This window comes from Candidatus Nitrosopumilus sp. SW (genome assembly GCF_006740685.1).
In the GTDB taxonomy this organism is placed as follows: domain Archaea; phylum Thermoproteota; class Nitrososphaeria; order Nitrososphaerales; family Nitrosopumilaceae; genus Nitrosopumilus.
Genome location: NZ_CP035425.1, coordinates 1,294,398 through 1,406,344 on the forward strand (window position 1 = coordinate 1,294,398; position 111,947 = coordinate 1,406,344).

Genomic DNA, 111,947 nt, shown 5'->3' on the forward strand with positions numbered 1-111,947 from the left:
ATTTCCAAATGAATATGCATAGCAGTAAAACGGTGTGTGATAGAAATGTGGAATGCAACTCCATTCTATTGCAAAGTCATCTGTAACATCTACTGATTTTCCAAATTGTTGTTTCAAATTTTGTAGATATGTTTTTGAAATTTCATCTATAGTTGTTCCTTCACCGATTTGTTTGTGGGCATCAACTTCAAAAATCGTGAAAAATGATTGTCTTAGAATTGTTGCATACAAGTCGTCAATTTTTTCAGATAACATTATTTTCTTTTCATCATCTGAAATTTTATCTGAAATATTGTCATAAAGCAATAATTCTGAAAATGTTGATGCTGTTTCAGCTAATGGTAATGGTGCATCTTGAACTAGAATTGATCTTTCTTGTGCTGCCTGACTGTGAACAGCATGACCTAGTTCATGTGCTAATGTGAATACATCTCTTGATTTTCCTGTAAAATTGACCAAGACATATGGGGTAATTTTGGGTGTTAGTGTGCTGCAAAATGCCCCATCTCTTTTGCCTTGTCTTACTGATGAATCAATATGATTTTCGTTGAATACTTTTCTTGCAAAATCTTCTAGTGTACTACTAAATCTTCCAAGTGATTCAAAAACTAGTTTTACTGATTTGTTGTATGAATAATTTTTTTCTTTAATATTTGCAGCAGCTGGTGCATAGATGTCATATCTTCTAAGCTTTTTCATTTTAAGCATCTTTGCTTTTTGCACAAAGAATTTTTGAAATACTGGAGCATTTTTTTTACAAACAGCAAGTAATGATTCTATAGTTTTATCATCTACATCATTTCCAATATTTCTCATTGAAATCGGTGTCTTGTAGCCTCGAATATCTATGCCTTCATCCTTCCAGTTGAGTACAATATTCTGATAAATTTCTCCAACTACACCTTTGTTTTCATTGTATTTCCCGAGAATTGTTTTGTAAGCTGTTTCACGAATTTTTGGATTTGTATCTCTAACATAATTTGTCAATTCCTCTCTTGTCATCTTTTTTGTTTTGCCTCCAATTTTCATTTGATATTCAAATGCATTGGTTATCTTGTCGTACAATTTTACAAGTGCAGAAATTCCTGTAACATCTAATGTATTGATGATTCTTTCTTCAGGTTCGCTGAGTGAATACTTTGCAATCAATCTTTTATGTGCTAAATATTCTGAAAGTTCTCCTGCATCTTTGATCAATCTTTTTGCATTTTTTTCGTCAATCTGAGTTTTCCACCATAAATCAAAAAATAATATCTTGTTTGAAATATCTGAACCTAATTTTGACATTCTAGTCATTAATGATGTTGCCTCATCTGATTGAGTATCTGAAGAATATGAAAGAGATGCATATCCGCCAATCTTGCTCATCTTTTCAGAAATTTCTTCTATCTGAGATAACATCTCCATGAATTTCTTTGATGACATTTTTGGGTCTAGTTTTGATTTGATTTTCTCAAATTTCTTTGCCTGATTTTCTAATTCTTGAATTTGTTTTTGAAATGCTGGACTTTTTGGATTCTTTGCTAATTCTGAAAGATCCCACGTTCCTAATTGATATTGAGACATCTACTAGTCATAATTTTCTAACTATTAAAAAATGAATGTGCTAAGGTTTAGTTTCTCTGAATTTTGCAATTTTTCTAATTACCGAATATATGATCAAACCTATCCCAAAAATTATCCAGCCGTAGCTATACGTTATGGTCTCTTCAATGTAACTTGGTGGACCTTCTCCTGCAAGTAAAATTCCCCAACTTATACCTCCTGCTATGAGAAATCCTATACCTACCCAAAAAGTCCAGTGGATTTTTTCTTTATTCAACTACCTATGATTTTCTAGTATATTGAAAATTAATAGTATTCTTTATGGTGATAACACCACTTCCAAATATCTCCTGGAATTGCTTTCATAACTGGATGTCCTGTTTCTTCAAAATGTTTTGTTGCATGTTTTCCAATGGATGAATCACAACATCCTACGTGCCCACATGTTAGACACATTCGTATTGCCACAATTGGAAGATGTTCTTTTTCGCATTCTTCACAGCTTTTTGTGTTTGGTGTTATTCCTTTTTTCTCTTCTAAAAAATGATTACATTTTTTTGACATGTTAAAATTTCTTCAAAGTGTTCTTGTATCTTTTGATTGATTCAACAATTATACCCTTTGCTTCTTTTGCTGATTGCCATCCTAGAATCTCTACTTTTTTTCCCTCCAAGTCCTTATACACTTGGAAAAAGTGAGCAATTTCAGAACGATAATGATCCTCAATATCTGAAATATCTGCAGTGTGTAAATATCTAGGATCATTTGTTGACACACAAATAATTTTGTCATCCAAGTCTCCTGCATCTTTCATTTGAAGCAATCCTATTGGTCTTGCTTCAATTAAAATACCTGGATAAGTTGGATTTGTAACTAACACTAGTGCATCTAATGGATCTCCATCTTCAGAAAGTGTTTGAGGAACTAGACCATAATCTCCTGGATAATGAAATGGTGAAAATAAAACTCTGTCAAGTTTTATCATGTTGTGCTTTTTATCATATTCATATTTGTTCATAGAACCTTTGGGAATTTCTACCACTACGTTGATAATTTCAGGAATGTCTGCTCCTGATTCTATGTCATGCCAGAAATTTTTACTCATTTTCTAGCTAACATTTTCTTGAATAGTATATGAATTCTGTGAAAAATAAAGGGTGTTTAGACTAGTTGATTTTGGTTAGGAACTACTCTGTATATCATTACAGTATATTCGCCTTCAAAGGCTTTTTCCATATTTCCATTGTCATCAACACTAGTTACTCTAAACTTGTATTCGTAAGAACCATCTCCTTTGACATCTACTTGGGCTACATGCACCAAGTCATCTGCCTCATCAAAGAACTGGATGATTACTGGATGTCTCTCAACATATTCTGAGGGACTGCCTGTGACAAATCCCCATGGTAATGTATTATCTTCTGGAACAATCATTGTTGTGACTGTTTTTTGTAAACTGATCTCTTCATTGATTGGAGTGATTGTTGTAGTTTCAGAACTTTCTGCAATTATCTCTGATGGGAACATCAGAACTGCAAATGATGCAATAACTGCTAGAAAGATACTTGATTTTGTTCTCATTTGACTAGCTTTTTTGAAAGTTACTTAAAAAATTTATTACAAATTCATACTATGGTAATTCATCTTCTAAATCAGAACATGATGCATGAACCCATTGCTCTTTGGAGTTTTTTAGAATCTCTTTTCCTGCTTTAATTGCCTCTCCACATTCTACACATTTTCCTGGAAATCTGGCTTTCATGTTTCTTTTGATATGTTGTCTAATTTTAAGTAGGTGGACCGGATGGGTAGTGATACTGTAATGGTTCTTTTTTTGGTTCCGTGATTATTACAATACTTATAATTTTAAACTTTTTTTGATGACCATAAATCTCATAATTGATATTTTTATGGAGTTTTTATTAATTACTTTTATGCAACAATATTACGAATACTAGTGACTCCCTTACAATTTCTATTCTTTTCATAGCGTTTGCTCTGGTGGTTTTTGCTTCAAGTACTGAAAGTGTTGATGCTTCTCATAATTCTTGTAGTGGCGATCTGTGCAAGAAATATTGGGTTGAAAACACTCTGTCTATTACATCTGATCTAAAACAAGGGCATGTTCTTGGATTTTGGGGAAAGGTAAATGATAAAAGTATTCATGAAGTTGACATAATTTTCAAAGACCCTTGTGGAAAAACAGTAACCAAAGTAACTGAAACTGTTCAAAGCAATCCTCCTGATAGGTTCATTGATTCTCGAGGTACTAAAGCAGATAGTAATTGGTATTTTTCTGGAAAATACACTGCAACATCTTCTCATAATGGAAAGACTCTAGCTTCGACTAGTGGTAGTTACAGTGGCAAAGGACCATTCGTTTCATCTCCTTCTGATCCAAAATGTTCTGAACCAATTCCAAAATCAGTTGGCGGTGCAACTTTGTCAAAAATGTTAACTCCTATGAATGGAGGGTTAGTGAAATTCTCAAAATCGGGAACCTTTAATGGACTTTCTTATCAAGCAATTGGACAGTTTGTTTACAAATTCGATTCAGGAAATAAAATTACTAATGGAAAGGGCGAAGCAATTGTAAAAATGACAAGGACTGGCTATGCTGATGAACCTTTTAAAAATTGTGCACTTACAGGAACAAAACGAATTAATTTTAACGTTGGTGGAACACTGCTTGGAAACAATCTACACTTCACATTGAAAAACGTTTTTCCAACTAAAATTACATTAAGTTATCCTTGTTCTAATATCGTTGACGATATTTCACAATCTACTTCACATCCTCTCAATTTACTTAGTTTGTCTATACCTCATTCTTTAGGAAAACATTATTCCTCGGGATGGGAAGTTGATGTTTCACAAAAAGCAAATTCAGGTTCTAGTTATACATCGGGCGGTTCTAGTACCTCAAAAAGCTGTCCTTCAGGTTCAGAATTACAATGGAGTGATGGAAAACTCCAATGCGTGTATGTTGTAAAAGCGCCCAAACAGACTTCAAATTTTTATGATTTCAAAGTTGATGTTCCTGCTTTTATGACTGTTGAACAAAATGTTCGTGGTGTAGTATGGGTTAAAATTTCGAGCTTAATAGGGGATCCTCCTCCCCTCACATTTCAATCAACACAATACTACGTGTCTGGATTGGCCTCAAAAGTCGTGACACCTGAAAAACTTCTTGATCCTCCAAAAGCTCCGCAATCAATGAAAGCAATAGGTTGGATTGATACAAAATGTACTACTCCTCCTGGAGACTATCTTGTAACATTTACAGGATCCGTAAAATCGGGTTCATTTCGTGCTAGTCAGGATTCGGTATCTGTAAAAGTTATCGCATCTGAAAAATGCTCAACTTCTACTACGTCTTCTAATGATAAGTGGATTTCTTCAAAAGAATCTTCATCGGTAAACAAACCTGTTACAGAAACTCCTCCAATTGATGAATCCACAAAAGACTCGATTACAATTTCGGGAAAAATTAATAATTTTAATGGAGAAGACAAGGGTCCTGTAACTTTGATGATCCTAGCTCCAAATGGAAATCTAGTAACTTTGATGAACTCAAATGTGAATTCCGATGGGACATTCACAGAAACTCTGGAGAGTAATATTTTCAATTATGAAGGAAGACACAAGATTACTGCAACTTATAATTTCCAATCTAAAACAGTAGAAACAAGTTTTGATTACAAAAAAGGTATGGGCAGTAAGACTGTGAACGTAATTTTTGGTACATCTGTGCCTGAGATTATAGAACCTGAAATTCCATTTTCTGCAAAGTTTGAAAAATCAGTTTATTATTCTGGTGACAAAATCATCATTTCAGGAAATATAGGAAACAACGACATTGATGAATTGTGGTATTATCTATACGATTCTAATGGAAATGTTTGGACTTCATCCTTTGGAAATGTATCTCAAAAATTTAAAATAAAAAGCGATGGGTCATTTTCTATTCCTATTTCAAAAAATGGGAGTTGGGAACATGGGATTTATGAAATAGAATTAATTTCAGGCACTAACATTGTAGGTACATATTCATTTGCACATGCAGGAAACATTACAGCAGAAGAGTGGGATGAAATCACCAGAAATGCAGCAGAATTTTTTGATAATTTGGGCAAACAAGAATCTCTAACAGCAGAAGAGTGGGATGAAATCGTAAATGATGCTGAAGAAATTCTTGACAATATAGGAAAGGAAAAATTATTTTCTGAACAAGAAGCAAAAAAATTAACTGATAAAATACTTACAGAAGAACTAGAAAAAAGTACGAGGGTTCCTGATTGGGTCAAAAACAACGCAAAGTGGTGGACTCAAGGACAGATTGGTGAGACTGACTTTAAGAGCGGACTGTCATATTTGATAAAAGAGAAGATAATTTCAGTTCCAACACAAGCATCAACTAGTTCAAATCAAGAAATTCCACAATGGGTAAAGACTCAGACTCAATGGTGGGCTAGTGGACAGATTTCTGAAGACGAGTATCTTAATGCAATAGAATTCTTGGTAAAAAATGGAATTGTTAGTGTTGCAAACCATGAATCAACTGTTTCAGAAAATACTACTGATCTTCAACCGCTTGACGAACATGATGATTCTCCTCTAATTCACAAAAATAATCAAAATCATGTTGGGATCTCGATAATGTATCCTGAACATTGGCAAACTCAAGATTCAATGTTTGAAGATGATACTGAAGTCTTAGACATTTTTAAAGGTCGGTCTGATGGGGATCCTTTCATTCAGATTTTTTCTTATGATCACAATAGTGTTGGTTGGAATGGAGAAATCATCCTTGAACGTGATTGGTTAAATGAATCATATGTTGTAGAATCTGATTCCTTTTTTATCTCTGAAGGACCTATCGAATTAGATAATATTGATTCAAAAGCATATAGATTTAAAATTGAATATGCAGATCCTGAAACTTTGATGCCCATGAATGCATACTCTATAATTATTTCAAATCATGACAAAATCCTCTATGTTTGGGTTACAGCTCAAATAGATCAATTTGATTACTATGAGGAAACATTTGATAGAATTTTGAATTCCATGCAAATTGTAAAGTGATTCTATGGATTGTCCTAAATGTAATGGCTCAAACATAGGAGACTGCATCTATGGTCCTCCGTGGATAATCACTTCTAAGATGCAAGAAATGATACAATCTGGTAAAATTAGGATGGGGGGATGTATTTTCCATAACAATGCCCCCACAAATTATTGCATGGATTGTAATTTTGAATGGATAGAAAAAAATGATGTTTCCAATCCTGATTTCTCAAATGAATCTTGGCATACCTATTTGATTAAACTTGCAGAAAACAAAAACTATGGGTGTGGGAAGATTTTCAACATTAACGACACTCTTGTGGCAACTCTGAAACCTGGAACAGAGCCTAACGCAGAACATATAATTTTAGAAACATCTGACAAACCACTTTTGCATATCAAACAAAAAGGAAGATCTCTGGGAAAAAAACTTGAATTCACTATAGAAGATGAAAATGAAAAATTTTTGGCACATGTGTCTGGAGAGAAGACTAGTCCTACCTTTACTGTCAAATTTCAATTAGATTTTAACAAACAGTTGCTTTTTGCAAAAGAAAGTGTGAACAGTAATGAAATTCATATTTTTGAGAAAAAAGGGTTTTTACAAAAAAAAACAATAGCCAAAATTTCAACAGATCAAGGATCTTTCTTGAATGGGGCACTAACTGATGAAAAAAAGATTGTTACATTAGAACTTGTAGATGAAAATGCAGAAATCTTGATTCTGCTAGGTTTTGCAATATGTATAGAGAGGATTATTCAGGGAATGTATCACCATTGGTCATAGATCACACCAAAAATATTTTCATATACAAGCAAACGAAAGAATTTTTGTGAAATTGATATTTTTTGTTATGCTTTTGACTTTTGTTATTTTGGGATTTTTTCCATCTGAATCCTTTGCAACAATTCTTCCTGAAATTATTGATTCAGATATGACCATTGAAGAACTTTTCATAATTAATCATGATTTGATTATTGAAAAAGATGTCACTGTAAACATTTTAGGATTTTTAGATGTTAAAGGACTTGAATCCAATACCACTCCTCCTGATGGTTGGGCAGGTCCGATAGATGGCAATTTAATTAATCATGGAATTATTGAAAACAAAGGCACCATCACAGTAAATACTGAATTTGTAAATTATGGAACTCTGAACAATCTTGGAACAATTAGTATTGCATGTGATGCGGTTTTCAGAAATGAGGGAACAATTTATGGAAATGATATTCTTGTTTGTGATGAGCAATTTGTTGACGCAACCATATGTTCACAATATGACGATGTCCGATTAGAGTATTCCATAAATGATGGAAAAGTTCTAGAAATGTGCAAAGATAGTTTATCTCCTGATGTGATAGTTTCTGTTTACTCTGAAATAGATAATCGACTTACTATTGAAATCCCAAAAAAATTGGTATATGCTGTCGACCAAGACTGTAACTCCCAAGAAGTAATTGTGCTAATTGATGATGAAGAACATTTTGTGATGGTTGAAAATACTCCTTCTAGTAGAATTTTCACTTTGGATCTATTTCCTGGAGAACATGTCATTGAATTCCTTGGAACCTTTACACTTGGAGATGATGTTCACCAGTACTGTGGCGAAATCTACGGGTATGATTCTCAATTTTTGAGTCCAAAAAAACAGATAGAGAATGGAAGATTCTCTACGAGTGTTCGATGCAATGATGGATTGGAACTAATTTTGAAATACGATGATTCACCTGCATGTGTAACCCTTGAAACCAAACAAAAATTGATTCAGCGAGGATGGGTTGAAAACTCTGGAACCTCTATGTTTTGTAACCATATTGGTTTATGAGTTAAAACTAAAAGAATCAGAAAAAAGAAATTTTGTTGCTAGCCTAAGATTCCGCTAGCAACAAAGTAGGCACCTGCACCCATTCCTATTACTGTACCAATTGCCATACAGATAAGATCGAATTTTATGACCTTTTTGAATGGGGCATGAACCATTTTATCCCAGTTTGAGATTTGTTGTGTTTTCATGATAGTAATTAGTTGTAGAGACAGATAGGGTGTGGTAAATTCTAATGCACACCAGTCAGCTAATTAGCTTACTAATGTATATTGTAATTAAGCTCCTTATTCCTGTATGCGAGAACTCTCTACCCTAGACCAGTATGGGATTGTGGGCTTTTTTCCACAACTTCTCGCTGTAACTGAGGTGCTTTACATTGCGATTTGATTCCTGTAGAAAATGTGGAATTGAACTAGATGTTAAAGAATACTGTAAAGATTGTCAGCAGCCATTTGAATTACAATGCAATAACTGCAAGCAGATCATAACTAATCCCATCCATTATCAGTGCCCTTCAAAATCTCCAATAACTGTGTGATTTAACTTTGTTTTTTATACTATAACCTGAGAGAAAAAACTATGAGTGATCTCTATGATGAAACAGCAGAGAATTTTTTAGAGCTGGCAAGCTCTCAAAGACTGGAAATTCTTTTTCAACTTTTACTTAAGCGTTCAACTCCTACGTTTCTTGCAAAAGAAATTAACTCCACCAAGCAAGAGGTTCATAGAAATTTCATAAGACTGGAAGAGACTGGACTGATTGAAAAAGGAACTGATGGTAAGTTTGGCTTGACCACATTTGGAAAAACAATGTGTACCCAAGTCCCATCACTTGTATTTCTTTCAAGAAATAGAAAATATTTTGAGGATCATACATTTGAAAACATTCCAACAAAATTCATCATGAGGACAGGACAACTAGCTTCAGCTCATCACATAAAGGGTGTCTCAAAAACTTTAGAACAATGGAAGTCGATCTACAAAAATGCCAATGAGTACATCTACGAGATGCTTTCTGAAGTTCCCTTGGATCTTATTGAACCCTTGATAAAGAGAGTAAAAAAAGGAATAAGATTTCAGTATATTTTTGCTGAAAATATTGTTATTCCAAAGGGAAGAAAATCACTTCTTAAGAAATTGGGGTTTGACAAACTCATTGAAAAAGGACTTGTAGAACGTAAGATGGAATCTAATGTTCAAACAGTTCTTGTATTAAATGAAAAAGAGGCATGTGTAATGTTTCCTACTATTGATGGTGAATCTGACATAACAGAAATGCTTTACAGCGATGATCCAATGTTTCATGAATGGTGTCTTGATTACTTTCGATATTGCTGGTATGGCTCTGATGTTTTTAAGGAAAGCAAATTGAAGGAATAATAAAATGAAAACTCAACATAGCCTGATCAAAAAATAAAATCATGTTTTACAAGATCTTAGATTTTTCTATTTTAGTAATTGCAACAATATTTTTTGTAGGCGTACTGGCATTTGATTATTCTATGTTTGGTTTGACTAAACCAATAATTCTGATTTCTTATGAATGGAAGTTCTTCTTTGATATTTTGATTTGGCCCCTTGTTGTCTTGTTGATAATAGATCTTACTTTAAAATACAAAAAAACAAAGAATCCAAAAAAATTCATCAAAAAATACTGGGTTGATATTACGATGCTAGTTCTAATTCCTGTTTTTTCAGTTTTCAAATTCTTGAAAATTGGATTAACTGTTGTAAAGCAATTAAAAACTGCAAAAATGGGTGCTAAAATAGCTCATAAAACAAAAAAGATGTCTAAAAAATAATTTTCATACATTGTCTATATTTGGTAGACAGTATTTGATGTTTAAGCCAAACCATCTACGTTCTGTAACTCTGACAGTCCTTAAAATCTAAAAGATGGACCGGATGGGATTTGAACCCACGACCTTTGCGGGGAATTATTCCCTTACGCAGTGTGAGTGCGTCATCCAAACCAAACTAGACGACCGGTCCAACAAAATTACAAAACTACAAGCTTTTTTGTCTTTAGATTTTGGATATTTTGTAATAACCTCTGCCTTTAGTACTATTTTCTGAAAATCTTATCATGTCTTTACAGGAATTTGATGCATTAATTGACCGAATGAAGTTAGCCTTTGAGTATGCTGAAAATCTTGGGCAATACACTGATGCAGCAAAAATTCTCTTTCAAATGAATGAGCAATTACCTGATGATCTACAGATCTCTTTAGAAGAGTTAGACAATCCTGATTTGGCTAAATCTTTTGTAATGAGATACAATTCTGATATAAAATCTGCAATTGTAGATTATCGACAACGATTGATGAATTTCTAATTCTATTTCTTTACACCGAGATTTCTGTTCTTTAATCTCAAGTATGGATTTCTACATTTTCTGCATCTGGTAGCGTCAATGTCATTTCTACATCCACAATTAAAACAAATTCTCATGACAAGTCTGGCTTGTTGTGCAATTCGTTTCTTTTCTGGGTCTGTGATTGGCATTTGATTCTCTCCTAAATCTCTCTCTTTTAATCTAATCGGATTTTTCCATTTTTCCTGCTAATAAAACAGGTACTTCAGCAGGTCTTTTTGCTACTGGGATGTTTGCCTTGTTAAACATTGAAACTTTGGATTCTGCTGAACCATATGTTCCCATTACAATTGCTCCTGCATGCCCCATTCTCTTTTCTTTAGGTGCTGCTCTTCCTGCAATATATGCAACAGTTGGTTTGTTAAATCCTGAATCGATAATTCTCTGAGCTAGCATCTCTTCAGAGTCTCCTCCAATCTCTCCTACTACTACCATTCCTTCCAAATCTGGAATGTCTTTTACCATGTCAAATGCATCAATGAGTCTTGTTCCGTTTACTGGGTCTCCTCCAATGCCAATTGTAATTGATTGTCCAAATCCTGCATTAGTTAATGCATCTGAAATTTCATAAAGTAATGTCCCACTCTTTGATAATACTGCAATCTTTCCTGCTTTGAAAGGCATTGGTGGCATGATTCCAATTTTGATTATCTCTGGAATCATGATTCCTGGTGTATTTGGTCCAATGATTACTGCATCTTTTTGTTTTGCAATCTCTAGTGCTTCCATTGTATCTCTGACTGGAACATGTTCTGGAATTGCAACTAATAGTTTGATTCCTGCTTCTAGTGCATCTTTTGCAGCGCTAAGGAAGAACTTTGCTGGAACAAAGACAATTGAAATTTTTGCATTTGTTGCATCAACTGCTTCTTTCATTGTATTGTAAATTGGAACTTTGTCTTCGAATTTTTGACCTCCTTTCCCTGGTGTAACTCCTGCAACAACATTTGTTCCATATGCTATCATGTTTCTTGCATGAAGTGAACCATATGCTCCTGTGATTCCTTGAACGATTACTCCTTTCTTCTCATAATCAGGATCTCCTGGATTGCCTTTTAGTAGTGCAAAAATATCTGTCAATTCTTTACTCCCATTACTGCTGCATTAATTGCCTCTTCAACAGTACCAAAAATTTTGGTTCTAGAACCTTGCAACATCTCTGTTGCTTTTTCTGATTCTGTTCCCTTTAGTCTAGAAAATACTGGCAAGTCAATTACGTTGTCCTCATATGCTTTTAGAAATGCTTCAGCTACAACTGTCGTTTTTACAATTCCTCCATAGAGGTTTACTAGAATTCCTTTTACTCTATCTAATTTGCTGATCAAAGTCAATGCTTCATAAACTGATTCAGTTGTTGCACCGCCACCAACATCTAAGAAACATGCTGGTTTTCCTCCGTTGTCTGATAACATATCTAATGTGGACATTACTAATCCTGCACCATTTCCAACAACTGCAATGTCTCCATCTAATTCTACTAATGAAAATCCACTCTTCTCAGCTTGTTCTTCAATTGCTGTTTTTTCTTGATACTTTTCTAACTCTGGATGTCTAAAGTTACTGTTATCATCTGTAACAAATTTTCCATCTAGTGCCATTATTGAGTCGTCTTGCATAATTGCAAGTGGATTAATTTCTACAAGTTCTGCTTCTTTTTCAATTGTAAGTTTTGATAATTTTTTCAAAGTATCTACAACGCCTTCTGCAGGTTTTCCTTCTAGTCCCATTTCTTTTGCAACTTCTTTTGCAAGTTCATCTGAAACTTCACCTAATCCTATCTCTTTGATAATCTGATTTTTTACTGATTCAATTTCAACGCCACCTTCAGCTGATGCAATAATTGTGTAACATCTTTTTGAACGATTCAAAAATATTGAAAGATACAATTCCTTTTTGATATCTGCCATCTTTTCGAGGAGAATTGCCCTTGCCTTTTCTCCCTTTATTGTCAAATCCATTACTTGGGGATATTTTATCTCAAATTCATCGTCATTTTGGCATTTTTGGATTCCTCCTGCCTTTCCTCTTCCTCCTACTGGAACCTGAATTTTAATCACAAATGGATATCCTAACTCTTTTGCATGCTTTCTGCCTTCTTCAATATTTGTAGATGAAATGCTGTCTAGAAGGTTAATTCCATATTCTCGAAATAGCTCTTTTGCTTGAAATTCTAGTAGTTGCATGCAAAAATCTTGAATTTTACGGTCTTTATTAATTATGACGTTATCTCAATTGCTCATCAAGAAAATCAATCATTTCTAAAAAGCGATCTTTACTTTTTCTCAACAATTCTTGGGGGTATTCTTCAATGGTAAATACAAATTGTTGATGAAAACTTGGGACTAGGATTCCTCCTGATGTCACCATTTGCTCTATAACATACCCTTTTGTCAATGTACATACAATTTCTTCATAAGACTCTTCTTCTTCTTCAAGGGTTTGTCTGTAAAGGACAATTGGACGATTAGTCTTCTCCACAATTTTTGAACCCTTTTCAAGCAAGTCTGCTAAGTGCTGAATTTGCCATGCATCAAGACTAATCTGCTTTACCATGTTAAGAATACGTGATTTTTCTATTTAACCGTGATAAAACAATGTATTTTCACTATTTGTTGCCATTCAAAGCTAGTTTGAAATGAAAAAGAAAGAAAAAGTATTAGAGACTATCAAGTGATCTAGAATGTTTACTTGTGTGTGGTCTTTCACCAGAATATCTTCTTCTCATATGTCCTGATGGTCTACCGTCAAGTAATTCTAAGAACCATGATTCGTGCTCAATCTCTTCAGCGAGAATACTTTGTGCGATATCATATGTCATAGGATCTTTTCCATGAGTCATTTTACAGACTTTGTTCCAATTAATAATTGCCCCTTGTTCTGCTTTAAGACATTTTTCTAAAATTTCATTTAGAGTTGTGCTCTTGTCTGATTGTAAGAAATCAGCACCTGCTGATTTACAAAAGTCAACAATGTCTTTTGGGAACTCTCCTCCTAATTGGAAGATTCTGTCGATACATGACTCAAAATGGCTTAAATCTTCAAGTCTGGCATCTTCAATTACTCCTTTGATTCCCTCTCCTTCCATTCCTGTACAGAATGAACGAAGGTTTGTGAAATAATAATATGCCACAAATTCGACTGCTGCGTTTTTCTTGAGTTCTTCAATTAACTCATCTACGTCAACACCGTTCTGCTTGAGAAATTCTACACCTACAACATGATGTGGTTTTGAATCTGACATTGTACCAATACTTTATGATTGTCATAAAAATCTATTCTTAGAAATATCATTTTGTAATGAAAATAATTCTCAGAAGAGATGGGAGAAAATACTGGTTGGGGACCTAGATGCCAATCTCTTCTGGAATATGATTGATTTTTTGATTTTTTATTAATAAAAAGTGAGTTTGCACTGCAATCAGATTTTTTTAGAGTTATTCTACTGAAATTCTAATTTTTTGTCCATCTATATCATCATCTTTGTATTCTTTACATGATTCAGTAAAGTTCACTTGTTTTACTCTCACCAAGAAAGCCAAATCATCTGCTTTTTCTTTAATCATTTCAAGTGACTCTTCATCTAAATCAAGGATTGATGCTACACCTAAAACATCTGTTGGATTGTATCCTCTCTCTTTTCTTAAAGTTTGTAATCTTCTTGCAACATCTTTGATCAATCCTTTTGCCATCATCTCTTTGTTTCGTGATGTTGAGATAAACACTACATAACTATCTCTTTTTGATACTGCAAAATTTTCATCTGCATCAAAATCTATTACAAAGTCTTCGTTATCTAATGAAATAACTTCACCATCAATATCAAAATCAAATTTTGAATCTTTTTGTAATGCTGAAATTATTTCTTCAGGATTTGTTTCAGAAAATTTTGCAACTAGTTTTCCCATGTGTTGTTTTGCTTTTGGTCCTATTCTCTTTCTTTCTAATTCAATAATTGGTTTTACAGGCAATCCTAATTGCTTTAATTCTAAAATTTGTTCTAATCCTGATTCTTTCTCTGTTTCAATTATGTTAAATTTCTCTACATTTAGTTGAGATTGGAGTAATTCTGACAATGATTCTAACTTTGCTTTTAGACCTTCCTTTACACAAATCTTTGCTTCATTTAATGGCCATCTTCTTTTTAGCTTACCTTTCATTCTTGCAGCTGATGAAATAGATACCACATCTTTCATTATGTCAAATGACTCTTCAATCTCTTCATTTACTAGTGACTCTTGTGATTTTGGCCATTTGTCAAGTAGTATGCTTTGTTTTCCATCAAAAACTGTTTGATACAGATGCTCACTAGTAAATGGACAAAATGGATGAATCAAAATATCTAGTGTTTTTAGAACTTCGGCTAACACTGCATAAATTGCTAGTCGCCTTTCTTTTTTCTCCTCATCCTCGTCCCATAATTCCCCTCTTGTAATTGGGATGTAAATTTGACTTAGATTGTTAATGATAAAGTCATCAATTGCTTTTGCACCCTCATGAAACTTGCATGAATTATTTCGGTCTGTGATTTTTAGAATCAATTTTTGAAGTTTTGATAAAAGCCAAATATCTGGTGATGTTAACAAATTCTTTTGTTTTGCCCATTCTACTGTGTTTGATTTATCAAAATTATCATATTGACTATTTTGTTTAAAATACAAATGCAAATTGAATAGCGTGTTGATTACTTGATATGGTCTTGACATCAACTCTTCTGTACTGAAACTTAGTGGCTCAATTGGGCTTGCTTTCCACATAAAGTAAAATCTAATCAAATCTGCAGGATATTTTTCTAGTAACTCTATTCCTTCCAAAACATTACCTTTACTCTTACTCATCTTGCCTCCTTTTTCATCCAGCACATGTCCTTGGAACAAAAATGACTTGTATGGTGGAATCGGTCCGTTGTTTAAGATTACATTTTCAATAAGTAACGTATATGCCCATCCTCTAGTTTGATCAATTCCCTCAGTAAAAAATGGTGCAGGAATTTCATTTGAATATTCTTCATCAGTTAATGATGAATATGGTGCAGAACCACTATTGTGCCAGGTATCTAAGACATACTCTTCTCTCTTTGTTTTTGTACTTCCGCACTTTTTGCATTTTATTGTAATATTGTCAATCCATGGTCTGTGTAGTTCAAAGTCTGGGCCATCAGGAAGATTGTTTGCAGATTCAACAATTTCTTTTCTTGTGAAAAACCAGTTTCTTTCATTACATTCTTCACATGTCCATACTGGCAATGGACATCCCCAAATCCTCTCCCTTGAAATACACCAAGGGTGTCTTTCTTTGATGATTCCTAGGAATCTGTTTTTTGGTTGTTCAAAATAATATTCTACACTTTCAGCTGCATCAATTGCTTTGTTATCTAATCTATCTAATTTGTAAAACCAACCTTTTCTTGCAAGCCATACGATTGGATGGTGTGATCTCCAACAAAGAGGATACTTGTGTTTGATTTTTCCAATTTTTACTAGAGCATTGCATTCTTTTAGATCTTCTACAATTGTTCTGTCTGCATCTCTGACAAACATTCCTTGATATTTTCCTGCCTGTGCTGTGAATTTTACTTCGTCATCGATGGGACTGAAAACTTTGACTTTTCTCTTATTGGCAATTTTGATATCTTCCTCACCATTTGCTGGAGATAGGTGTACAAGACCACTACCTGTACTTGCATCTACGAATGATTCTGATACTGCAACATGAAAATTATCTGCTTTAGAACATTCGTTTAATTCTGGAATTAAATTCAATAATGGATGAATGTATTTTTTCCCTTCAAATTCTGAACCCTTGACTGTTTTTTCAATTTCATACTCTTCAATTTTCACCTCTGTCATGAATTCTTCTAGTCTTGTTTTTCCAACAACCCAAGTTTCATTTTCTACTTTAACATAAACATAATCTTCTTCAGGTTGTAACCCTACCATTGCATCAGTTACTAGTGTAAATGGCATTGTAGTCCATACAATCAAAAATGCATCTTCATCTACCAGTTTTACTTTATAATATAATGATGGGTCTTTTACTTCCTCATATCCCTGATTAACTTCTGCATGACTAAGAGATGTTTGGCAGCTAGGACAATATGCAATAACTGTAAAGTCTTCTTCTAAAATCCCATTTTCATATGCTTTTTTTAGTACTTGCCATTCTCTTTCAATAAATTCATCTCGAAAAGTCCAATATGCTTTTTCATGATTAAATGACATTCCAAGTAATTCGTCTACTTTGACCCATGTTTTGTTGTATTTCTCAACAACTTTTTTGCATTCAGAAACAATTCGTTCTACCCCAAATTGTTTTATGGCTTCTGTCTTTCCTCCTGTTACTCCTAATTCTTTTTCTACCTGTAATTCCACAGGGAGTCCTTGAGTATCCCATCCTCCATTAAACTCAATTTTTTTCCCTTGAAGTGTATTGTATCTATACCACAAATCTTTGATGACTCTACCTCTAAGATGTCCTGCATGAGGAATACCGTTCATTGTTGGAGGTCCTTCAATGAATCTTATTTTTTCAGGTTTGTCTGATGCGAAAATCTGTTTTTCTAAATCAATTGATTTCACATATTCTTTAATTTCTGACTCAATTGCTTTTGCATCAAATTTCGTGGAAAGTTCCATCTGGCTTTTGGTAGATCTGTGGCATTATAAAGCTAAATTGGTTTTATGAGACTTGGATTATATAATTGAGTAAAAAATAATTTGTGTTGGTAAATGTACTGGTAATTGGTTCTGGAGGACGAGAACATGCTTTGTCCTGGAAATTATCTCAAAGCCCCAAAGTTGATACTGTGTTTACTGCTCCTGGAAACGGAGGAACAAAAAACAATATTCCAATTGATGTTGATGATTTAGATGGACTTGCTGATTTTGCTGAAAAAAATAATTGTTTTACTGTAGTGGGGCCTGAAGCCCCTTTAGCTGCAGGAATTGTTGATAAATTTATTCAAAAAAACCTCAAAATTTTTGGTCCTGCAAAAGATGCTGCACAACTTGAATCAAGTAAAATTTGGGCAAAAAACTTTATGAAAAGAAATAACATTCCTACTGCTAGATTTGAAATATTTGATGATGCTCAAAAAGCTCAAGATTATGTAAAGTCACTTGATTATAATGTCGTAGTCAAAGCAGATGGCTTGGCTGCTGGAAAGGGTGTAATTGTTTGTAATAGTCCTGATGAAGCAATTTCTGCAATACAAACAATTTTGATAAAAAAAACATTTGGTGATGCTGGAAATCGGATAATCGTTGAGGAAAGAATTGATGGAATAGAGGCTTCATACATTGCCCTCTCTGATGGCAATATCGCCATTCCGATGGCTTCTAGTCAAGATCACAAGCGAATTTTCGATGATGATAAAGGTCCCAACACCGGCGGAATGGGTGCTTATTCTCCTACTCCTATAATTGACGAAACCCTGGCAAAAAAAATACAAGAAAAAATCATTGATAAAACAATACAATCTATGAAAAATGAAGGAATTACATTCAAAGGATTTCTTTATGCTGGAATAATGCTAAAAGACAATGAACCATATGTTTTAGAATACAATGTTAGAATGGGTGACCCTGAATGTCAACCAATTACAATGAGGATGAATTTTGATTTGTATGATTATTTTGTTGCAAGTGCTAACGGTGACTTGTCATCAATGCCTCAAATTTCTTGGAAGAATCAGTATTCTGTATGTGTTGTTTTAGCTTCGGAAGGATATCCTGAATCTTATCCCAAAAACGAAGAGATCACCGGTTTTGATTCTATTCCAGATAATGCATATGTTTTTCATGCTGGAACAAAACAAACTAATGGAAAAATTCTTTCAAACGGGGGCCGTGTTTTAGGAGTTACTGCATTAGGTGATACTTTGGAATCTGCAATTACTAATGCATATGCTGCATCTGAAAAGATTTCTTGGCCACACAAATTTTGCCGAAAAGATATTGGCAAAAAAGGCTTAGATTACCTCTGAGTTTCTATAATTCTGTCTTCTGTAACAATCCAGTCTATCAATACATCATGATCTGATTTTGGAATATTTTTTACAACTTGTTTTTCCAGAGTCAAAGATATTGTGATTGTTTTATGATTTACCAAAAACTTGTCATAGAATCCATGACCATATCCCAATCTGATTCCTTTTGGGGTGATGCCTACTGTTGGCACTAAAATTACGTCTAAATTATTTTCTGTCTTGCATTCTATTTTTGGTTCCATAATGTCAAAACTACCATTTTCTAGGCTTGAAAAATCCCTTATTTTCTTAAAATCCATCTGTTCTCCTGAGACTCTTGGTAGGAAAACCTGTTTTCCATTACTTAGTAACTCTTGAATAATATCTTGAGTAAGAACTTCACTTCCAATTGGATAATACGCACCAATTTTTTGAGCATCTTTGAACAGTCCAATTTTTTTCAATTTTTTACTAATTTTTTCACTAGCAATTTTCATCATATCAAATGACGTTCTATCTCTTTTTTCTAAAAGAAGATTTCTTAGTGATTTTTTTTCAGGGTTATCTTCCAATTTGGCTACTCAATGATGCTGCAGTTATTGTATTTTTTAAAAGCATTGCAACTGTCATTGGTCCAACTCCTCCTGGAACAGGTGTTGCAAAAGATGCTTTTTGAATAATGTCTTCATAATCTGCATCTCCTACTAATTTTTCTTGGAATCGTGATATTGCAACATCGATTACTATTGCCCCTTCCTTAATCATATCTGAAGTTAATGTGAATTTGTTTCTGTCTCCAACTGCTGTAATTACAATATCTGCTGATTTACATAACTCTGTCAAGTTTTTGGTTCTAGAATGACATGTGATGACCGTAGCGTTTTTGTCTAATAACAAATGATAAAGTGGTTTACCTACAAGATTGCTTCTGTTAATTAATACAACATTTTTTCCTTCCAATTCAATTCCATGATAATCAAACATCTCCATTACCCCTGACGGTGTGCATGCCACAAGTGCTGCTTTTTTCATTGCTAACAAACCTGCATTGTGAGGAGTTAGTCCATCCACATCTTTTAGGGGTGAAATCCGTGATGTTGTAATAAATTCGTCTAGTTGTTTAGGTAGTGGCAGTTGAACAAGGATGCCGTGAACTGAATTGTCATTATTCAAATTTTCAATAATCTCGTTAAGTTGAACTTGAGTTGTATTTGCATCAAGTTTGTGGTCTTTTGTAGCAATTCCTACCTCTTCACATGCTTTGTGCTTGTTTCTAACATAGGTTGCAGATGCTGGATTGTCGCCTATGAGAACTGTTGCCAGGCACGGATTGATTCCCTGAGTCTTTAATTCTTCGACTGCCTTTTTCACTCTGTCTTTAACTGACTGTGCAATTATCTTACCATCAATCTTAGTTCCTGTCATAGTATGTTTTTGATTTGTAGATATTTAATTCTTGGAATTCTACTGTGGAAATCTTCGAAAAGAAATTTAATGTCATTTTTTCTAGTCATACTATGTTTGTAATGATCGCAGACGTTCAACTCAAAGATGGGGCTGAAGAAGATTTTAAAAATTGGTTTTCAGAATCAAACAAAGTTTTAGCAAACTTTCCTGGATTCAAATCTAGAAAATTTCTAAAATCTACTGATGGTAGTTATAGAATTGTTGTAGAGCATGAAAGTAAGGAGACTTTTATCAAAATGCATAATAGTCCAGAACATGAAAAACTCCATCCTCAGGGACATTCTTTCATGAGTGAACCTCCTCAAAGAAAAACATACACAGTAGCTGCTGAGTAAATTGAAACTAGAATTTGATTTAACTACGTATCTAGAAAAAATTGAAAACAGTAGTGATTATTTTCATACTTTTATTAATCGAGACAGTTTAGCTGCTGGAGTCCTAGTTCTTCAACCTGGTGAAGAAGACACTCAAACTCCTCATGAAAGTGATGAAGTTTATTACGTCATATCTGGTGATGGATTTCTACGAATTAGAGATAAAGATTACAAAGTCTCAAAAGATAAATTATTTTTTGTTGCAAAAGATGTTGAGCACTTTTTTCATGGAAACACAAAAGAGCTAAAAGTCCTGTATTTTTTTGGTGGTCCTGATTCTTAACTAATTATTGTTCTGCGACCTGACACTTTGATCTTTTTTCTTGCAAACAGATTAACTGCTTCAGGATAAATTCTGTGCTCTTCTTTTAGAATTCGTTTTGATAATGAATTTTCAGTATCGTTTTCTTTTACTTTAACTACTGATTGGATTATCACCGGACCTGTGTCCATCCCTGCATCAACAAAATGTACTGTGCAGCCTGAGAACTTTGCACCATATTCTAATGCCTGTTTTTGTGCATCAAGGCCTGGAAATGATGGCAATAATGCTGGGTGAATATTGATAATTTTGTTTTTGTATTTTTTTACAAATTCTGGACTGATTATTCTCATAAACCCTGCTAAACATACCAATCCATTGTTTGGCGTAACTCCGTATCTAGTTAGGGTTTTAATTATTTTTTTATCATACTCTGCTCTACTTCCTTTGAATCCTTTACTTTCTATAACTTCAACATCTACTCCGAGTTTTTGTGCAATTTTCAGACCCTTTGCATTTGGTTTGTTTGAAATAACTATAGCTGGATTGATAGGTATTCTTTTTTTCTTAATTGCCTTTAGTATGGATTCCATGTTGCTCCCGCGACCTGAGATTAAAATTCCAAGATTTAGCAACTAGTCAACAGTAGATCAAACCTGCAATTTATATCAAATCTTATTTTGATGAATTCCGTTGCCTAGAAAAGTCAGGATGACAAAAAATGGTATCCTGTGTGAGGTAAATGACAAACGCGTATGTTTAGATCCAAAAAACGCTGATGCTGCAGGGATAAATTTTGTATCTCATGCTCATGCTGATCATCTTCCATCAAAAAATGGTGGCACGATTTTAGCTTCAATTGAAACCAGTGAAATTGCTAATCTACGTGGATTCAAAATGGAGAATCATGTTGAATCTATTGATGATTTTTCTCTAATTGATAGTGGACATATTCTTGGAGCAAAAGGACTTCTTTTTGATGATATCTTCTATACTGGCGATATCTGTACTCGAAATAGGGGGTTCCTTCAGGGTGCAAAAATCCCAAAATGCAAGACATTGATTACTGAATGCACCTTTGGTTTGCCTGAATTTGTTTTTCCAAAAATGGATGAAATTCAAAAACAAGTAAATGAGTTAATTTCAGAATTGTATGGCAAAGGAATACCTGTAATTTTGATGGGGTATCAGTTAGGAAAGGCTCAAACTATAACTCAGTTATTTGGACATTGGGGCCCACTTTATTTTCATGATTCTGTAAAAGAAATGAATTCTCTTCATCAGAAGTTTGGTGTTGAATTAAAAGATGGCATTGGACATTCTGAGGCCCAAAAAAATGGGTTATTGGATAGAAAGCCTTGGATTATGGTTGCACCTATGATGTCAAGTAAAAGTAAATTCATTCAAGAAATGAAATCAAAATATGGTGCAGTAACAATTGGATTTAGTGGATGGGCACAGTCAACAAAGTTTTCATTTGGAAGGAGAACTGACTACTCTATTCCGATGAGTGATCATTGTGATTTTAATGAACTAGTAGATATGGTAGTTCAATCTGGTGCAGAACAAGTTTACACCATACATGGATTTGTTGAAGAGTTTGCAGAACATTTGAAGAAAAAAATTGGAATTAATGCTCAACCATTACTTGAAAATTCTTTAGATGACTTTACTTGACAAATCCATGACAATCACAATCTGCAACTAGACACGTCTCTGAATTTCTAATATGATCATGTGAAAAATGTTTACACTGGTCATTTTTACAAATTCTTCTCTGTGCTTCTTTTTGTACAACTAACTGTGCAATTTCATTTGCTTTTTCCTTTGTGTATCCTTTTTTATCAATATAGAAATGAACTATTCTGTTATACAGAACATCTGGATTGAATTGTTTTTCTAGCAAAGTAATTCTGCATAAAATACGTCATTGTGATATTAAAAGATCAGTAATCTAAAACCCCAAATTTACCTCAAAATCACGCCTATATCCATGAGATTTGTATGTGTAAAATCCGTCACAATACTACTTTTTTGCTTTTGAAAGAATCTACCTGAATCACTATTTTTAAGAAATTCTTTCATTGTGTTTAGGTCCACTTTGGTGTTTTCAGTAATTGCTCCTGCAAAAACAGAGTTCCCATCAATTCCATCTGTTCCCATTGATGCAATAACTATTTTTTTAAATTTTTGAGTATTTTTCAAAAGTCTTAATACTAATTCTTGGTTTCTTCCTCCCATACCTTTGCCTAAAACCTTCACTGTTGTTTCTCCTCCTATGAGCAAACATGTTTTTTGGTCTTCTGAAATATTTTTCAAAATCTCTATCACTGCTTCTTTAATGTCTCCAAATACTTGTAATGTTTTGATTTTGTAACCTTTCTTTTTAGCTTCTATCTCCATTGCTTTTAGGCAATCATTATTGTTTGCTATTACCTGATTTTCAATTTTATGTTTTTTTGGAGTTTCTAATTTTTCGTCTTCTAATCCTTTCTCTAAAACTTGCAGAACCTCAATTGGTGTTTTTCTTTTTAGTTTGTATTTTTCTAAAATCTCTAATGCGTCTGAAAATGTTGTATTGTCCATATATGTTGTCCCTGAGGCAATAGATGATAAATCGTCTCCTTCAACATCTGACATTATCAAACTTACCCCTTGGCATTTCATGTTCTCAACTAATCTTCCTCCTTTGATTTTTGAAAGATGTTTTCTAACACAATTGAATTCTTGAATTGACGCTCCTGATTTTAGTAATAATTTTGTTACAAAGATTTTGTCATCTAATGTAATTCCATTTGGCATGGCCAAAAGTGATGAACCCCCTCCAGAAACTAGGAAAATTATTAGTTCATCACTTTTTTTGTTTTGAACAAATTTCATGACTTCTTTTGCTGCTTTTACACTAGTTTGATCAGGCTCAGGATGTCTGGAATTAAAAATCTGGAATTTTTTGCCCTTGATAATTGATTTTGAGCCTTTGGGAATTACTATGATTCCACTCTTTATTGGAATTATTGCATTAAGTGCTCTTGTCATAGAATCTCCTGCCTTTCCAAATGCAACTGAGTAAATGTTAGAATATTTTGTAATATCAATAATTTTATCATTGATTTTGATATTTTCAGGTGTGACATATTTTGAAATTATATTTTCAGGATTTGCTGCCTTGAGTCCTGATTCTAAAATCTCCAGACAATCTTTCTTCTTATCAGTTGTTGCTAACTCTTCAAAATTTTGAATGATCATACTCTTCTTCAATAATGCAAGATATAATAATAATCAATGATGTTGGTGATCTATGCAAACAGTACGCATTCCAAAAGTTATCAACTTTGGAGAAAATGCACTTGGTGAAACAGAATATCCTAAAAATGCATTAATTGTCACAACAGTTCCTCCAGAACTTTCTGACAAATGGATTGCAAGAATGGGAATTCAGGATTATATGCTGTATGACCAAGTAAAACCTGAACCATCAATTGATGATGTCAATGCTGTTATTTCACAATTCAAAGACAAAGATCCATCTGTTCTAATTGGACTTGGTGGTGGAAGTTCTATGGATGTAGTAAAATATGCTGCACCAGAGATGAAAAAAGAAAAGATCTTGATTCCAACAACCTTTGGAACTGGAGCTGAAATGACAACTTATTGTGTCCTCAAATTTGATGGAAAAAAGAAATTGTTACGTGAAGACAGATTCTTAGCTGACATGGCAGTAGTCGATTCATATTTCATGGATGGTACTCCTGAACAAGTCATCAAAAATTCTGTCTGTGATGCATGTGCTCAAGCTACTGAGGGCTATGATAGCAAACTTGGTAATGACTTGACTAGAACTCTGTGTAAACAAGCATTTGAGATTCTTTATGATGCAATTATGAATGACAAACCAGAAAACTATCCTTACGGTTCAATGTTGTCTGGTATGGGATTTGGTAATTGTTCAACAACTCTTGGACATGCTTTGTCCTATGTGTTCTCAAATGAAGGTGTACCTCATGGTTACTCTCTTTCATCCTGTACCACAGTTGCTCACAAACATAACAAATCAATCTTCTATGACAGATTCAAAGAGGCAATGGATAAACTAGGATTTGATAAATTAGAACTCAAAGCTGATGTTTCTGAAGCTGCTGATGTCGTAATGACTGATAAAGGACATTTGGATCCAAACCCAATTCCAATATCAAAGGACGATGTCATAAAATGTCTTGAAGATATCAAAGCAGGCAATTTGTAAAAAATTCACAAATTTTTTACCTTTTTTCTATTTTCTTGATAAACTGCGAAATTGGCAGCTTGATTAAACTTTTTATTCTAATGATTCGACGTAAATGTACTTGACTGATAAGAAACTCAAATTTGGTATTCAAAACGGCCTAAATGTCGCAAGAGCCGGATATACTGAAGATCAAATCTTAACAGCATGTATGCTTGCAGACAAAACAGGCTATGATTCAATTTTCTATATGGATCACACCAATGTCCCACAATGGAAAAATGCTATTGTGTTGGACCCTTGGGTTATGCTTTCTGCAATTGCTGCAGTTACAAATAATGTTGAACTTGGAACATGTGTAACTGATGCAATTAGAAGACACCCTTCAAACATTGCACTTGCTGCAATTACTCTTGATAGAGTCTCAAAGGGAAGAGCAATTTTGGGAATTGGTGCTGGTGAAGCGCAAAATCTAAAAGAGTTCTGTATTCCATTTGAAAAACCAGTATCAAAATGGGAAGAACAAATTGAAACTATTCATACATTATACAAATCAACTCCAGATAATACCGTCGATTACGATGGAAAATACTACAAACTTGAAGGTGCATGTTTACAAGCCCCTCCAATTAGAAAACCACGTCCTCCAACATACATGGCTTCTGGTGGTACCCGTACACTTGCATTAACAGGAAAACTTGGTGATGGTTGGTTACCCATTGGTTATACTCCAGAACTGTTTGAGGATCATGCAAAACAAATTCAAAAATCTATGGATGAAAACAATCGAACTCAAGAAGAAAAAGACAATTTCCAATATGCACTTGATATTGATGTCTACTTTTCTGAAGATGCAGAAGAATCATGGGCAAGAATGAAAGAAGCAGTAAAAGTAAGTTTGTTTAAACCAGAAATTCTTCGTGTACATGGACTAAAAGAAATTGAAGGCTTTGACTTTAGAAAATACTTTACAGAATATTCAATGTCTAACCAAGATTGGATTGTAAAGATGAGAGAGGCTGCAACAAAGATTCCTGAACCTGTAGCCCGTTCTTCAACTGCAGTCGGAACTCCTGATGACATCATTCCAACATTTGAGAGATTTATGGACGCAGGTGTTAATCACTTTGTAATTAGATTCTGGGGTAAGAATTACTTTGGCTCTATTGATAAATTTGCAAGCCATGTAATGCCTGCACTAAGAGAAAAAGCCAAACAATAAGGCGTTCATTTCTATAACCTATAGAAAATCATTTACTTTACCATCTTTTACAGTATATCATGGACGATGAACTTCCTGAATCTGTAAAGAAATGTCTTGATATTTTAGAAGAAAACGTCGAGATTCTGGCAAATCTGGAACTTGAACTAGAAGATGAAAAAGAAAATGCTTTGGTTCCTAATATGGAATTACATCAACTATATGACATGACTGAAGATGTAGCCGAATCTGCCAAACTGAAAAAAGCTGAATCAAATTTTGCAAGAAGACAAGCAGAAGATTCTTTATGATTTGTGAGGTCTCTTGTTTTTTGCTTTTGTAAATGACTTTGCCCTACGTTTGTTTCTCTGTTTTTCTAATCTTTTTCTAGTTCGTTCAGTTGCCTTTGTTGCACCTGCAATAATCTTTGTCTTGCTTCCATCTCTGAGCATTATCTCTTTTCCTTTGAATCTAAATTCAACATCCCTACATTTGATGTAGTACTTTCTCATGCAGAAAAATATTCTGTTGTTTGTACCGTGCATTTCTTTGATCTCTCTTGATTTTTTTAATTCGTTGAGAATATTTCGTAGTAGCCCTTTATCGATATCTGTAATTCTATGTAATTCTCTAAACCAGATGAACTTTGACTCTGCTCCCCACTCTTCAAGAATATCTAAAACCTGATTTGTAGCCTCATCACGTTCTTCATCAAACTCTATCATGAATTCTGTTGAAAATTCTCTTAAATTAAGTGATTTTATTTAATAAAAAAATTGAATGAATAAAGTCAAGTTTTAGGACGTTTCTGTTTTTTTGATATTTTTTGTGATTTGTTGATATGAATCAATATCAAACTGAATGTGATGAATTGTCTTGTAAAATTTTAGAAATCAAGGAATTAGCTAAAGAACTTGAAGAAGAAGATTAGATTATTTCTTTAATCGTCTCTCTTTGATTCTTGATTTTGTGACTTTTGTTGATTGCTTTTGATTATTTTCCATTTGTTTTGCAATGTTGTCAATTTGCTTGATGATTTTCTCTTGTTCTTGGGGTGATTCTGTCTTTAGAAGTTTCTTTTTTAATTTTTTTAAATTATTTGTGTATTTATTAAAATCGTTTTTCAATTCATCAAGGTATGGATCTCGCATACTTTTTGGCATACATTGTTACATTTAGTTTATTAGATCAACTCACGAATCACAACTGATTTGAAACTAGTAGGACGTCTTGAAATCAAATCCTATGAAAAGATAAAGGAATTTCTTTCTGAAGAACATGTTGGAAGAATTGCAAGCATTGATGCTGATGGATATCCTCAAATCATCCCTATGAATTTTGCATTTGCAAATGATTCGATTTACATGCATTCGTATACTAGAGGTGAAAAATTAGATAATATCTCAAGAAATAACAAAGTTGGATTTGAAGTTGATAGGGAATTGGAATTTCTTCCATCGTATTTTTCTCATCCAACTGATGCGTCTCAAGCCGATACTTTGTACATTAGTGTGGTTATCAAAGGAAAAGCAGTTTTTGTTGAAGATGATGAGGAAAAAGCACTTGGACTCAATGAACTAATGAAAAAGTATCAACCCGAAGGTAATTACATTCCAATACAAAGTAATGATCTAGTTTTAGATGAGGTTGCAGTAATCAAAGTAATTCCTGATTCCATCAAAGGAAAGTACAAAATTGGACAACATATGCGATCTGATTCTAGACAAATTTTAGCACAAAAAATACTAGAACGAAACTCTCCTACCTCTAAACAAACCCTGAAAATTATGGGCTTTGAGGAAACTCCTGATGGCCTAAAAATGGTTGATGAACCCGTTTGGTAGTTTTTGATATCACCATTGCTTTAAATTCAGTTTTTAGGGATTGTACCTGTTGGAGCAAATAACTCAATTTGAATTAGCATCTGAATATGTCCCTACAGGTGATCAACCTCAAGCAATTGATCAACTAGTTCGTGGTGTAAAAGACAAAACTGTTCAGACATTACTGGGTGTTACTGGTAGTGGTAAGACATTCTCTGTTGCAAATGTTATTGCTAGGACTGGAAAAAACACCCTGGTCATATCTCATAACAAGACCTTGGCAGCACAACTGTATTCTGAATTAAAACAATTCTTTCCAAAAAACAATGTTGGATATTTTGTTTCATACTATGATTATTATCAGCCTGAAAGCTACCTGCCACAAACTGATACTTACATTGAAAAAGACACTCAGATAAATGAGAAAATCGAAAAACTGAGATTAGAAGCAACAGCAATGCTGCTCTCAGGTGAGCCTACAATTATCGTATCTACTGTTTCTTGCATTTACTCTCTAGGTAATCCTAAAGACTGGGAAGACCTGGCTATCACTGTAAATTCTGGTGATGAAATTAAGCGCAATGAACTCATTAGACAGTTAGTTGATGCTCGATATGAAAGAAATGATACTGAAGTGGCTCCTGGAAACTTTAGAGTCAAAGGTGACACCATTGACATTACTCCTGCATACTCTGAAGATCTTGTGAGAATTTCCATGTTCGGTGATGAGGTGGAAAAAATATCTTTACTTGATCATGTTTCATTAAAAGAAAAAAAGAAAATTAATCAAATGAAAATTTTTCCTGCAAAACACTATCTTATAGCCAAAGATGTTCGAAAAAAAGCAGTCCAATCAATTAAAGACGAACTTAAGAAACGTCTACCTGAATTAAATGAATTGGAAAAACAGAGACTTGAAATGAGAACAAAATATGATTTGGAAATGATTGAAGAATTAGGATATTGCTCTGGCATTGAAAATTATTCTAGGCATTTTGATGGGAGAAAAGCAGGTGAAAAGGCATTTTGTTTGATGGATTTTTTTGGAGATGATTACCTCTTAGTAATTGATGAATCTCATGTTACATTACCACAATTACATGGCATGTACAAAGGTGATCATTCTAGAAAAAAAGAACTAGTAACATATGGGTTCAGATTACCAAGTGCATATGATAATCGTCCGCTAAAATTTGAAGAATTTGAAAAATATATTCAAAACACAATCTTTGTCTCTGCCACTCCTGCCGAATATGAAAAGAAAATCTCCTCTCATATTGCAGAACAATTGGTGAGACCTACTGGACTCCTTGATCCTAAAGTGGAGATTAGACCTACAAAGAATCAGATGGATGACTTGATTCAAGAAATTAACAAAAAAGTAGCCTTCTCTGAGCGTGTTTTAGTTACAACTTTGACCAAACGAATGGCCGAAGATTTGGCTGAATATCTATCAAAAAAACAGGTCCGTGTACGATATATGCACTCTGAAATTGAAGGGTTACAGAGAACTGAGCTAATCAGACAATTACGTCTTGGAGAATTTGATGTTCTGGTTGGAATTAACTTACTTAGAGAAGGATTGGATATTCCGGAGGTATCTCTTGTTGCAATACTGGATGCTGATAAGGAAGGATTTCTTAGAAATTTTACTAGTTTGATTCAAACTTTTGGAAGGGCTGCAAGAAACGAAAATGGACATGTCATTATGTATGCTGATACTGTTACTCAATCAATGAAAAATGCAATGAATGAAACAAAGCGCCGTAGAGAAAAACAAATGAAATACAACAAAGACAATAACATAACTCCAAAGACAATCATAAAATCTGTTCCAGAACAAGTAACAACACTTGATGATTCAAAACTAAAATCAACACATGACATTGCTACTGATATTATTGATTTGGAATCTCAGATGAAAAAATACTCTGAAGATTTGGATTTTGAGCGTGCAATTGAATGTAGAGATAGAATAAAAAGACTAGAAAAGGAGATTCAAATCAAAAATGACCGAAGATAAATTAAAAATTCGTGGTGCACGTCATCATAATCTAAAAAACATTGACATTGACATTCCAAAAAACAAATTAGTTGTAATTAGTGGATTGTCTGGTTCAGGAAAATCTACTTTGGCTTTTGATACAATTTATGCTGAAGGCCAAAGAAGATATGTTGAATCTCTTTCTGCATATGCTCGTCAATTTTTAGAGATGATGGACAAACCTGATGTTGATTCTATAGAAGGATTGTCACCTGCAATTTCTATTCAACAAAAAACAACTAGTAAAAATCCCCGTTCCACGGTTGGAACAACCACTGAAATCTATGATTATATGAGATTACTTTATGCAAGAATAGGTATTCCTTATTGTACAAATTGTGGACGAAAAATCTCGACTCAATCAATTGAAACTATTTGTGATTCTATACTAAGGGAATTTTCAGGCAAAAAAATCCTAGTCTTATCTCCAATTATTCAAAGAAAAAAAGGAACCTATGAGAAACTATTTGAGCAGATCAAAAAGGATGGATACTCAAGAATACGTCTAAACGGTGATATTTTGAGCCTAGATGAGGAGATTCCTCCCCTTGATAGGCAAAAATGGCACAATATTGAGATTGTAGTTGACAGAATCACTACTGAAAAATCCGAGCGTTCAAGACTATTTGAGGCAATACAGACTGCAATAAAGGCCTCAAAAGGAGATGTCATGATTGCATCAGAAAAATCTGAAAAAATCTTTTCTCAAAACAATGCTTGTCCTTATTGTGGATTGACTGTTGGTGAATTAGAACCAAGAAATTTTTCATTCAACTCTCCCTTTGGTTTGTGTAAAGAATGTAATGGTCTTGGTGTCAAGATGGAATTTGATCCTGATTTGGTAATTCCTGACAAAACAAAGTCTATTTTAGATGGTGCAATTGTTCCTTGGAGTGGAAGATTTTCTTCATTTAGACGACAAGCGTTAAGAGCAGTTGGGAAAAAATTTGGTTTTGATTTAATGACTCCAATAAATAAAATAAAACCAAAACATCTTCAAATCATTTTATATGGCACTGATGATTTGATTGATTTTAATTATCGTTCAAAATCAGGTGACTCTTCATGGCAATACACCAATGCCTTTGAAGGTGTATTATCTAACCTTCAACGTGTTTTCATGGAAACTGATTCTGAATCAAAACGTGAGTGGTTAAAACAATTCATGAGGGACACTCCATGTAATGCATGTAATGGAAAAAAACTAAAACCTGAATCTCTTGCAGTAAAAATTAACGATAAAGGAATTATGGATGTTTGTGATCTATCTATTGATCATTGTTATGATTTTTTTTCTACACTGAAACTAACTGAAAACGAACAATACATTGCAAGAGATGTACTAAAAGAGATTAAAGAACGATTAGAATTTTTGATGAATGTTGGCTTGAATTATCTTACTCTAAACAGATTGAGCTCTACATTGTCTGGTGGTGAATCTCAAAGAATTCGATTAGCTACTCAAATTGGTTCTAACCTTACTGGAGTGTTGTATGTTTTAGATGAACCAACCATTGGCCTTCATCAAAGAGACAATGCACGATTAATTAAAACGCTCAATAAACTACGAAATCTTGGAAATACTGTCATTGTGGTAGAACATGACGAAGAAGTTATACGAAATTCAGACTGGATGGTTGATTTAGGTCCTGGTGCCGGTGTGAATGGTGGAAGCGTAGTTTTTGAAGGAACAGTTGATCAAATTCTCAATGGTCACAAATCTGTAACTGGTGATTATCTCAAAGATAACTCGTTAATCACTTTACAAGATAAAATTAGAAATAATTCTGGTACTCTTGTTGTACAAAAGGCATCTGAAAATAATCTCAAAGACATTGATGTTGAAATTCCTTTAGGTCTCTTTGTTTCAATTACTGGTGTTTCTGGTTCTGGAAAATCTACCTTAATCAATGATATTTTGCTTAAAGCACTAGAGAGTCATTTTTACAAATCTAATGTAAAACCTGGAAATCACAAGAAGATTGTTGGACTGGAAAATATTGATAAGGTTATAGCAATTGATCAATCTCCGATTGGAAGAACTCCTAGGTCAAATCCTGCAACATACATTGGTGCATTTACACCAATTAGAGAATTATATGCAAATACTGAATTATCTAAAGAACGTGGATATGCCCCTGGCCAATTTTCATTCAATGTTGCTGATGGTAGATGTTTTGCATGTGATGGAGATGGAGTAAAACAAATTGAAATGCAATTTCTTTCTGATGTTTATGTAAAATGTGATGAATGCAAAGGTAAGCGTTACAACTCTGAAACATTATCTGTTCTTTACAAAGGAAAAAACATTTCAGATGTTTTAGACATGACTGTCTATGAGGCATTAAACTTCTTTGAGAATGTTCCTGCAATTAAAAGAAAATTACAAACAATCTATGATGTTGGTTTAGGGTATATCAAACTTGGACAATCCTCAACAACTCTGTCTGGTGGTGAAGCTCAACGAGTTAAACTAGCCTCAGAACTATCAAAACGAGGTACTGGAAAGACCATGTATATTTTAGATGAGCCCACAACCGGACTGCACTTTGCTGATGTTCAAAAATTATTAGAGGTTTTAAATCGACTAGTGAATCTTGGAAACACTGTAGTTGTAATTGAACATAATATGGATGTCATTAAAAATTCAGATTGGATAATTGATTTGGGTCCTGAAGGTGGTGATGAGGGTGGTAGAATTGTTGCTACAGGTACTCCAAAAGACATTGCAAAAGCTCCTGGAAGTTATACTGGGAAATACCTAAAGAAATTAGTTAAAAAATGACTTTTACTATTTCAGAGATTACAATTCCAACTGATCCTGGTATCTATTTGATGAAAGATTCTGATGGAAAAATAATTTACATTGGTAAGGCAAAGAATCTCAAAAAACGTGTAAAGTCATATTTTCTAAAAAATCAAAATTACAAAACACAAAAACTCGTTCAAAATATTTCTGATATTGAATTTGTTCTAACTGATAATGAAAGTGAGGCGTTTCTTTTAGAATCAAACATGATCAAAAAATATCGTCCTAGATTTAATATCGAATTAAAAGATCAACAACGATACACATACCTTAGAATATCTGATGAGAAATATCCTAGATTATTAGTTGCAAGACGCACTAGAGATGGAAAATTTCTTGGAAAAGGAAAAACTTTTGGTCCTTTTACTCAGGGTAGTTCAAAATTACTAACAATAGGAGCGCTACGTAAGGCGTTTCAAATTAGAATCTGTAAAACTTTGCCCAAAAAAGTCTGCCTTGAATACCATCTGGGAAATTGTGAAGGCCCTTGTGAATTTAAAGATGCTCAGGATAGATACTCAAAACATGTTGCAGCCTTAGAAGATGTACTGAAAGGAAAGAATCAGACAAAAATTTTTACAAAAAAATTAGAGGAAGAGATGCATCAAGCTGCCGAATTACAGCAATTTGAGCGTGCAAAAGACATTCGTGATACTTTGATTAGACTTGGAAGCCTTCAAACAAAACAAAAAATGGAATATGTAGAAAATTCTGATGAAGAATATTTTGGAATTGGAATTCAAGATCAGTCTGCCACTGTAATGAATTTTAGAATGATTAACGGAGTAATTCGTGATAGCGACAAATTCTTTTTTGATCTGGTGGGTGATAATTCCTTTTCAAATTTCTTATACCAATATTATTCCACCCATAAAATTCCAAAACACATCATTGTTAGCGAACTGCCTGAGAATCAAAAACTTTTAGAATCTTTACTCTCAGAGCAATCTGGATTTACTGTAAAAATATCTGTCCCAACAAAAGGCAAGAAAAAAGACATTGTGAATCTGATTCTAAAAAATATCAAACTTATTCATACTAAAGGTGGAGACCCTGGTCTAGTTGAACTAAAAGACATTCTGCATCTTCCAGAAATTCCAAATATCATTGAATGTTTTGATATTTCTAATCATGGAGAAGACTTTGCAGTTGGCTCCATGGCTCAATTTGTTAATGGAAAACCAAACAAATCTGGATATCGAAAATTCAAAATCAAAACTGTCACTGGAAGAGATGATTTTGCTATGATTGGCGAGATAATCAAGAGGAGATATTATCGATTGTTAGAAGAAAATTCTGAATTGCCTGATTTGATAGTAATTGATGGCGGTAAAGGACAACTTAGTGCTGCTACAAAGTCTTTAGAGTCCCTTGGATTGAAACTCCCTTGTATTTCATTGGCAAAAGAAAATGAAGAAGTCTATATTCCAAAAAACAAAAACCCTGTTGTCATTGCAAAGAGCAAACCCTCTTTGAAAATCTTACAACACGTTAGAGATGAAACTCATAGATTTGGAGTTGCATACAATAGAACAATTAGAAAAAACAAAATAAAATAAGAAAAAAGAAAAAGTTTTGGCTAGTTCACTGTAACACTACCAACCATCCAAGGATGTACCATACAGAAATAGTCATAGCTTCCTGCATCTTCAAATGTGAATGAATATGATGCTCCACCCATAACTAAGCTGCTGTCAAAGACACCAGATGGTCCATCTGCTGGGCTGCCACCAGTAACTGTGTGTGCAGCGGTGTCAACATTGACCCATTCTACTGTATCTCCAGCATTAATTGTAAGGTCTGCTGGTAAGTAGCATGTGTTTGTTTCTTCACATCCTGGAACTGAAGTACCTTTTGGCATATCAACAGTGTGAGTTGTTGGGCCTGCTGGTTTAGTTGTGGTATCTTTCATAGTTACCTCTTCTTTCATTTCCACAATCTTAGCCTCTGTTTCTGTGAGGTCTAGTATTTTGTAATCAACTACGAATGTGTTTGTCTTCATTGTGTGAACTGCTAAAGCATTACCGGAAAATTCCCATTCCCCTTTTGCATTCTTTGGATCAACAAATGTTAATTCAAAGATTGTTTCACCATCTGGAGTCCAAGTTTTTGCTGGTTTTTCATCAGCTCCAACTGGTCCTCTAAGTGTGACTAGCTGAATATTTTCAGATGCATCATAAAGGAGTGTTCCTGAATATACATTCTCACTTGGTGCCAACAATACTGCAAGTTGGTGTGATTCATGTCCGATACCTGGGTCTTGTTGAGATGTGGCTCTCTCCCAACCAGCTTTCATTGGTTTTTGAGGAGATGCCTTTGGTTCATCCATTTTTGGTTCAGGTGCTGTAGATGTTACAGCTGGAGATGAAACACTGGGTCCGGCATTTTGAGATGCATCGCCATACATAGCAAATGCAACTCCGATTGCCACAATTGCGATTGAAAATCCAATTGCAGCCTTATCAATACCTGCCATAGTTGATCAGTGGCTTCATTAATGGTAAATAAATCTAATCTTCATTCTTACCTTCATAATCAAATTTTTCTACTTTTTTTCTTTCAAAGGATTCTATTTCTTTAAATTTTTCAAATTTTTTCAAATTTTCTAAAAATTCATTGAAAATTCCATATGATCGCTCTAATACAAGATTGACTGTTGTCAATCAAGTTGAACAACTCTTTCTTTTATGATTCTGTATTATCAAAACATCATACGAAGCAATTGAGCTGTCACCAAGTAACTAACCGTTTTTGGTCTTAAGCTCTTTTGCCTTAGTTATTTTTCTTGATCAGATTAATTCAAATTCCATCTTTAATTTTCTTTGAGAGATTAACTGTTTGATGAATTGTGTTCTTTTTTTGATAAACTCATCATTGATTTCTTTATTGAATTTGAAATGCTCTAACATTATTTTTTCATTAAACTTTACTTTGATGGTGTCTTCATTTTTTATGATGAACACTCCTATTGCCCAAAAAAGACCTACATGAAATGCAATGAATTTTGACTGTAAATCTGTCACTTTATTTTTGTACATCTGAACATGATCTCTATTTTGTTTTTCAATAGAGTTTGCTGTCTCTATTTTCCACGAGATTTTCTCATTATTTCCATCAAAGTAAAAAACATGGTCCAATTGTCATCCAAAAAGTGGTTCTTTGTCAATATATTTTGAATCCTTCACTTATGATCAAAGATTGAAAGGTGTAGTTATGCTTGAATCTCACGCCTTCTTTTCAAAAATGGTGGATGAATTAGTTGAATTTTCTGAATATGATCCTGAATTAGCAGATGGTATAAAATGGCTTGATGAACAAGCACAGAAAAAAGGCATTACATTTTATGATATGGTTTTTGAAGTGTTGTACAAACATGATGTAAATTCTAAAGCTAAAGATTGGCTTAGTACCAGAAATTAAAAAATTATTTTCTTAAATCTAGTGTTTTGTATTCACAACCTTCTGGACCGCAATACTTTCCAACATACGTTGCTTTTGGTCTGTATAATGCTGGCTTGGGTGCGGCTTCTGCAAATTTCTCTTCAATAATATGAGCTGCCCATCCTACAACTCTTGATATTGCAAATATTGGTGTGTTCAAATCTACTGGAATTTTTAGCATATAGTAAATTGATGCACTATACAAATCGACATTTGGATAGATGTCTTTTCCTTTCTGTGCTTTCATTTCAGAAATTGTTGTAGTTTCAACTTTTTCAGTCATATCAAACCATGGCTCTTTGGTCTTTTCTGCAAGTTTTCTTGATAATTCTTTTAGAACTTGTGCTCTAGGATCATATGTTTTGTACACTGCATGACCCATTCCCATGATCCTCTCACCTGCACTCATCTTTTCTTTAATCCATGGTTCGACATTTTGGATTTCTTGAATCTCTAATAACATCTTCATGACTTCTGTATTTGCTCCTCCGTGCAATTCTCCACTTAGTGCACCAATTGCAGCACTAACTGCCGAATACATATGAGCTCTTGTTGATGCTACCTGTCTAGCTGTAAATGTTGATGCATTGAATGTGTGGTCTGCATGCAAAATCAAACATGTATCAAAAACTTTTTCAACTTCCGGATCTGGTTTTTCTCCTGACATCATGTACAGGAAGTTTGCTGCATGGCTTAGAGAAGAATCTGGATCTACAATAGGTAACCCATTTCTAATTCGCTGCCAACTAGCAATTATTGTAGGAACTTTGGCAATTAGGTTGATTGCTCTATCATAACTTGCATTTTTGTTTGAGAATTCTTCGTCATAATACCCTGCAAGTGCTGCGACAAATGCTTGAAGCATATCCATAGGATCTGCATCTTTTCTCCAGTTTCCCATGTTTTTTTGCATCTGTTTTGGGATGTATCGTGCATCGACCAGTTTTGAATTAAATTCATCTAATTGTGCTTTTGTGGGTAAATTATCATAAAGTAGTAAATATGCTGTTTCCTCAAATGTTGAATTCTTTGTAAGATCTAAAATATCAAATCCTCTGTAGATTAGCTTGCCTTTTTGACCATCAATGTTTGAAATTCTTGTATCTGCAACCTCGATTCCCCTCAAGCCAATATTTTTTGTCTCCATATTGAGCCTAGCAAAAAATCTTCTATTATATTTTCGCAAAAATCGTGTCTATGAAATTTAGTAATTAGTCTAATATGCCAACTTTTGGCCCTAAATGAGAATTTTTAATCAAAAATTAAATGACTCCCAATGAACGCAAAAATTTGCAAAAACTTGATGACTTGGTTCTAAACGCATCTGCTGAAGAATTAAAAAAAATCCAGGAAGTTGATCATCAAAACCAGATGGAGGGACTCTCTCTTTATGAGGTGTATCTCGATTCAAGTTCTCTGATAAATCAAAGTGTCAAAAAACCATCTAGAAAATCTTGAAATTTCATTCTTCATTTAAATGAGGGCTTGTAGTTTTTCTTCATATTGGCTGCATCAAAGACAAAGAAATCAACTGCCAAAAAATCTATTACTAAAAAGACTAAAGCAACCAAAAAATCTGCAACCAAAAAAGTTGTGAAAAAAACAACCAAAAAAACTACTGCCAAAAAAATAGCAAAACCAAAGCGTACTAAAGTAATTTGCATCTCTCATAAAGAAGATGCTGATGGTATTAGTTCTGCTGCATTAATTAGACAAGCATTTGGCGGTGATGCTATACTAGTTGATTATCCTGGACAAATGGAAGCATTACAACAAGTTGTTACTGATGAAAAATTAAAATCCTTATACATTTGTGATTTGGGTCTTAGCAAAAAAACTCAGGATGAATTTATTGAAATCATGACGACCTTGAGAAAAAATAAAGTTTCAATTACCTATATTGATCACCATGATATTGATCCTGCTGTTGTAAAATCATTACAAAAAATCAAAGTCAAAGTGATTCATGATATTAACGAATGCACTACTGTCCAAGTTTACAATGCTTTTAAATCAAAATTAAATGAACATGCAACTTTTGTTGCAACATGTGCTGCAATTACTGATTATATGGAAGACAGACCACTAGGTTCTAAATTACTTCAGATGTATGATAGACAATTTGCACTCATCAGTGCCACTGTTCTAACTTACAATATTGTTGGCCATCAAAAAGAACCAGATTATCTGTTGTACTTGGTTGAAGAACTAGCAGAATCTAAATTCCCTCATGATATCCCAAATACCTTTGAGTTTGCACAAATTCAAGTCGAAAAACTCTCTCAAATGATTGCCAAAGTAAAGGCAGGTATGAAAACAATGAAAAATCTTGGACATATGGAAATTTTAGATTCAGGTGCTAGTGGTGCTGTGAATTTTGTAATGGGGCTATCTGGCAAAGATGTGGGAGTTGCATACAAAGAAAGAGTAGACCATGGTATCTATGCAGTATCTGTTAGAGGTTCCAAAAACTGTAAAGTTCATTTGGGAAAAATTGTTAACTCTTTGGCAACTGAACTTGGTGGTTCTGGTGGTGGACATGATAGAGCATGTGGTGCCGTTATCCCAAAACCAAAGATAAAAAAATTCATCACAGAACTAAATAAGAAAATAAAGTAATCATTGTAATCCTCTTGGGATTTTTTTCACAGCATGTGAAATTGAAATTCTTCCAGGACCTATTGCAATTATTGCTAATACTGCTTCAAGCATTACTAAATTCCATCCCATCCTCCTTTAGAAACAAAAAATCCATTTTGCTATCTAATGTGAAATACTGCATCTAGTACAATTACAGAAAATATTGTATGATATTTTTGAGATTTGATTTTTTCTAAATCTAGCATTTCTGTAATGTACTGCTAATATCTTGGTACGATTGCTAGTCTTGATTTTGCTGAAAATATGATTATTGAGATTATCGAAACTCCCAAAATCAATGATGCAATTACTCCAAATTCTGGAACTACTACTCCGTCTTTGATTTCCACTTGTACTGATTTTTTATATTCTGATGCGACTCCTTGATTTGCAGTAATTGTATAAACTCCATCTTCTTTCCACATAGAACCTCCTGTTTTGATTTGAACTTCAAAACTACCTCCTGCTTTAGGTGAAACTTGATCAATGGCTACAATATTTCCTGAAGGAGAATTTACAATTAATGTAATGTCTGTCTCTGTACGCTTTGTAACTCCTGAAACATTAATGATATCTGAACCATTTTCTGCATCTGCTGTCATAGATATCACACTTGAAACGCTTGTTTGTTTTTCTTGAATAATGGACTCTTGAACTCTAATATCCACATCATTTCGTGGAAGTTCTTGTGCTAGTACGTTAAATGATGTCCTTGCAGTAATCTCTGTGTCTTCATGACTGACAAATACAGTATATGTTCCAACCTTAAAACTAGGAATGGTAGGCTGTAATAATTTTTTAAATTCACCATTGTCTTCAATTGGTACTTGTGGTTGATATGCAATACTTCCATCGGGGGCAATCACCTTTATTGTAACTGGCTTGTATTTTGTAACATCTGTAATTTTTCCAGAAATTAAGACTGACTCTAATGCTTTGATACTGTCTTTTGATACATTAACTTCTAAACTTGGTTCTGCAAAAACTGACGTTGTCATTAATGAGATCACAATAAAAAACATTCCTAGAATCTTTAACATTTAATTCTCTGAATCTCAGCAGTATATTAACAGTATTTCAAAATTATACGTAATGTTATTATCCTTTGATGTTTTTTCCTTTGATTTTTCTAATGATTTTCTTTACTTGTCTGTATGCCAAAACCGGAGGAATGCAATATGGACATCCTATATCTATAACTGAACAACAACAAAAACATTGGCATTTTCCTTTTTCATGGTTACATTCTTGGCAAATCATATTTTTTACTTCTAGCTTTTGATCTTAATCTTGTTTTACAACATGGACATGTATTTTCCTCTGTAAGAAAAAATATTGCACATAACGAACACCACTTTTGTCCTATCTTGTAACGAAGATTGTTTGTAAATGATGTTGATTTTAATCGTTCACATAACCCATTACACATTTGAACCATGAGACATATGCTCTGAAAATATATTTAAGAAAATTTCCAAATCCTCAATTTTTCTCTCGCGTTATTTCATTAAACACACAAGACGCAGTAAGATCTCCTGTAACATTGACCATGGTTCTGATCATGTCCAAAATTCTATCTACTGAAAGTAATAACAAAATTCCTACTGGGGGAATTCCCACTGTGATAAGTATCGTAGCTAGGACAATTGTTCCAGCTCCTGGAACTGCAGGAGTTCCAATTGATGCTAAAAGAGAAGTGACAATGATCACAAGTATGGAAAACATACTCAACTCAATTGCAAAGAGCTGCGCCAAAAAGAAGACTGCTATTACTTGATACAAAGCAGTACCATCCATATTTACAGTGGTTCCAAGTGGGATTACGAATTTTGAGACACGTGTATCTAGTTTAAGATCCTCTTCTGCAGTTTTTAATGTCATGGGCATTGTTGCCATTGAGCTAGCAGTTGAGAAAGCCAATGTCTGGGGATTACGGAATTTTGAAAATGTAGAAGAAATTGGTCTTTTTGCTACAAACTTTATGATCATTGTGTACACCAACAGCATTGCTCCTAGTCCTAGAATTACCGTTGCCATGTATACTCCCAGCCCTGCCATTGTCTCCACTCCTACTTTGGCAACCATGCCTACAATCAAACCAAAAACTGCAAACGGTACAATCTTCATTGCCATGAGTAGAATGTATAATGTAATTTTTTGAATAGATTCTAGTAAATCCAACAAAGGTTTGACTGAGTCTTTTGGAAGTGCAGCCATTGCCAAACCGACAATCATTGCCATTATCAAAATGCTTAGCATCTGTCCTTCAAGATAAGAAACAATTGGATTTCTTGGAATAATGTTTGATGCTATTTCTGGAATGTCATCTACTGAGAAACCTTCTGTAACTTTCAAATCCTCATCAGAAAGATCATGAGTCTCTTGAAGTGCAGTAAGATCTAGGATGCTACCAGGTGCAATAATTGATGCAAGAGTTATTGCAATTAGAATTGCAATTGTTGTAGTGATTACAAAATAAACACCAATGCCCAACCCCAAAGTTTTCATTTTTTCTTTTGTACCTAAATTAGTAATTGCAACTATGATTGATGCAAAAATTAATGGAACTATAATCATCAAAATCACACTCAAAAATATGTTAGCTGGAATTTTCAGATATGATGAAATAGTATCCAAAGTATTGTCGTCTAAACCGACACCAACATCATCTCCTAAAACTAAACCTACTCCTACCCCTACAAGTAAAGAGATTACAACTTGAAACCACAATTGTTTGAAAATATTATTTTTCAATGCCATACGGTCTCCTTAGATTTTCACCATTCTCATTTCATATAAGAACTACCTGAAATGATTTGATTTGTTTACTATGGTTTTACGGTGATCTTTGATGTCATTTCTGATTCATGGTGTTCTAAAATATGACAATGCATAAGCCATTCTCCTGGATTAGAAAACTCTACTAGAATATCTATAGTACTTCCTTTAGGCACTAAAACACTGTCTTGCCATGACAAATTAGAGTTCATCTCTCCATTTTCTGAAATAACAATGAATCTTTGACCATGCAAATGGAATGGATGTTGCATTGGGTGTACTGAATCTGGACTGTTAATCAATCTGATTTTCTTGATATCTCCCACATTGACTGTAAAATCAATATCAAATCCTTCCTTTCCTGAATTTTTATCACGTAAAATCCACTTCGTATTTTTTTCATTTGACATCATATTCATGTGAGGCATCTCATCTTCCCATTCGATTCCGTTTGTATCGTGATGATGGTTCATTGAATCCTCGTGATGATCCATTGACATACCTTGTGCAATAATACTTGCATGGTCCATTGTACTATCTGCCATTTGATGGTCTTGTTGCATTGAATCTTCCATCACTGACTGATGATTCATCGAATCATCCATAGTAGAATGATCATGTTCTGAATGATCATGTTCCGTAGAATGCATAGACATATCTAATGCTGTCTCTAAATCAAACTCTAACTCTAATTCTGGTTCAATTGAAAAATGTTTTTTCAATGTTGACATTTCATATTTTATTTCTGAATTTTTTGATAAATTAAAAAATTCTTCATTTGCTTGAACAATTGATTTGTTAACTATGATTTTTCCAATACTGTATTTTTTTTCAGGAGTAAAATGAATAATGTCGTATATGCCGGGCGATTCAAACATGACTTCGACTACTCTTCTTTCAAATGGAGATATGATTACTGATTCTACAAAACCACTTTCTTCATAGTCACTCATATCTGATGTAACTAGCTTTAGATTTTGCTCCTCTATTTGGAAATTGAATGTTCTAGTATTTGCTGTATTTGTTAGGTAAAACTTTAGAACTTCATTTTGTGGCACTTCTAAGACATAATCTGATTCTCCGTTAATTAGCATAGTATTTCCAAATCTTCCCATTAGAACATGATCTACAATATCTTTGTCATATTCTATAACCCCCTTTTCATTAATAGTAACATCATCTAAAATTAATGGAATCTGGAAATCTTGGTAATTCTCATCTTTCTCTTGAACTAGAATATTTCCATACATACCCATGTCTACTTGCATCTCAGTTCTGACATGTGGATGATAGACATAGATTCCAGTATCTGGAAATTTCAGAGTATATTGGAAAGTTTCTCCTGGTTGAATTGGTTCTTGTGTAAGATGTGGCACTCCATCATTTTTGTAATCTAGTCTTAATCCGTGCCAATGAGTGGTAGTTGGAATATCTAAATTATTTTTTAAATTAATGGTGATTGTGTCTCCTTGATTTGCTATTAGCATTGGACCTGGGCTTTGGTTGTTATATCCGAACATCCTGATTTTTTCTCCATTGATGACTTTCTCAATAACGTCTACTGAAAATTCTATGTTTTGATTATTTTCTAGATATATTGGTGATGCATTTGCAATGATTTTGTTTTGTATTTTTTCATAATCATATTCTGATTTTTCTCCAAATGAAATAATATTTTCATTAATCAGATGCTCTACTCCTCCAAGAAAATGTTCTTGAGGTATTTCACCTGATGTGTACCATTTTGCACTGTTTCTGATCCAATCAGGAATTTTGATGTCTTCATTAACATTGATCTCAATGTCTTTTGTCTGAAGAATCTCCTGATTTGTGGTTCCAAATACTATTCTGGTATCTACTTCAATCACTCTTTCTTTGATAAGAAATCCTAAACTACTTGCAAATTCATGATCACTGATGGTGCCTTCAGACCACCATTTCACTACTTGGTTCACCCACTCAGGAATTTGTCCAATACCTGGGTCTGAATTATTGTGATCTGTCCATTCCTGTGAATAGGCCTGTTCAATACCTTGAGAGAGAAATGTTATTCCCAAAAATATTATTGAAAAAATAAAAATACTTTGATTTGTTTTCAATTTGTTGAACTCATACTTTACTCGTATAATAATTCTAAGATGATTTCCAACCTATTCTGAGATCTCAACTATTGCATCAATTTCTGTCATTGAATCAAGTGGTAAACTTCCTGCTCCTAAGGCTATTCTTGCATGTTTTCCTTTCTCTCCAAAAATCTCAAACATCAAGTCTGATGCTGCATTGATGACTTTTGGATGTTGTGTGAATTCTGGAACTGAATTTACAAATCCTGATAGTTTGACAATTTTTGAAACTTTGTCTAAACTACCTGCCTCTCTTTTGATTTGTGCTAGTATGTTGATTGCGCAACTTTTAGCTGATTTTTGAGCAGTTTCTAAATTGTCATCTGAAACTTTTCCAGTATATGCTACTTTCCCGTTTTCAAGTGGAATTTGTCCTGATATGAAAAGCAAATTTCCTGTTTTTACTGCGGGAATATAATTTCCTGCAGGTACTGGAGCTTCTGGTAATTCTATTCCTAATTCTTTGAGTTTTTCTTCAGACATGACAATTGTTGTGTCCTTTTTGTCTGATTTTAGTTTTTACTTATTTTGATATGTACTTTTTCGCCTTTACTAGAGTTATTTTGGAACACTGTTCTAGTTTTGTAACCCTGTTTTTGTAGACACCCATCTAAAATTGAAACCCATGGGAGAGAATGACCACTATTTAGTTTTGATTCTACTGTAATGTTTTTTGTATTTGCTTCAAAGTTAACATGTCCTGAGCATGTGATTTGTAATATTGCATCCATTATTTCGATCACATCATCTAGTGATTTTGATTTTAAAGAAACGCCGTTCTTTTCTAACAATCTAAACAAGTCAAATTCTGGTTTTTTTGAAAACATTGTGGAATTTAGTATGTGTGTCAATCCTATCTCGTTAATTGTTTTTATGATTTTGTAAATTTCTTGGGCCTCTGTTTTTGTCATGTCTGCAAGTGCTTTTGTTTTTATTGCATTTTTCCAAATATGTGAGAATAATTTCTCTTGATTTGCACTTAGAATGTCAGTTGATGAAAAGATTGCACCTTTTCCATTTTCATTGTTTATCAACAGTAATTCTGCCTCATCAAAAATAAAGCAATTTTGTGTAATGTCTGATGCTCTAATTTCTACTCCATCTGGTATTGATCTGTAGGATTCTGAACAAATTTGTGTTGGCGATACTAGAACTTTAACGTCTAGATTCCTACGTAATACTGATACCAACTGCTCTTTACATTCTCCCAGCAAACCCAAACCCCACTGATCTACCATTATCTTCATTGAAGACTTACTTCCATCAATCATGGTTTGAAGTTGTGACAGAACATTATTTGCACTAATGTGAAAGTATCTTTTTTCTTCTGAACCTCTTGATTTTCTACTTTCTTCACTAGCTTTTTTGAGATTAGATACTAGTGAGTTCATTGCGTTTACTTTGTTAATTTGTTCGTGAATAATACCATCAAATGCATCTTCTGGTGCAATAGCGGTACACATTATTGGTTTACTTTTTGAAATTATTGCGAGTTTTTTATTTTCTAGTTTTAATAAAGTTGGATAAATTTTGGTCCTTGGAATCTCTGAATAATATGCTAATTCTCCTGCTGAAATTGTACCTTTAGCGATTAGTGCAACATATGCTTGTGCTTCGTATTTGCTTAGACCGAATTCCTCAAGGCTAACTGTTAATGCGTGTTCATTGACCATAATTATGATTGATTTGTTATTAGGTAAAATCGAGAGCTAAATTCCTTTACACAAATACTCAAAAAAAATCAAAATTGTATCTGCAGTAATGTGTCACTGTGGTTACTAAATTAATTGTGACATCGTCCTCAAATACAAAATCTCAATAAAATATCTCATGTCGGTTAAATGTATAGAAATAGACAATGAGAATATCGCTCATTCTGTCACTTTAACTCCTAGATTGGTATATTCTACTTCTCTACTTGATGAGATAGTGGGCATCATATCTCAAAAAAGAGATGATTTGAAACAATCCAACAAGGATTTAGTTTCTGATTTTGATGATTCAGACAAAACTCATCTTAGAGCAATTGAACTTGAACGAATCATGGCATTTTCTCTTGAGGTTTTGACCTTAACAAAAAGGAAAACTAAAAGCATCACAAATATCCAATCCATTCCTCAAGTTTTACCTTCGTCCATTCCTTTGATAAGAACAATTAGTGCTCAACTTTATGATCTAGTTCCTGATTGTAGTCAAAAACTCTCAGAACTTTCTGTCCATTTAGGAAGTATTGTACTTGATTCTGCAGCACTTACTCATGCTAGTTTTGATTTTAGTCAATCAAACATTGAATCCTCCACTTTACTTGATGAAGTAAAATTGATGGTGGACTCTAAAATAAGTAAGCAGTATCCTAATCTTGATTTTTTTAAATTACGTAATACTTGAATATGCTAAACACTAAACGTGATTTTTCAAAGGATCTTGAGCGTATAAAATCACTTTCGTCAAAACTTGACAAGAAAATTTCTGAGGCAAAATCCTCTGATGATAAAAATATTGAAAAATTAACTTTGGAAGAATTACAAGATTTGGATAAAATTGTTGGAATTGCAGATTTTATGCTAGTCAAATATGCTGATAAAAAAGAGATGCGCTCAATTCTCAAATATTTTGTATCTGTAATCTCAGATGCTGCAGGTTCTATTGAAAATTTGGATGATGAAATCTCTGAATTGATCATGTCTGCAGAAGATTCTATTAGCAAGGTGAAAGGAATTCATGTAGATATCTCAGAGAAATCTGATTTTAAGAAGAAATATCATGATGGTCCTGATTATAATGAGCACGAAACAAGTGCAATTAATTTAACCAATTTTGCTACAGAGATTCACACCATAGAATACCAACAAAATTCTCAAGGGAATACTGCGTAGGTAATTTGAAATGAGTATGGCTCCCCAAGAACTAGAAAATACTGCTAGCAAATATGCTTCTGAAGCTATCAAATTTGATTCTCAAGGTGCACGGGGTCAAGCAATTACATACTATCAACAAGCAATTGATGCTCTGGTAAAATTATTACAATTGTATCCTACTAGTAAACTAAACCCAATTTACAAGGAGAGATGTAACTCTTATCACAATAGAATTAATGCATTACAACAGGCACATGGTGTAGAGCCTGCAGTTGATCCTAAAGCATCTCCTGAAGAACAAAAGAAATCTGTTCAAAGACAAGAAGCAGAAAATGACTTTGAAGATCTCATAATGAAAGAAAAACCTGATGTCACTTGGGATCAAGTCATTGGTTTAGATGATGCAAAAAGTGCATTACGTGAATCAATTGTATATCCAACTAAACGACCTGATTTGTTTCCACTTGGATGGCCAAAAGGAATGTTACTTTATGGTCCACCTGGAACTGGTAAAACAATGTTAGCAGCTGCAACTGCAAATGAAATGGATGGTTACTTTATCAATGTCGATGCCTCTTCTATGATGAGTAAGTGGTTAGGTGAAGCAGAAAAGAATGTTTCAAAATTATTTACTATGGCAAGAAGTTATGCTGAAAAAGAAGGCAAACCGGTAATTTTGTTTGTAGATGAAGTTGATTCTCTATTAGGCTCCAGAAACAGTGAGGTTGGTGGAGAAGTTAGAACAAAGAATCAATTCCTAACTGAAATGGATGGTGTTAATGGTAAAGGAAAAGATTTGATGATGTATGTTATTGGTGCTACAAACAAACCATGGAGTCTTGATTGGCCTTTCCTTAGAAGATTCCAAAAAAGAATCTATGTGTCATTGCCTACTCAGGCAGCAAGAGAAAATCTCTTTGAACAATACACTGCTAAACTAAACAAAGACTATAGAGTTAATCCTACTGAACTAGCAAAAATGTTTGATGGATACAGTGCAAGTGACATCAAGGATGTTTGTCAAGCTGCTCAGATTAAAACAGTACATGAAATTTTCAATGCTCCTGATTATCATGAACCCATAGAAGGTGAAGAACCAGTACAACCAAGAGAATTGACTACATCTGATTTCAAAAATATTATGGAAAGAAGAAAACCAAGTGTTTCAACTGAAATGATTCGTGCATATCACAAATGGAGCGAAGAATTCCAAGCACTATAATCAAAATTTTTGCGATCAAAAATTATCATTCTTAATACTCACAAAACTTAAATTCACTTTCTTGCGGACTTTACGAGGGTCACGATAACTACAAAGAAATCAATCCACGCAAACAAGCATGGAAAGCTGATCTTTGATGATGGAACTGTTTTTGAAGGCCAAGGTTTTGGTTACTCGACGACTGTTTTTGGTGAAATTGTCTTTAACACTGGTATGGTTGGTTATACTGAAGCACTAACTGATCCTTCCTATAATGGTCAAATTCTAACTCTGACATATCCTCTTGTTGGAAATTATGGTGTACCCGATCCAGAAATTAAAGACGAGGATGGAATTCCAAAATTCTTTGAATCTGATGTTATGCAAATCAGGGGACTTGTAGTTCATGAACTCTCATTGACTGCAAGTCATTGGAATCTCAAAATGACTTTGGATGAATGGATGTATAATGAAAAAGTACCTGGAATCTCTGGCATTGATACTCGTGCCATAACCAAGAAACTCCGAAGTAGCGGTGTTATGATGGCTGCTCTTGTCGTATCTGATGAAGAAATCGATGTTGAAAAAATCAAAAAAGAACTAGCAGAGGCAACTGATTACAATTCTGAAAAATTTATGGATTCAGTTTCAACTAAAGAAGAAAAAATCTACGGAAATGATTCTGAATCTGTTGTGGTAATTGATACTGGTGCAAAAAATGCTATTGTACGAAATGTACGAGAATTAGGATACAAAGCAATTGTTGTTCCATGGGATACTCCTTATGAGAAAGTAATGTCTCACAATCCAAAAGGTGTGGTTTTAAGTAGTGGTCCCGGTGACCCACAAAACTGTCCTGCAACTGTTGATACTGCAAAAAAATTAATTGAAAATAATGTTCCTACATTAGGAATTTGTTTAGGTGCACAAATAATTGGTCTTGCTGGAAATACTGAAACTTACAAACTAAAATACGGGCATCGTGGACAAAACAAACCTTGTATTAATTTGGACACAAATCAGGTTTATGTTACGAGCCAAAACCACGGTTATGGAATAAAACCTGAATCTCTAGAAAAATCTGATTTTAAATTATGGTTTACAAATGCAGATGATAAAACAGTTGAGGGAATAAAACATAAAACACAGAATTGCATTGCAGTTCAATTCCATCCAGAAGCTGCACCTGGTCCTTTTGATTGTAAATATGTCTTTGAAGAACTTAAAAAATTAATGGAGAAATAAAAATTGCCAAAAAATGAATCTCTAAAAAAAATCCTTGTGTTAGGAAGTGGTGCAATCAAAATTGGCGAAGCAGGAGAATTTGATTATTCTGGAAGTCAATGTCTAAAAGCAATTCAAGAAGATGGAATCAAAAGTGTCCTGATTAATCCAAACATTGCAACAATTCAAACAGATACTAGATTTGCAGACCAAGTCTACCTCTTACCTGTGACTCCAAAATATGTTGAATCCATTGTAGAAAAAGAAAGACCTGATGGAATCATGTTGGCCTATGGTGGTCAGACTGCTTTGAATTGTGGTGTCAAACTTGAAGAGGCGGGTGTTCTACAAAAGTATGGGGTCAGTGTCCTTGGAACCCAGGTACAAGGCATCAAAAATACTGAAGACAGACAGCTTTTCAAAGATCAAATGAATGAGGCTGGAGTTCCTGTACTCAAAAGTAAGACTGTGACAAACTTTGATGATGCAAAGAAAATAGCTGAAGAATTAACCTATCCTGTAATCATACGTGTAGCCTATACTCTTGGTGGACGTGGTGGTGGTATTGCCCACAATGAGATTGAATTACATGAAATTGTTGAACGGGGCCTAAAAGCAAGTCTTGTAGGTCAGGTTCTAATTGAAGAATACATTGGTCATTGGAAACAAATTGAATATGAAGTCATGCAAGATTATGATGGCAATAATGTAATTGTGTGTAATATGGAAAATGTTCTTTCAATGAAAGTTCATACGGGTGATAACATCGTAGTTGCACCTTCTCAAACTATTGATAACCATGAATATCACATGTTACGTTCAGCAGCATTACGTGCAACAAAACATGTTGGTATTGTCGGTGAATGTAATATTCAATATGCATTAGATGCTGATTCTGATAGATATGTTGCTATTGAAATTAATCCTCGTCTTTCACGTTCATCTGCTCTTGCAAGTAAAGCAACTGGATATCCTCTTGCATACATGTCTGCAAAAATTGGTTTGGGTTACAATTTATCTGAACTAGTAAATAGAATTACAAAAAGCACTACTGCTTGTTTTGAACCCTCACTTGATTATGTTGTTTGTAAACATCCAAGATGGGATTTCTCAAAATTTGAGCTTGTAAATCGTAAACTTGGAGTTACCATGAAATCTGTTGGAGAAGTTATGGCAGTTGGCAGAACCTTTGAAGAATCATTACAAAAGGCAATCAGAATGCTTGATATTGGAAATGATGGACTTGTTTTGAATCGTACAAACGGACAAAAATACACTGAAGAAGAAATTGAATACAAACTTTCACATCATGATGATCAAATATTGTATAATGTTGCAATTGCACTGAAGATGGGAATCTCTGTTGATAGAATCTACAAACTATCTGCAATTGATCCTTGGTTTATCGAAAAAATCCAAAACATAGTAGATACTGAATCTAAACTCAAAGAATCAGAACTTGATGAATCTATGATGTGGACTGCCAAAAAGATGGGCTTTTCAGACAAGCAGATTGCACGAGTTAAGGACAAGACTCCTGATGAAGTACGTGAAATACGTAAGAAACTAGGCGTGATTCCTGCTGTAAAACAAATTGACACACTGGCTGCAGAATGGCCTGCTGTTACAAACTATCTTTATCTTACATATGGTGGCAATTCTAATGATATTGAGGTTCCTTCAGATGAAAAAGGAATACTCGTTGTTGGTGCTGGTCCATATCGAATTGGAAGCAGTGTGGAGTTTGATTGGGGAACTGTCAACATGGTATGGGGTCTTCAAGAAAATGGTGAAAAAAATGTTTCAGTAGTTAATTGTAATCCTGAAACAGTTTCAACTGATTATGATATTTGTACAAGATTATACTTTGAAGAATTAACTCAAGAAAGGATTCTTGACATTACAGAATTTGAAAATCCAAAAGGTGTAATCACTTGCGTTGGTGGACAAACTGCAAATAATTTGACTCCTGGTCTTGCACAACATGGGATCAACATTATGGGAACAAGTGCAATAGATGTTGATAGAGCTGAAGACCGCTCAAAATTCAGTGCTGAACTTGATAAACTACACATACAACAACCAAAATGGCAAGCATTTTCAAATCTTAACGAAGCAAAAAACTTTGCACAAGAAGTTGGATTTCCTGTAATTGTTAGACCTTCATACGTTTTGTCTGGTGCTGCCATGAAAGTTGTTTGGTCTCAAGATGAATTAAAAACATATGTAAAAGAAGCAACAGATGTTTCTCCTGATCATCCAGTTGTAATCTCAAAATTCATGCTAAATTCACTTGAAGTTGATGTTGATGGAATTAGTAATGGAAAAGAAGTTGTAATTGGTGCAATAGTTGAACATATTGATTCAGCTGGTGTTCACTCTGGTGATGCAATGATGTGTATTCCCCCTTGGAGATTAAACAACAAAATTATAGAAACTATTAATGATTATACTAAAAAAATAGCATTAACATTTAATGTCAAAGGTCCTTTCAATTTACAGTTCCTAATTCACGATGACCATGTTTATGTAATCGAACTGAACATTCGTGCATCTCGTTCTATGCCTTTTGTTTCAAAATTAGTAAAAACTAACCTGATTTCACTGGCATCTAAGGCTATTTTGGATAAACCACTTCCTAAAATCCCTGAAAATAAATGGCAAAAGATTCACAACTATGGAATCAAAGTACCTCAATTCTCATTCATGCAATTAGATGGTGCTGATATTGCATTGGGAGTAGAAATGCAATCCACCGGTGAGGCTGCATGTTTTGGTGATAGTTTCTATGATGCTTTATCCAAAGGGCTAACTTCTGTTGGATATAATCTTCCTGATAAGGGAACAGCACTTGTAACCGTTGGCGGTGCTACAAATAAAGAAAAACTCTTGCCAAGCATTGACAAGCTAAAACAATTAGGATTCAAAATTTTGGCAACAGAACATACTGCAGAATTCTTTGAAGAAAAAATCGGTGATGTTGAAATTGTACACAAGATTTCAGAACCAGAACGAAAACCAAACATTTCTGATCTACTTTATGAGAAAAAGATTGACTTTATCATAAACATCCCAAGTACACTATCTTTGGAAAAATATGTTGGAATGCTTGATGATGAATACCAAATAAGAAGAAAGGCTTTGGAGTTGGGAATTCCTGTTCTTACTACTATTGAATTGGCAGACTCTTTTGTTAAAACACTTGAGTGGCTACAGAACAATGAAACAACAAAAAATCCAATTGAACCTTATGATACTATTGAATAATTACCCTAAAACCTGATCAATGATTGATTCATTTCCAATTATTGTTCCATCCAGTGTAACAATTCTTGCTTTTGCAACTGATTTTATTCTGTCAATTATTGGAGAAATTGATTTTTTGTATTTTTTTCTATGTGTGGCGTAAAAGTATTTGTTAAATGAGGGAATTATGGTAATTTCTAACTCTCCTGATTTGTTTGGAAAAATTTTTTCTTTTTCAATCTTCATTGAAACCCAAACTCTTTGTCCGTTTATCACAGAATCTTCTTGAAAAAATACTGGATGTACATGTCCCATAATGATCTTATCTACATGCGAAAAATTCTCTGATGGCATTGTATGTCCATGAGTCAACAATGTATTTTCTTCAACAATTCCTGTTGAACTAATCATTGTAATATTTTGAGGAACAAGTCTGGAAATATTTGCATCATGATTTCCTGGAACCAGAACCACTTCACATTTTTTGCTAATTTTCTCAAAAAACATTGGAATCTCATCCCATTCGCTTTTTGAAATACTTTTGACGCTTGATTTTACATCTCCAAGCAAAATTACTGAATCAGGTTTTTCTGTATCTATCATTTGAGATAGTTCTTCAATTGTTTCATTTATTGTGGAATTTTTTCCAATGAAAATTTCATTTGATGCCATACTACTCTCAAATCCTATATGAAGATCTGTTACAACAAGATGCTTTTTCTCTCCTTCCAAAACCAGTGCTGGTTTTGATGGTATGATCCTAGTTTGTAACATCAAAGTTATACTGCAGATATCTGATTAAATTCTTGTGAACAAAGATCCTGATAGAATTGAATCTCTAGTTTCAGAAAAACGAGTAAAATTACATGTTTTTGAGCCTAGTCAAAGGAAAATTTGGACTGTTGTTGGTAAAGGGGAAGAGCATTGGGTTGATCCAACTGGTCTTTATTGCTCTTGTCCTGGATTTTATTTTGGTAAATTAAATGGAAAAGATACCTGTTATCATTTAGATTCTGTAAAACTTGCTCAAAGTGAAAACAAATTTGAAAAAATTATTTTTTCTGATGATGAGTTTTCTGATTTTCTTTCAGGATTACTTTCAGATTTGTAATTATTTTTTATTCGAATGTATTAATAACTAGAAAATTTATTGGGAAATATGGATGATGCACAACAAAACTCTGAAATTGAAAAAATTGCTAATCTAATGGTACATGATGGTATTTCTCCAGATGAACAGGATTCTGGAAAATTAGAAAAATACAAAAATCAAATCATGGAAGACTGTAATCTAAATGATGATGATGCCATGAAACTAGTTTATGAGACATTGTTGTTTAGAAAATTAAAAAGTTCAGATTCTGGTGACCTTTTAGACAAAGGTTCTGATTTTGGTGCTGGATTTAGTTAATCTTATTCTAATGGAATAGATTCAACATCTTCTTTTGAAACACCTTTCCATAACCCAATCATACCTTCAGGTTCTACTTCTTCAACTTTGGTTATTTGTTGAATCTTGATTTGATTTGGTGCTGGTCCTGGTGGCCATAATTGAACCATGTAATCTCCTACATTGCCCACTTTTGTTGGAATTCCCATGGTGATCTTTGCTTCAGAACAACCTTTTGCAGTCAAAACATCAGTTGCTTTTTGTTTGAGATCCATTTTTCCATGCAAGAAAAGAAAAAAATCCTTTTGTGTATCAATTTCTGTCATGAAATTACTAAATTTTTAAACTAAATCAACCTTTCCTGATCTACTATCTTCCAAAAAGGGTTAAATTAGAATGGGCAAAAATTGAATTTGTGAAAATATTCACTGTGGGAAGCAAATCATTTGTAACCAGTTTTCAGTTAGCCGGCGTTCCGGGCATCATTTCTGAATCTCCTCAAAAAGCTTTAGAAGATATTCGGAAATTAACTGATGATTCTGATGTGGGATTGGTTCTAGTTAGTGATGATATTACCGAATCAATCAATGATGAGTTAACTGCATTAAGAGCTGAAAAATCTACTTTGGTATTTGCATTACCTGCAACAGGAAGTGAAAAAACTGAAGTTGATTATAGGGTAATGTTGAAGAAAATCCTCGGCGTTTAATTTAATCTACTTATACTCAATTTTCTTATGACCAATCATGAAAACTGCATCTGTCAAAGAACCATCTGTAATTTCTATAAGTGAAACAGAAAATCCTTCTTTGGAATCTGGTGATATTTTAGTTCAGATGCATGCATGTGGAATCTGTGGTTCTGATTTGGAAAAAGTATTTGGTCAATACGGACAACCTTCAATGCGCTTGGGTCATGAACCTGCTGGTGTTGTCTTAGATGTTGGCTCTGATGTAACTGAATTCAAAAAAGGTGATAGAGTATTTACTCATCATCACGTTCCTTGTTATGATTGTCATTTCTGTAATCATGGAAACGAAACAATGTGCAAAAAATACTATGAAACTAATCTATCTCCTTGTGGTTTGTCTGAACAATATGTGGTCCCTGCATGGAATGTCTCTCATGGGGGTGTATTGAAAATATCTGACTCTCTAAGTTTTGAAGAGGCTGCAATGATTGAACCACTTGCATGTTGTGTTCGGGCTTGGACCAAATATCATTATCAAGAAGGAGACAGTGCTGCAATATTTGGAGTTGGTCCTACTGGAATGATGCATGTGATGCTTGCCCAAGCAAAAAAATTCTCAAAAATTTTCTGTTTTGATGTTAATGATTTTAGATTGGACTTTGCAAAAAAATTCAATGTTACAGAATCTATCAACTCTACTGATGAAACTAGGAAACAAAAAATCTATGATCATACTGATAATAGAGGAGTAGATGTAGCTATTGTTGCAACTAGTAGTCTTAAAGCTCTTGATGATGCAATTGATATGGTTAGAAAGGGAGGCTCTGTAATGATGTTTGGTGTTCCTTCAAAAGGTGCAAAAATGGATTTAGATATGAGTAAAATCTATTCAAAAGAAATTACTCTTGTAACTAGTTATGCTGCATCTGATAATGACACCAAAGAGGCATTGAATCTAATTGAATCCTCTCAAATTGATGTCAAACAATTAATCACCCATACTTATCCAATTAATGATACTCAGAAAGCATTTGATCATGCACGTAGTGGTGAAAATGCAATGAAAATAATTATTACAAAATGAGAAAGGCTTAAGAAAGGCATTTCAAATTCGATGGAATATGGATTGGGGATTAAAAAACAGACTCTCTCGTATAATTAAACCACATAATAATCGCGCACTAATGTTAGCAGTTGATCATGGATATTTTCTTGGACCTACCGAAAAATTAGAAAATCCAAAAAAGGTGATTGCACCTTTGCTGAAACATTGTGATTCTTTGATGTTAACTAGAGGTGTTCAAAGAACATCTGTTCCTGCAGAAACTGACACTCCTATGGTACTTCGTGTATCTGGAGGTTCTAGTATTATTGGTGATGATTTGTCCCAAGAAGATATCACAGTATCTATCCAAGATGCAATTAGACTAAATGCCAGCGCTCTTGCAATGTCTATCTTTGTAGGCTCAAAATATGAATATCAAACAGTTGTAAATCTAGGAAAACTAGTCAGCGAAGCAGAACAATACGGAATTCCTGTCTTGGCTGTCACTGCAGTTGGAAAAGAATTAGGAAAAGACGCAAGATATCTTTCCTTAGCCTGTAGAATGGCAGCTGAACAAGGAGCACATATTGTAAAAACATACTATTGTGAAAACTTTGAAAAAGTTGTTGAATCCTGTCCTGTGCCAATTATTGTTGCAGGAGGAAAGAAAATTCCAGAACGTGATGCATTACAACTAACTTACAACGCTGTAAAGGCAGGAGCTGTGGGTGTTGATATGGGACGAAACATCTGGCAATCTGAACATCCTGTTGCTATGATTAGAGCAACAAGAGCAATCATTCATCAAAATGCAAATGTTGATCAGGCTTTCAAATTATACAAACAATTCTCAAACGAAGAACCAAACAAAAAACGAAAATCAAAAGGCAAGAACCCTAATCAAAACAAATCAAAAGGCAAGAACCCTAATCAAAACAAATCAAAAGGCAAGAACCCTAATCAAAACAAATCAAAAGGCAAGAACCCTAATCAAAACAAATCAAAAGGCAAGAACCCTAATCAAAACAAATCAAAAGGCAAGAACCCTAATCAAAACAAATCAAACAAACCACAAAATAATCCTCAACCAAAAAAGAACTAACTCATCCATTGATCTTTGACAGATGGATGTGAGCAATTTTCCATGTTGGCTGCTTTACTAAAACAAAAGTCGCTCTTCCATGGATTTCCATGTGCTCTCCAGTGTATGCCTTTGTGTCTACTAACATTCCTTTTTGGTTTAATTCCATTGCAACAACTGCTGAATCTCCAAAAATACTGATTTTTGGATTTTTTATCTCATAACTGTAATCTGAAATACTGACAAACTTGAGTTCTTCTAACTCTATGGTATTTTGGTAATCTTTGAGATCATATGGTGGTAAGTCACTAAAACTAGAAAATTTGGGATCGTTTAGATGAATGTCTCTCAGAATAGATGTATCCTTTGTAATTCCTGCTTGAAATAATGCTTCAATCACTTTGATAATCTCTTCACTGTCTGACAAAACTATCTTTTGAATGTGAAAATAATCAGTTTAAGTCTTCTGCACAAATTGAGACAAAATTCTGATTATTCTTTAGATAATCTTTATTAATTATAGATTGATTGTTTTTTTGATTTCAATGAGCACAAGATTAGATGTAATGTTTGGCAAAGAATTGCCAGTTGTCCTAGCACTGTAAAGTGTGCTCAAGATTTTAACACATTAAAATTATGGAGAGAAATTTGATGAATAATATGGAAAATATGATTGGTGCAAAGGCCTTGATGACTGCAATGGAAAAAGAAGGTGTCAAGGAAGTATTTGGTTTACCGGGAGGCGCAAACCTTCCAATGTATGATGAATTTGCTAGATGTAATATTAGACACATTTTGGCAAGACATGAACAGTCTGCAGCACATATGGCTGATGGTTTTGGAAGAGTAAGCAGAAAACCTGGGGTCTGTTTTGCCACCTCTGGACCTGGAGCAACTAACATTCTAACTGGTATCGCAACAGCACAAGCTGATTCTGCACCAATGGTTGCAATTACTGGACAAGTTCCTACTCCGATGATTGGTAAAGATGCATTTCAAGAAAGTGATATTATTGGAATGGCAAACCCTGTTGTAAAATATGCCTTTCAGCCAAGACATGCTTCTGAAATCCCCGAAGTTGTAAAGAAAGGATTTTTCATTGCAGAAACTGGCAGACCTGGACCTGTTTTAATTGACATTCCAAAAGATGTACAACAAAATGAATCTGAAATGGTTTTCCCTGATGAATTTAAAATTCAAGGTTATCATCCTTGGGCTGATCCAGACATTGTTGCAGTAGAAAAAGCAATTGATATGTTAATGCATGCTCAAAAACCTGTAATCTTAGCTGGTGGTGGAACAATCATCTCGTCAGCTTTTGCTGAATTACAAGCTGTTGCTGAAGCATTAATGCTTCCTGTAGTAACTACATTCAAAGGAAAAGGTGCATTTCCTGAAAATCATCCTTTGTGTTTGGGTCCTATTGGAATGCATGGACATGCAGAAGCAAACAAAATCATGTCTGAGGCTGACTGTGTCTTAGCAATTGGAACTCGATTCTCTGATAGGTCTGTTGGAACTTTTGAAGAATTTGAGAAAAATCTCAAGATTATTCATATGGATGTTGATCCTGCTGAAATTGGTAAAAACCAAACAGCACAACTTGCAGTAGTTGGAGATGTACAGATGAATCTCAGAATTATGGTAAAATTACTTTTGCAAAAAGCTATCAAAAAAACTGAAGAAACCCCTTGGGTAAAACATGTAAAAGAAACCAAATCTTACTGGCAAGAAAATTTGAAACTTCATCCAGGTGAAATGGGTGCAGCTAAACTCTTACGTAAACTCCGAGAAATCTTGCCAAAAGAATCAATCATTACTACTGAAGTGGGACAACACCAAATGTGGGCATCATTATTTTATGATGTGATTCAACCTGGAACTTTCTTTAGCTCTACTGGACTTGGTACTATGGGTTGGGGATTTCCAGCTGCAATTGGTGCCAAAGTTGCAAAACCTGATGTTCCTGTTGTAGATATTGCTGGTGATGGAAGTTTTGCAATGACTGAAAACTCTCTTGCAACTGCTGTACTAGAAGACATTCCAGTAATTGTATTTGTGATGAACAATTTTACATTGGGAATGGTAGCTCAATGGCAAAGAACTTTCTATGATAGAAGAATGATTGGTGTAGACCAAGGAAAATATTGTCCTGATTATGTTAAACTTGCAGAATCTTATGGCGCACAAGGAATACGAGCAGAATCCATGGATGAACTTGATAAAGCAGTTAGAGACGCATTGAGTAGTGATGTTGCAACTGTAATTGATATTCCAATTGATCCTGAAGAAGATGTATTGCCATTTGTAGCACCTGGAACTTCGCTCAAGGACATGATCTTACCATCATAGTGATTTATCATGTGGGCAATTCTCTCTATCTTAGTTGAAAACAAACCAGGAATTTTGTTTAAAGTAACACACCTATTTCGTGCAAGAGACTTTAACATTGATAGTATCTCTGTAGGTGTAACTGACAATCCTGAATACTCTAAAATGACAATTACTACCTATGGAGATGAAAAACAGATAGATCAAATCGTAAAACAACTCGATAAAATGATTGATACTGTCAAAGTAGAGCGTTTAGATGAGCACAAAACCGTCTATAGAGAACTGAGTATTTTTAAGATTAAACTAAGTAATGCTAATGACAGTATGGAAATAAACAAATTGACAAATGCATATGGTGGCAAAGTACATGATGTCAAAAAGGACTCTATCATGGTAGAATTAACTGCAACTCCTGATCAAATCAAAGCATTTGAGGAATTAGCAAAACCATTTGGAATAATTGATGTTGCAAGAACTGGTGTTGCTGCCTTACAAAGGAGTGGTGCTGAATGAAAGTTAGAATATTTGATACCACCTTAAGAGATGGAGAACAAACAATTGGTGTATCCTTATCTCCAGATCAAAAATTATCTATTGCAAAAAAACTTGATGAATTAGGAGTAGATGCAATAGAAGCAGGATTTCCTGTAATCTCTGATGGTGAATTAAAAGCAGTAAAGATGATTACTTCTGAAGGATTGTCTTGTGAGATTGCAGGATTGACAAGAACAATCAAAAAAGATATTGACGCTGCAGTTGATGCTGGATTAAACTATATTCATACATTCATTGCAACTTCTGATATTCACTTGGAACATAAACTCCAAATGACTAGAGAACAAGCATTAGAAAAGGCAATTGAAGCAGTAGAATATGGCAAGTCTCGTGGCCTTCAGGTGGAATTTTCTGCTGAAGATGCTTCAAGAACTGATAGAGAGTTTTTGAAAAAAGTATTTGGTGAAGTTGCAAAAGCAGGTGCTGATAGAGTGAACATTCCTGATACTGTTGGTTATTCCACCCCTGAATATATGGCACAAATTACAAAGGACACAATCGAAGCTACAAAACTTCCAGTCAGTGTTCATTGTCATAATGATTTTGGATTAGCTGTTGCAAATTCTTTGGCTGGAATTCATGCAGGAGCTGCATGTGCTCATGTCACAATCAATGGCATTGGTGAACGAGCAGGTAATGCATCACTAGAAGAACTTTCTATGGCACTCAAATGTTTGCCACATGAACAAAAGTATGAGACCAACATCAAATCTGAATTAATCTATGAAACCTCTAGATATATCTCAAAGACTGTGGGCATAATTGTCCAGCCTAACAAGGCTATTGTTGGCGCAAATGCATTTGGTCATGAATCAGGAATCCATACTCATGGTGTGTTGAATAATCCTCTAACATACGAGCCAATTAGTCCTGAACTTGTTGGAAGAAAAAGATGGCTTCAGGTTGGAAAGCATGCAGGTGTACATGGAATGAATGCAATGTTGGCTGAATATGGTGTAAAACCAACTGAAGAGCAATCAAAACAAATCTTAGACAAAGTCAAAGTAATTGGTGATCAGGGAAAACAACTCACTGATGTAGAATTATTGTCAATTGCAAGTGAAGTAATGGGTGATAAGGATCTTAAACGAATTGTGCAATTAACTGGATTTTCAGTATCTACTGGAATTGGAACAATGCCTTATGCATTTGTAAAATTAAATGTAGATGGTGAGGATCATGTTGGTACTGATTATGGTGTTGGCCCAGTTGATGCTGCACTTAATGCAATCCAAAAAGTTACTGGAAAACTTTCTGAAATCCGAATCAAAGATTATGGATTAGCATCTATATCTGGTGGTTCTGGTGCTTTATGTGAGGTTACTGTTAAAGTAGAAGATGCCTTAGGAAACAAAGTTTCAGCAAAATCTGTAGGTGAAGATATTGTTACTACTTCTGTCAAAGCAGTTATTGACGCTATTAACAGAATAATGCTCAAAAAATTACTTCAAGAAAAACAGATAAGTTAATCTCAAAACTCTGACAAAGTGATCGTATGTATAAAATCTCATTAATTACTGGTGATGGAATTGGACCTGAATTATCTGAATCTGCAATTTCTGTATTGACCACCATTAACGATAAACTTGATTTGAAATTTGACATAACGAAATTATCTGCAGGAGATAAGGCATTAGAACAAACAGGAAAAGCATTACCTGATGAAACAATTAATGCAATAAAACAATCCGATGCCTGTATGAAGGCACCTGTTGGAGAAAGTGCCGCTGATGTAATTGTTGTTTTAAGAAGAATGCTTGATCTTTATGCTAATATCCGACCTGCAAAATCTTATCCACATATGCCTGCATTGCGTGATGATATTGATATGGTAATTGTTAGAGAAAATACTGAGGATCTTTACACTGGAAAAGAATTCAGTTTGGGCGATGCTGCAGTAGCTTTGAGAATAATTTCTGAAAATGCATCAAAGAGAATTGCAAAATATGCATTTGAAGCTGCAAAACAAAGAAATTCAAAGAAAAAAGTTACCTGTGTTCATAAATCAAATGTTATGCGAGTTACAGATGGATTGTTTTCAAAAGCTTGTACTGAAGTATCAAAAGACTACCCTGACATCAAATTTGAACAAATGTATGTTGATGCATGTGCAATGAACTTAATCCGACAACCTCAAGAATTTGATGTTGTAGTCACTACAAATCTATTTGGTGATATCTTGTCTGACGAATCTTCTCAAGTTGTTGGTGGATTGGGTATGGCTCCAGCTGCAAATATTGGTGATAACTTTGCATTGTTTGAACCAGTACATGGTGCTGCGTTTGATATTGCAGGACAAAATATTGCAAATCCTTCGTCGTTCTTACTTTCAATTAAAATGATGCTTGATTGGCTTGGAACAAAACACAATGATTCAAAATGTTTTGAAGTTGGCCAAAAATTAGAATCTACGATATTTGATTTAGTAAAAACTGGAATCAAAACAAAAGATATTGGTGGAGACAAAACTACTTCTGAATTTACAAAACAGATAACTGATAACCTCTAATCTTTTCGCTTCTTTACATCTGATTTTGGTGGATTTAGTGACCAAAAAAACATGGCCAAACACACTGGAATCAAAATTAGAACTGCCGCAACAACTGATATTACATAAAATCCTCCTTCTAATCCTGGCATAAATGGTCCTGGAAAAACTGCATAAAACCACAAAAATCCAATAAAAACAAAGACTAGCCTGTTTTTTCTTACTAGTTGCTTTACACTTAATTTTCTTTTGTGAATGTAGCATTCCTTACAACGCGTTCTATCATCTATCATACATGATGTACAACAATTCTTCTCACAAAAGTAACAAACTCTATCTCCAAAACTTGAACCGCAAAAATCACATTTGTACACTAGATTAGATCTGATTCTTTGAATTTATCTCTTTTTCAAATTACCAATTTTTATTAATCGGATTTTGGATGAATCTTTAATGGCAAAATGTTGTATTTGTAAACTTGTTGAAGGTACACTCAAAATTAAGGAAGGTAACCCCAAATACAAAGGAAAACCTATCTGTAAAGAATGCCAGGGTTATCGGAAACTATTGTTAGAAACAAAATAATCTATTCAGATTTTGGTTTATTCTTTTCTGCCCACTCTTCATACATTTTGATTAGTTCATCCACATCTTTCCCATCTTCAGAATATGTTACAATTACTCCAAAGTTTCCTTTTTTATCATGACCTCTGGCAAAATACCCCCAAAAAGAATCTGGTAGTTTTTGAAAACTATTTGAATCATGTGAAACTCCAATCAGATTATTTCCTATGACTTCAACGACTTTTTTTGCATCTTCTTGTTCTATCATGAATTAATGTAATTTTATTACAATAAAAATCTGAATGACTATGGACTTAGTTTGACTGTTAACCGCCTGATTAGCGGCTAATTTCATGTATTTTGTATTTAGATCTTGTATTTAGGGATTGATCAAAGAGTTTAGAATCAAGGACCAGAGCCACCCATTTGGGCCTCATTTCCTGCAGGATTAACTCCAGTCAACTCATAAAATGCATCCACCTGACTTTGAGTCAACCATGTATTGTATGATGGAACTTCAGATACTTTGCCAAATCCACAATTCTCAGGATCAGGATCTTCTATTCCAGTCAATTCCAAATTAACTGCATGGCCTGAATTTGTATGATAGTGCCACGCATTATCGCACTCTCCATCCCATTGCCATAAAGTAAACTGAGAAATTGGATATTGGACTCCACCAATTTCTAAAATTGTGAGTGAAGATAATTGTTCCATTTCACCACCTTCATCAATTTCTACCTCAGTCCCATCTATGTCGTCTTGTTCATCACCAACTCGCACTTCACTGGGCTCACTAAGATCTAAAACTACTATTTTTTGCAAGTCATCGGCAATTGAATCAAAATCATCTTCACCTTGTTCTACCATATCTTTTCCCAATTCATCATTTGAAGAAAATTGTATTCCTATGGAAGTAACAGAAACGTTTTCTTGCCCTAGACCTAGAATGTTAAAAACACCTATTACAATATCGTCTCCTTGTGAAACCAAATTACCGGTATCTGAATGTGATGAAACTTCTATAGATCCTAAATCAATTGCTATTGTGTTAATTCTAGTTATTTCTGAATTTTCTCCTACAATAGTAAATTCCAGTACTTTCAACTCCTCGCCTGGGATGTTTGTAATTTTTGTATCGAAATTATAAGAAGTGATGGTAGCTGGCGAATACACATTTAGATGAAAAACAGCCATATCTTTTTCTGATTTTGCTTTCTTTAGTGCATCTTGTGCTTTTACATAACCATCGTTAATGCTGATAAGATCGTCTCTAACTGACTCAATCAAAATTTCTTGTTGTTCAACACTTTTTTCAAGTTCCAAAATTGGAATGTTGATTTTATTTGCAATTTCCTCTATTGATGTGATTTGTTGTTGTGTATTTTTGAGAATAGAAACAGAGTTCTTCAAATCCGTATCAGTTTTGTCTTTTAATGTCTGCATTTTTTGTGCAAGTTCTTGATTCTCAGAGGTTTTTTCTTCAGAGTAAATATCCCATGCAGCATCACTTGCCTCATCAAAAATTTCTGATTCTAAATTCTTTGTTTCTAAAAGATACGTAAATGCTAACTCATTCCATTTTTGTTCCTTGTATAAATTAAAAATAAAATCTTGACTAATCTCTATTGTGTCTATTTGTTTTTGTTTTTCCTTAAATGAAATAATCTCTTCTTTCATCATAAACTGTATTCCTTGCTTGAAATCATTATCAGAAATTGCTCCAGCAACCCACCAGTCCGCATTATTTCGAATCCATTGAGGAATTGCAATGTTGTCACTAATTGCTATTGTACCCTGGGAATCAACTTCGACATTATCTACTTGAACAATTTGTTCTTTGACTAAAAATGCCAAAGATGTTGCAAATTCTCTGTCACTAACAATTCCATCTGCCCACCATTGAGCAGAAGTTTTTATCCACTGAGGTAAAGAAGATTCTTCTTTAGGTTCAATGTCATAGATGGCTAAAAATGCATCTTCATATTTATCAAGAGATTCAATATATTTTCCTTGAGAAGCTAATGATTGAGCTTCAAGTGCAAAATCATTAGCGATTGATTTTTGTGTGCTATCTGATTCGGAGGAAATGGTGTCATAAATGGCATCTGCATAATCTACAACTATGCTAGGAGTTTTTTGTTTGAGTTGTTCAAATTCTAAATCTGTTGTTTCAGTTAATCCTTCTTCTTTTTGAGAATCTGAATTGAGACGAATTACATCTTTAGAAGAAGAAATAAAATCATCTACTGAAGCAGCTAGTGCAAATTGATCTGTTGTAGGAATTTGAATGGAGCTTGCAACTTCTTTTTCTTCTTTTGGTAAGCATTCTCCATTAGGATCATCTACGGGCTCTGTAATCACGGACCAACGAATTTCAGCACCCCCATCATCTCCCTTTAATTTTGTAACAATGTTTGATTGGGGTTTTTCTATTGTATCATTTTTAATCCCTAAATGATCATCACCATTTAATCCCGCAATGAAAGTGGCAATACCTGCAACTGCAACTGCTTTTCCTGTAACAACCCACCCTCCAGGACCAAATGCAAGAGCTGCCCCTGCAACAGTTGTAGCACCACCAATAACCGTATTTGCAGTAGATTGATCAGATTCTCTAAGATCAAATGTGTATGTAATTGGACTCATTTCAGAACATTCAATGTGCTCATAAAGAACTTCATTTCGAAAATTTTTTACTGGTTCTTCAAACCATCGGTAACAACTCCACGTTGAATCAGGCCTTGATTCTGAATGGCATGTTGTTAGTCGATAATCCATATAGTTATGATCATAGTCTTTATGATCTTTGAAATTTTCATCATGTCCTTTATGATTAAAAACATAACTGAAAACAAGTTCTGCTTCCCCTGCATCAATAGGGTCATCTTGGTTTTCATTTAATTTGATACTCTCAAGTATTACTTTGACTTTGATTTTTGGAGCATGTGCTCCTGGAGGATCATTTGGATTGCTATTATTGTGTGCAAATGCCTGAGAATTTGCAAGAATTGAAGAAGATAAAAGGATTAATGAAAATAAAATAACTGAAAACTCTTTTTTCAATAAAAATCTCCTATTCTATACGTACATTAACTTTTAGCTAACATTCCAGTATTGGTAATTTTCATTGCTAACATGTGTCTTAATTGAAAATATTTTTGTCATGGACTTAGTCTGTCAGGATCTCGTGGATACAATACCACTTCACGTACATTATCAATTCCAATCAATGTGGTCATCAATCTATCTAATCCCATTCCCCATCCTGAATGTGGAGGCATTCCCCAATCAAACGCTTTAAGGTGGTCAGTAAATTGTGCCGGATCCAAATCTTGTTCTTTTAGTCTGGCCTTTAGCATCTCTGGGTTGTGTAGTCTTGTTCCTCCTGAAGATAATTCTAGGTATCCAAATTGCAAGTCAAATGAGCGTGATAATTCTGGGTCTTCATCTTTTTCTCTAATGTAAAATGGTTTTAGTTTCATAGGCCAGTCTGTCAAAAAGAAAAATCCTGGATGATTGTCTCCTATTATTCTAAGATGTGAATCTAACAAATCGTCTCCAAACTCTACTTTTTCATCTGCACTCTTTAGTTCATCAATACATTGATTGTATGTAATTCTCTCAAATGGTGATTTTGGAACTTCTATTGTATGTCCTATTTCTTCTTGTTCTTTTTTACAATTTTCTGCAGTATACTTGTAGACTTCCATAACTAGTGATTCTAAAACATCCATAACGTCATTGTAATCCATGAATGCTGCTTCAATGTCTATGCTTGTAAATTCACTAAGGTGTCTTCCTGTATGAGAATTTTCTGCTCTGTAAAAGTTTGAAATTTCAAATACTCTTTCTAATCCTATTGTCATCTGTTCTTTGTATAATTGTGGACTTTGAGCCAAATATGCTTTCTTTCCAAAGTACTCCAATGAAAAGAGATTTGCCCCGCCTTCACTTGCACTACCAATAATTTTTGGCGTAGTAATTTCTATGAATTTTTTTTCTGCTAATGTCTTTCTTAGTGACTGTAAAACATAATGTCTTAATTTGAAAATGGATGCTGTTTTTTGATTTCTCATATCTAGTGCACGATGATTTAGTCTTGTATCGATGTTACTTTCTACCCTTCCAATAGGATCAACTGGCAATGGATGAATTGCTTTTCCTAACACTTCAATTTCTTCTGCTTTAATTTCAAATGCAAAATCTCTTGCTTTTGTTTCTTGTACTATTCCCTTTACACTTACAACACTTTGTCGGTTAATTTCTCCAAGGTTGTCGTTTAATTCACCTTTTACAATGACTTGGGAAATTCCAGACACGTCACGTAATGTGATAAATGACATTTTTCCTAACTTTCTTAAATCCTCAATCCAACCACCTAAAACAACTTGTTTTCCAATTAATTCAGATGTGAGTTCTGAAATGTCATGAGTTTTTACAAAGACCATTACTTTCTACCTTTATCCTCAAATTCTATCTCAATGTCAAGGTTTCGGGCATTTTTGACAATTTCAACAACTTTTTCAGTATCAATTGGGAATTTAGGCGTCCATTTGCCTGAAACAACTGCTTTTGTCTTTTGAACTCCTCCTGGTGCCCAAACTGAATTTATTGAAAGGATTTTGGTTGGAAAGAATAAATCTTCAATGAACCTCTTATCTGTCTCATCAGCTTCTACCAGCCAAATCTTGCCTTTGAATTGGTCCTGAAGTAGTCTGTATAATGTCCTGCTTTGTCTAATAATCATGATGTCATTTTTTGCCAACGATAATACGAAATTGCCTTGAAATTCCTTGCATGAATATAATGTAAAATTTTCAATCTCATTATTTGATTTTGCAACTTTGGCCAGAACCATTGATGCGTCAACATCAGCTTGAGTTAATTCTCCTGATTCAACTTTACCTTCACATTGTGGGCATAGTATTGAATTTTTTGCATCAAAGCCACATATTGGTAATTTCATTTGAATCGATTTTTCATTCTGACAAAGTTGTTTATATCCCTTAGTGCAAAACAGAAATTCTAGTTTGGATATGAAAAATCATGGGATTTCTATCTGTTAATGGATTAACATCTAGATATGATTCCTCAAAAGGTCCTGTCTATGCTGTAGATGATGTGGATTTTTCATTAAATGATGGTGAATCAATAGGAATTGCAGGTGAGAGTGCATGTGGAAAAAGTACTTTGGGCTTGTCTATCATTCGCATGCTTTCAGGGGGAAAAACTCAAGGGGAGATTGTCTTTGATGATAAATCCATTTTAGACATGGATGAAACTGAATTCAATGAGAATTTTAGGTGGAAAAAAATTTCTATGGTCTTTCAGGGTGCAATGAATTCACTTGATCCTGTTTTTACTATTAATGAACAATTTCTTGAAATCCTAAAACAACATAACTTTGAAGGTGATTCAAAACAGTTAATCTCTGATGCAATGAATTCTGTAAATCTTGATGAGAATGTTCTAAAAAAATATCCTCATGAGCTTAGTGGTGGCATGAAACAAAGAGTTGTAATTGCTATGGCTCTGCTCTTAAAACCAAAATTTGTAATTGCTGATGAACCTACTACTGCACTTGATGTTCTTATTCAGGCCCAAATAATCAATCTCTTAAAATCCCTGAAAAAATCTGGTATGTCTATTATGTTAATTACGCACGATTTGGCAGTTTTATCTGAGATTGCTGATAAAATTGGGATAATGTATGGTGGGCAAATAATTGAATTTGGCTCTTTAGAAGAAATTTATAAAAATCCAAAACATCCGTACACTCAAGGACTTTTAGAATCTATTCCAACTTTGAAGGGAAACAAACCAAAATACATCAAAGGAATTCCTCCAAGCTTACTTGATGCTCCAACTCAGTGTAGGTTTATTGACAGATGTCCTAAGGTTGTTGAAAAATGTAAACAACTCCCACCTAAATTCAAAACTGAAACTGGATATGTTCGCTGTTGGCTGTATGAAGAAAAATAGTCTATTTTGATTTTAGATACTCTTCATCGATTTTTTTTAAATAGATTTCTTGTATTTGTGTAATCTCTCTTTGTGTGGTATTTTTACAAATCATCTTTGCGTATTTTATCAAATCTGGATTGTCTTGTGTTTTTTCAAATTCCTCTATTTTTTTAAAAGACTCTTGCTCAAATTTCATGACTTCTCTAAGTTCCTTTCCTATATCTTCTGCATTCATTTTTTCATATTCTTTAGAATTTGATTTTCTAAAACTGATCTCATCAATTAGTTTTTGAATTTCATCAGGTTCGTCCATGTTATTTCATATTCAAAGTAATAAAAAAAGCTAATTTTGATTTTCTTTTTTATGCTCTAAAACATGTTTCAACCCATCTGTCATACTAAGCGAATCTAAATCGATCTCACAATATGGACACTTCAATTTCTAAGAATATTTTTTTACAATTGGTAAACAAGAGTCAATAATTCTGAGTACCTCTGATCTAATTACTTTTTTATCAATTGATATCCAAACTCTTTCTTTTTTGATTGCAAATGATATTGTTTGTACTTTTTTTCGTTCTTCCCACACAAATTCGATTTCTCCTAGATTTTTATCAAAAAATCCTTCCAAGTCTGTCTTTATTGCAATATGTGAGAATTGGTATTGGGTATTTTTTTCATTCAATAATGGCACTAAATCTGCTCGTCTTTTGTATGCCTGTAATTCCCCACTTTCTCCTATTACTCCTACAAATCTGATGTATGGGCTAATTCCTGCTATTGTATCACAAATTTTTTCATAATCTTTTTTTGTCATTCACAGGAGTTGATAAAATATGATATTTTAATGATTGTCATACATTCTTTTCTAGTTTTAATTAAATAATACATGAAAACAGTTTGAACAGTGGATTTTGTTGATCTTTTTCCATTTGCTCCTGAAATAGGCTATCTTAGTTTGGGACTAGTCAACTTTTTTGGTTCTCTTGTCCCCTTTGTTCCTTTACCTGGATTTTTGTTGTTGGCTACAATGGCTGTAGGTGATCAATTTGATCTGCATATATTGGCAATTCTATCTGCAGTAACTGCAACTGTCGCAAAACAGATAATTTTCTATGTCAGTTACGGCGGTCGAAAGATTATCAATGAAAAAACTCGAAAAAGAATGCGACCATTTGAAAGATTAGTAAAAAGATATGGTGCAGGTGCTGCATTCTTTGCAGCTGCAACCCCCATTCCTGATGATTTGGTATATGTTCCATTAGGACTTGCAAAATATAATCCAAAACGATTCTTTATTGCAACTCTGACTGGAAAATTTGTTCTAAGCTATACTATTGTCTTTGTTTCTCACTATCTTGGATTGTCTTTGGTTGAACCATTTCTTGAAAACATAGATGACGCTACACCTGTTTACATTGGAATTATTATTTTTGGAGCAACAATGACTGCTGTTGTGGTTTTGCTTTTACGATTAGATTGGCAAAGAATTCTTGGAAAATTTGCCCCTTGGACTTTGGATGAAAACAATGACGACTAGATTTTTATTTTAAAATTCCACAACTTGTCTGTTGCTTCTTTAATTCCTATCCTTGGCGATGACACAATCTTTTTTGCCTCTATTCCTTCTGTTATGTATAATTTTGAATTTTTTGTCAAATCTAATCCGTAATGCTCTTTTGTAATCTCCAATGCCTGAGTTAACTTTGCAGGTCCATTAGTAAGATTTTTCAAATCTTTTTTATTTCGATTTTCTTGCATTTTCTTTATTCCTTTTTCTGGCTCGATTGCTCGAATAAGGACTGCTCCTGCAGCAACTTTTGGATTCCGAGCTACTACGTTAAAACAATAATACATTCCATATGTGAAATAAACATAAGCCATTCCTACATCTCCAAACATTGCCTTGTTCCTGTCTGTGATTTTTCTATATGCGTGACTTGCAGGATCATCTTTGTGTCTGTAAGCTTCAGTTTCTGTAATTATACCTGAAATTTCACTCCTTCCTATTTTCCTGATAATTTTTTTACCTAGCAAGTTTTTTGCAACAGTTACTGTATCTTGAAGATAAAATTTTCTAGGAAGTGTACTCAATATCTATCATAACTGCTTTATTGTTTTTTAACTCTCTGATTAAATCAAATAGTTTTACAATGTCTTCATTTAATGTTGAGATTAACTCTTGATTGTATATAGTTGCAGCAGGATGAATTGTTAAAAAATACAACTGATCATCTTTTCGTACTAACTTTCCTCTAAATTTTGTAATTTCTGAGCCTCCCAACACGGAATTAAATGCAGTATTTCCTAAAACACAAATAATTTTTGGTTTTATTATTGAAATTTCTTTTTTTAGGTATTCTTTACATGTGTCTCTTTCTTTTGTATTTGGCACTCTGTTATTTGGAGGTCTACATTTTACAACATTGGTGATGTATACATCTTCTCTAGAAATTCCTGCTCCTTCAAGTGCTGCAGATAGTTTCTTTCCTGCAACTCCTACAAATGGCTCTCCATTCTTGTCTTCATTTCTTCCAGGTGCCTCACCTACAAATATTACGTCTGATTCAAAATTACCTTTTCCTGGAACAGAATTTGTTCTGGTTTTACATAAATCACACTTTGTACATTTGATTACATTTTGTTTTACTGTCTCTAGTTGATTCATCTAGTTCACACTCTTTACTGTTGCAACTCCTCTAATTGATGGTCCGCCATTTCCCATAATCATTGATTGCATTGGATCTCCCTTCCCGCAATTTGTAATTGGTCTGACTGTAAAGTCGTTTCCACATGCATCAATTGATTCAAAAAACTCTGGTGAGGTTCCCATGACAATCACATCTCTAAGTAAATCTGTAACTTCACCATTCTCAATTTTTTGTGCATACTGACAGGATATGCTCCAATTGTACCGTTTCATGTCAATTGATGGGATTTTCATATTGGAAATAAGATATCCATTTTTTACTTCTTTTATCATTTCTTCAACATCCCAATCTCCATTTCCAATACACGTACATGCCATTCTGATTAATGGCATAAAACGAAAGTTAGTTGCTCTCATGTTTCCGGTAGGCGGTTTGTTGAAAATTTGCCCTGTTTCTCTATTTTGCATGTGATTTTTTAAAACACCTTTTTCCATCAGAGTGGTTTTCCTTGTCTGAACTCCTTCATCATCAAAAAAATACCATCCTAAACTTTCTTTGATGGTAGGGTCATCAAACACATTTAGCTGTTCTGATCCGATTTTTTCTCCAATTTTTCCTTTCCACCAAGCTCCTCCTGCCCATGCCATCTCTTTTCCTAACACCCTGTCTGCTTCTGATGGATGACCTAAAATCTCATGTGTAAGCAATGCCACAAAATCTGGATTCATGACAACGGTTGATTTTTCTTCTTTTGCAGGTTTTGCTGATAATAATTCTGATGCTTTTTTAGCAATTTCTTGTGCACTGTTTTGTGTTTTATCATTCCTTGTTATTTGCTCCATGCCTCCTCTTCCTCCTTCTGTAATGTTTACTGATTGAGTTAAACCAGATTCATGTGCAGTAGCAACCATGTCAATTACTACATCTGAAAAATTCTGTAATATTTCAGATCCTTCACTATTTGTAAAATATTTTGAATTATTTGTATACCATGGATTTACAATTGACTTGATAATTTTTGGTGCATCTAAAATATTTTTATTACACTCTATTCCGATTTTCATCAATTTTTCTAAATCTGGTTTTTCTAATATTGGATAATCTATCTTTTTCTTTACTGCAACATTTGGATATATGCTGAATTTTTCTTTTTTATTTTTTGCATAATGAACAGAATTTTTAATTGATTCGTCAATCGAATTTTTAATTTGTTCTTTTGATTTTGGGTTTGTGATTGAGCAAAAACTCCATGTTCCGTTTTTTACCAGTCTTATTCCTATCCCTGTATCATTAATTGATCTAACGTGCTCTGTTTCTCCATTTTCCATTAATACTGATTTTCTCTCTTGTTCTTCAGCTCTTGCATCGCAGTATTGAACACCTGCATCAACTGCATATTTTATGGCATAATCTGCTAACTCTTGTAACTGAGTATCCATATGCTATGAATCTGGGAGGTATTCCTAAGTCTTCTGGTCTTTAATTATTTGAAATAGCAGGCATGGTAAAGTAATATTCATCTTCGAATTCATAGTCCTTTTTTCCTACTTTACGCAAGAATTCAAAGTATTGTGTACAGTTTTTATAAAATTCTCTGTTTTTTTCATGCTCATCCATACTGTATCTTGATAAATTGACATTTTTTGAGGATAGTGAGTGATTTTAGTTCTCAGAGCTTATTTTCTTTAAGCAGTCCCTACTGGACTTCTTGGCTGTTCTCCAGAACCTTGTTTTGGTAGGGTTAATGAAAATACTGCTCCTTGATTTGGACTGCTTTTAACTGAAATTTTTCCACCATGATTGTCCACAATTCCCTTACAAATTGCAAGACCTAAACCACTTCCACCTGTTTCTCTTGTTAAAGTTGCATCTACTTGATAGAATTTTTTGAATAGATCTTTTTGTTTATCAATTGGAATGCCTATGCCATTATCTGAAACATTGATTTTAATTTCTGTTGGAGACTCTTCCATCGTAATTTCAATTTTACCTGTACCTGGAGATACTGCAGTTAAACTGTTTTTGATTAGATTCGTTATTACTTGTTTGATTCTGTCGGAGTCATGGTTTATTTCTAAATCTTTAATGTTTGAAGTCAATTCAATGTTGTTCTTTTCTGCCTCTGGCAATAATGAATTTACTGAACTGCATACTGTCTCATTGATGTTTTTCATTTCTTTTTTCATTCTTAATTGACCTAACTCTAATTTTTGTGCGTCAAGTAAGTCTGAGATAATTGATAGTAATGTCTCAGAACTGTTTTTGATAATTGTGATTCTTTCTTTTTGTTTTGCTGTTAATTTTCCTAAATGTTCACTGAGCAGAATGTCTGAATATCCTTGAATTGGAACTAGAGGTGTTTTTAATTCATGTGTGATCATTGCAAGGAATTCATCTTTTGCAATGTCTGTTTGTTTTGCCTCTTCTTCTTTTTCTTTAATTGTATTTGACATTATGTTAAAGTTATTCACTAATTGTCCTACTTCATCTGAACCTGAATATTCTATTTTTTCACCATATACCCCTTCTTTGACTTTGGAAATTGCGCTTGTAATTGACTCAAGTGGTGATAATGATTGTTTAATCACAAATACAACTATTACAAAAATTGCTATGTTTATGGCTAATAATCCTTGAATAATTCCCTCTCCTGATGAACTTTCAGAGATTAATTTGTCATTCCATGTTTTAACAACATGATCTACATGTTCAAACAAAATCAATTTCTGCTCACTCATTTCATTTTTAGCCAAATTAAATTCTGGAGACAAGAGTGCTCTTTCTTCAAGAATTTGGATTCTGATTTGAATAGATTCCCATAATGGCTCTAATTGTCGTAATGCACTTGAATTCTCTCTAGGTATTCTCTTCAAGTCCTCGTGAGTTTTTCCTACACTCTCTACATCTAACCCTGACGTTGAAATTCCTAATAGTTTTCTAAGATCAATTTCAAATTCTAGCCTTTCTTCTTTTAGTATTTCTTGTGAATTTACTTCTTCTCCAATTGAAATTAACAGAGTTTGTTGACCTATATTTTTAGCATATTCTGCTAATTCTTGTGCAATTTGTTTATGTCTATTAAAATCTCTGTCTAATGGATCTAATTCCTTGATTAATTGATCTGTAAGTAAAACTAAATCTTGATTCTTTTGTAGTACATAGTTAACTGCATCTGTAGCTTCTTTATCAAATACTGATGTTGCTTTCACATTTTCTACTTTGAATTTATAATCTTCCCATTGCGTAATAGTATGATCAAAATGAGTAGTAATTTCGGGTGTTGGGGTTTTAGCAATTGTTAAACCGTCGATATTACCGCCATTTTTTATTTCATATAATATTAACTCAACTTCATTAATTTCGTTTTGTAGTTTTTCCTTATCCTCTGTATTTCCGTTTGCAATTGAAACTGCAAATCCTGCAATTGATTCTGATTTTACTTTAATGTCTGCTATTTTGATAATGGAATGTGATTCATCATATTCTCCGGCACCTTCTTGATATAGCAAGAATAAGTTAATTGCAGCTACTGCTACCAAAACTGATATCAAAAGATATGTCTTTGTGACTATCTTCATATGGGAAAATCTCTGGCATATAGTATAAAAGTAATGGTCAGATTTTAGCTGTTGTTATTGTAATGTCTGATGAATTTATCAAACTGGCAACTAAAGAAATCCATGAAGAAATTTTAGGCATGGGAAACATCTTAAATTCTTGTTCTGATGATGCTAAAGTTTTTCAAAACTCTGATCGACTCCAAAAACATACTCATAAAATCAAAGGACTGGCACCAATGATGGGAAAAGGCTCCATGGGCAGTTTAGCAAATGTTCTTGATGATATTTTAAAACAAATTATGGTTGGAAAAACCCCTGGGGGAATATTTGATGTCTTTGCTTATTCTCATGAAAAATTAACGCAAAATATGAGTAATAATTCAGATTTGGAGCCTGTTATTGAAAAGGCCAAAAATTTCCTAAATGACATGTAATTCTAAATATTTTTTACATGTGATGACTTTTAATCTCACATGACCAAAATTATGATAGCTGATGACTCTGATGCTATCCGTCTGGTACTAAAAGATATTTTGTCTATTGGTGAACATGAGGTAATTGCTGAAGCTGTTGATGGTGCTGAAGCTGTTGATTTTTACAAACAACACAGTCCTGAAATTCTTTTACTTGATTTGGCTATGCCAAAAAAGGATGGATTAGAAGTGGTAAAAGAACTAATCATATATGATCCTAATGCAAAAATAATTTTGATTACTGCAAGCGATGATCAAAAAATTATTAACGAATGTATGAAATCTGGCGCCACCTCGTACATTTCAAAACCTTTTGATTTCAATAGCGTTCTAAAATCAATCACTGATATCTCAGGAAACGATAATTAGGACACATTATAATTAGAATTTGTAAGAAATTTGTCAAAAATTGTAGCTGATACTAGTGTTGTAATTAATGGACAACTGATATCACAAATAGAAAAAGGTACAGTTCGAAACTCTCAAATCATTATTCCTCAAGCTGTTTTAGACGAACTGCAATCTCAGGCATCAAATAAAAAAGAACAAGGATTTGTAGGATTGGAAAAAATTCGTAAGATAAAAGATCTTTCTGGTAGTTTTGGATTAGAAGTTGTCTTAGAGGGTTCTCATCTGTCTTCAGATGAAATTAAACTTGCTGGTAGTGGAAGAATTGATGCAATAATTGCTGATATTGCAAAACAAAATGATGCTACACTTTACACTTCTGATCATGTTCAATATTTAGTTGCACAAGCAAAAGGAATTCAAACTGTCTTTCTAAAGACTGAAGTTAAAAAAGAAACTTTGGAATTTCTAAAGTTCTTTGATGCTGAAACCATGAGTGTTCATCTAAAAGAAAATCAACCTCCTCTTGCTAAAAGAGGCAAACCTGGTGCATTTTTACTCACAAAAATCAATGATGATGTTCTTTCACGAGACTATTTGGAGATGATTTCTTCTCAAATATTGGATGCAGTAAATGCAAATGATTCAAACACTGTTGAGATATCTAAAACTGGAGCTTCTGTAGTTCAGTATGAAGATTACCGAATTGCAATTACACATCCTCCTTTCTCTGAATCATTTGAAATAACGATTGTGCATCCAATAATACAACTGTCTCTTGATGATTATAGTATCTCTGAAAAACTAATGGAGCGATTTTCTGATAGAGCAGAAGGAATTGTAATCTCCGGTCCTCCTGGTTCTGGAAAAAGTACTTTAGCATCTGGACTGGCAAATTTTTATCACAACAAGGGAAAGATTGTAAAAACATTTGAATCTCCACGTGATTTACAAGTTGATCCTGGTATTACTCAATATAGTAAACTTGATGGTAGTTTTGATAACACTGCTGATATCTTACTTCTCGTACGTCCTGATTATACTGTATTTGATGAAGTAAGACGTCGTGAAGACTTTAGAACATTTGCTGATTTGAGATTAACCGGAGTTGGAATGGTTGGAGTGGTTCATGCAAATTCTCCTTTAGATGCAATTCAAAGATTTATTGGAAAAATTGAACTTGGAATCATTCCAAATGTTTTAGACACTGTGGTGTTTGTTAAAGATGGACAAATTGGAACTGTCTATGATTTAGAGTTAAAAGTCAAAGTACCTTCTGGAATGACTGAATCTGATCTTGCTAGACCTGTTATTGAAATTAGAAATTTTGCTGATAATACATTAGAACATGAAATATACACATTTGGAGAAGAAAATGTGATAGTTCCTGTAGGTAAAAAAACCAAAGTAGGCATAGAAAAACTGGCTGAAGACAAAATACGTGAGACCTTTAAAAAATACGATCCACGTGCCCAAGTCGAAATTCTTTCTGATAATCGAGTCAAGGTGCTAGTTGATGAACAATATATTCCATCTATCATTGGCCGAGGGGGTTCTAACATTAACGAAATTGAAAAATCACTACAAGTACATATTGATGTTGTTAAAAAAGACTCTGAAAATTATCATTTAGATTCTAATGACTTACCATTTACTTTTTCAGAATCAAAAACAGCTCTGATTCTTACTGTGAGCAAAGAGTATACTGCAATGCACGCTGACATTTATGTTAATGATGAATATGTCACATCAACTAGGATTGGAAAAAAAGGACAAATCAAAATTCCAAAACGTTCTGATGTTGCAAGAAATTTAATGAAACTTGCATCTTCTCAAAATGACATTCAGTTATTTCTCAAAGATTTTTAAAATTTTCAATAATTTTTGGATTTGCTTTTAGAAATGTAATGAATTTTCTTAACTGTTTGATTGTTTTTGGATTTAGATGATGTTCTATTCCTTCTGCATCTTGATTTGCAGTATCATACCCAACACCTAGAATCTCAAAAAACTCCAATAATATTCCGTGTTTTTGTCTTATCCCTTCAGCTACCTCTGCCCCTTTTTTTGTTAAATTGATTCCATGATATTTCTCATATTCTAGGTATCCTCCTTCATCTAATCTTTGTAGCATTTTGGTAACGCTTGGTGCACTTACATTCATGTGTCTTGAAATGTCTAGTGTAGTTGCATATCCTTTTAATTCTACTAATTCTGAAATGATTTCCAAATAATCTTCCATTCTTGTACTAGAACGAGCTCTTTCTGATTGATGGGCTGCTTTGATGGAATCTAGTCTCTTGGAATTTTTACCTTTCATGTAATCTTTGTATCTAAATTTTATCTATTATAATTGAGTGTCTTTTTCAGAGATTTTTGGTTACTCTTTGTTGACTCAGAAGTAACCGTTGTTGATCTTTGAATCTTAACTATTTTTTCCTACATTCTAGGTAGGAATGGCAGACCCCCTAAAGGAACGACTAGAAAAACTTCGAAAAATCTCAGAATCTGCAAAACGTAGAGCAAGTTTGTATTCTGATGTTGCAAAAATAGATGACAAACATACTGCTCGGTCGTTAGGTGCCCTTCAAAAAGCTCCTGCCCCTGGAAAAAAACTGCAAAAAATAGGCTTTCTTATGTTGTGGATACCTGAACCTACAGGTGTTACCTGTGCTGTTGGCGGTCCTATGATAGTTGCAGGACGATACTTGGAAAAGAAATACAACAGTGCCACAATTCACGATATTGGCCACCAAACAAAAAACACCTTTTCATCAATTAGTGATTTTAAAACATCTGTGATGAATCATTAGATTGTCTTTTAGATGAGAATATCTTTTTCTGAATTAATTAATGGTTTTTTTGGAATATCAAATATCTCAAATGAATCTAAATATCTCAAATGTTTTGAAATTGATTTTTCATCTAATGTGATGAGTATTCTGTCATTGTGCTGTATTTCATATTGCGATATGTCTGATAGGAATTTTTTTCCATTAACATAAACTTGAACTGTTTTCTTTCCCTCTCCACAAAATTCATTGACATCTTTAGAAAAATCATATTCGACAAAAATACAATCTTGCGTTATTTTTAATCCAATTGATGCAAAAAGCATTTCCAGTGGAACTCCTGTTGCATGTTTGTGAATTAGATATGGGTTATGATCCTCAAAATGGATATACTTGCTAGATAGTTGGAATTGTGGTAGACCGAAATTTAGCTGTTCTCCATCTAACACAACAAGCATTGCTGCATGTGAATGATCACTTCCATACCTTCCAATGTTGTATTGATCTGCCAAAATTTGTTCAGGACTCATGTTTAATGTATTTTGGACAATTTGAGAATCTATTTCATTTTGATTAATAAAATAATATGAAAAGAATCCTGCTGACACAATTACAAAAACTATAACTCCTATTACAAGACTCTTACTTTTTGATTTTGGTGTAATTGCTTGTTGTGGAATTGGTTGTAGATATTCAAAATTACTTTCTTCATAACGTCCAGGTAAACTGTCATCTGAGTCGATATCTTTTGGAAGTACTTTGTCTTCAGACAATTACATGGAATTTCTCTTGTTTGTATAAATGTCCTTGATTCTAAAATTGATTAACGTATTTTAAAAGGCGCATTCAAATTGAAATGTGACTACTAGGGCTCAGGCACTAATTCCAATCTCAATTGCTGCTGTTATTATTGGAGTTGTAGGCTTGATGTCCATTCCTAGTGAGAGTAAATTAGAATCAGTTGAGTTTCCTAGGGGTACAATAATGGTTGATGATGTCCCGCTTGAGGTGCAAATAGCAGATACTGAACCTAGAAGAGTACGTGGTCTGATGTTCCAAGATCAATTACCATATGATCAAGGGATGATCTTCGTCTTTGGTGAACCTGGACTTTATTCTCTGTGGATGCTTAACATGCAATTTCCACTTGATATGATCTGGTTTGATGAAAACGGCAAAGTTGTTCACATTGAACAGAATGTTCCTCCATGCAAAGCTGCTCTAGAAATTGCTACATGTCAAAGTGTAGTTCCTGATAGTAATGCAGTTTACATTCTTGAGGTAACTGCTGGATTTATTGAACAAAACAATATCACAAAAGATTCCATTCTAACTATAATCTCAATTTAGAATTGCAAAACCTTATCTTTGAATAGTAGATTTGTTGTTTGTGAATAAATTAATTGTAATTCCAATAATCCTTGGCATTGCAGCTGTTCTCTCATATTCTATGTTAGTTTCTGATGATCCTTCTGAATCTCTTACTACTCCTATCTATGATTCTGGTTTTACTTATTATGACATTGAAGCAATTCAAACATCTCTAAAGGAACATGATATTTTTGTTTCATCTCCTACAGCTATAACTGATCATACTATTGGTCAATACTGTACATTTTTTGAAAAAGGACTTCCGAGAAATGTAGAATACTGTACAACTACTGCTGTTTTAGATTCAAATGGTAATACCCTTGGAAATATCAATATCGGTGGAAGTATCTCCTCTCCAATTTTGGCAATTGCAAATCTTGAAACTGATACCTTGGAATCTGATAAAGAAACAACATACGCAATATTTGAGGCTGTAATTCAGACACTTGTTTGCGATTGTTGGGAAGAAGAAGAATCAATTGGATTTGAAACTATTTCTGAATGGGTAGACACAGTACATACTTTCTATTATGACTCTGATGAGCGTAATATCAAATCCAAAATTAACAATTTGGCTGATACTAAAATCCTCCTTGAAATTACTTCAAAAGATAATTCTGTGTTACAGACATTAATTATTACAAAACACGTCTAATTATATACAACAAAATTCTTTGATTGGCGATTACAATGATTGATCAACTATGGCTTATTCCTTTAGGATTTGTAGCAGGTGTGTTGGGTTCTATGATTGGATTAGGTGGGGGCATTATTGTAGTTCCAGTTTTAACTTTCTTGGGATTTCCTCCAACAACTGCTGCTAGTAGCAGTCTTTTTGCTGCTCTTAGCAATGCAATTGCATCTACTATATCCTATTCCAAACAAAAACGAATTGAATATTCTTTAGGATTAAAACTTGGGTTGCTATCTGTTCCTGGAACTGTATTGGGTGCTATTGTTTCTAGCGGTGTGGCTTCCGATATTTTTAAGATATTATTTGGATTTGTGTTGATTGCTTCAGCAGCTTACATCTTCTTGAGAAAAAAACTTGCAACAAAAGAAAAGAACACTTCTCTGCAAATGATGATTTTTGCAGTAGGTGCTAGTTTTTTTGCAGGAATCATCTCTTCATTCTTTGGAATAGGTGGTGGAATTGTGTTTGTACCGTTAATGGTGGTTGGAATGGGAATGGCAATGAAAAAAGCTGCACCAACTTCCCAAATGATATTACTATTTGCTTCATCGTCTGGAGTAATTGTTCATAGTTTATTGGGACATCCTGATTTTCTTCAAGCGGGATTTTTAGCAATTGGTTCTTTTATTGGTGGATTGGTTGGAGCAAGGTTGTCTATTGATGTCAAAGAAAGATACCTCCAAATTTTGGTTTCTGTAGTTATTTTAATCGCGGCAGGAAAATTATTCTTTGATTCCTTGATAGGGAATTTTACGTCTTTGTGATTTTAGGCAATTTTGATTTCTCTTCTGCAAGTAATTTTTCTACTTCGATTTTGTGATGCTTACAATACAATCCATTTTCTACACAGTCAGGACATCTTAGATATTTGTAATAATCAATCATGTTGCAACTCGTTTCTTATTTGTTATAATACATTTCACCTGTTTCCTCACATGTAATGTAGTGTATTTTTATCAGAAAATGTGCCGCTACTTGTAAAATGGATCTGAATCTAAAAATGAAAAAAATTATTTTATGTTTTATGCCGATTTGAAATTATTTTTTATAATCCGCCACCAAAAATTTCGCTTAACTCTACAACGTATCCATTCACATCTTTAATGTACACTGATTTGGAATTATCAAATGTAACTTCTCCTCCATAAAGTATTTCGACACCTAATTCTTTGCATTTGTTTGATACTTGCTCAAAATTTCTAACATGGAAACCAAAGTGAGTAATGCCACCTTCAGGAGACATATCTGGTACTTCATACAAACAAAGAATGACTGAATCATTCCCTATTATTTTTGATGGAACATTCAATTTGTTTGGAGTATTATCTTCTACTTTAACTTCAAACCCAAATAATTCTTTGTAGAATTTTACACTTTGTTCCAAGTTTTTTACTTTCATATTGATATGATCTATGGCTGTTGCTTTTAGAAAGTCATTCATGAATTGTGTCCATTGAAATTACAATTAAATGATTCTTAAATTAGAAACAGCTAATTAGCTTGGGCTATTAATTCTAATCTTATAGAACTTTGATTCAAAAAACTATCTTCTTTTACGTTTTAGATAGTCTGAAATAATTTTTCCAGCAAGATCATCTGGAGTAAGTTCTTTCTTGTTTGATTGGCTTGCAAGCTTTCTAGCATTGGTTTTGGATAGTTTTATTGACAAATTTTGTTTTATTTGCATGTTTTTTGCCCTTTTTAGTAACTTTTGATGGGATGATTTTGGGGATTGTGATAATGCCTGAAGATATCTTTTTCGTAAACCTGATTCTAGTTTTGAAACCCTCTCAACAATTTTTTCAGCCTTTTTGATATTTGGAACTGTAAGGTAAAGTTTTGTCATCTCATCTCTTGAAATTTGATGAGGGACTAGTGTTCTTAGTCTATCTGGAACTCCTGCAAATCCCAGGTATTTGTTAAGAGTTACAGATGACATTCCCATTGATTTTGCAGCAGCTGATTTTCCCATCTGTTCTGTCAAAAACTTGCAAGAATCAGCAATCTCTTTGTGATTCATATCATTTCTATGAATATTTTCAACAACTGATGCGGCCTTTGCATTTTCTAGATCATAAGATGTTTGCTTTGTTAGAACATGAACTGGAATCTTCTTTGCACCTAATCTTTTCATTGCTGCAAGTCTTCTCTGCCCCGACATTAGCAAGAATGTGTTTTTACCTTCTTTTTGAACAAGAGGTGGATTCAACAGTCCTTCATTTTTAATTGATTTTGCAAGCTCTGAAATATTTTCTCTGTCAAGCTTTCGTGCCTGAGCTTCTTTCCAAACTTTGATCTGTTTTATCGGAATCTCTCTTAATCTGTATGAGATTGTTGGTTTGTATCTTCTCACCATTATTTCAAAAACATCATCTTTAATGTAATCATTGGTCTATTGAAAATAATTACAACTCTAATTATCTCAACAAGATTTTTTTCCAAAACAAAATCAATCTAAAAAAGTTGAGTTAACCTAAAAAATTCCTGATGTCCGGATTATTTAGTTAACCATCTTACTAAATTTCTTTAAAACTGCTGCAATAACAATTTTGCAGATGTTTTTATCGATGGTTTTATAACAGGTGGTATGATAACATTTTGCCACTATGAAAGAGCTTAAAATAAAAAAAGATTTTACAAATATTTACACACAAAAATTTCCAAACTCATATTTGAAGGAAATGAAAAGATTAGATTATCGCATTCCTGATAAAACAAAACCATTGTATCTTTCAATTGCAAAACAACTCTCCAACAAACTCTCAAAAAAATTGAAAATTATGGATGTTGGAAGCTCTTATGGGATAAATTCTGCATTAATGAAACATAATCTTACAATGTCTGAACTTGATGATTTCTTTTTAAAAGAAGAACCTTCTGTAGAACAATCAAAACAATATTTTGAACAATTATCAAAAATACAGACAGTATAAAAGAGAAAAATTGTCTCTTTAATGATTGTCAAGACGAATAACAATAGTATTAGATGATGATCTGTACAAAAAATTACGAGAAAAACAATCAAAAAAGACCAAAGAAATGGCAGTATCTGTAAGTTTTTCTAGAATGGTCAACGAAACACTACGTAAAAATCTCAAATAAAATTAGATTCAAGTCTCTAAAGATTCAATCTAAAAATAAGAAAAATAAAAAAATTATGGTGAAAAACCTGCACCGCTGACGTCTCTATCCCATGCATCTACCATTGGATTTTGTCTTTTGTCCAGTTCTTCCAAATATCCGTTGGTTTCCATTGAAGGAACATAAAATATTGCAGATACTGTATCGCCGACTTGAGCGTTACACTCTGGTACAACTACACTAACTCCATACTGTGATTCTCCAACACATCCATTTTCTGTAATTGCTAGTACTGTTACTTCTTCAGTAACTTGAGTTGGAATGATGTTCCAAGGTGTTATTGTAAAGATAATCGTTACAGCCATACCTGTAATCAATAAGGCCATCAATGTACGTCGGGATAATCTTTTGTCTGTTTGTTTTGTTAACATTTGTTCTCACCATCATTACGTGAATACCAGATAAAAGGGACATGGATAATTCATCGAATTGATTCTGCTGGTTACAACTAATTTAGATTTTAATCTTTGATTTGCAATCACTGCAATAACCAATCAACTCAAAATTACTCTTTAAAATTAGATATTTTGATTTCTTTGCAGCCTTTGTCTGTATTTCTCTTAGTGATTTCTCATCTAAATCCTCAATTTTGCCACATTTCATACAAACCAAGTTGATATGCTCATCAGTGTGTGCATCAAATCTTGCTTCGCCATCAACTTCTATTTCGTTGACAAGCTTTTTTTCTCTTAACAGTTCTAATGTCTTGTATACCGTTGACAGGCTGACCATGGGGTGTCTCTTTCTTACAACCTTGTGAATCCGCTCTGCATTAGGGTGGTCTTCAGTTTTTAGCAGATAATCTACTATTGCAATTCTTTGAGGTGTTATTCTGAATCCTTCATCTCTAAGTGAGTCAACGATCTGTTCTAATTGCTGCATGCTATCACTTCCTAGCGATCCTATTTAATATTTATTCCTTATTAAGAACAATTCCTAATAAACAACAACACTTAATTAAGAATCATTCCTAATAAGATTATGATAATCCAACCAATTCAAGAAAATAGATTAGAATTAAACAAAAAAATAGTAAACAAGGCAGTTAGGATATGTGTAAACTGTGGGAATATTGCAGTAAAAATCCAAAATCACGGTATTTTTTGTAAAGACTGTGGCTCTTTTTTTGATGTGGAGGATGAAAAATGAGTAAAAATTCCTGTAGAAGTATTTGCGGATATTATGACGCAAAGGCTGAATTTCGAAATTCACAAAATAACATGTTTAGAAAGTATTGCTCTACCTGTGATCTGGAACTAGTTTCAAGATATTCTAGTTGTCCTTGTTGTCATCAATCATTTGGAGGCAGAAAATAATGGGGTTTTCATGCAAAGGTGTTTGTGAAGATTTTAGAGGAGAAAGTATTCCAAATGGTTCTAGATACAACTATGGCCAAAAAAGATGTTCTTTATGCAGTCTCTTTTTGACTGTACCAAGTGTACGATGCCCATGTTGTGGTGCTGTTTTGAGAACAAACCCAAGAGGTAAAAGGCGATAATGGCAAAAAGAACAACCATAATTTTAGATGATGATAATCCTAAAAAACTTCGTACAAACCAATAATTCAATACCACAATGGGGTTTTGGAGTCCTTAACTAAAACTTCTAATCCCTTTGATGGTTCAAGCCTCTAAAGATTCAAATCAACACTTACAACATGAACAATGTTAGTTAAAATAGAACCTCTGCACTAGAGATTTGGAATTCACATCATGGTCAGTAACAAAGAAAAACCCCCAAACCCTAAGAAGACCCTCAAGAAAAAACAAGAGAATATTCTAGATGTAACAAAAAATTATACTCAAACAGTAGAACATGGGAAACAAATTGGAAGAGAAACTATGGAAAAAATAAATCAAGCTACCCATAACGCTGGAGATTTTATAAAATCTCAAGAATATCTAAAAGCACTAAAAATTAACTCACTACAAATTAGAGAAAAAGGCATAGAACAAAAAAATTTACTAAAAAAGAACAGTCCTAAATTTTATAAAAAAATTGTTAATGGGTTTTTTTACTTTTTTGAATTAATTGTAGGGAGAATCAAACTAGGTACTCAGTATGGCTCTGCAAGCCTTGAAATTCTAGAAAAACTCGCCAAGCTCAAAGAATTAGGAATAATTACTGACAGAGAATTTAATGAAAAAAAGAAAAAGATCTTGGATAGAATTTGAGTAGAATGTGGGATTTGAACCTAAATTGATGGCCTTGAACTAATTTGACGTCACCTCGAGGGCCTATGCAATTTGATTTAAGACTCTGTGATGGCATAATTTTGAATCTCATTTAATTCCCAAAATAGCATCTGGCCTTTTTGGACTAATACCTTGAAGAATTGAATTAAACTGCTATGCTCTTTTTTTTGTGAAAATAGAATTCACTGTTAATATTGAGGTGTTTTTGGATTTAATTTATGGATCTTAACAGAATTTTAGTTCCACTTGATGGTTCAAAAAAATCCTTTGAAGCATTAGATAGAGCAGTTACTCTGGCAGGATTTACTCATGGACATATCATGTGTATTCATGTGATTCCTCATGTTATGGAGGGTGGTCCTAGGACAAAGGCATTTGACAAACAACTCCAAGAAGATGCAAAAATACTTTTGAAAAAAGCTGAAAAACGTGCAACAAACAAGAATGTGAAATTTACCGCAAAACTATTGAGAGGTTCACCTGGTCATGTTACTCTGCATACTGCAAGATCTGGAAAGTTTGATCATATTGTTATGAGTACAACGGGTTCTGGCACTGCAAAAAAAGATATGATTGGAAGTGTATCAAACCATGTTCTTCAAAAATCTAAAATTCCAGTATATTTGATAAAATGACTCTTTTAAGAAACTATAACATTTCTTTGAATGCGATGGTGGATTTCATATTATGACTCAACTTAAATCTATAATGAAAACGCCCATTACAATTCAAAATGATGCATCCCTTTCACATGCAATCTCAAAACTATTGCAAGAAAACATTAGTCGACTGTTAGTAAAAGAGAATGATCATTACAGTATCATCACTGAAAAAGATATTGGATTCTTTTTACTTAATGATGATTCTGAAAAAAATCTTGATGAGATTCCTGTTTCTCAAATAATGAAGAGAATTACGTCAGTTAATGATGCTATGGCTATTGAAACCTGCATTGAAATTATGCTTGAAAGAGGAATTGGTTCTTTAGCTGTGACTAGAGGTGATGAGGGTATTGTTGGAATTATTACAAAAACTGACATTGCACAATATTATGTTCAAAACTGTGTCGGCAGTCATACTGTAGGTGATCTAATGACAATTTCTTACCTCTCTATGCAATCTGATGATTATCTGAAAGATGTTGTCTCAAAAATGATTGAAGAAAAAATCTCTAGAATTTTCTTAAAAAATAAAAACAATGAACCTGAAGGAATTCTCACATTTCGTGATTTGTTTCATATTGCATTAGAGCAGGGAAATTCTGATTCAGTATTGGATAATTCTGATGACTCTATTTCTGTAGTTTTTTCAAGAAAAGGATTTCTATCTGATTCTGGATTTGGAAAAACCATACAGGCAAAAGATGTGATGACAAAGACATTTGAATCTGTTGACTTTAAAGAAGATCTTTCTGTGGCATGTGAAGAAATGATTCAAAATAGAATTAATGGTGTTGGTGTCCTAATCAATGGAAAACTGGGTGGAGTTGTTAGTAAAACTGATGTCCTAAAGGCAATTTATGTTGATAATAAATCCAAAAAATCTTCTTAATTTGATTAAGAAAAATATGCGTAACTACGTCCATTTTTGACTCCGAAAAAGTAGCCAAGTTCACGTGGACTCTCTTTTTCTTAGTTTTTTCTTTTTTTATTACTTCTTGCACGTGTTCTGAGTTTTGCATTACAACATGGACATCTGATGTTTATCGTTTCCATAAAAACAGCACATAATGTACATCTTTTTTGCCCTTTTTCATATTTTTGTGATGTGGTTATGTGATTTGTTTTTAATTGCAAACATGTACCTCTACACTGAATTGTCAATTAAGAGAACCTCCTTTCTTTACTAAAATTTCTCTAATCTCCGCCAACACTGATTTTTATTTTCTGCAAAATTTTCTTTTTTTTTATTTCTTCATATTTCATAAAGAATTGGGGTTAAAATGTTCTAATAAAATTAAATTAACATTGTTCAGTTTTTGCTAAATACTACACACAACATAATAAATTCAGTATGTCTGGTCTAGAAAATTTTAATATTGATACGTTTCCCAAGAATCATAATAAGATGAATAAGACTCGATGTGATTTTAGGAGTAATTGTTTTGTCTGATAATAGAAATGATATTCTAAGTTCTATGGATATTTTTATAGAAAAAATCCAACATATTAGGGGACTTATGCTGGGAGTCTCACTATCTGCTTTAATTCTAGCACCATTGGCCATAGGTATTTCATCTTACTTGATTACTCATCCAAGATTCCTTCATTTGATAGAAAATGAGCGTGATTTCTCATTAATGTTGGTAGTTTTGTTAATGGTTGTTTTAGTCACATCTGGAATATGGTTGGTTACTGGACTGCAACAATTTAGATCACTAAATTCTTGGAATAAGCGATATTGTAACTATTTAGAAAGGAAAAAAAACTTGGATAATTCTATCTCTGCAAAATATAATTTGGATGAAGAATAATCTAAAAATCTTACTTGGAACTTTCATTTTTTCTTGGAAATAGTTTTTCATAAGGGTCTATAATTTCTTGACAAAAAATCCTCCCTTTTTCTGTAACTTTGAATACGTTGATTGTTCTTTTACCTTCATTTTTTTCAGTTCTTTGAATTAATTCATTTTTTTCTAAATTATTTAAAATCGATTTATGTTTTGAAATGTTTAATCCACAAAAACTAAACAATGCAGTTTGATTAAGCTCTCCATATTCAGATAGAGTAAGAATTATGTCTTTTATAATGTAAATTCTATCTCGATATTTTTTTGATTTATTCAATACCGTTATTTGAATACAAGCACTTTAACTATTTTGCAAAATCTATAGGCTTAACATTGTTAAGCAATTCCTTATTAGAAGAAAACTTATTTCCAACTATGAGTTCTAAGACATCAATTAGTGTATCAATTAAAAAAATATTCAAAAGAAATCAAGAATTTACCAATATTTGTAAAATCTGTAATATGGAATTTAATGATCCAGAACGAACAAAACGACATATGTTAAGAGCTCATTCTAAACCAAAAAAAGAGAAGTAGGAAGAAATCTTATGAAAGAATGTATTGTATGTGGAAAACAATTTGACCATTGGTGTGATGATGTATGTTCTATTGAATGCTCAAATGAATTGGAACATTAAATCTAAACGTCTTCTAATAACATCTTACACTATACACTCATAGATGTTTTTGTAAGTTTCATAATAATTCCACTAAATGCAATTGATGAAAGAAAATACCATGCCCAAAGATATAATGCATTTTCTTGGGTACATACATTTTCTGGATCTAATGCCTGTTCTGCAGTACATGTTAAGTGAAAGAAATCCCCTGGGATGACATTTAATGGAATTGGGGAAAGTGCTACAGTGTGTGCAAATAGCTGTGGTAATACTAGATAGAATATCAGAATCAATGGAACAAACGTGATCATCATTGGCCTCATATTCATCTGCATCATTTCCATTGACATTTTGTTCATGTATGCAGATTTTTTGTTAAGTTCAGCTGTTTTTGCGGTATCTTTTGCTCTCATTGCCGCCATTCTTTCTTTTTGATATTCTCTGGTTTCTTTTGTAATTCGTTTTAATTTTGTTTGATCTACCATTTTCTTTCTTACCATGGCATTAAACAAATTTAATGCAACTCCAAACCCTGATACTGCAAATAATGTTGGGATTATTCCTTTTACTATTGGGTCATCACTTCCCAATGTCCCTCTATCACCACCAATAAACCCAAAAATTCCCCCATCTCCTCCTTGAAGGAAGACGGAATCTATGAACAAAATAAAAAAATTATAATCTATATTCTCCATCATGCCATTCATTTTGTATTTCAGCTGCTTTTTCTTAAGATGAACTGCATCAGTGCTTCTTTTGGATAATCTATTCCATGTTCATCTTCTGTATGTGTTCCAAATTCTTCAATTATTTTTTCTGTATCTCCTTCTACGTTAAAATCACAATCAAATCCATAGTCACTACACTTTAATTTTGCCAATTTGATTTTGTGATGATTTTCTATGTAATATACTTCAGTTAACATTGTTAATTTTTGAATTGAGTTTTTTAATTGAATATATGCAGAAGCATAAGGGAAAATATGCTGTGTCTATTACTACCATGCTGAATCCTTGAAAACTATCATTGATTCTGATATTTTCCCTTTGGATAGGAGTGCTTCTGCATAATTAGATTATTTTTTTATTATATATTGTAAACTTAACATTGTTCAGTTTTGTTAAATTGTGAATTTTGTAATTGAATTTAAAAGTAAATAGACATACAAAATATTTGCTATCTTGGTGGTTCTTTCTTGATTCTGTAGATGTTTCTTTTAGAAAGTACAATTGTTTCTCCTTCGTTATCTGTTCCTTCATAATCTACTGCAATCTTTCCAAATTCATCATCAATATCTTCAATTTGTGATATTGTAAATTTTAATTTTAAAACTTGATCTGTGTGTAATGGTTTGAGAAATCGTGTGTTTCTATTTTTCCATTCTGGATCTCCATCTGTTCCAAGAAAAATAATGTGGTTTCCATAAATCTGACTTAGTCTTGTGAACTCTCCTTCCATTCTTGATAATATTGCACGCCCTGAAACAATCTGCTCTCCCTTTTGCTTGTCTTCTAGGAATGCATTTCTAACTCTTGAAAAATTTAGATACTCTTCTAATTCTTTCTCTGAAATACTGCATGTGGATTGAAATGTGTCTCCTACTCTGAATTCAGAAAATTTTTTCATTCTTATCTTGATTCATCAACACAGAAAGTTACTTCAGATGATGAAGCTGCATTTTCTGATACAAGGAAATTAAATGCGTCTGCAATCTTTTGATTGTCTGGTTCTATACCTGTAACAGAACCTGGGAAAACAGTAAACATTCTGATTTTAGATTTTAGAACATCACTTAATTCTTGATTAACTGTAGTTGTAAATGGTCTTAATGCTCCTCTGAAAACTTCTACTTGAGCTCTTTGAGTGCCAGTAACTTTTCTTCCTACTGGTAAATCTGGACCAATTATCATAATGGCGCCTGTTGTATCTTTGAAGAGTCTTGGATCCTTTCCTCCTCCTGGAACAAACTGTTCTAGTGCTCTTTGTGCAACAGTTGCAGGAGTTGAGATGAATTTTGCTACTAGTTCTTCCCATCCTTCTCTAGTCAAGTCTGTTAAGTTTCCTACTTCTGGTAGTTTTCCTGTAACATGAACTACTGCTAGAATTTCTCCAATGTTTGTTTTAGCTGTGTTTAGCCATCTTTCTACCTCTTCAGGATTTTTGATATCTACTACATGAGAGTGGAACTTGCTACTGATTGAATCCTGAATTTCTTGAGGAGTTGATTGTGAAATAAAACATGCAACTTTACCGCCATTTTTCTCAATGTGTCCTGCCAAAAATTCTACTCTTTCTGCATCTGCTTTGTCTGTTCCATCAATAGTAAATACTACTGCCTTTCCTGTAAAGTCTGGTTGATGAACTCCTGGAGTTGTAGTTCCGATGTGTGGTTTTACTGGATAAAATACTCTATCTCCTGGAATTACTTTACCGTTGAGAATTTTTGCAATTTCATCATCACACAAGTTCAGAACTGATTCAGCAACTTGTGATTGTGACAAAAATTCTCTGTTTGCAATCATATGTGATGTATTGTTTTGAACTTTCTCTGCTATAGTTTGAATTTTGGTTAATAGATTTGTAAATGTCTCTGTTAGTTTTGCAACATCTCTTCCGTTTGCTAATTTCTCTGCAGTTTTTGCAATTCCTTCTTTATCAATTCCATCTGCTTGTATACATTCTAACAAATCATCTTTTGCTTCTTCGACTTCTACTGGAGTCAAGTCTTCAAATCCACTTACTCTCATAAATTCTGCTGCTGCTTTTGGATATACAGTTTTGTAAATTCTATCTGAATGAACTGGACCAGGATTTGTTGCAATTGATATGATTCCTTTATCAGTTAATTCCCATGACATACATTCAGCTAACCTATTTTTTGCACCTTGTGATGCCGTATATGGACTTCTAAATCTGTAGGGTCTTTGCTCTAGTGGTCTTTCTTCAGTAAAGAATGTTGAAATTGTAATTATTTTTCCTCCCTCTTTCATTACTTTTAGTGCTTGAACTGAACCCCAAAATGTTCCAGTCAAATGAATTCCAATTGTACTTTTGAATTCATCTAATGGTGAATTTGCAAAACATGTGACAGGACCTGATACTCCTGCATTATTAATTATGTAATCTACATTTGTTCCCTCATTTTTTAGAGTGTCAAACATTTCATTCATTGCTGTTTCATCTGCAACATCTACACCTGCAAAAATTTTGACTGTTGCGTTTGTACCTTGTGGGATTTTTCCTTCAAGCTCTTTTGCAGCTTCTTGCAATGGCTCTTTTCTTCTACCAAGAATAATCACACTTGCACCATTTTCTACAAATTTTGTTGCAATGGCTTTTCCAATACCTGTTCCGCTTCCTGTAACTAGTGCGACTTTGTCTTGGAATTTCAGCAAGATAAAAGTCTCAAATCTTTTGTAATATTTAATTGGATTGATCTCTAGATATTTTTTCTTGATATCTTTATTTGTGGGTATGATTCATGATTTTTAATGCATGATACAGAGCCAGATACATTTGTCTATCAGACCTGGCCTGAAAAATTTAGTAGTATGTTAAAGGAGATCGGTGTAGATTCTGAATCCAAAGAGATTGGAACTGATGATGTTGAACAAGGTGATTATTACAGTAGATATTTTGCTCATACAGCAAGAATGATAACAAATAGAGGATGTCTTGATGTCAAGAACTCTAACATTGACGTGATTCAAATTATTCAAAAGGGGTAAAAATGCAAGATCCAAATCCACTCCCTTGGGGCGCATTAGATAGATATCAAGCACACTTTATTGTACGAAAAAATACGGATAGAGGTATAGGTAACTATGTTGCAAAAACACAACTTAAAACTAGAGGTCATTTTGCATCAAAAACTGTTGAGAGTGTAAGTTGGGATGGACCCGGTGCTCTTGCTGAAAAACTAAATCAAGATTCTGAATTAAACGAGATGATTGCAAAACAATCTGTAAAAGACGCAACAATCTATGTTGAACCTACTGATAATGCAATAAGAATTCGTGGTAAATGGGATAATCACTTGGCATTTGGAATTACAAAAGAACTTTTTGAAATCTATGATCGTATTGCTGGTCACATAAAATCTGTTTAGGCTTTCCACCAATCTAAAGCTAAAAAGTCTACATTATCTTTGCCTTTTGGAATTGCCAAAATGAATTGTTTTCTTACTGTAGTTGCCAGTCTTCCTGCAAGTACAATCCCTGTTGATGTAATTGGTTCATTTCTATTATACACTTGAATCAAAAACGGTGCATGGTCTATACCTGGACCTTTTTCATATACTGCAAAATCACAACCAAACTTTATTCCAGGATTGATGATGTATCCTTTATCTCTAAAGTTTTTGTAAACTAAATATTTTTTATCAAAATCATGATGTTCTTTTTTGCAAATCTCTATCATTTGTTCCACTGTAACTTTGTGTTTTGATTTTGTAATTGTAATTTTTTTATTTTCAAGCAAATACAATGATTCAATTAAATCTAAAACTAGAGGTGCATCAATTTCTTCAATTTTTGGTTTTGGAATCCCTATGGGTTTCCCATAATATCCTCCACTGAAAAGTTTTCGAGAGTCTTCGATATTCCAAACAATTACTCTGTTTTCAATTAACTCTCCTTTCATGATTTTTCAAAAACTTTAGTGTATATGAATTCATTAGGTATTGGATATTATTTAAAATAGAAAATAAAGTAAAAATGTAGTTTGTGATTTGTTTATAGGCTCAATGCTAACAAAATGAAAGAATCTGATACTCTTTGACATTTATCTGCCATTTCCTCAATCCCTTCAATCACGTCTTTCATTAACATTAATTCTTTGGTGTTTGTTACTTCGGTTAGAAGTTTTATCGTTGCTTGTCTGTATTTGATGTCGATTTCTCTTTCAATTGTTTGTGTTTCTTGTGCTAATTCAATTGCATTTGCAGTGTTTGTGTTAAGACTTCTAATGATTTCATTTAGTTTGTAGACTTCATCTACTACTAATTCAATTAGTTTTGTCAAGTCTTTGTCTAATTTTGCACTTTTTAGAGTTGCTGGTTTTACATTTGAAAGTTTGAATGAAATTCCGGTAATGTAACCTGCAATTTCATCCATTGTGTATGCTGTGTTTAGAAGATTCTCTCTGTTCATGATCAAACCTCCAACATCTGCAACTTCTCGTGTAATTTTTCTTCTCAGGTTTTCAACTTCTTCTTCAATTGTAGAGATTTGTTCTAATGTGTTTTTGATTCCTGTCTTGTCTTTTTTCATCATTAGTTCAGGAAGTGTTGCTAATTCTCTGGATGCATTTAGAATTCTATTGATTTCGTCTTGTAAAACTGCTATAGCCTTTCTTTTTGCTTGAACCTCAAGCTCTCCGCTATACATAACAAAAATTAACAAATCCTGAGGTAATTTAAATCCTCTATGATTTTTGATATTTTTTGAGCATGATTACATGAGGCTTTTGTCATGTGCTACTTTTTTCTGACCCTGATACAATGTGATCACTTCTTCGTTTGTAGATGCGTCCTCGGCCATTTTCTCAACTCTTATCTTTCCTGTAAACTTTGGAAATCTTAATGCAAGTCCTGCACCTTTTCTTACTTTGTCTCTAGCTGCTCTGTGAATTGGACTAAGTGTAATTTCAGATGCGACCACTTCAATTACTAACTCTGGTTCAAACCACACATCTGCTTCCATCTCACTATCAATTCGTGGATTTTTCTTAATTGTTACTTTGGGGTTTAGAATTTGATACAATTGATCTAATGCCTCATCTGAAAAACCTGTACCTACTTTACAAATGCTGGTGAACATATCTTCATCTTCTTCATATGTTGCTAAAAGTAAAGTTCCGTAATTTCCTGTCCTTCGTCCCTTTCCAAAAAATCCTCCAATCACAACAAGATCTAAACTATCTCCTAATTCATTTTGATATTCTCTTTTGAGTTTAAGCCAATGACTTCCTCTTGATCCTGCTTGATATGGTTTGTCTAACATCTTTAACATTAATCCTTCACTTCCTGCATTGATACTGTTTTCAAAAAAGTCTTCAATGTCGTTTTCATTTTTTACAATAGTCATTGGTATGTATTTTACAAAATCATCTTCTTTTACCACTTTTTCCATCTTCTCTCTTCTTTCTTTATAGTCTAATTCCAAACAACTTTTTCCATTACAATACAAAACATCAAACAGATTAACTGTAATTGGATATTGCGTAACTGCTTTTTCAATCTTGTATTTTCTTCTTCTATGCATTAATTCTTGAAACGGCAAAAACTCTCCAGTGTTTTCATTGATTGCAACTGCTTCAGCCTCTAATACTATGTTTTCAGCTTGAATTGATTTTGGAATTTTTTCTATAATGTCTGGATAATAACTTGAAATATTTTCTAAACTTCTTGAAAACAAAACTACTTTTTCTCCTTCGATGTGTAATTGTACTCTTTCCCCATCTAGTTTGTATTCAGCTGCAAATTCATTTCCCATTTTTTCAATTGCTTCTTGTTCACTCTTTACTCTGTCTGCAAGCATTGGTCTGATTGGATTAAACAAAATTATTTTGAACTTTTCGACTCCTTCTAATCCTTCAGTTGCCAAAACTTCTGCAACCTTTCCTAAATCACTAGAAACATTGTATGCATGCTCCAAAATTTTTCTGTTTTCTTTGTTACCTGAAAATGCTATTGCTAATGCATCCATAACTGTATTTTCTGCAATTCCTAGTCTTAGTGTTCCTAGCAATATTTTTAGAATGAAACTTGCCTCCAATGGGCTTGCATCATTAAGTAGACTGGAAATGTATTTCATTTTCATGTCTTGTGATCTGTTTCCTTCTAATTTTGCAATTTTGAAGAGTGTTTCATAGACTCTTTCAACTGTAATGTCTTCTACAAGAAATGTTGTCTGAGTTTTTTGTTCCAGTATTACAGTAGCAGCATGTCCTAGATCTCCTCCTTTTCTATACTCTTCCTCAATTTTTTTAATTGGAATTCCCGAAGATTTTGAAATTGCTCTTATTGCGAGTTTTTCTGCAACTCCTAATTCAACTCCTTCAAAATCTGGCCTAAGTTTACCTTGCAATAGATATACTATCTTTGAAATTACTTCTTGTGGGGTATTTTCAAATAATTCTACCAAGTATTGTGTTAATTCTAGTCTTTTTCTTGTTGATTCCATTTTGTTAAATGAATCAGCTAAGATGGAAAACTCCATTCTATTTCTTTGTGTGCTGTTGAATAAAAATTGAATCTAGATGTATCTGAAAATTGTTGGTTTGTCTGACTTTGGAAGATCTGATACGAGCGCAAAATTGTATAATGGATAAGATTTCTTGTATTGTTTCATAAAACTCCATGCAACATCATGTGTCTTGAACTCTGTCCTTAATCCGTCAATCTCACTCTTTTTTCCATATACGTCAAATACTACTACTGAATACTGTTTTGGACGATTGTGGGGTTTTGCTTTGAGTAGCCATGCAAGTGCAAACACAAACACTGCTCCTAATACAACATACTCTCCTGCAACTTTGAAAAAGTCTAAGACTACTACTGGTATGGTCTTGCCAAATAACACTGCCATAAAATTTGAAAATGAAATTACTGCTAATGCTGTGAAAATATACGTCTTCCAATCAAATATCTTTTGAAAATTCATTCTTACCTGAGTCTTGTAAGGTCTTTTTCGATTTAACTATTTCTTATGATTTGCAGATTTTGAAATGACTAATCTGGATCTTCGTAATTCTCTTTTCTGTCACCACTGGATGTAGTTCCTTCCATTGGTTTCATCTTACTTTCAAGAACATCCATTCTAGCTCTGTATCCTTCTGCATATTCTAATTCTGATGGAACAAGTGTTGCTGGATGGATAAATCCTTGACTTCTAATTGACATAGCTTTTTCTGTGGCTCTTTCTCTAATTAGATCCCAATCTGGAGTTGAGAATCCATCAAATGGTCCAGTAAACTTTCCATTATGCATGCTAAAGACAAGTGCTTCTACTATTGGAATACAAAAGTTGATTGTAGCTGCAGAGTTTAGTTTTACAGGCATCAATGGCATGTTATGACTTCCTCTTGTGTTTCCTGCAACAAAATGTGGATTGTTAAACACACTTCCTACTTCTTCAGTTGCAGGGAATTTCTTTTGAGTTCTTACAACACAAATTGGATCGTCTTTTCCGACATATGTTCCTGCAATGTTGTGTAATCTGTCTGTTGAAGCTGCTAGAATTGGTTCTCCATCTTTTGTTGTAACTGAATCTACAACATATCTTCCTGGATACATTAATGCAGCTTCAATTGTTGGTTTGTCTTGCCATAACTCTAATTCTGCAATCTGAGCTTTTTCAACATCCATGATATTGATTTTCACTCCCTCTGCAAGATTCTTGTTTACAATCAATCCTGTATTACTTAGTGCATCTACAAACATTCTGTAAATTGGATAGTTGAATGCACCTGGTTCTGTTTTGTCTGCTGCAAATACTGTAAATGCCTCATTTGGTCTTTCTTCAAATTCCATCTCTGCAACTCCTGGACCCATTCCTTTTACGTTTCCAGAAAATGAATCTTTGAGCAAATCTTGTCCTGCTCCATACAATCCTTCTTCTTTAGCAACTTGAGTTCCTGCCATGAATGCATCCCATGCTAATTTGTGAATCTGTTGATTGTCCACTCCATGAGTATGAGACATTACGATGTGAGTGTCATCACCACAATATCCTATGTAATAATCAATAAGCAAATCTGCTGAATTTTTAACGGTATTTTTAATTGCGTCTAATAGTCCGTCACTAGGTTTTGTGTGTCCTCCAACACCGCCAACATCGGCTTTGATAACTGAAACTGTAATTTTCATATCTTCCATTTTTGGACCTTTGATTTATGTGCTTTTAGCAAAGTCTTCTGATCTGAAATTAATTGAAAAATTTTAGATTTTTTTTCAAAAATTCATAACAGTAATAAATGCCCTCAGATACGCACTCTACATGGCAGATAAACCACACTTGAACCTGATTGTTACAGGTCATATTGATAATGGAAAATCAACAACTATGGGTCATTTCTTGATGGATCTTGGTGTTGTAGATGAAAGAACAATTGCAGCACATGCATCCGAATCCGAGAAGACCGGAAAAGGTGATACTTTCAAGTATGCATGGGTTATGGATAACATTAAGGATGAAAGAGAGAGAGGTATTACAATCGATCTTGCATTCCAAAAGTTTGAGTCTCCAAAGTACTTCTTTACTTTGATTGACGCTCCTGGTCACAGGGACTTTATTAAAAACATGATTACTGGTGCTTCTGAAGCCGATGCAGCAGTCTTAGTACTTTCAGCAAAAGAAGGTGAAACCGACACTGCAATCGCAGCAGGTGGTCAAGCAAGAGAACACGCATTCTTGCTCAAGACTTTAGGTGTAAACCAACTAATCGTTGCAATCAACAAAATGGATGATAGTAACTATTCTGAAGAAGCATTCAAAGTAGCCAAAGAAAAAGGTGAAAAATTAGTTAAATCTGTAGGTTACAAACTAGAAAACGTACCATTCATTCCAGTTTCTGGATGGAAAGGCGATAACTTGGTTAAGAAATCTGAGAACATGCCATGGTACTCTGGTAAAACACTACTTGAAGCATTTGATGACTTTACAGTATCTGAAAAACCAACTGGTAAACCACTACGTGTTCCAATTCAAGACGTTTACACCATTACTGGTGTCGGAACAGTACCTGTAGGTAGAGTTGAAACAGGAGTTATGAAAGCAGGCGACAAAATTGTTGTAATGCCTTCAGGCGCTCCTGGTGAAATCAAATCTATTGAAACTCACCACACAGAGATGCCATCTGCAGAAGCAGGTGATAACATTGGTTTCAACCTTAGAGGTGTTGAAAAGAAAGATATCAAGAGAGGAGATGTTCTCGGAAGTCCTGACGCTCCACCAAAAGTTGCTAAAGAATTCAAAGCACAAATTATTGTAATTCACCACCCAACAGCAATTGCTCCTGGTTATACTCCAGTTATGCACGCACACACTGCACAAGTTGCAGCAACAGTTACTGAGTTCTTACAAAAGATCAACCCAGCATCTGGTGCCGTTGAGGAAGAAAATCCAAAATTCCTTAAAGTTGGAGATTCCGCAATTGTCAAAATTAGACCGGTAAGACCAACTTGTATCGAAACTTTCCAAGAGTTCCCTGAAATGGGTAGATTCGCCCTTAGAGATATGGGTGCAACTATCGCAGCAGGAATCGTTAAGGAAATTACCGAAGAGTACAAACCATAGGCGGATTTTTTATGACCCAAACCGCCCGTGTAAAACTCACATCCACTAGCCTACCAAAACTAGATGGTGTATGTGGGGAAATCATGGGTATCGGTAAAAAAACTGGTGTTAAGGTAAAGGGTCCAACCCCACTTCCTGTAAAAAGACTACATGTTGCTACTAGAAAATCTCCATGTGGTAGTGGAACTGAAACCTATGAAAAATGGGAGATGAAAATGCATAGAAGAATTATCAATATCAACGCTGATGATAAAGCCATTAGACAACTCATGAGACTAAAAATCCCTGACGATGTATACATTGAACTCTCATTAACATAATCTCTAAATTACAGAAATTTTGATGATAAACATGGCTGAAGAAAACTTTGATGAAGTAGAAGAAACACCTGTTGAGACATTTGATGTAAATTATTCTTGCCTTAGATGTGGAACAATGGTTTCAAACACTGAATTATCTAGATTACCTGAAATCAAATGTATTTGTGGATTCAGAGTATTTACCAAAGTAAGACCTCCAGTAGTTAAAACAGTTAAAGCAATTTAATCATCTGTCTTTTTTGTAACTGTGTTCTTTTTGCAAATGAGTTCTCATATCTTCCATGTTTGAAAAAAATTTGTTACATTCTTTGCAATCGTATTGCAAATCTTTTCCATGAACGATTTGTTTGTGATTCATCAATTCTTCTTGTTTTGAAAACTTACTGTTGCAAATATTACATTTAATTTTCTTAAAAAAACCCAACTGTTATCCTAACTCTGCTTTTTTTTCATCCCAACATTTTCTACATAACTGTCCATCAATCTTCCATTTTCCTTTTGGATTGTATCTGATTAATCCCATTTTACCTCCACATAATGAACAGAAATTCTTCTTTTTTCCATGAGACTCTTCTTTTTTATCAAAACATGTTTTGCAGAGAAGACCTTCCATATCCCACTGCCATCTTGGTTCCCACAAATCTGTAATTTTTTGAGTTTTACCACATTCTACACATGGTTGTCTTACTTTACCTTCGTAGTACTCTTTTTGTTTGTCAAAATGACAATCTCCACAAAGTGGACCTTTGATGTTCCATTCTCTTTTTGGTTTGTGTTTGTGGGTTAGTTCTTTATTGCAAATAGTACAATGTGATGGTTTTTTACTAAATAATCCCATTCCAAATCTACCTAATACAGCTTATTCTATAAATGTAAACAAAATAAAAATAACAAAAAAGCGTTTATTCGCTTAGAATTTTTTCAAGAGCTTGGCTTGCATTGAGCATACCGTTTCTTTTGGCATACTCTTCGATCATTTTGTATTGTTTTTCAGTAAAACATACAGGCATTGAACGTCTTTCCATGAATAACAATAGTATTTTTTACTAATATCCTTTTCTCTCGGAAGATATTTCAAACCAGTTTCTTACTTTGAAGTATGGTGAAGAGAAGACAGATCCTAGTAATTGGTCATAATACCAAAGGGTGTTTGCCTGAACATGAAAAAATTGCTTATGATGTTGGATCAGAGGTTGCAAAATCTGATTCTGTTCTAATTTGTGGTGGATTGGGAGGTGTAATGACTGCAGCAGCTCACGGAGCAAAGGATGCAGGCGGTTTGACTATTGGAATAATCCCTCAAAACGATCCCGCTGAAGCAAATGAGTACTGTGACATTGTTATTCCAACTGGCATGGGCTTGGCACGTGATTTTCTTAATGCATTATCTGCTGATGGTGTGGTGATTGTTGGTGGTGGTTCTGGAACTTTATCTGAGACTTGCGCTGCATACATGCACAAAAAACCAATGGTCGCAATCCGAAATTTGGATAGTTCTGTTGATCCGTTCATCGATGGTTATCTTGATCATAGAAAAAATGTCAAAATAATTGGAGTTGATACTCCTCAAGAAGCAATTACAAAAATTCTAGAATTGATCTCTGCATAATATTCTTTAATCAAAAGAGTGTACATTATACAATGCCAATTCAAAATGATGAAGAATGCAAACAACTCATTGACAAATTAGACAAGGGATTGCCTCCTCAAATGATTGATGAAATTATATCTTATCTTGAGAAAACAAACAACTCTGAATTTACAATGACTTTGGTAAAATACTTGAACAATCAAAACATTCAATCACGAAACTCTGTTTGGGCATTAAGTAGTCAAATTGCAATGGTTGGAGAAGATGTTGGTAAAATCAAAGAGCATTTAGGAATTACTTGATTTACTGCATGGATACAAGTAGTGGGTCTGGTTTGTAGAATTCACCGTGCTCTTCGGCAAGCTTGTTTAACTCATCTACAATATTTTTGATGCCTATCTCTTTTGCAGTCTCAAATAATGGCTTTTTTAATCCTAAACCTAACTGAGCAGCTTTTTCAATTTCATCAATGTCGCTTGCTCCATTTGTTACAAGCCATGCTGCGTTGTTTAGAATGTTTGCGACAAGTTGAATTGGATTGCATTTCTCTGCTAATTCTTCAGATAGTGCCACTCTTTCATATTTGTCATCAGAATATTTGTAATAACCTTCTCCAGATTTTTGTCCCAGTTTTTTCTCATCAAACATTTTTTCAACTAGTGGATGTGGATTGATTACTTTTTTGTCTCTCAAATGCATTTCAACTGTTGCTTTGTGAATAACATCCATACCTGTAAAATCTGCTAACTCAAAGATGCCCATTGGAAATCCTAGTTTGAATTTAACTGCTGAATCAATTTCTTCAAGAGTTGCACCTGTTCTGTCTTTAACAAAACATGCTTCATGAACCATTGGGATGAATAGTCTGTTAATGATAAAACCTGGAACATCTTTTCTACACAAAACTGCTTGTTTGTTAACTGACTTTACATAATCTTTAGTCAAATCCGTAACTTCTTGAGATGTTTTTTCACCTGGAATCACTTCTACCAATTTCATAAGTTGTGGGGGATTGAAGAAATGAATTCCTATGAACTTCTCTGGTCTTGATGTTGTATTTGCAATCTCTGTAATTGGTAGGGTGCTTGTGTTTGATGCAAAGATAACTTCTGGTGCAGCAACTTCATCAAGTTCTGCATATACCTTTTTCTTCAAATCCATAATTTCTGGAACTACCTCGATTACCAATTCTGCATCTTTCACTGCTTCTTTCAAATCTACAACTGGTTTAATTCTGCCAAAAATTGCATCTCCTTCTTCTTTTGAAATTTTTTCTTTTGAAACTAGTTTATCTAAACTCCATCTGATTTTTTCCATGGCCTTGTCCAAAAATTCTTGTTTGATGTCTCTTAGAACGATGTTGTATCCTGCTGTGGCTGAAACTTGGGCAATACCGTGTCCCATCACTCCTGAACCCAAGACTGTGATATTTTTTATCGTCATGTTTTTCCAAAAATCACGTATCCTTTATAATGTATTTCAAAATTTTAAGAAAATATGGGTTTGTTCAAACGTAACAAAGACAATGACAGTAAAACAAAATGTGATACTTGTGGTACAGAACTGCATGATCCTGAACGCTTGAAAAGACATATGAAAAAAGCACATGGAAATGTTCCTGCAAAGAAATTAGATCCTAATGCAGGTGACGGCGGTACCTGGTAGATGGAACTTAGTTCAAGTCAAAAAGCCGGATTGGTTTTTGGGGGTGCTTTTGTAGTGGCAGGATTGGTATTGTCGACTCTAGTTTTCCCATTTTGGAATTTAATTAGAGAAGATGTGTCTGAAGAAGTTGAAATTTTGAGTAATGATAACGGGATATGCTATGTTGAAACCCGTGATGATATTCCTAAAACTATTGAAAATTGCATTATGCAACCTGGTGATGTGGTAACTATAATGTATGGTGAAGGTTTGGCATGGGCAACAATTACTGAACCGTGATTAATGATTTAATATTAAAAAAAATATGAAGTACCATGGATTGTATATTTTGTAAAATCATTGCAAAGGAAATTCCATGTAAAATTCTTGGAGAAACATCCACATCAATCTCATTTTTGGATGCATTTCCTCTTGCAAAAGGACATGTTTTGGTAATTCCAAAGAATCATCACCAAAAAATTCAAGATATGTCAAATGATGAAAATACTGATTTATTTTCTCTTGTACACAAGATGATTTCAAAAGTTGATTCTATTACTGGTGCAACTCTAGTTGCAGTTCATAATGGAAAAGAAGCTGGACAAGAAGTGCCTCACGTTCATGTACATTTAGTTCCAAGATCATCTGCTGATTCTGCATCTGCAATACATAGCATGTTTGATGGTACTGTAAAATTATCTGAATCTGAATTAGATGAACTTTATGAAAAACTAAAAATCTGATTTTAGTAAGGATACATTCTTTCTTTGGTGTCTGTATCTTCAACAATGATTGCTTTTGTAGGACAAGTCATTGCTGCATCCATGATCTTGTTTACTCCTGCACCTTTTTGATTAATCACTGATGACTTTGGATTCATCATTTTTTCTTTGTTTATTTCAAAAACATCTGGGGCAATTATTTCACAACTACAACACCCAATACACAAACTCTTATCCACATCTACAAAGAGATTGGGCTGTTTTTTAGGCTCTTTTGCCTTTTCGTATTCCCCATTTCTCCCATCTGGACGAACCCTGGCATTGTATTCTTCCCAGAAATTTTTCTCATACTCTTTCCAAAAATCAGGATCTCCTTCTTCAAACTCTTTAGTGTATTTGCCCCAATCTTGCTCAGGAATACTCTCATCCTCAGGTGCTCCCCATGGTTTTCTTTTGAAATTTGATTTTGGTTGAGGTTCGTGATAGACATCATTTCTTTGATGGTGGTTTTTCTTTAGGAATTCATATGCCTCTGTAATTTTTTTAAATTCTAAATCCTCATTCTTGTTCTTATTTTTGTCTGGATGGTGCTCTAATGCCTTTTTTCTAAATGCTGATTTTATCTCTTCTTGAGATGAATTGGAATCTATATCTAATACTTTGAGTGCCTGATAGGTATTCACTATATTTTTAGACATTTGCCATATTTTAAAAATAATTTCATACTGTGTTGCGTGGGAATGGATTATTCTAGTATTGTTTCATCTTTTGCTTTCCATGCTGGCTCTACAATACACAAAAATCTCAAATTTCCCTCCCCCACATTCTCAATGTTTTGTTTGGTATTTGGTGGGATGTATGCTGAATCATCTTTTTCAAGTTCCATATCTTCATTATCTGCCCTCAAGATTGCTTTACCTTCTAATATGTAGTAAATTTCAGATGATTTTATTTGATGCAGTTTTGATTTTTTTCCTGGTTCTAAAGTGAATTGAGCAAGACTGTACCCTATTCCTTCCAGTGTATTGTGAGGATGAAAAAATTGTTTGATGCTTGTTCCTTCATTTCCTTGAATTGATTCTATCTCTGAATTTCTTCTCAGTGACATCTTTAGATTATTGTAGTAGCTTTTGCTTTAAAATCTGATTCCCACCAAACTGTTTTGTATTCAGAATTCTTTCGTGACAATATGTTTATTGCAATATGAGAAAATGTCTTTTTCTTATCTATTGAGCCGTGGGTGTGAAGTGTTTTTGCCGGAATGTGTACAATATCTCCTTCATTAAGAGTAATTTTTTGAGTCTTTTTTATCTTAAAATTATTTTTACTTGTCCCATACCTTCTAAAAATCTCTAAACTTCCTCTGCCTTTAGTTGCAATTAGAACTTGATTTCCATTATGTGCATGAAGTTTGGTTCTAGAACCTTTTTCAAAATGAACATGATAAATATCTTGATCAGTTGATTTTATCTTTTCAGATAACACCTTCATCCATGTCTTGGATGTAAACCAATTTGGATTTACATTTCTTTTATCATTAGTACCGTGAATGTTTGATTTTTTCATCTCTAAATTCTTCCTAGAATTTTCTTTTTCTTTGCTTGGAATTCTTTTTCAGTGATGACTCCTGACTTTCTGAGCTTTCCTAGTCTTTCCAATGTCTCTAAATCATCTTCTGTGCTTGAAGACATGTTCTTTGCAGCAGTAATTCCTTCATTAATTTTTTTGACACCTCTTTTTTGCAACTCATCTCTTTCTTTTTTTGCCTGTTTACGGAACTCTTTGCTTGCTTGTGCTGCCTGTTTTGCAGTCATTGTTCCAAACTCTACTGCATCTTCTAGTACTTCATCGGCCCTTTTGACTCCTTCTTGGATGGCTTTGTCTGCTTTTTTTAGAAATTTTTCAATATATCCTGCCTTTTTTGCTGCCATATTATATGGTGGATCTCAAATCTATTATCTCTTTTCATGACAGAATCTGTTTAATAGATGGAATTGCATACTCTGTATAGTTTTGAGCGATACATATGATGTAAAGACTGTTGTTTTACGAAAAAACATAGACCTAGATGAAGCAACAGAGATTGTAGAAGACAAGAAAACAAAGCCCTTCAAGTCATTGTTGTCTAGACCAAAAAAAGAACAGGTCCACATACATTCCATCAAACTATACTATGAGTGCATACTGATGGTATCTGGAAAATACATTGCTGATTATTATAGAAAAGCCACTCATACCATCTCTGTTGACTCCAACGTAAAGGAGGTAGAACTGGGAGATGGTGTTTTTCAAACTCGCCCAAAATCTGTGTTGGAGAAAACGTTTGTTGGAAAAAAGGGCAAAAACAAAATTGACCTAAAATTAGAAGAACATGTGTTTGTTGAAGAAGAAGATGAACTGACCTTTGATCATCATGGGAGAGATGTAAAGTTCCCCTTCAAAGTAAACTCAAAAACTGTAGAGAATTATCCGAAGAGAATATTGAAAAAAAATGAACCAAACATCAAAAAACCTGAAATGACTTATGATGCCGCTCTGGAAAAACTCAAGTCACTTTTGAAAAAACCATTGGAGACTGACGTTAGAGAACTGACTGAAGAATTTGTATTGCGTGAAATTTCTGAAGTATACGTTCCTATATTTGAGGCAAGGTTAATTGGTCCTAAAAAGAAAATTGAAATTATGCGAATTGATGCAGTACGTAAAAAGATTCTATAATTTAACTAATTTTCTAAACTGATCATTGCTGTGTAGTTTTGTAAAAACTGGTTCTTCTTTTGCCCATGCTCGAATAACTTTGGGACTTACAGAAACTGCTTTTTTTAGTAATTCTAATGATTCGGGATATCTTTCAAGTGCTGCCATGCTGCGTGATTTGGCATAGACCACATTTACGTTGTCTTTGAATTTTTTTGAGATTTCATCAAAAACATCCAGTGCTTTTTTATGTTCTCCTAACTCTGCTAATTGGACTCCTTTTTGGAAAAACGCATCCAAGTTATTTGGATATTTTTTACAAACATTTGAAAAACAATTCAATGCTTCTTCATTTCTTTTCAATTTACCTAAGACAATGCCTTTGTAGATCATAGCATTTGGTTTTCTTGGATCAATTGATATTGCTTTTTCTAAAACTGTTAAAGCTTCTTCATGTTCTTGGAGTTTGTCTAGTAAGACCCCTTTGTTAAAATAGGCTGAAGCGTATTTGGAATCTGCTTCGATTGCTTTGTCATAATATTCTGCGGCTCCTTGAATATTTCCTGTCTCTGCCATAGATATTCCTCTGTTGTTTAGTGCTTGAGCGTCTTTAGGATCAATAGATATGAGTTTGTCAAAGCAGGTTATTGCATCTTGGTATTTTTTTATCAAGTTTAATGCCAATCCTTTTTGGAGTAAAGCTTCTGTGTTTTCTGGTTCTTGCTTTAGAACTTTGTTGAAAAACGAAATGGCTGCCTTTGGTTGGTTCTTCTCTAGCATTCCCATTCCTTCATACATTAAATCTTCAGGGTCCTCTTTTTTACCAAACAATCCCATAATTTCTCACTCTCCTAATCTCAAATCTTGCTAACTATTCAATGATTTGAATTTCTTAATTGCCTCTTTTGCCATGTCTTCTTGAGATTTTGCATCTGCATTAGTTGGGTTATCTGTGGCATAGGCTTCCTTTTCATCTTTTTTCTTTTCCATGGAATAACGTGTTTATTATTTTATAAAAATTTGATTATTGCATTCAATTTTAATTGTAGATATAATCTATTAACACCATAACTCCAAGAAAATTTTTCATCTACAAGGCTGATGGAAGCCGTGTCCCATTTAATGAAAACAAAATTCTTAGCACTTGCATTAGAGCAGGCGCCAGTAAAAAAACTGCAAAACGTATTCTCAAAAAAGTAAAATCTGAAGTATATCGTGACATGACTTCAAATAATATCTACAAAAAAGTCCTTCACGCCATCTCTGAAGAAAGAGGATTAAGAGCACTTCATCAAAGATATCAATTAAAAAATGCAATAATGAGAATGGGACCTGCTGGTTTTGCATTTGAGAATTATGTTGCAGCAATTTTAGAGTATTATGATTTCCAAGTAACTGGAATTCGCTCCAAAATTAAAGGAGAATGTGTGGTGCATGAAATTGATTTAATTGGAATGAAAAAAAATAAAAAATTTCTAATTGAATGCAAATATCATTCAAAACATGGTGTCTACACAGGACTCAAAGAATCTATGTATACTCATGCTAGATTTCTTGATATGAGATCAAAGTTTTCAGGTGAGATGATATTTTGTAACACCAAGGTATCAGGTAATGCGAAAAAATATGCAAAATGTATTGGGCAAGAAATAATTTCTTGGAGGTATCCTGCAGCAAACAGCCTTGAAAAAATGATTGAAAGACACAACCTCTATCCAATAACTATTTTGAATCTATCTCAAAAAGAACTACAGATATTTTCTGAAAGCAATATTATGATTGCACAAGATTTACTACGATACGATTCCCATCAAATATCTAAAATGACTGGAATCTCTCAGAAAAGAATCTACAACATGCAGCAACTAATTGAGAAAATTTTCAACCCCCAATAACCTTGATGAAGATAGGCTTATTTTGAATCTGTTTTGTTCTTCTATATTGCCAAATTCTGAAATTTCGTTTCTAGCTGAAAAAGTATTTGTTCACAGATGGCCTCATGATACCCCTCTATGGGATGATGATACAAAAAAGAAACTAGATAACACCATCTCAAAAAACCCTGAACCAAAAAAAATTATTGTTTCAGAAAAACACATCCAAATTCAAGACTTTCAATTTTCTAACCTCAAAAAGATTGGAATTTCTGTTCCCTTTTTCAAAGATGAATGTAGGATGATATTTGAATCTCAATTTGGAAAGTTATATGCTCATATTCACATCACTGTAAAGTCTTCAGAATACATGGAAATTTTTGCAAAACTCAAATCTTGGAAATCAGAATTTTTTCCAAATGATTCTAACAAGTAAATTCTTCAGATGCTAAAACAATGTTTTTGATATCTTCTTTAGAGTGTGCATTTGATATTGCGCCAAGTTTTCCTGGCAAAAAGAATATTCCGTCATGGGCTATCATTTTGAAATGATATTTTGCTAGTGTTGAGATATCGCATTTTGCAACATCTGCAGAATTTCTGATTTCATCAACTCCAGCTCTTGCAAAATGTGTCATAAACAAAGAGCCTTTGCCTGTAACTATTACCTTTCCATCAAATGACTTGGTTAGTTCGTTTCTAGCATATTCTCCTATGGTATTAATTTTAGAATAGATTGATTTTTTATTTTTTAGCTCAGACAACGTTGAAAAACCTGCTACCATTGAGGCAGGATTTGCAGAAAATGTTCCTCCTCCAACATAACTTCGTTCAGATTTTTTCTTACCTGTTGTATCTGCAAATTCCATGATTTCTTTTCTTCCACACATTACACCAATTGATAATCCTCCGCCAACTATCTTGCCCAGAGTTACAATATCTGGATCAAGTTTCATTGTTGGATAGAGGCATCCAAATCTGAATCGAAAGCCAGTTACAATTTCATCTAAAATGAATAATGAATTGTTTTTCTTACAATATTCTTGAATCCCTTTCAAATAATCTGATTCTGCTGGTATGCATCCTCCTCCACCTAAAACAGGTTCAATAATTACACCTGCTAAATCTTTAGAATGTTTTTTCAAAATGGATAATGATGTTTCCAAGTCATTGTAGGGAATTGATACAATCTGTTCTTCATTTACAATTCCTGAACTCTCAGATTCTGAAAAAGGCCAGTTTACTGACTTTAGCAAGTCTGATGTGTATCCATGCCATCCTCCATCAATCTTTGCAATTATTTTTTTACCAGTAACTGAACGTGCCAATCTAACTGCATACATTGTAGCCTCTGTACCTGATGTGACGTAGCGGATTTTCTCAGCAACTGGTACTGCTTTAGAAATTAATTCAGATAATTTTATTGTCTGTTCATTTACTGTTCCATACATCCAACTTTTTTCAATTTGTTTTTGCAACGACTCTTTGACTGTTTTTGGACCGTGTCCTAAAATCAAAGCCCAATGACCCATCCAATAATCTGTATACTTGTTATCATCAACATCAATCAAATTTTTTCCTGCAGATTTTTTTACAACAAATGGATATGGTTCATAAAATCTTATGTTATGAGAAACACCGTTGACATGCAGTTTTGCTGATTTTGAAAACAGCTTTGCTGATGTAGGTGTTTTCTTTTTGTATTCTTTGATGTAATCCAAAAGCAAATTCACAAGAATATCTCTATCATTTTAACTATTGATAATGGCATAGTTTGGCATAGTTATCAGGCACAGTTTTTCAAAACTGCCTAGTTTTGCATAGTTGTGATGTTGTAATTTTTACAAAAAATGGCATCGATCAGGCTTATTTTCACGCATGGTTTATATGGTTTCTACATGGTTGACCTTTTGCATACGTAACGCAATAGGCGGCGCTTGTGATGAAGTATGGTATTATGCCATTTTGTGATTCATGGGCCTCCAGTTACGCATACAAAAATGAGGATTTGATCAAGTGATCAATATCTGAGATGTGAAGATTATGTGCATCCGTCAATTCCAATTAAAGTACAAATGTACTTCAATAATCAAAATCAAAAAATTTCAGAATCCGGTTGATCCTGCCGGACCTGACTGCTATCGGATTGATACTAAGCCATGCGAGTCATTGTAGTAATACAAGGCAGACGGCTCAGTAACGCGTAGTCAACCTACCCTATGGACGGGAATAACCTCGGGAAACTGAGTATAATGCCCGATAGAACACTATACCTGGAATGGTTTGTGTTCCAAATGAATGTCGCCGTAGGATGGGACTGCGGCCTATCAGTTTGTTGGTGAGGTAATGGCCCACCAAGACTATTACAGGTACGGGCTCTGAGAGGAGTAGCCCGGAGATGGGTACTGAGACACGGACCCAGGCCCTATGGGGCGCAGCAGGCGAGAAAACTTTGCAATGTGCGAAAGCACGACAAGGTTAATCCGAGTGGTTTGTGCTAAACGAACCTTTTGACAGTCCTAGAAACACTGTTGAATAAGGGGTGGGCAAGTTCTGGTGTCAGCCGCCGCGGTAAAACCAGCACCTCAAGTGGTCAGGATGATTATTGGGCCTAAAGCATCCGTAGCCGGCTCTGTAAGTTTTCGGTTAAATCTGTACGCTCAACGTACAGGCTGCCGGGAATACTGCAGAGCTAGGGAGTGGGAGAGGTAGACGGTACTCGGTAGGAAGGGGTAAAATCCTTTGATCTATTGATGACCACCTGTGGCGAAGGCGGTCTACCAGAACACGTCCGACGGTGAGGGATGAAAGCTGGGGGAGCAAACCGGATTAGATACCCGGGTAGTCCCAGCTGTAAACTATGCAAACTCAGTGATGCATTGGCTTGTGGCCAATGCAGTGCTGCAGGGAAGCCGTTAAGTTTGCCGCCTGGGAAGTACGTACGCAAGTATGAAACTTAAAGGAATTGGCGGGGGAGCACCACAAGGGGTGAAGCCTGCGGTTCAATTGGAGTCAACGCCAGAAATCTTACCCGGAGAGACAGCAGAATGAAGGTCAAGCTGAAGACTTTACCAGACAAGCTGAGAGGTGGTGCATGGCCGTCGCCAGCTCGTGCCGTGAGATGTCCTGTTAAGTCAGGTAACGAGCGAGATCCCTGCCTCTAGTTGCCACCATTACTCTCAGGAGTAGTGGGGCGAATTAGCGGGACCGCCGCAGTTAATGCGGAGGAAGGAAGGGGCCACGGCAGGTCAGTATGCCCCGAAACTCTGGGGCCACACGCGGGCTGCAATGGTAACGACAATGGGTTTCGAATCCGAAAGGATGAGGTAATCCTCAAACGTTACCACAGTTATGACTGAGGGCTGCAACTCGCCCTCACGAATATGGAATCCCTAGTAACTGCGTGTCATTATCGCGCGGTGAATACGTCCCTGCTCCTTGCACACACCGCCCGTCGTTTCATTGAAGTGAGCTCTTAGCGAGGTGACGTCTGATTGGCGTTATCGAACTTGGGGTTCGTGACAAGGGAAAAGTCGTAACAAGGTGACCGTAGGGGAACCTGCGGTCGGATCACCTCCTTAGATAAGGAAAGTGTACGGATGCACTAATCTTCACATCAAATCATCGATGCAATGCATCACGAAAGTGATGTATGAAGGATGTAGCGGGTCCCTGCCAGGGGACTTGCAATGATCGTCGTGCATAGTCGTGTAATATGTGGCTGAATTTGCCGGTGTAAAGACGGTAATAGGTGGATTGCTAGGCTTGAGGAGAGATGAAGGACGTGGCAAGCTGCGATAAGCTCGGGGTAGGCGCACGCATCCTATGATCCCGAGATGTC

Annotated in this window: 139 protein-coding genes, 1 tRNA gene and 2 rRNA genes (2 of these 142 cut by a window edge); 68 read left to right on the forward strand and 74 right to left on the reverse strand. The window is 34.1% G+C overall.

Going from position 1 to position 111,947, the window contains the following annotated elements; genetic code table 11:
• The 6 genes in view from Nisw_RS07775 to Nisw_RS09475 are tightly spaced (at most 56 nt apart) and all read right to left on the reverse strand, a layout consistent with a single transcriptional unit that may run on beyond the window.
• Positions 1-1,566 carry the 5' portion of a M3 family oligoendopeptidase gene (locus Nisw_RS07775; protein ID WP_141977969.1) on the reverse strand. Its footprint begins 207 nt before the window's first position, so only the first 1,566 of its 1,773 coding nucleotides appear in the window; it begins with the start codon at positions 1,564-1,566; its stop codon lies beyond the left edge, outside the window.
• A 40-nt stretch (positions 1,567-1,606) separates the two neighbouring features.
• Positions 1,607-1,822, reverse strand: a complete 216-nt coding sequence (locus tag Nisw_RS07780) for a hypothetical protein (protein ID WP_141977971.1) — start codon at positions 1,820-1,822, stop codon at positions 1,607-1,609.
• Between the two features lie 29 nt (positions 1,823-1,851).
• Entirely contained in the window at positions 1,852-2,109 is a 258-nt protein-coding gene (locus tag Nisw_RS07785) for a UBP-type zinc finger domain-containing protein (RefSeq protein WP_141977973.1), read from the reverse strand.
• A 1-nt stretch (position 2,110) separates the two neighbouring features.
• Positions 2,111-2,650, reverse strand: coding sequence for an inorganic diphosphatase (locus Nisw_RS07790; protein WP_141977975.1), 540 nt, complete (start codon positions 2,648-2,650; stop codon positions 2,111-2,113).
• Between the two features lie 56 nt (positions 2,651-2,706).
• Entirely contained in the window at positions 2,707-3,126 is a 420-nt protein-coding gene (locus Nisw_RS07795; RefSeq protein ID WP_141978002.1) for a hypothetical protein, read from the reverse strand.
• Between the two features lie 49 nt (positions 3,127-3,175).
• Positions 3,176-3,307 (reverse strand): hypothetical protein, encoded by a 132-nt coding sequence (locus Nisw_RS09475; RefSeq protein ID WP_255430760.1) that lies wholly within the window; start codon positions 3,305-3,307, stop codon positions 3,176-3,178.
• A gap of 239 nt (positions 3,308-3,546) precedes the next feature.
• Between Nisw_RS09475 and Nisw_RS07800 the strand changes: the two genes are divergently transcribed.
• From Nisw_RS07800 to Nisw_RS07810, 3 genes are all read left to right on the forward strand, one after another.
• Complete coding sequence (locus tag Nisw_RS07800; protein ID WP_141978004.1) at positions 3,547-6,633, forward strand: hypothetical protein; 3,087 nt, start codon at positions 3,547-3,549, stop codon at positions 6,631-6,633.
• A gap of 4 nt (positions 6,634-6,637) precedes the next feature.
• Entirely contained in the window at positions 6,638-7,402 is a 765-nt protein-coding gene (locus tag Nisw_RS07805; protein ID WP_141978006.1) for a hypothetical protein, read from the forward strand.
• An 88-nt stretch (positions 7,403-7,490) separates the two neighbouring features.
• Positions 7,491-8,441 carry a hypothetical protein gene (locus tag Nisw_RS07810; RefSeq protein WP_185736605.1) on the forward strand — a complete coding sequence of 317 codons (951 nt, stop codon included), beginning with the start codon at positions 7,491-7,493 and terminating at the stop codon, positions 8,439-8,441.
• A gap of 38 nt (positions 8,442-8,479) precedes the next feature.
• Here the strand turns inward: Nisw_RS07810 and Nisw_RS09255 are convergent, their stop codons facing one another.
• Complete coding sequence (locus Nisw_RS09255; RefSeq protein WP_185736606.1) at positions 8,480-8,629, reverse strand: hypothetical protein; 150 nt, start codon at positions 8,627-8,629, stop codon at positions 8,480-8,482.
• Positions 8,630-9,020: 391 nt separating this feature from the next.
• Between Nisw_RS09255 and Nisw_RS07815 the strand changes: the two genes are divergently transcribed.
• A complete protein-coding gene (locus tag Nisw_RS07815; protein WP_141978009.1) occupies positions 9,021-9,821 on the forward strand; it encodes a winged helix-turn-helix domain-containing protein in 801 nt (266 codons plus the stop codon).
• 41 nt (positions 9,822-9,862) lie between these two features.
• A complete protein-coding gene (locus tag Nisw_RS07820; RefSeq protein ID WP_185736607.1) occupies positions 9,863-10,243 on the forward strand; it encodes a hypothetical protein in 381 nt (126 codons plus the stop codon).
• A gap of 95 nt (positions 10,244-10,338) precedes the next feature.
• Here the strand turns inward: Nisw_RS07820 and Nisw_RS07825 are convergent.
• Positions 10,339-10,433 (reverse strand) — tRNA-Val (locus Nisw_RS07825).
• Positions 10,434-10,527: 94 nt separating this feature from the next.
• On the opposite strand from Nisw_RS07825, the gene Nisw_RS07830 reads away from it, so the two are divergent.
• On the forward strand, positions 10,528-10,776 hold the full coding sequence (locus Nisw_RS07830) for a hypothetical protein (protein ID WP_141978013.1): 249 nt from the start codon (positions 10,528-10,530) through the stop codon (positions 10,774-10,776).
• Between the two features lie 2 nt (positions 10,777-10,778).
• Here Nisw_RS07830 and Nisw_RS07835 read toward each other — a convergent pair whose 3' ends face one another.
• From Nisw_RS07835 to ileS, 6 genes are all read right to left on the reverse strand, one after another.
• A complete protein-coding gene (locus Nisw_RS07835; RefSeq protein WP_014963595.1) occupies positions 10,779-10,946 on the reverse strand; it encodes a 50S ribosomal protein L40e in 168 nt (55 codons plus the stop codon).
• A gap of 31 nt (positions 10,947-10,977) precedes the next feature.
• Positions 10,978-11,895 carry a CoA-binding protein gene (locus Nisw_RS07840; protein ID WP_141978015.1) on the reverse strand — a complete coding sequence of 306 codons (918 nt, stop codon included), beginning with the start codon at positions 11,893-11,895 and terminating at the stop codon, positions 10,978-10,980.
• Positions 11,892-12,998 carry a succinate--CoA ligase subunit beta gene (locus tag Nisw_RS07845; RefSeq protein ID WP_141978017.1) on the reverse strand — a complete coding sequence of 369 codons (1,107 nt, stop codon included), beginning with the start codon at positions 12,996-12,998 and terminating at the stop codon, positions 11,892-11,894. Before Nisw_RS07845 ends, Nisw_RS07840 begins: the two co-directional genes overlap by 4 nt.
• Positions 12,999-13,038: 40 nt before the next feature.
• Positions 13,039-13,368, reverse strand: a complete 330-nt coding sequence (locus Nisw_RS07850) for a hypothetical protein (RefSeq protein ID WP_141978020.1) — start codon at positions 13,366-13,368, stop codon at positions 13,039-13,041.
• Positions 13,369-13,471: 103 nt separating this feature from the next.
• Positions 13,472-14,056 carry a ferritin-like domain-containing protein gene (locus Nisw_RS07855; RefSeq protein ID WP_141978022.1) on the reverse strand — a complete coding sequence of 195 codons (585 nt, stop codon included), beginning with the start codon at positions 14,054-14,056 and terminating at the stop codon, positions 13,472-13,474.
• A gap of 193 nt (positions 14,057-14,249) precedes the next feature.
• Complete coding sequence (ileS, locus tag Nisw_RS07860) at positions 14,250-17,447, reverse strand: isoleucine--tRNA ligase (protein ID WP_141978024.1); 3,198 nt, start codon at positions 17,445-17,447, stop codon at positions 14,250-14,252.
• 86 nt (positions 17,448-17,533) lie between these two features.
• Between ileS and purD the strand changes: the two genes are divergently transcribed.
• Complete coding sequence (purD, locus tag Nisw_RS07865) at positions 17,534-18,796, forward strand: phosphoribosylamine--glycine ligase (protein WP_141978026.1); 1,263 nt, start codon at positions 17,534-17,536, stop codon at positions 18,794-18,796.
• On the opposite strand, the gene Nisw_RS07870 is transcribed toward purD, so the two are convergent.
• Positions 18,787-19,350, reverse strand: a complete 564-nt coding sequence (locus tag Nisw_RS07870; protein WP_141978028.1) for a 5-formyltetrahydrofolate cyclo-ligase — start codon at positions 19,348-19,350, stop codon at positions 18,787-18,789. The two genes, purD and Nisw_RS07870, sit on opposite strands and share 10 nt — an antisense overlap.
• Entirely contained in the window at positions 19,340-20,203 is an 864-nt protein-coding gene (locus tag Nisw_RS07875; RefSeq protein WP_141978030.1) for a bifunctional 5,10-methylenetetrahydrofolate dehydrogenase/5,10-methenyltetrahydrofolate cyclohydrolase, read from the reverse strand. Before Nisw_RS07875 ends, Nisw_RS07870 begins: the two co-directional genes overlap by 11 nt.
• Positions 20,204-20,295: 92 nt before the next feature.
• On the opposite strand from Nisw_RS07875, the gene Nisw_RS07880 reads away from it, so the two are divergent.
• Both Nisw_RS07880 and Nisw_RS07885 read left to right on the forward strand, forming a co-directional pair.
• Complete coding sequence (locus Nisw_RS07880) at positions 20,296-20,580, forward strand: antibiotic biosynthesis monooxygenase (protein WP_141978032.1); 285 nt, start codon at positions 20,296-20,298, stop codon at positions 20,578-20,580.
• A 1-nt stretch (position 20,581) separates the two neighbouring features.
• Positions 20,582-20,902 (forward strand): cupin domain-containing protein, encoded by a 321-nt coding sequence (locus Nisw_RS07885; RefSeq protein ID WP_141978034.1) that lies wholly within the window; start codon positions 20,582-20,584, stop codon positions 20,900-20,902.
• Here Nisw_RS07885 and purN read toward each other — a convergent pair.
• Positions 20,899-21,474, reverse strand: a complete 576-nt coding sequence (purN, locus tag Nisw_RS07890; protein WP_255430762.1) for a phosphoribosylglycinamide formyltransferase — start codon at positions 21,472-21,474, stop codon at positions 20,899-20,901. The genes Nisw_RS07885 and purN overlap by 4 nt on opposite strands.
• A 118-nt stretch (positions 21,475-21,592) precedes the next feature.
• On the opposite strand from purN, the gene Nisw_RS07895 reads away from it, so the two are divergent.
• Complete coding sequence (locus tag Nisw_RS07895; protein ID WP_141978038.1) at positions 21,593-22,558, forward strand: exonuclease; 966 nt, start codon at positions 21,593-21,595, stop codon at positions 22,556-22,558.
• On the opposite strand, the gene Nisw_RS07900 is transcribed toward Nisw_RS07895, so the two are convergent.
• Positions 22,551-22,787 carry a hypothetical protein gene (locus Nisw_RS07900; RefSeq protein WP_141978040.1) on the reverse strand — a complete coding sequence of 79 codons (237 nt, stop codon included), beginning with the start codon at positions 22,785-22,787 and terminating at the stop codon, positions 22,551-22,553. The two genes, Nisw_RS07895 and Nisw_RS07900, sit on opposite strands and share 8 nt — an antisense overlap.
• 62 nt (positions 22,788-22,849) lie before the next feature.
• The gene (locus Nisw_RS07905; protein ID WP_141978042.1) at positions 22,850-24,127 is read right to left on the reverse strand and encodes a glycerate kinase; all 1,278 of its coding nucleotides are present in this window, start codon (positions 24,125-24,127) and stop codon (positions 22,850-22,852) included.
• A 52-nt stretch (positions 24,128-24,179) separates the two neighbouring features.
• Here Nisw_RS07905 and Nisw_RS07910 point away from each other — a divergent pair, with 52 nt between their 5' ends.
• The 3 genes from Nisw_RS07910 to Nisw_RS07920 all read left to right on the forward strand — a co-directional run bounded on the left by Nisw_RS07910 (position 24,180) and on the right by Nisw_RS07920 (position 26,615).
• Positions 24,180-25,124 (forward strand): iron-containing alcohol dehydrogenase, encoded by a 945-nt coding sequence (locus tag Nisw_RS07910; protein WP_141978044.1) that lies wholly within the window; start codon positions 24,180-24,182, stop codon positions 25,122-25,124.
• 94 nt (positions 25,125-25,218) lie between these two features.
• Complete coding sequence (locus tag Nisw_RS07915; RefSeq protein WP_141978046.1) at positions 25,219-26,325, forward strand: LLM class flavin-dependent oxidoreductase; 1,107 nt, start codon at positions 25,219-25,221, stop codon at positions 26,323-26,325.
• Positions 26,326-26,384: 59 nt separating this feature from the next.
• A complete protein-coding gene (locus tag Nisw_RS07920; protein WP_141978048.1) occupies positions 26,385-26,615 on the forward strand; it encodes a hypothetical protein in 231 nt (76 codons plus the stop codon).
• On the opposite strand, the gene Nisw_RS07925 is transcribed toward Nisw_RS07920, so the two are convergent.
• Complete coding sequence (locus Nisw_RS07925; RefSeq protein ID WP_141978050.1) at positions 26,610-27,029, reverse strand: hypothetical protein; 420 nt, start codon at positions 27,027-27,029, stop codon at positions 26,610-26,612. The two genes, Nisw_RS07920 and Nisw_RS07925, sit on opposite strands and share 6 nt — an antisense overlap.
• Before the next feature lie 207 nt (positions 27,030-27,236).
• Positions 27,237-27,455: a hypothetical protein gene (locus Nisw_RS07930; RefSeq protein WP_141978051.1), complete on the reverse strand. Its 219-nt coding sequence runs from the start codon at positions 27,453-27,455 to the stop codon at positions 27,237-27,239.
• Between the two features lie 60 nt (positions 27,456-27,515).
• Between Nisw_RS07930 and Nisw_RS07935 the strand changes: the two genes are divergently transcribed.
• Genes Nisw_RS07935 through uvrC form a run of 4 tightly spaced genes read left to right on the forward strand, consistent with a single transcriptional unit; the run spans position 27,516 to position 34,539 of the window.
• Complete coding sequence (locus tag Nisw_RS07935; protein WP_141978053.1) at positions 27,516-28,148, forward strand: pyridoxamine 5'-phosphate oxidase family protein; 633 nt, start codon at positions 27,516-27,518, stop codon at positions 28,146-28,148.
• A 49-nt stretch (positions 28,149-28,197) separates the two neighbouring features.
• Positions 28,198-30,150 (forward strand): excinuclease ABC subunit UvrB, encoded by a 1,953-nt coding sequence (gene uvrB, locus Nisw_RS07940; protein ID WP_141978055.1) that lies wholly within the window; start codon positions 28,198-28,200, stop codon positions 30,148-30,150.
• A complete protein-coding gene (gene uvrA, locus Nisw_RS07945) occupies positions 30,137-32,956 on the forward strand; it encodes an excinuclease ABC subunit UvrA (protein ID WP_141978057.1) in 2,820 nt (939 codons plus the stop codon). The genes uvrB and uvrA overlap by 14 nt, the downstream gene beginning before the upstream one ends.
• The gene (gene uvrC, locus Nisw_RS07950; protein WP_141978059.1) at positions 32,953-34,539 is read left to right on the forward strand and encodes an excinuclease ABC subunit UvrC; all 1,587 of its coding nucleotides are present in this window, start codon (positions 32,953-32,955) and stop codon (positions 34,537-34,539) included. Before uvrA ends, uvrC begins: the two co-directional genes overlap by 4 nt.
• 20 nt (positions 34,540-34,559) lie before the next feature.
• On the opposite strand, the gene Nisw_RS07955 is transcribed toward uvrC, so the two are convergent.
• The 3 genes from Nisw_RS07955 to Nisw_RS07960 all read right to left on the reverse strand — a co-directional run bounded on the left by Nisw_RS07955 (position 34,560) and on the right by Nisw_RS07960 (position 36,117).
• Complete coding sequence (locus Nisw_RS07955) at positions 34,560-35,456, reverse strand: plastocyanin/azurin family copper-binding protein (protein WP_141978061.1); 897 nt, start codon at positions 35,454-35,456, stop codon at positions 34,560-34,562.
• Positions 35,457-35,490: 34 nt separating this feature from the next.
• Positions 35,491-35,643 (reverse strand): hypothetical protein, encoded by a 153-nt coding sequence (locus Nisw_RS09260; protein ID WP_185736690.1) that lies wholly within the window; start codon positions 35,641-35,643, stop codon positions 35,491-35,493.
• A gap of 126 nt (positions 35,644-35,769) precedes the next feature.
• Positions 35,770-36,117 (reverse strand): hypothetical protein, encoded by a 348-nt coding sequence (locus Nisw_RS07960; protein ID WP_141978063.1) that lies wholly within the window; start codon positions 36,115-36,117, stop codon positions 35,770-35,772.
• 22 nt (positions 36,118-36,139) lie between these two features.
• On the opposite strand from Nisw_RS07960, the gene Nisw_RS07965 reads away from it, so the two are divergent.
• Positions 36,140-36,400 (forward strand): hypothetical protein, encoded by a 261-nt coding sequence (locus Nisw_RS07965; RefSeq protein WP_255430763.1) that lies wholly within the window; start codon positions 36,140-36,142, stop codon positions 36,398-36,400.
• Positions 36,401-36,404: 4 nt separating this feature from the next.
• Here the strand turns inward: Nisw_RS07965 and Nisw_RS07970 are convergent, their stop codons facing one another.
• Entirely contained in the window at positions 36,405-37,568 is a 1,164-nt protein-coding gene (locus Nisw_RS07970) for a citrate synthase (protein WP_141978065.1), read from the reverse strand.
• Positions 37,569-37,687: 119 nt separating this feature from the next.
• On the opposite strand from Nisw_RS07970, the gene Nisw_RS07975 reads away from it, so the two are divergent.
• Positions 37,688-37,879 carry a hypothetical protein gene (locus Nisw_RS07975; protein ID WP_141978067.1) on the forward strand — a complete coding sequence of 64 codons (192 nt, stop codon included), beginning with the start codon at positions 37,688-37,690 and terminating at the stop codon, positions 37,877-37,879.
• A 45-nt stretch (positions 37,880-37,924) separates the two neighbouring features.
• A complete protein-coding gene (locus Nisw_RS07980) occupies positions 37,925-39,040 on the forward strand; it encodes a DHHA1 domain-containing protein (protein WP_370510665.1) in 1,116 nt (371 codons plus the stop codon).
• Positions 39,041-39,282: 242 nt separating this feature from the next.
• Here the strand turns inward: Nisw_RS07980 and Nisw_RS07985 are convergent, their stop codons facing one another.
• The 6 genes from Nisw_RS07985 to Nisw_RS08010 form a co-directional block, all read right to left on the reverse strand.
• On the reverse strand, positions 39,283-40,101 hold the full coding sequence (locus tag Nisw_RS07985) for a PEFG-CTERM sorting domain-containing protein (protein ID WP_255430764.1): 819 nt from the start codon (positions 40,099-40,101) through the stop codon (positions 39,283-39,285).
• A 200-nt stretch (positions 40,102-40,301) separates the two neighbouring features.
• Positions 40,302-40,499 carry a hypothetical protein gene (locus Nisw_RS07990; RefSeq protein WP_141978071.1) on the reverse strand — a complete coding sequence of 66 codons (198 nt, stop codon included), beginning with the start codon at positions 40,497-40,499 and terminating at the stop codon, positions 40,302-40,304.
• 44 nt (positions 40,500-40,543) lie between these two features.
• Complete coding sequence (locus Nisw_RS07995) at positions 40,544-41,821, reverse strand: dicarboxylate/amino acid:cation symporter (protein WP_141978073.1); 1,278 nt, start codon at positions 41,819-41,821, stop codon at positions 40,544-40,546.
• A gap of 68 nt (positions 41,822-41,889) precedes the next feature.
• Positions 41,890-43,896, reverse strand: a complete 2,007-nt coding sequence (locus Nisw_RS09325) for a multicopper oxidase family protein (RefSeq protein ID WP_221624831.1) — start codon at positions 43,894-43,896, stop codon at positions 41,890-41,892.
• A 93-nt stretch (positions 43,897-43,989) separates the two neighbouring features.
• On the reverse strand, positions 43,990-44,445 hold the full coding sequence (locus Nisw_RS08005; protein WP_141978075.1) for a RidA family protein: 456 nt from the start codon (positions 44,443-44,445) through the stop codon (positions 43,990-43,992).
• 29 nt (positions 44,446-44,474) lie between these two features.
• The gene (locus Nisw_RS08010; RefSeq protein ID WP_141978077.1) at positions 44,475-45,635 is read right to left on the reverse strand and encodes a TrmB family transcriptional regulator; all 1,161 of its coding nucleotides are present in this window, start codon (positions 45,633-45,635) and stop codon (positions 44,475-44,477) included.
• 157 nt (positions 45,636-45,792) lie between these two features.
• Between Nisw_RS08010 and Nisw_RS08015 the strand changes: the two genes are divergently transcribed.
• The 5 genes from Nisw_RS08015 (at position 45,793) to carB (ending at position 52,512) form a co-directional block, all read left to right on the forward strand.
• Positions 45,793-46,350: a hypothetical protein gene (locus Nisw_RS08015; protein WP_185736608.1), complete on the forward strand. Its 558-nt coding sequence runs from the start codon at positions 45,793-45,795 to the stop codon at positions 46,348-46,350.
• Positions 46,347-46,838 (forward strand): hypothetical protein, encoded by a 492-nt coding sequence (locus Nisw_RS08020; protein WP_141978079.1) that lies wholly within the window; start codon positions 46,347-46,349, stop codon positions 46,836-46,838. Before Nisw_RS08015 ends, Nisw_RS08020 begins: the two co-directional genes overlap by 4 nt.
• Positions 46,839-46,848: 10 nt before the next feature.
• The gene (locus Nisw_RS08025; RefSeq protein WP_141978081.1) at positions 46,849-48,042 is read left to right on the forward strand and encodes an AAA family ATPase; all 1,194 of its coding nucleotides are present in this window, start codon (positions 46,849-46,851) and stop codon (positions 48,040-48,042) included.
• A gap of 102 nt (positions 48,043-48,144) precedes the next feature.
• Positions 48,145-49,266: a glutamine-hydrolyzing carbamoyl-phosphate synthase small subunit gene (gene carA / locus Nisw_RS08030; RefSeq protein ID WP_185736688.1), complete on the forward strand. Its 1,122-nt coding sequence runs from the start codon at positions 48,145-48,147 to the stop codon at positions 49,264-49,266.
• Between the two features lie 3 nt (positions 49,267-49,269).
• Positions 49,270-52,512: a carbamoyl-phosphate synthase (glutamine-hydrolyzing) large subunit gene (carB, locus tag Nisw_RS08035; protein ID WP_141978084.1), complete on the forward strand. Its 3,243-nt coding sequence runs from the start codon at positions 49,270-49,272 to the stop codon at positions 52,510-52,512.
• Here carB and Nisw_RS08040 read toward each other — a convergent pair whose 3' ends face one another.
• A complete protein-coding gene (locus tag Nisw_RS08040) occupies positions 52,513-53,265 on the reverse strand; it encodes a metallophosphoesterase (protein WP_141978086.1) in 753 nt (250 codons plus the stop codon).
• A gap of 34 nt (positions 53,266-53,299) precedes the next feature.
• Here Nisw_RS08040 and Nisw_RS08045 point away from each other — a divergent pair, with 34 nt between their 5' ends.
• Together Nisw_RS08045 and Nisw_RS08050 are read left to right on the forward strand one after the other, a co-directional pair.
• Entirely contained in the window at positions 53,300-53,602 is a 303-nt protein-coding gene (locus tag Nisw_RS08045) for a hypothetical protein (protein WP_141978088.1), read from the forward strand.
• A gap of 48 nt (positions 53,603-53,650) precedes the next feature.
• Positions 53,651-53,902, forward strand: coding sequence for a hypothetical protein (locus Nisw_RS08050; protein WP_141978090.1), 252 nt, complete (start codon positions 53,651-53,653; stop codon positions 53,900-53,902).
• A 2-nt stretch (positions 53,903-53,904) separates the two neighbouring features.
• Here Nisw_RS08050 and Nisw_RS08055 read toward each other — a convergent pair whose 3' ends face one another.
• Entirely contained in the window at positions 53,905-54,207 is a 303-nt protein-coding gene (locus Nisw_RS08055) for a hypothetical protein (RefSeq protein ID WP_141978092.1), read from the reverse strand.
• Positions 54,208-54,296: 89 nt separating this feature from the next.
• Here Nisw_RS08055 and Nisw_RS08060 point away from each other — a divergent pair, with 89 nt between their 5' ends.
• The 3 genes from Nisw_RS08060 to lsrF are packed head-to-tail and all read left to right on the forward strand — an operon-like array spanning position 54,297 to position 56,719.
• A complete protein-coding gene (locus tag Nisw_RS08060; RefSeq protein ID WP_141978094.1) occupies positions 54,297-54,590 on the forward strand; it encodes a V-type ATP synthase subunit F in 294 nt (97 codons plus the stop codon).
• A 37-nt stretch (positions 54,591-54,627) separates the two neighbouring features.
• Positions 54,628-55,656, forward strand: coding sequence for a zinc-dependent dehydrogenase (locus Nisw_RS08065; RefSeq protein ID WP_141978096.1), 1,029 nt, complete (start codon positions 54,628-54,630; stop codon positions 55,654-55,656).
• 37 nt (positions 55,657-55,693) lie between these two features.
• A complete protein-coding gene (lsrF, locus tag Nisw_RS08070; RefSeq protein ID WP_141978098.1) occupies positions 55,694-56,719 on the forward strand; it encodes a 3-hydroxy-5-phosphonooxypentane-2,4-dione thiolase in 1,026 nt (341 codons plus the stop codon).
• Between the two features lies 1 nt (position 56,720).
• Here lsrF and Nisw_RS08075 read toward each other — a convergent pair whose 3' ends face one another.
• Positions 56,721-57,125 (reverse strand): nuclear transport factor 2 family protein, encoded by a 405-nt coding sequence (locus Nisw_RS08075; protein ID WP_141978100.1) that lies wholly within the window; start codon positions 57,123-57,125, stop codon positions 56,721-56,723.
• A gap of 224 nt (positions 57,126-57,349) precedes the next feature.
• On the opposite strand from Nisw_RS08075, the gene ilvB reads away from it, so the two are divergent.
• The 4 genes from ilvB to Nisw_RS08095 are packed head-to-tail and all read left to right on the forward strand — an operon-like array spanning position 57,350 to position 62,096.
• A complete protein-coding gene (gene ilvB, locus Nisw_RS08080; RefSeq protein WP_255430765.1) occupies positions 57,350-59,050 on the forward strand; it encodes a biosynthetic-type acetolactate synthase large subunit in 1,701 nt (566 codons plus the stop codon).
• 9 nt (positions 59,051-59,059) lie between these two features.
• Positions 59,060-59,545 carry an acetolactate synthase small subunit gene (gene ilvN, locus Nisw_RS08085; protein ID WP_141978104.1) on the forward strand — a complete coding sequence of 162 codons (486 nt, stop codon included), beginning with the start codon at positions 59,060-59,062 and terminating at the stop codon, positions 59,543-59,545.
• Positions 59,542-61,056: a 2-isopropylmalate synthase gene (locus tag Nisw_RS08090; RefSeq protein WP_141978106.1), complete on the forward strand. Its 1,515-nt coding sequence runs from the start codon at positions 59,542-59,544 to the stop codon at positions 61,054-61,056. The genes ilvN and Nisw_RS08090 overlap by 4 nt, the downstream gene beginning before the upstream one ends.
• 26 nt (positions 61,057-61,082) lie before the next feature.
• The gene (locus Nisw_RS08095; protein WP_141978108.1) at positions 61,083-62,096 is read left to right on the forward strand and encodes an isocitrate/isopropylmalate dehydrogenase family protein; all 1,014 of its coding nucleotides are present in this window, start codon (positions 61,083-61,085) and stop codon (positions 62,094-62,096) included.
• Here Nisw_RS08095 and Nisw_RS08100 read toward each other — a convergent pair.
• The 5 genes from Nisw_RS08100 to Nisw_RS08120 form a co-directional block, all read right to left on the reverse strand.
• Positions 62,093-62,368, reverse strand: coding sequence for a hypothetical protein (locus Nisw_RS08100; RefSeq protein ID WP_141978588.1), 276 nt, complete (start codon positions 62,366-62,368; stop codon positions 62,093-62,095). The two genes, Nisw_RS08095 and Nisw_RS08100, sit on opposite strands and share 4 nt — an antisense overlap.
• A gap of 293 nt (positions 62,369-62,661) precedes the next feature.
• Entirely contained in the window at positions 62,662-62,907 is a 246-nt protein-coding gene (locus tag Nisw_RS08105) for a hypothetical protein (RefSeq protein ID WP_141978110.1), read from the reverse strand.
• A gap of 137 nt (positions 62,908-63,044) precedes the next feature.
• The gene (locus tag Nisw_RS08110; protein ID WP_141978112.1) at positions 63,045-65,705 is read right to left on the reverse strand and encodes a hypothetical protein; all 2,661 of its coding nucleotides are present in this window, start codon (positions 65,703-65,705) and stop codon (positions 63,045-63,047) included.
• 98 nt (positions 65,706-65,803) lie between these two features.
• Positions 65,804-67,090 carry an aspartate--tRNA(Asn) ligase gene (gene aspS, locus Nisw_RS08115; RefSeq protein WP_141978114.1) on the reverse strand — a complete coding sequence of 429 codons (1,287 nt, stop codon included), beginning with the start codon at positions 67,088-67,090 and terminating at the stop codon, positions 65,804-65,806.
• The gene (locus Nisw_RS08120) at positions 67,090-67,608 is read right to left on the reverse strand and encodes a transcription elongation factor NusA (RefSeq protein ID WP_141978116.1); all 519 of its coding nucleotides are present in this window, start codon (positions 67,606-67,608) and stop codon (positions 67,090-67,092) included. Before Nisw_RS08120 ends, aspS begins: the two co-directional genes overlap by 1 nt.
• Before the next feature lie 80 nt (positions 67,609-67,688).
• Between Nisw_RS08120 and Nisw_RS08125 the strand changes: the two genes are divergently transcribed.
• Positions 67,689-68,624 (forward strand): ABC transporter ATP-binding protein, encoded by a 936-nt coding sequence (locus Nisw_RS08125; RefSeq protein WP_141978118.1) that lies wholly within the window; start codon positions 67,689-67,691, stop codon positions 68,622-68,624.
• A gap of 1 nt (position 68,625) precedes the next feature.
• Here Nisw_RS08125 and Nisw_RS08130 read toward each other — a convergent pair whose 3' ends face one another.
• On the reverse strand, positions 68,626-68,919 hold the full coding sequence (locus Nisw_RS08130; protein WP_141978120.1) for a hypothetical protein: 294 nt from the start codon (positions 68,917-68,919) through the stop codon (positions 68,626-68,628).
• Between the two features lie 129 nt (positions 68,920-69,048).
• Positions 69,049-69,423, reverse strand: a complete 375-nt coding sequence (locus tag Nisw_RS08135; protein ID WP_141978121.1) for a hypothetical protein — start codon at positions 69,421-69,423, stop codon at positions 69,049-69,051.
• 90 nt (positions 69,424-69,513) lie between these two features.
• Between Nisw_RS08135 and Nisw_RS08140 the strand changes: the two genes are divergently transcribed.
• Positions 69,514-70,146 (forward strand): VTT domain-containing protein, encoded by a 633-nt coding sequence (locus Nisw_RS08140; RefSeq protein WP_141978123.1) that lies wholly within the window; start codon positions 69,514-69,516, stop codon positions 70,144-70,146.
• Here Nisw_RS08140 and Nisw_RS08145 read toward each other — a convergent pair.
• From Nisw_RS08145 to Nisw_RS08160, 4 genes are all read right to left on the reverse strand, one after another.
• On the reverse strand, positions 70,143-70,700 hold the full coding sequence (locus Nisw_RS08145) for a DNA-3-methyladenine glycosylase (RefSeq protein ID WP_141978125.1): 558 nt from the start codon (positions 70,698-70,700) through the stop codon (positions 70,143-70,145). The genes Nisw_RS08140 and Nisw_RS08145 overlap by 4 nt on opposite strands.
• The gene (locus tag Nisw_RS08150) at positions 70,684-71,274 is read right to left on the reverse strand and encodes a uracil-DNA glycosylase (protein ID WP_141978127.1); all 591 of its coding nucleotides are present in this window, start codon (positions 71,272-71,274) and stop codon (positions 70,684-70,686) included. The genes Nisw_RS08145 and Nisw_RS08150 overlap by 17 nt, the downstream gene beginning before the upstream one ends.
• The gene (locus Nisw_RS08155; protein WP_141978129.1) at positions 71,275-72,696 is read right to left on the reverse strand and encodes a TldD/PmbA family protein; all 1,422 of its coding nucleotides are present in this window, start codon (positions 72,694-72,696) and stop codon (positions 71,275-71,277) included.
• Between the two features lie 246 nt (positions 72,697-72,942).
• Positions 72,943-74,835, reverse strand: a complete 1,893-nt coding sequence (locus Nisw_RS08160) for a HAMP domain-containing sensor histidine kinase (protein WP_185736609.1) — start codon at positions 74,833-74,835, stop codon at positions 72,943-72,945.
• A gap of 62 nt (positions 74,836-74,897) precedes the next feature.
• On the opposite strand from Nisw_RS08160, the gene Nisw_RS08165 reads away from it, so the two are divergent.
• From Nisw_RS08165 to Nisw_RS08175, 3 genes are read left to right on the forward strand one after another with little or no spacing between them, the layout of a single operon-like run.
• Entirely contained in the window at positions 74,898-75,251 is a 354-nt protein-coding gene (locus tag Nisw_RS08165; protein ID WP_141978131.1) for a phosphorelay protein, read from the forward strand.
• Positions 75,252-75,290: 39 nt separating this feature from the next.
• Positions 75,291-75,659 (forward strand): response regulator, encoded by a 369-nt coding sequence (locus Nisw_RS08170; protein ID WP_141978133.1) that lies wholly within the window; start codon positions 75,291-75,293, stop codon positions 75,657-75,659.
• A gap of 30 nt (positions 75,660-75,689) precedes the next feature.
• Positions 75,690-77,507 carry a PINc/VapC family ATPase gene (locus tag Nisw_RS08175; RefSeq protein ID WP_141978135.1) on the forward strand — a complete coding sequence of 606 codons (1,818 nt, stop codon included), beginning with the start codon at positions 75,690-75,692 and terminating at the stop codon, positions 77,505-77,507.
• On the opposite strand, the gene Nisw_RS08180 is transcribed toward Nisw_RS08175, so the two are convergent.
• Complete coding sequence (locus Nisw_RS08180) at positions 77,494-77,958, reverse strand: metal-dependent transcriptional regulator (RefSeq protein WP_141978137.1); 465 nt, start codon at positions 77,956-77,958, stop codon at positions 77,494-77,496. The genes Nisw_RS08175 and Nisw_RS08180 overlap by 14 nt on opposite strands.
• Positions 77,959-78,094: 136 nt before the next feature.
• Here Nisw_RS08180 and Nisw_RS08185 point away from each other — a divergent pair, with 136 nt between their 5' ends.
• Positions 78,095-78,451 carry a hypothetical protein gene (locus Nisw_RS08185; RefSeq protein WP_141978139.1) on the forward strand — a complete coding sequence of 119 codons (357 nt, stop codon included), beginning with the start codon at positions 78,095-78,097 and terminating at the stop codon, positions 78,449-78,451.
• 8 nt (positions 78,452-78,459) lie between these two features.
• Here Nisw_RS08185 and Nisw_RS08190 read toward each other — a convergent pair whose 3' ends face one another.
• Entirely contained in the window at positions 78,460-79,203 is a 744-nt protein-coding gene (locus tag Nisw_RS08190; RefSeq protein ID WP_141978141.1) for a hypothetical protein, read from the reverse strand.
• 85 nt (positions 79,204-79,288) lie between these two features.
• On the opposite strand from Nisw_RS08190, the gene Nisw_RS08195 reads away from it, so the two are divergent.
• Genes Nisw_RS08195 through Nisw_RS08205 form a run of 3 tightly spaced genes read left to right on the forward strand, consistent with a single transcriptional unit; the run spans position 79,289 to position 81,259 of the window.
• Positions 79,289-79,780: a DUF192 domain-containing protein gene (locus Nisw_RS08195; protein ID WP_141978143.1), complete on the forward strand. Its 492-nt coding sequence runs from the start codon at positions 79,289-79,291 to the stop codon at positions 79,778-79,780.
• 40 nt (positions 79,781-79,820) lie between these two features.
• Positions 79,821-80,456, forward strand: a complete 636-nt coding sequence (locus Nisw_RS08200) for a hypothetical protein (protein WP_185736610.1) — start codon at positions 79,821-79,823, stop codon at positions 80,454-80,456.
• Positions 80,457-80,491: 35 nt separating this feature from the next.
• Positions 80,492-81,259, forward strand: a complete 768-nt coding sequence (locus Nisw_RS08205) for a sulfite exporter TauE/SafE family protein (RefSeq protein WP_141978147.1) — start codon at positions 80,492-80,494, stop codon at positions 81,257-81,259.
• Here the strand turns inward: Nisw_RS08205 and Nisw_RS09480 are convergent.
• The 3 genes from Nisw_RS09480 to Nisw_RS08215 all read right to left on the reverse strand — a co-directional run bounded on the left by Nisw_RS09480 (position 81,246) and on the right by Nisw_RS08215 (position 82,851).
• The gene (locus Nisw_RS09480; RefSeq protein WP_255430767.1) at positions 81,246-81,380 is read right to left on the reverse strand and encodes a hypothetical protein; all 135 of its coding nucleotides are present in this window, start codon (positions 81,378-81,380) and stop codon (positions 81,246-81,248) included. The two genes, Nisw_RS08205 and Nisw_RS09480, sit on opposite strands and share 14 nt — an antisense overlap.
• A 160-nt stretch (positions 81,381-81,540) precedes the next feature.
• Positions 81,541-81,936, reverse strand: a complete 396-nt coding sequence (locus Nisw_RS08210; protein ID WP_141978149.1) for a VOC family protein — start codon at positions 81,934-81,936, stop codon at positions 81,541-81,543.
• 102 nt (positions 81,937-82,038) lie between these two features.
• Positions 82,039-82,851 carry a ParB/RepB/Spo0J family partition protein gene (locus Nisw_RS08215; protein WP_141978151.1) on the reverse strand — a complete coding sequence of 271 codons (813 nt, stop codon included), beginning with the start codon at positions 82,849-82,851 and terminating at the stop codon, positions 82,039-82,041.
• Between the two features lie 250 nt (positions 82,852-83,101).
• Between Nisw_RS08215 and Nisw_RS08220 the strand changes: the two genes are divergently transcribed.
• Together Nisw_RS08220 and Nisw_RS09265 are read left to right on the forward strand one after the other, a co-directional pair.
• Entirely contained in the window at positions 83,102-83,428 is a 327-nt protein-coding gene (locus tag Nisw_RS08220; RefSeq protein WP_255430768.1) for a hypothetical protein, read from the forward strand.
• A 25-nt stretch (positions 83,429-83,453) separates the two neighbouring features.
• Positions 83,454-83,597: a hypothetical protein gene (locus tag Nisw_RS09265; protein ID WP_185736611.1), complete on the forward strand. Its 144-nt coding sequence runs from the start codon at positions 83,454-83,456 to the stop codon at positions 83,595-83,597.
• 53 nt (positions 83,598-83,650) lie between these two features.
• Here the strand turns inward: Nisw_RS09265 and Nisw_RS08225 are convergent, their stop codons facing one another.
• Both Nisw_RS08225 and Nisw_RS08230 read right to left on the reverse strand, forming a co-directional pair.
• Complete coding sequence (locus Nisw_RS08225) at positions 83,651-84,007, reverse strand: hypothetical protein (protein ID WP_141978153.1); 357 nt, start codon at positions 84,005-84,007, stop codon at positions 83,651-83,653.
• Between the two features lie 82 nt (positions 84,008-84,089).
• Positions 84,090-84,518 carry a Fur family transcriptional regulator gene (locus Nisw_RS08230; protein WP_141978154.1) on the reverse strand — a complete coding sequence of 143 codons (429 nt, stop codon included), beginning with the start codon at positions 84,516-84,518 and terminating at the stop codon, positions 84,090-84,092.
• A 99-nt stretch (positions 84,519-84,617) separates the two neighbouring features.
• Between Nisw_RS08230 and Nisw_RS09270 the strand changes: the two genes are divergently transcribed.
• The 6 genes from Nisw_RS09270 (at position 84,618) to Nisw_RS08250 (ending at position 87,382) form a co-directional block, all read left to right on the forward strand.
• Positions 84,618-84,785 (forward strand): hypothetical protein, encoded by a 168-nt coding sequence (locus tag Nisw_RS09270; RefSeq protein ID WP_185736612.1) that lies wholly within the window; start codon positions 84,618-84,620, stop codon positions 84,783-84,785.
• A complete protein-coding gene (locus tag Nisw_RS09275; protein WP_185736613.1) occupies positions 84,782-84,952 on the forward strand; it encodes a hypothetical protein in 171 nt (56 codons plus the stop codon). Before Nisw_RS09270 ends, Nisw_RS09275 begins: the two co-directional genes overlap by 4 nt.
• Positions 84,952-85,134, forward strand: coding sequence for a hypothetical protein (locus Nisw_RS08235; protein ID WP_141978156.1), 183 nt, complete (start codon positions 84,952-84,954; stop codon positions 85,132-85,134). The genes Nisw_RS09275 and Nisw_RS08235 overlap by 1 nt, the downstream gene beginning before the upstream one ends.
• A gap of 214 nt (positions 85,135-85,348) precedes the next feature.
• The gene (locus Nisw_RS08240) at positions 85,349-85,810 is read left to right on the forward strand and encodes an SHOCT domain-containing protein (protein WP_141978158.1); all 462 of its coding nucleotides are present in this window, start codon (positions 85,349-85,351) and stop codon (positions 85,808-85,810) included.
• Between the two features lie 239 nt (positions 85,811-86,049).
• Complete coding sequence (locus Nisw_RS08245; RefSeq protein ID WP_141978160.1) at positions 86,050-86,466, forward strand: universal stress protein; 417 nt, start codon at positions 86,050-86,052, stop codon at positions 86,464-86,466.
• 52 nt (positions 86,467-86,518) lie between these two features.
• A complete protein-coding gene (locus Nisw_RS08250; RefSeq protein ID WP_141978162.1) occupies positions 86,519-87,382 on the forward strand; it encodes a CBS domain-containing protein in 864 nt (287 codons plus the stop codon).
• An 80-nt stretch (positions 87,383-87,462) separates the two neighbouring features.
• Here the strand turns inward: Nisw_RS08250 and Nisw_RS08255 are convergent, their stop codons facing one another.
• Positions 87,463-87,654, reverse strand: a complete 192-nt coding sequence (locus Nisw_RS08255; protein ID WP_141978164.1) for a hypothetical protein — start codon at positions 87,652-87,654, stop codon at positions 87,463-87,465.
• 314 nt (positions 87,655-87,968) lie between these two features.
• Between Nisw_RS08255 and Nisw_RS08260 the strand changes: the two genes are divergently transcribed.
• Complete coding sequence (locus Nisw_RS08260) at positions 87,969-88,304, forward strand: hypothetical protein (RefSeq protein ID WP_141978592.1); 336 nt, start codon at positions 87,969-87,971, stop codon at positions 88,302-88,304.
• A 10-nt stretch (positions 88,305-88,314) separates the two neighbouring features.
• Here Nisw_RS08260 and Nisw_RS08265 read toward each other — a convergent pair whose 3' ends face one another.
• A complete protein-coding gene (locus Nisw_RS08265; protein ID WP_141978166.1) occupies positions 88,315-88,617 on the reverse strand; it encodes a winged helix-turn-helix domain-containing protein in 303 nt (100 codons plus the stop codon).
• A 98-nt stretch (positions 88,618-88,715) separates the two neighbouring features.
• Here Nisw_RS08265 and Nisw_RS09280 point away from each other — a divergent pair, with 98 nt between their 5' ends.
• A complete protein-coding gene (locus Nisw_RS09280; RefSeq protein ID WP_185736614.1) occupies positions 88,716-88,877 on the forward strand; it encodes a hypothetical protein in 162 nt (53 codons plus the stop codon).
• Between the two features lie 130 nt (positions 88,878-89,007).
• Here Nisw_RS09280 and Nisw_RS08270 read toward each other — a convergent pair whose 3' ends face one another.
• The 4 genes from Nisw_RS08270 to Nisw_RS08285 all read right to left on the reverse strand — a co-directional run bounded on the left by Nisw_RS08270 (position 89,008) and on the right by Nisw_RS08285 (position 92,355).
• Positions 89,008-89,658, reverse strand: coding sequence for an EMC3/TMCO1 family protein (locus Nisw_RS08270; protein WP_141978594.1), 651 nt, complete (start codon positions 89,656-89,658; stop codon positions 89,008-89,010).
• 17 nt (positions 89,659-89,675) lie between these two features.
• Complete coding sequence (locus Nisw_RS08275) at positions 89,676-89,840, reverse strand: DUF1059 domain-containing protein (protein WP_141978596.1); 165 nt, start codon at positions 89,838-89,840, stop codon at positions 89,676-89,678.
• A 296-nt stretch (positions 89,841-90,136) separates the two neighbouring features.
• The gene (locus Nisw_RS08280; protein WP_141978168.1) at positions 90,137-90,586 is read right to left on the reverse strand and encodes a hypothetical protein; all 450 of its coding nucleotides are present in this window, start codon (positions 90,584-90,586) and stop codon (positions 90,137-90,139) included.
• Between the two features lie 2 nt (positions 90,587-90,588).
• Positions 90,589-92,355 carry an SDR family NAD(P)-dependent oxidoreductase gene (locus tag Nisw_RS08285; protein WP_141978170.1) on the reverse strand — a complete coding sequence of 589 codons (1,767 nt, stop codon included), beginning with the start codon at positions 92,353-92,355 and terminating at the stop codon, positions 90,589-90,591.
• 96 nt (positions 92,356-92,451) lie between these two features.
• Here Nisw_RS08285 and Nisw_RS08290 point away from each other — a divergent pair, with 96 nt between their 5' ends.
• Together Nisw_RS08290 and Nisw_RS08295 are read left to right on the forward strand one after the other, a co-directional pair.
• Positions 92,452-92,688, forward strand: a complete 237-nt coding sequence (locus Nisw_RS08290; RefSeq protein WP_048079401.1) for a hypothetical protein — start codon at positions 92,452-92,454, stop codon at positions 92,686-92,688.
• Positions 92,689-92,690: 2 nt separating this feature from the next.
• Positions 92,691-93,068, forward strand: a complete 378-nt coding sequence (locus Nisw_RS08295) for a hypothetical protein (protein WP_141978172.1) — start codon at positions 92,691-92,693, stop codon at positions 93,066-93,068.
• Here Nisw_RS08295 and endA read toward each other — a convergent pair.
• The 5 genes from endA to fbp all read right to left on the reverse strand — a co-directional run bounded on the left by endA (position 93,065) and on the right by fbp (position 97,829).
• A complete protein-coding gene (gene endA / locus Nisw_RS08300; protein WP_141978174.1) occupies positions 93,065-93,601 on the reverse strand; it encodes a tRNA-intron lyase in 537 nt (178 codons plus the stop codon). The two genes, Nisw_RS08295 and endA, sit on opposite strands and share 4 nt — an antisense overlap.
• Before the next feature lie 92 nt (positions 93,602-93,693).
• Complete coding sequence (locus Nisw_RS08305; RefSeq protein WP_141978176.1) at positions 93,694-94,347, reverse strand: DUF47 domain-containing protein; 654 nt, start codon at positions 94,345-94,347, stop codon at positions 93,694-93,696.
• Between the two features lie 66 nt (positions 94,348-94,413).
• Positions 94,414-96,180: an ATP-dependent DNA ligase gene (locus Nisw_RS08310; RefSeq protein ID WP_141978178.1), complete on the reverse strand. Its 1,767-nt coding sequence runs from the start codon at positions 96,178-96,180 to the stop codon at positions 94,414-94,416.
• 36 nt (positions 96,181-96,216) lie between these two features.
• The gene (locus Nisw_RS08315; protein WP_141978180.1) at positions 96,217-96,624 is read right to left on the reverse strand and encodes a hypothetical protein; all 408 of its coding nucleotides are present in this window, start codon (positions 96,622-96,624) and stop codon (positions 96,217-96,219) included.
• 68 nt (positions 96,625-96,692) lie between these two features.
• Positions 96,693-97,829, reverse strand: coding sequence for a fructose-1,6-bisphosphate aldolase/phosphatase (fbp, locus tag Nisw_RS08320; RefSeq protein ID WP_141978598.1), 1,137 nt, complete (start codon positions 97,827-97,829; stop codon positions 96,693-96,695).
• 130 nt (positions 97,830-97,959) lie between these two features.
• Here fbp and tuf point away from each other — a divergent pair, with 130 nt between their 5' ends.
• From tuf to Nisw_RS08335, 3 genes are read left to right on the forward strand one after another with little or no spacing between them, the layout of a single operon-like run.
• Positions 97,960-99,258, forward strand: coding sequence for a translation elongation factor EF-1 subunit alpha (gene tuf / locus Nisw_RS08325; protein WP_141978182.1), 1,299 nt, complete (start codon positions 97,960-97,962; stop codon positions 99,256-99,258).
• An 11-nt stretch (positions 99,259-99,269) separates the two neighbouring features.
• Positions 99,270-99,578 carry a 30S ribosomal protein S10 gene (rpsJ, locus tag Nisw_RS08330; protein ID WP_008299200.1) on the forward strand — a complete coding sequence of 103 codons (309 nt, stop codon included), beginning with the start codon at positions 99,270-99,272 and terminating at the stop codon, positions 99,576-99,578.
• A 22-nt stretch (positions 99,579-99,600) separates the two neighbouring features.
• Complete coding sequence (locus tag Nisw_RS08335; RefSeq protein ID WP_012215415.1) at positions 99,601-99,804, forward strand: RNA polymerase Rbp10; 204 nt, start codon at positions 99,601-99,603, stop codon at positions 99,802-99,804.
• Here the strand turns inward: Nisw_RS08335 and Nisw_RS08340 are convergent, their stop codons facing one another.
• The 3 genes from Nisw_RS08340 to Nisw_RS09485 all read right to left on the reverse strand — a co-directional run bounded on the left by Nisw_RS08340 (position 99,805) and on the right by Nisw_RS09485 (position 100,603).
• Positions 99,805-100,002, reverse strand: coding sequence for a C2H2-type zinc finger protein (locus Nisw_RS08340; RefSeq protein ID WP_141978183.1), 198 nt, complete (start codon positions 100,000-100,002; stop codon positions 99,805-99,807).
• A 3-nt stretch (positions 100,003-100,005) separates the two neighbouring features.
• A complete protein-coding gene (locus tag Nisw_RS08345; protein ID WP_141978185.1) occupies positions 100,006-100,416 on the reverse strand; it encodes a hypothetical protein in 411 nt (136 codons plus the stop codon).
• 64 nt (positions 100,417-100,480) lie between these two features.
• Positions 100,481-100,603 (reverse strand): hypothetical protein, encoded by a 123-nt coding sequence (locus tag Nisw_RS09485; RefSeq protein WP_255430769.1) that lies wholly within the window; start codon positions 100,601-100,603, stop codon positions 100,481-100,483.
• 74 nt (positions 100,604-100,677) lie between these two features.
• Between Nisw_RS09485 and Nisw_RS08350 the strand changes: the two genes are divergently transcribed.
• Together Nisw_RS08350 and Nisw_RS08355 are read left to right on the forward strand one after the other, a co-directional pair.
• Complete coding sequence (locus Nisw_RS08350) at positions 100,678-101,187, forward strand: TIGR00725 family protein (protein ID WP_141978187.1); 510 nt, start codon at positions 100,678-100,680, stop codon at positions 101,185-101,187.
• 32 nt (positions 101,188-101,219) lie between these two features.
• Positions 101,220-101,471, forward strand: a complete 252-nt coding sequence (locus Nisw_RS08355) for a hypothetical protein (RefSeq protein WP_141978189.1) — start codon at positions 101,220-101,222, stop codon at positions 101,469-101,471.
• Between the two features lies 1 nt (position 101,472).
• Here the strand turns inward: Nisw_RS08355 and Nisw_RS08360 are convergent, their stop codons facing one another.
• Positions 101,473-102,612, reverse strand: a complete 1,140-nt coding sequence (locus Nisw_RS08360) for a 3-hydroxyacyl-CoA dehydrogenase (protein ID WP_141978191.1) — start codon at positions 102,610-102,612, stop codon at positions 101,473-101,475.
• Between the two features lie 54 nt (positions 102,613-102,666).
• Between Nisw_RS08360 and Nisw_RS09285 the strand changes: the two genes are divergently transcribed.
• From Nisw_RS09285 to Nisw_RS08370, 3 genes are read left to right on the forward strand one after another with little or no spacing between them, the layout of a single operon-like run.
• Complete coding sequence (locus Nisw_RS09285) at positions 102,667-102,834, forward strand: hypothetical protein (protein ID WP_185736615.1); 168 nt, start codon at positions 102,667-102,669, stop codon at positions 102,832-102,834.
• Positions 102,835-103,113, forward strand: a complete 279-nt coding sequence (locus Nisw_RS08365) for a hypothetical protein (RefSeq protein WP_141978193.1) — start codon at positions 102,835-102,837, stop codon at positions 103,111-103,113. It begins immediately after the preceding gene.
• 35 nt (positions 103,114-103,148) lie between these two features.
• On the forward strand, positions 103,149-103,556 hold the full coding sequence (locus Nisw_RS08370; RefSeq protein ID WP_141978195.1) for an HIT family protein: 408 nt from the start codon (positions 103,149-103,151) through the stop codon (positions 103,554-103,556).
• Between the two features lie 2 nt (positions 103,557-103,558).
• Here Nisw_RS08370 and Nisw_RS08375 read toward each other — a convergent pair whose 3' ends face one another.
• From Nisw_RS08375 to Nisw_RS08390, 4 genes are all read right to left on the reverse strand, one after another.
• A complete protein-coding gene (locus tag Nisw_RS08375) occupies positions 103,559-104,218 on the reverse strand; it encodes a DnaJ domain-containing protein (RefSeq protein ID WP_141978197.1) in 660 nt (219 codons plus the stop codon).
• 62 nt (positions 104,219-104,280) lie between these two features.
• Positions 104,281-104,643: a cupin domain-containing protein gene (locus Nisw_RS08380; RefSeq protein ID WP_141978199.1), complete on the reverse strand. Its 363-nt coding sequence runs from the start codon at positions 104,641-104,643 to the stop codon at positions 104,281-104,283.
• 2 nt (positions 104,644-104,645) lie between these two features.
• Positions 104,646-105,101, reverse strand: coding sequence for a cupin domain-containing protein (locus Nisw_RS08385; protein WP_141978201.1), 456 nt, complete (start codon positions 105,099-105,101; stop codon positions 104,646-104,648).
• Positions 105,102-105,103: 2 nt separating this feature from the next.
• Positions 105,104-105,466, reverse strand: a complete 363-nt coding sequence (locus tag Nisw_RS08390) for an SHOCT domain-containing protein (protein WP_141978202.1) — start codon at positions 105,464-105,466, stop codon at positions 105,104-105,106.
• A gap of 82 nt (positions 105,467-105,548) precedes the next feature.
• Between Nisw_RS08390 and Nisw_RS08395 the strand changes: the two genes are divergently transcribed.
• Positions 105,549-106,253: a hypothetical protein gene (locus tag Nisw_RS08395; protein ID WP_141978204.1), complete on the forward strand. Its 705-nt coding sequence runs from the start codon at positions 105,549-105,551 to the stop codon at positions 106,251-106,253.
• Here the strand turns inward: Nisw_RS08395 and Nisw_RS08400 are convergent.
• Together Nisw_RS08400 and Nisw_RS09490 are read right to left on the reverse strand one after the other, a co-directional pair.
• Entirely contained in the window at positions 106,248-107,069 is an 822-nt protein-coding gene (locus tag Nisw_RS08400) for a tetratricopeptide repeat protein (protein ID WP_141978206.1), read from the reverse strand. The genes Nisw_RS08395 and Nisw_RS08400 overlap by 6 nt on opposite strands.
• Positions 107,070-107,099: 30 nt before the next feature.
• Positions 107,100-107,222: a hypothetical protein gene (locus Nisw_RS09490; RefSeq protein ID WP_255430770.1), complete on the reverse strand. Its 123-nt coding sequence runs from the start codon at positions 107,220-107,222 to the stop codon at positions 107,100-107,102.
• 98 nt (positions 107,223-107,320) lie between these two features.
• On the opposite strand from Nisw_RS09490, the gene Nisw_RS08405 reads away from it, so the two are divergent.
• Both Nisw_RS08405 and Nisw_RS08410 read left to right on the forward strand, forming a co-directional pair.
• Positions 107,321-108,127: a restriction endonuclease gene (locus tag Nisw_RS08405; RefSeq protein ID WP_370510677.1), complete on the forward strand. Its 807-nt coding sequence runs from the start codon at positions 107,321-107,323 to the stop codon at positions 108,125-108,127.
• A gap of 46 nt (positions 108,128-108,173) precedes the next feature.
• Entirely contained in the window at positions 108,174-108,542 is a 369-nt protein-coding gene (locus tag Nisw_RS08410; protein ID WP_185736616.1) for a hypothetical protein, read from the forward strand.
• Here the strand turns inward: Nisw_RS08410 and Nisw_RS08415 are convergent.
• Positions 108,532-109,833, reverse strand: coding sequence for an aspartate aminotransferase family protein (locus Nisw_RS08415; RefSeq protein ID WP_141978210.1), 1,302 nt, complete (start codon positions 109,831-109,833; stop codon positions 108,532-108,534). The genes Nisw_RS08410 and Nisw_RS08415 overlap by 11 nt on opposite strands.
• Before the next feature lie 382 nt (positions 109,834-110,215).
• Here Nisw_RS08415 and Nisw_RS08420 point away from each other — a divergent pair.
• Positions 110,216-111,685: ribosomal RNA gene (locus Nisw_RS08420) — 16S ribosomal RNA — on the forward strand.
• Positions 111,686-111,832: 147 nt separating this feature from the next.
• A 23S ribosomal RNA gene (locus Nisw_RS08425) occupies positions 111,833-111,947 on the forward strand; it runs 2,875 nt beyond the window's last position.
• The 16S and 23S rRNA genes sit together here, the layout of an rRNA operon.

Bases quoted from the DNA above. Each gene is read 5' to 3' on its own strand.
- Nisw_RS08005 (WP_141978075.1), bottom strand. From the start codon at position 44,445: ATGTCTGAAGAAAAACTCAAAGAATTAGGAATAGAATTACCAGAAGCT.
- endA (WP_141978174.1), bottom strand. From the start codon at position 93,601: ATGAAAGGAGAGTTAATTGAAAACAGAGTAATTGTTTGGAATATCGAA.
- ilvB (WP_255430765.1), top strand. From the start codon at position 57,350: ATGAATAATATGGAAAATATGATTGGTGCAAAGGCCTTGATGACTGCA.
- aspS (WP_141978114.1), bottom strand. From the start codon at position 67,090: ATGGTCTTTGTAAAAACTCATGACATTTCAGAACTCACATCTGAATTA.
- Nisw_RS07795 (WP_141978002.1), bottom strand. From the start codon at position 3,126: ATGAGAACAAAATCAAGTATCTTTCTAGCAGTTATTGCATCATTTGCA.
- Nisw_RS08245 (WP_141978160.1), top strand. From the start codon at position 86,050: ATGGATCTTAACAGAATTTTAGTTCCACTTGATGGTTCAAAAAAATCC.
- Nisw_RS08130 (WP_141978120.1), bottom strand. From the start codon at position 68,919: ATGGACGAACCTGATGAAATTCAAAAACTAATTGATGAGATCAGTTTT.
- Nisw_RS08370 (WP_141978195.1), top strand. From the start codon at position 103,149: ATGGATTGTATATTTTGTAAAATCATTGCAAAGGAAATTCCATGTAAA.
- Nisw_RS08345 (WP_141978185.1), bottom strand. From the start codon at position 100,416: ATGGGATTATTTAGTAAAAAACCATCACATTGTACTATTTGCAATAAA.
- Nisw_RS08220 (WP_255430768.1), top strand. From the start codon at position 83,102: ATGAAAGAGCTTAAAATAAAAAAAGATTTTACAAATATTTACACACAA.
- Nisw_RS08165 (WP_141978131.1), top strand. From the start codon at position 74,898: ATGTCTGATGAATTTATCAAACTGGCAACTAAAGAAATCCATGAAGAA.
- Nisw_RS08025 (WP_141978081.1), top strand. From the start codon at position 46,849: ATGAGTATGGCTCCCCAAGAACTAGAAAATACTGCTAGCAAATATGCT.
- Nisw_RS08215 (WP_141978151.1), bottom strand. From the start codon at position 82,851: ATGGTGAGAAGATACAAACCAACAATCTCATACAGATTAAGAGAGATT.
- Nisw_RS09280 (WP_185736614.1), top strand. From the start codon at position 88,716: ATGAGTTCTAAGACATCAATTAGTGTATCAATTAAAAAAATATTCAAA.
- uvrA (WP_141978057.1), top strand. From the start codon at position 30,137: ATGACCGAAGATAAATTAAAAATTCGTGGTGCACGTCATCATAATCTA.
- Nisw_RS08225 (WP_141978153.1), bottom strand. From the start codon at position 84,007: ATGTTAACAAAACAAACAGACAAAAGATTATCCCGACGTACATTGATG.
- Nisw_RS07905 (WP_141978042.1), bottom strand. From the start codon at position 24,127: ATGATCATTCAAAATTTTGAAGAGTTAGCAACAACTGATAAGAAGAAA.
- Nisw_RS07835 (WP_014963595.1), bottom strand. From the start codon at position 10,946: ATGCCAATCACAGACCCAGAAAAGAAACGAATTGCACAACAAGCCAGA.
- Nisw_RS07915 (WP_141978046.1), top strand. From the start codon at position 25,219: ATGTACTTGACTGATAAGAAACTCAAATTTGGTATTCAAAACGGCCTA.
- Nisw_RS07805 (WP_141978006.1), top strand. From the start codon at position 6,638: ATGGATTGTCCTAAATGTAATGGCTCAAACATAGGAGACTGCATCTAT.
- Nisw_RS08210 (WP_141978149.1), bottom strand. From the start codon at position 81,936: ATGAATGACTTTCTAAAAGCAACAGCCATAGATCATATCAATATGAAA.
- Nisw_RS08170 (WP_141978133.1), top strand. From the start codon at position 75,291: ATGACCAAAATTATGATAGCTGATGACTCTGATGCTATCCGTCTGGTA.
- Nisw_RS08135 (WP_141978121.1), bottom strand. From the start codon at position 69,423: ATGACAAAAAAAGATTATGAAAAAATTTGTGATACAATAGCAGGAATT.
- Nisw_RS07790 (WP_141977975.1), bottom strand. From the start codon at position 2,650: ATGAGTAAAAATTTCTGGCATGACATAGAATCAGGAGCAGACATTCCT.
- Nisw_RS07995 (WP_141978073.1), bottom strand. From the start codon at position 41,821: ATGGCATTGAAAAATAATATTTTCAAACAATTGTGGTTTCAAGTTGTA.
- Nisw_RS08040 (WP_141978086.1), bottom strand. From the start codon at position 53,265: ATGTTACAAACTAGGATCATACCATCAAAACCAGCACTGGTTTTGGAA.
- purN (WP_255430762.1), bottom strand. From the start codon at position 21,474: ATGGAATCCATACTAAAGGCAATTAAGAAAAAAAGAATACCTATCAAT.
- Nisw_RS07845 (WP_141978017.1), bottom strand. From the start codon at position 12,998: ATGCAACTACTAGAATTTCAAGCAAAAGAGCTATTTCGAGAATATGGA.
- Nisw_RS08090 (WP_141978106.1), top strand. From the start codon at position 59,542: ATGAAAGTTAGAATATTTGATACCACCTTAAGAGATGGAGAACAAACA.
- Nisw_RS08105 (WP_141978110.1), bottom strand. From the start codon at position 62,907: ATGATAGAACAAGAAGATGCAAAAAAAGTCGTTGAAGTCATAGGAAAT.
- Nisw_RS08155 (WP_141978129.1), bottom strand. From the start codon at position 72,696: ATGGATACTCAGTTACAAGAGTTAGCAGATTATGCCATAAAATATGCA.
- Nisw_RS08380 (WP_141978199.1), bottom strand. From the start codon at position 104,643: ATGTCACTGAGAAGAAATTCAGAGATAGAATCAATTCAAGGAAATGAA.
- ilvN (WP_141978104.1), top strand. From the start codon at position 59,060: ATGTGGGCAATTCTCTCTATCTTAGTTGAAAACAAACCAGGAATTTTG.
- Nisw_RS09475 (WP_255430760.1), bottom strand. From the start codon at position 3,307: ATGAAAGCCAGATTTCCAGGAAAATGTGTAGAATGTGGAGAGGCAATT.
- Nisw_RS07855 (WP_141978022.1), bottom strand. From the start codon at position 14,056: ATGTCAGATTCAAAACCACATCATGTTGTAGGTGTAGAATTTCTCAAG.
- Nisw_RS08180 (WP_141978137.1), bottom strand. From the start codon at position 77,958: ATGAAAGGTAAAAATTCCAAGAGACTAGATTCCATCAAAGCAGCCCAT.
- Nisw_RS07815 (WP_141978009.1), top strand. From the start codon at position 9,021: ATGAGTGATCTCTATGATGAAACAGCAGAGAATTTTTTAGAGCTGGCA.
- Nisw_RS08290 (WP_048079401.1), top strand. From the start codon at position 92,452: ATGCATGATACAGAGCCAGATACATTTGTCTATCAGACCTGGCCTGAA.
- Nisw_RS08270 (WP_141978594.1), bottom strand. From the start codon at position 89,658: ATGATGGAGAATATAGATTATAATTTTTTTATTTTGTTCATAGATTCC.
- Nisw_RS08150 (WP_141978127.1), bottom strand. From the start codon at position 71,274: ATGAATCAACTAGAGACAGTAAAACAAAATGTAATCAAATGTACAAAG.
- Nisw_RS07830 (WP_141978013.1), top strand. From the start codon at position 10,528: ATGTCTTTACAGGAATTTGATGCATTAATTGACCGAATGAAGTTAGCC.
- Nisw_RS08050 (WP_141978090.1), top strand. From the start codon at position 53,651: ATGGATGATGCACAACAAAACTCTGAAATTGAAAAAATTGCTAATCTA.
- Nisw_RS07990 (WP_141978071.1), bottom strand. From the start codon at position 40,499: ATGGTTCAAATGTGTAATGGGTTATGTGAACGATTAAAATCAACATCA.
- Nisw_RS08095 (WP_141978108.1), top strand. From the start codon at position 61,083: ATGTATAAAATCTCATTAATTACTGGTGATGGAATTGGACCTGAATTA.
- rpsJ (WP_008299200.1), top strand. From the start codon at position 99,270: ATGACCCAAACCGCCCGTGTAAAACTCACATCCACTAGCCTACCAAAA.
- ileS (WP_141978024.1), bottom strand. From the start codon at position 17,447: ATGGAACTTTCCACGAAATTTGATGCAAAAGCAATTGAGTCAGAAATT.
- Nisw_RS09485 (WP_255430769.1), bottom strand. From the start codon at position 100,603: ATGGAAAGACGTTCAATGCCTGTATGTTTTACTGAAAAACAATACAAA.
- Nisw_RS08240 (WP_141978158.1), top strand. From the start codon at position 85,349: ATGGTCAGTAACAAAGAAAAACCCCCAAACCCTAAGAAGACCCTCAAG.
- Nisw_RS07875 (WP_141978030.1), bottom strand. From the start codon at position 20,203: ATGACAGGAACTAAGATTGATGGTAAGATAATTGCACAGTCAGTTAAA.
- Nisw_RS09285 (WP_185736615.1), top strand. From the start codon at position 102,667: ATGGGTTTGTTCAAACGTAACAAAGACAATGACAGTAAAACAAAATGT.
- Nisw_RS07820 (WP_185736607.1), top strand. From the start codon at position 9,863: ATGTTTTACAAGATCTTAGATTTTTCTATTTTAGTAATTGCAACAATA.
- Nisw_RS08250 (WP_141978162.1), top strand. From the start codon at position 86,519: ATGACTCAACTTAAATCTATAATGAAAACGCCCATTACAATTCAAAAT.
- Nisw_RS08055 (WP_141978092.1), bottom strand. From the start codon at position 54,207: ATGACAGAAATTGATACACAAAAGGATTTTTTTCTTTTCTTGCATGGA.
- Nisw_RS08230 (WP_141978154.1), bottom strand. From the start codon at position 84,518: ATGCAGCAATTAGAACAGATCGTTGACTCACTTAGAGATGAAGGATTC.
- tuf (WP_141978182.1), top strand. From the start codon at position 97,960: ATGGCAGATAAACCACACTTGAACCTGATTGTTACAGGTCATATTGAT.
- Nisw_RS08315 (WP_141978180.1), bottom strand. From the start codon at position 96,624: ATGAATTTTCAAAAGATATTTGATTGGAAGACGTATATTTTCACAGCA.
- Nisw_RS08160 (WP_185736609.1), bottom strand. From the start codon at position 74,835: ATGAAGATAGTCACAAAGACATATCTTTTGATATCAGTTTTGGTAGCA.
- Nisw_RS08015 (WP_185736608.1), top strand. From the start codon at position 45,793: ATGTCGGTTAAATGTATAGAAATAGACAATGAGAATATCGCTCATTCT.
- Nisw_RS08350 (WP_141978187.1), top strand. From the start codon at position 100,678: ATGGTGAAGAGAAGACAGATCCTAGTAATTGGTCATAATACCAAAGGG.
- Nisw_RS09480 (WP_255430767.1), bottom strand. From the start codon at position 81,380: ATGATTGATTATTACAAATATCTAAGATGTCCTGACTGTGTAGAAAAT.
- Nisw_RS08065 (WP_141978096.1), top strand. From the start codon at position 54,628: ATGAAAACTGCATCTGTCAAAGAACCATCTGTAATTTCTATAAGTGAA.
- Nisw_RS09270 (WP_185736612.1), top strand. From the start codon at position 84,618: ATGATAATCCAACCAATTCAAGAAAATAGATTAGAATTAAACAAAAAA.
- Nisw_RS08100 (WP_141978588.1), bottom strand. From the start codon at position 62,368: ATGATAGATGATAGAACGCGTTGTAAGGAATGCTACATTCACAAAAGA.
- Nisw_RS09255 (WP_185736606.1), bottom strand. From the start codon at position 8,629: ATGAAAACACAACAAATCTCAAACTGGGATAAAATGGTTCATGCCCCA.
- Nisw_RS08260 (WP_141978592.1), top strand. From the start codon at position 87,969: ATGGATATTTTTATAGAAAAAATCCAACATATTAGGGGACTTATGCTG.
- uvrC (WP_141978059.1), top strand. From the start codon at position 32,953: ATGACTTTTACTATTTCAGAGATTACAATTCCAACTGATCCTGGTATC.
- Nisw_RS07880 (WP_141978032.1), top strand. From the start codon at position 20,296: ATGTTTGTAATGATCGCAGACGTTCAACTCAAAGATGGGGCTGAAGAA.
- Nisw_RS08335 (WP_012215415.1), top strand. From the start codon at position 99,601: ATGATAAACATGGCTGAAGAAAACTTTGATGAAGTAGAAGAAACACCT.
- Nisw_RS08235 (WP_141978156.1), top strand. From the start codon at position 84,952: ATGGGGTTTTCATGCAAAGGTGTTTGTGAAGATTTTAGAGGAGAAAGT.
- Nisw_RS07925 (WP_141978050.1), bottom strand. From the start codon at position 27,029: ATGATAGAGTTTGATGAAGAACGTGATGAGGCTACAAATCAGGTTTTA.
- Nisw_RS07910 (WP_141978044.1), top strand. From the start codon at position 24,180: ATGCAAACAGTACGCATTCCAAAAGTTATCAACTTTGGAGAAAATGCA.
- Nisw_RS07955 (WP_141978061.1), bottom strand. From the start codon at position 35,456: ATGGCAGGTATTGATAAGGCTGCAATTGGATTTTCAATCGCAATTGTG.
- Nisw_RS07785 (WP_141977973.1), bottom strand. From the start codon at position 2,109: ATGTCAAAAAAATGTAATCATTTTTTAGAAGAGAAAAAAGGAATAACA.
- Nisw_RS09275 (WP_185736613.1), top strand. From the start codon at position 84,782: ATGAGTAAAAATTCCTGTAGAAGTATTTGCGGATATTATGACGCAAAG.
- Nisw_RS08185 (WP_141978139.1), top strand. From the start codon at position 78,095: ATGGCAGACCCCCTAAAGGAACGACTAGAAAAACTTCGAAAAATCTCA.
- Nisw_RS08390 (WP_141978202.1), bottom strand. From the start codon at position 105,466: ATGGCAGCAAAAAAGGCAGGATATATTGAAAAATTTCTAAAAAAAGCA.
- Nisw_RS08400 (WP_141978206.1), bottom strand. From the start codon at position 107,069: ATGGGATTGTTTGGTAAAAAAGAGGACCCTGAAGATTTAATGTATGAA.
- Nisw_RS07850 (WP_141978020.1), bottom strand. From the start codon at position 13,368: ATGGTAAAGCAGATTAGTCTTGATGCATGGCAAATTCAGCACTTAGCA.
- Nisw_RS08120 (WP_141978116.1), bottom strand. From the start codon at position 67,608: ATGAAATTACCAATATGTGGCTTTGATGCAAAAAATTCAATACTATGC.
- Nisw_RS08305 (WP_141978176.1), bottom strand. From the start codon at position 94,347: ATGTATAGCGGAGAGCTTGAGGTTCAAGCAAAAAGAAAGGCTATAGCA.
- Nisw_RS07975 (WP_141978067.1), top strand. From the start codon at position 37,688: ATGACTCCCAATGAACGCAAAAATTTGCAAAAACTTGATGACTTGGTT.
- Nisw_RS07920 (WP_141978048.1), top strand. From the start codon at position 26,385: ATGGACGATGAACTTCCTGAATCTGTAAAGAAATGTCTTGATATTTTA.
- Nisw_RS08125 (WP_141978118.1), top strand. From the start codon at position 67,689: ATGGGATTTCTATCTGTTAATGGATTAACATCTAGATATGATTCCTCA.
- Nisw_RS08205 (WP_141978147.1), top strand. From the start codon at position 80,492: ATGATTGATCAACTATGGCTTATTCCTTTAGGATTTGTAGCAGGTGTG.
- lsrF (WP_141978098.1), top strand. From the start codon at position 55,694: ATGGATTGGGGATTAAAAAACAGACTCTCTCGTATAATTAAACCACAT.
- Nisw_RS08280 (WP_141978168.1), bottom strand. From the start codon at position 90,586: ATGAAAAAATTTTCTGAATTCAGAGTAGGAGACACATTTCAATCCACA.
- Nisw_RS08365 (WP_141978193.1), top strand. From the start codon at position 102,835: ATGGAACTTAGTTCAAGTCAAAAAGCCGGATTGGTTTTTGGGGGTGCT.
- Nisw_RS08355 (WP_141978189.1), top strand. From the start codon at position 101,220: ATGCCAATTCAAAATGATGAAGAATGCAAACAACTCATTGACAAATTA.
- Nisw_RS07985 (WP_255430764.1), bottom strand. From the start codon at position 40,101: ATGTTAAAGATTCTAGGAATGTTTTTTATTGTGATCTCATTAATGACA.
- Nisw_RS08360 (WP_141978191.1), bottom strand. From the start codon at position 102,612: ATGACGATAAAAAATATCACAGTCTTGGGTTCAGGAGTGATGGGACAC.
- Nisw_RS07930 (WP_141978051.1), bottom strand. From the start codon at position 27,455: ATGCGAGATCCATACCTTGATGAATTGAAAAACGATTTTAATAAATAC.
- Nisw_RS08010 (WP_141978077.1), bottom strand. From the start codon at position 45,635: ATGGTCAATGAACACGCATTAACAGTTAGCCTTGAGGAATTCGGTCTA.
- Nisw_RS08295 (WP_141978172.1), top strand. From the start codon at position 92,691: ATGCAAGATCCAAATCCACTCCCTTGGGGCGCATTAGATAGATATCAA.
- fbp (WP_141978598.1), bottom strand. From the start codon at position 97,829: ATGAAAATTACAGTTTCAGTTATCAAAGCCGATGTTGGCGGTGTTGGA.
- Nisw_RS08385 (WP_141978201.1), bottom strand. From the start codon at position 105,101: ATGAAAAAATCAAACATTCACGGTACTAATGATAAAAGAAATGTAAAT.
- Nisw_RS07970 (WP_141978065.1), bottom strand. From the start codon at position 37,568: ATGGAGACAAAAAATATTGGCTTGAGGGGAATCGAGGTTGCAGATACA.
- Nisw_RS07895 (WP_141978038.1), top strand. From the start codon at position 21,593: ATGACAAAAAATGGTATCCTGTGTGAGGTAAATGACAAACGCGTATGT.
- Nisw_RS08310 (WP_141978178.1), bottom strand. From the start codon at position 96,180: ATGGAGTTTTCCATCTTAGCTGATTCATTTAACAAAATGGAATCAACA.
- Nisw_RS09490 (WP_255430770.1), bottom strand. From the start codon at position 107,222: ATGGAAAAGAAAAAAGATGAAAAGGAAGCCTATGCCACAGATAACCCA.